This is a genomic window from Streptomyces sp. NPDC003077 (assembly GCF_040611095.1).
Lineage (GTDB): Bacteria > Actinomycetota > Actinomycetes > Streptomycetales > Streptomycetaceae > Streptomyces.
Window position 1 is genome coordinate 1 of record NZ_JBEXNM010000008.1, and the last position, 115343, is coordinate 115343.

Sequence of the window (115343 nt, forward strand, 5' to 3'; positions counted from 1 at the left end):
GCGGCACCGCGAGCGCGCGGTGCCGCGGTCGCGGCGCATGTGCGCGAGCCTGGGCGCCGTCCGGGCCCTTCAAGCGGGCGTGCCGAGGTCGCGCCGTACGCGCCGGCCTCCCTCCGGAACGGCGGGCGCTCCCGGTGCCCCTCAAGGAGGCGCGCCGCGGAGTGCCCCGTTCCGGTCATCCGGTCGCCGCGCCCGTATTCCGCGGGCACCCGGCTGCCACGCTGAGCGGATGACGACGACTCGGCGGCCGAACGCGGGCCCACGCGACGCACGGCAACGCCCCGCACCACCGGCCACGGACCCCCTCTCGGCACCGGCCGCTCCCCCGGCTCCCCCCTCGTCCCCGGCCGACGCCACCGCCGAGCTGACCGCGGCGGCGGCCCGGATGCGCGACCTCGACGGCGGGTGGCCCTCCAGCGACGGCGTGGCCGTCTTCAACCGGGTGTACCTGGAGGTCACCGAGGAGGTGGCCCGGCGGGTGGGCACCGGGGGCTTCCAGGACCCGGTGGCGGCGGGGACGCTCGGCGTGCTCTTCGCCCGCCGCTACTTCGCCGCGGTGGACGCCGCCGCGGCCGGGCGGCCGGTCCCGGCCTGCTGGCGCCCGCTGTTCCAGCTCCGGCGCCACCCGGGCGTGCGGCCCCTCCAGTTCGCGCTGGCCGGGATCAACGCGCACATCGGCCACGACCTGGCGCTGTCCGTGGTGGCCGCCTGCCAGGCGCTGGCCTGCGAGCCGGCCGCCCTGGAAGGGGACTACGACCGGATCGGCGAGATCCTCGGCGGCATGGAGGAACGCGTCCGCGAGGAGCTGATGCCCGGCCCCGACGTGCTGGACGTCGCCGACCCGCTCACCCACCTCGCCGGCTCCTGGAGCCTGGAGGCGGCCCGCGACGGCGCCTGGGGCGCGGCCCGGGTGCTGTGGGGGCTGCGCGGGCTGCCGGAGGTGGCCGAGGAGTTCGCGGAACGGCTGGACGCGGGCGTGGGCCTGGTCGGGCGCTGCCTGCTGACGCCGCTCGGGCGGGGGGAGTGACGCCGTTCGCGCGGGGAGAGTGACCCCGTTCGCGCGGGCAGAGCAGCCGTACGGGGAGGAGCCACGCGCGGCGGGGCCACGCGATCCGGGGACGACCTGCGTGGGGCGGGGCCGGTGACACGGCCCCGCCCCACACCTGCGTCCGACGGCCTGACGGGGACGACGTCAGACCCGCGCCCCGCCTCAGTCCTCCGGCAGTTCCACCGGCGCGATCTCGTCGTACCGGTCGCCGGGCCCCGGGTTCGCCGGGTCGGTCGCGCCGCCGAAGTGGGTCATGACGCCCCACACCGCGTTCAGCGCCGTCTGCACGGCGCCCTCGGCCCAGCCCGCCGTCCAGGAGATGTCGTCGCCCGCGAGGAAGATGCCGCGCTTGTCCTCGGGGAGGCGGTCCTGCATGAAGTGGGTGAACAGGCGCCGCTGGTAGCGGTAGTGGCCGGGCAGGTTCGCCTTGAAGGCGCCCATGAAGTAGGGCTCGTTCTCCCAGGAGACGGTGACCGGGTTGCCGATGATGTGCTTGCGGATGTCAACCTTCGGATAGATCTCCGAGAGCGACTTGAGCATGACCTCCATCCGCTCGGTCGCGTCCAGCGGCAGCCACTTGAGGCTGTCGTCGCACCAGGTGTACGAGAGGCAGATGACGGCCGGCTGGTCGGGGCCGTTGTCGAGCAGGTAGGTACCGCGGGTCATCCGGTCGGTGAGCGTCATGCTCATCACGTCCCGGCCTGTTTCCTCGTCCTTGTCCAGCCAGAACGGGCGGTCGACCGGCACGAACAGCTTGGACGACTCCATGTAGTGGGTGCGCTCGATCGCCGTCCAGTGGTCGATCGGGAACAGCTCGTCGTCACAGGCGATCTTCGAGAGCAGCATCCAGGACTGCGCGGTGAACACGGCCGCCTCGTACGTGCGGATGTCCCCGCGCGCGTCGGTGACGGTGATGCGGTTGCCCGCGGTGCGGTGGAGGCGGGTCACGGCGGGGCGCGGCGCGCCGTCGTGCAGGGAGGCGAGCGAGGTGCCCGGCGCCCAGTGCACCAGCTTCTCGGGCCGCCGCTCCCACAGGCGCAGCGGGAGCTGCTGGCTGCCGCCGACGATGCCGCGGTGGTGGTCGTCGGCCTCGGTGTAGACGACGCGCAGGATCTCCAGGATGGAGTTGGGGAAGTCGGTGTCCCAGCCGCCGGTGCCGAAGCCGACCTGGCCGAAGATCTCCCGGTGCCGGAAGGACTTGAAGGCGGTGGAGTCGCAGAGGTAGCCGTAGAAGGTCTGGTTGTCCAGCTTCTCCACCAGCCGCGCCCAGATCTCCCGGATGCGCGGCACGTCGCGCTCGCGGATGGCGCGGTTCATGTCCGAGAAGTCCGCGCCCTCCTCCAGGCAGGCGTTCCAGGCGTCCATGACCTGGTGGTAGACCTCGGGCAGGTCCTCCACGGTGCGCGCGTAGTGCGTCTCGCCCTTGAGGTCGACGACGGTGGAGGGGGTGTCGGGGGCCAGCGGGTTGGGGAACGGCTTGGTTTCCAGGCCCACCAGGTCGATGTAGTACTGGAGCGCGGTGGAGCTGGGCGGGAAGCGCATGGCGCCCATCTCGGCGGTCAGGACGGGGTCGCAGCCCTCGAACCCGACGGTGCGCAGCCGCCCGCCGATCTGGTCGGCCTCGTAGACGACGGGCTTGAGGCCCATCTTCATCAGCTCGTACGCCGTGATGATCCCGGAGAGCCCGCCGCCGATGACCGCGACCTCCTTGCCGTGCGCGAGCGCGGGTATCTGCCCGAGACCCGCCGGGTGGGCGAGGTAGTCGTCGTAGGCGTAGGGGAAGTCCGGCCCGAACATGGTGATGGGCGGCTGGGTCTCCGCGTGCTGCTGGGCGGCGGTGGGCACCGTGGACGTCATCGGTCGGACTCCTTGCGGGCAGGGGGAACGGTGGGGCGCGTGGGGGTGCGCGGTGCGGCGCGGTGGCCGGGCCCCCGTCCCGGGTCGGGATCGGAGGCCGTTCCGTGGCGTTCCACGGGCGTGCGGGCAGGCGGCTCACGGGGCGGGCGCGGCGCGCCCGGTCACGGAGCCGGCCGTCCGGAGAAGAAGTGGTGCGGAACGGGCCGGTCAGGCGCGGTCCGCCAGGGTTCCGTACAGCTCCGGCCGCCGGTCGGCCAGATACGGGTTGAGCGCCCGCGACTCCTTGAGGACGTCGGCGTCGGCATCGGCGTACACGAGTTCCTCGGCGCCGCCCGCGCGCACCCGGACCACGCCGTCCGGGCCGGCCAGGCAGCTCAGCCCGACGAAGGTGAAGTCGCCCTCGGGCCCGACCCGGTTGACGTACGCGATGTAGAGCTGGCTCTCGAACGCCCGCACCGGCACGACGGATTCGGCGACGAACTCGTACGGATGGAGCTGCGCCGTGGGCACCAGCAGCAGGTCGGTGCCGGCCAGCGCGTGCGCCCGGACCTCCTCCGGGAACTCCACGTCGTAACAGATCATGACGCCGATCCGCAGGCCGCCCAACTCCGCCTGCACCACGGGCAGTTCACCGGGCGTGAACCACTCGCGCTCGAAGTCGCCGTACAGGTGCGTCTTGCGGTACCCCGCCAGCCGCTCCCCGTCCGGGCCGAAGAGCTGGGCCGTGTTGTAGACGTGCTCCCCGGCGCGCTCCGGGTAGCCGTAGAGCACCGCGATGCCGTGCTCGGCGGCGATCCGGGCGACGGCGCGGGCGCTCGGGCCGTCGGCCGGCTCGGCGAGATCGTGCAGCCGCTCGCCGATCGCGTAGCCGGTGAGGAACAGCTCGGAGCTGACCAGCACGTCGGCGCCGGACGCGGCGGCCCGGCGGGCGGCGCCCTCAAGCACCTCCAGGTTGTGGGACACGTCGCCGGGGCGGCCCGAACTCTGGAGCAGGGCGGTGCGCAGCGTCGACATGGGACCCCTCGGGTGTGCGTGCGGGCAGTACGGACGGTACTGACGGTGCCGGGTGGTGTCCGGACGATCGAACGGCGCGTACGGGGGTGTGCGGGACAGGCGCAACACCCGGTCCGCGCGGTGGCGTTCGGCTCGGCCGGGATGCGCGGCGCGGACGGTGCGTACGGTGCGATCGGTTCGGACGCATAGACGGTACGGCTCGCCGATCGGCCCGTACAAGGCACCACCATTGCGTGTAGCCGGAGGATTCGTTGCGCGTTGAGGGGGTCGGGCGGCGATTCGTTGCGTACGGGAGGGTGCGGAGGACCTTGGATGGAAAGGTGCGGGCAACCGGGGGGGGAGCGGCCCTCGGCCCGGCAGGAGGCGCCGGGGTCGTCGTGCCCGCATCCACCCCGCCCGTTCCGGCCGCCTTGACCTCAACCATGCTTGAGGACCGAAGATCCCTGCCATGGACCTCGAAGAGATGCAGCGGCACCTGCGTGCCCTCACCGACCGCGCCGAGATCACCGACCTTCTGGACCGCTTCGTGCGGTCCCTGGACGAGGGCCGGTTCGACGAGGCGTGGGCGCGCGCCTTCTACACCGAGGACGCGGTGGCCGAGATGCCGGTCGGCACGGCGCGCGGCCGGGACGCGGTGCGCGAGGCGGTGCGCGGTGGCATCGGCCTGTTCGACCGGACCGTGCACTTCGGTACGAACCCGGTCATCACGCTCGACGGCGACCGGGCCACCGCCCGCGGCGCGCAACTGAGCACCCACATCCTGCCGGGCGGCGCGGACCGGCTCTTCGTCTCGGCGGGCCACACCGACACCGAGCTGGTGCGCACGTCCGAGGGCTGGCGGATCGCCCGCTCGTCCCTGCGCGTGGTGTGGACGGCGGGCGAGCGGCCGGTGCACCCGGCGGGCGGACCGGCGGATGTGCGCCTGGCCTCGGAGGGGGCGAGCTGAGCGCGGCCCTTCAGGACACCCCGCCCCGGCCCGTCAGGACACCCCGCCCCGGCCCGTCAGCTCGGCGCCCCCGAGCTGAAGCGGCGCAGCAGCGGGGAGAGCACGAGCACGGACTTCGTCCGCTCCACGAAGGGTTCGCCGGCGATCCGTTCCAGGACCCGCTCGAAGTGCCGCATGTCGGACGCGAAGACCTGGACGAGCGCGTCGGCCTCGCCGGTGACCGTGGAAGCGGACGCGATCTCCGGGTAGCGGGACAGGCCGCGGTGGATCGCCTCCGGCGAGGTGTTGCGGCGGCAGAAGATCTCGATGAACCCTTCCGTCTCCCAGCCGAGCGCCGCCGGGTCCACCCGCACGGTGAAGCCGGTGATCGCGCCCTCGGCCCGCAGCCGGTCCACCCGCCGCTTGACGGCCGGCGCCGACAGGCCGACCTCCTGGCCGATGTCCGCGTAGCTTCGACGGGCGTCCTCGGCCAGGGCATGGACGATGCGTTCGTCGAGGTCGTTCAGTTTGTACACGACAGACAGATTATCGGCAGAAATACGCGCCCCCGGCGCCATGGCACCGGCTGTGCCACGGCGCCGGGGGCGCGAGTGGTGGGACGATGCGCCGCCGTCCCCGGTCGGCCCGCCTGTGGCGCGAGCGGGGGACGATGCACCGTTCCGGTCAGTCCGCCTGCGGCGCGTTCTCCCGTTCCAGGCGCGAGCGGCGCATGCCGTACGCGAAGTAGACCACCAGGCCCACGACCAGCCAGCCCCCGAACACCATCCAGGTCACCGCGCCCAGGCTGAACATCATGTATACGCACAGCGCGAAGCCGATCGCCGGGAACAGCGGGGCCAGCGGGGTACGAAAGGACCGCGGCATCTCGGGCCGGGTGAAGCGGAGCACGATGACCGCGATGTTCACCAGCGCGAAGGCGAACAGCGTGCCGATGCTCGTGGCGTCGGCGAGCTGGCCGAGGGGGATCGCGGCGGCCAGGATGCCGCAGAAGAGCGAGACGATCACGGTGTTGGCACGCGGCGCGCCGGTCTTGGCGTGGACCTTGGAGAAGACCTTGGGGGCCAGGCCGTCCCGGGACATCGCGAACAGGATGCGGGTCTGCCCGTACAGGACGGTGAGCACGACGCTCGCGATCGCGATCACCGCACCGGCCGCCAGCAGGACGGCCCAGAAGCTCTGCCCGGTGACGTCCTTCATGATCCCGGCGAGCGCCGCCTCCGAGCCCTCGAAGCCCTTCCAGGGCATGGCGCCCACGGCCACCGCCGCGACCAGGCAGTACAGGGTGGTGACGATCAGCAGCGAGAGCATGATCGCGCGGGGCAGGTCGCGCTGCGGGTCGCGGGCCTCCTCGCCGGCGGTGGAGGCCGCGTCGAAGCCGATGTAGGAGAAGAAGAGGGTCGCGCCCGCGCCGCTCACGCCGGCGATGCCCAGCGGCATGAAGTTGGCGTAGTTGCCGGACCGCACGCCCTGGAGAGCGACGGCGCAGAACAGCAGCAGCGCGACGATCTTGACGGTCACCATGATCGTGTTGGCGCGGGCGCTCTCCTTGGCGCCGCCCAGCAGGAAGACCATGGCGAGCAGCACGACCACCAGGGCGGGCAGGTTGAAGATCCCGCCGTCGCCGGGCGGCGCGGAGAGCGCGTCGGGGATGGTGACGCCGATCGTCCCGGACAGCAGCTCGTTGAGGTACTGGCCCCAGCCGACGGCCACCGCCGCGACCGAGACGCCGTACTCCAGGATCAGGCACCAGCCACAAACCCAGGCGACGAGTTCGCCGAGCGTGGCGTACGCGTAGGAGTACGAGGAGCCGGAGACCGGGATGGTGCCGGCCAGCTCCGCGTAGGACAGCGCGGAGAACAGCGCCGTGATGCCCGCGATGACGAACGAGACGATGACGGCCGGACCCGCCTTGGGCACCGCCTCGCCCAGGACGACGAAGATGCCGGTGCCGAGCGTGGCGCCGATGCTGATCATCGTCAGCTGCCACATGCCCAGCGAGCGGCGCAGCGTCCCGCCCTCGCCCTGGCCGCCCTCGGCGACCAGCCGTTCGACCGGCTTGCGGCGGGTCAGCCGGGCGCCGAGCGAACCGGTGGCGGAGGAGGGACGGGGGTCGCTGCCCGCCCCGGGCGGGGCTGCGCCGTGCTTCAACACTGGGTTGCTCCTTCTGCTGCGGTTGCCGCCGTCGCTGCCGTGTGCCGCCGGTCACGGCGGGCCACGGTGCGTCGCGGCGAGCGGTGCTGGTCGCGGCCTCTCGCCGCCGGCTCCGGCGACGGTGACCGCCGACGGTCCGCGCGCGGGCATGACGAAACAACCCGGAGACAGGGGGGACCGCCGAGCAGACGGTCGCCGTCACTCCACGTACAGCGCATGACCCTACGGGGCGCCCTGACCTGCCGTAATGCAGGATTCTTGCGTAAGTGCGAAGGATCGTTGCGCAGGGAGGTAAGAAACGGCGGTTTATTGCGCGGGAGTGGCGAAGTCAGCCGTTTCCGGGCGGAACGGCCTCAGGGGGCCGGATCGCTTCGATCGCGGGTCATCGGGGGGAGCGCCACCAGGAGGCGTCCCGGCTCTGACCGCCGGACCGCGCCGCGGCTCACGGACCGAACACCGCACCTCATGGGCCACGCGCGCGAAAAACGCGACGGCCCCGCGCCGGGAACACGTCACTCTCGTGTTCCGGCACGGGGCCGATGAGGCGGGGAGCCTCGGCTCCGCAACGCGCCCGCGCTGGGTCTCGCCGAAAGACCTCGGCTCAGGAACGTCCCGCCGAAAGACCTCAGCTCAGGGATGTCCCGCCGAAAGACCTCAGCTCAGGAACGCGTCCGCCTCAGTTCCCGTCGGAAAGCCGCGCTCCGGGGGCGCGCCCCGGCTCAGCTCCAGCTGTTGTGCAGCGGCTTGCCCTCCGCGTAGCCGGACGCGCTCTGCACGCCGACCACGGCCCGCTCCGCGAACTCGGCCAGGGTGCCCGCGCCCGCGTAGGTGCAGGAGCTGCGGACGCCCGCGATGATCGAGTCGATCAGGTCCTCGACGCCGGGCCGCGCCGGGTCGATGAACATGCGGGAGGTGGAGATGCCCTCCTCGAACAGGCCCTTGCGCGCCCGGTCGTACGCGGACTCCTCGCTGGTGCGGTTGCGGACCGCGCGCGCGGAGGCCATGCCGAAGCTCTCCTTGTACGGACGGCCGTCGGCGGTGTGCTGGAGGTCGCCCGGGGACTCCAGGGTCCCGGCGAACCACGAGCCGATCATGACGTTGGACGCGCCCGCGGCCAGCGCCATCGCCACATCGCGCGGGTGACGCACGCCGCCGTCGGCCCAGACGTGCTTGCCGTACTTCCTCGCCTCGGCCGCGCACTCCAGGACGGCGGAGAACTGCGGGCGGCCGACGCCGGTCATCATGCGGGTGGTGCACATCGCGCCGGGGCCCACGCCGACCTTGATGATGTCCGCGCCGGCCTCGATCAGGTCGCGCACGCCGTCGGCGGCCACGATGTTGCCGGCCACGATCGGCACCTGCGGGTCCAGCGCGCGGACGGCCTTGACCGCCTCGATCATCGTCTCCTGGTGGCCGTGCGCGGTGTCCACGACGAGCGTGTCCACGCCGGCGTCCAGCAGCGCCTTTGCCTTGCCCGCCACGTCGCCGTTGATGCCCACGGCGGCGGCGATGCGCAGCCGGCCCTGGGCGTCGGTGGCCGGGGTGTAGAGGGTCGCGCGCAGGGCGCCCTTGCGGGTCAGGACGCCGACCAGCCTGCCGTCCGCGTCCACGGCCGGGGCGATCTTGCGGTTGGCGGCGTCGAGCTGGTTGAACGCCTCGCGCGGGTCGATGTCCGCGTCCAGGACCATCAGGTCCCTGGACATGACCTCCGAGAGCTGCGTGAAGCGGTCCACGCCGGTCAGGTCGTGCTCGGTGACGATGCCGACCGGGCGCTCGTCCTCGACGACGATCCCGGCGCCGTGGGCGCGCTTGGGCAGCAGCGCCAGCGCGTCGCCGACGGTGCCCGTCGGGGACAGCACGATCGGGGTGTCCAGCACGTGGTGCCGGCCCTTGACCCAGGACACCACGTCGGCGACGACGTCGAACGGGATGTCCTGCGGGATGACGACGAGGCCGCCGCGGCGGGCCACCGTCTCGGCCATCCGGCGCCCGGCGATCGCGGTCATGTTGGCGACCACCAGGGGGATGGTGGTTCCGGTGCCGTCCGGCGAGGACAGGTCGACGCCCTGGCGGGAGCCCACCGCGGAGCGGCGGGGGACCATGAACACGTCGTCGTAGGTCAGGTCGTAAGGCGCCGGAGAGTTTTCCACGTAGCGACCGGTACCAGGCTCAAGAAAACGCATAAGTCTCACATTTTCACGCGAAACGATGCAGGTCACTTCCATGAAGGCACAGCAAAACGCCCCCGCGCTCGTGTACTCCTCCGAAGTGAGGAACGGTACGGGGGCTTCAGTGCCAGGCAGCGGATGAAACCTGCCTTACTCCCAGATGGTACCCGAACAGGCGCGCGACAGCAGGTGAGCGTCCAAGGAGCACGCCGTTCCGTCACTCAATGTGACGATTCTCCGGGCGCATCGCCCGCTCCGCGCGCCGTGCGGCCACCCTCGACACCATTCGGCCGACCGTCGATTCGACCGGATGTTCCCGCTGGCCAGCTAGTGGGTACATCCTATGAAGGCCAACTCGGACAACGCGTCGCGTGCGCGGCGTCCGGCGATGACGGCCCGGTGGTCCACCGAGGTGTCAATCACGCACAGTTACCGCCACCGTGGGGGGCGCCTGTCCCGGGGGCGAGAGGGGGGAGGGCGGAATGCCCGGAGTCCGACGAAGGGGCGGGTACGGCTGGCTGCTGTTCTCGACCGCCTTGGCAGGGGCCCTGGTGGCCTTGGACGTGGCATTGGGCCCGGGGGTGGGCCTGACCGGGCTGCTGCTGATCTGTCCGCTGCTGTCCGCCACCCGGCTCGACGGCGCGCGGACCGCCGTGGTGTCCGTCGTCACCCTGGCCGCGGGGTTCGGCGTCGCCGCGTACGAGCACACGTGGACGCGGCCCGACGAGATCTTCAGACTCGCCGTCCTGACCGCCGCGGCGGCGTACGCCGCCTGGGTCGCCGACCACCACGCCGTCCACGACAACCAGCTCGCCGACGTCGCGAGCACCGCGCAACGGGCGATCCTGCGGCCGACGTCCTTCCAGGTCGAGGACACCTTCGTCTGCGCCCGCTACCGCTCCGCCTCCCCCGAGGCCGTCATAGGCGGCGACCTCTACGCCTTCGCGGACACGCCCGGCGGCCTGCGGATGCTGCTGGGCGACGTACGGGGCAAGGGCCTGGAGGCCGTACGCCTCTCGGCCGCCGCCATCGGGCACTTCCGGGACTGCGCCTACACCCACGCCTCGCTGGCCGAGGTGGTCCGCGAGACGGACCGGCGGCTGGCCGCCGATCTCGGCGACGAGGACTTCATCACCGCCCTGGTCGCCGAGTTCACCGGCAACCGCGTCCACCTGGTCAACTGCGGCCACCACCCGCCGCTGCACCTGCCCGCCGACGGCCCGGCCGCCCTCCTGCCGACCACCGAGCCCACCACCCCGATCGGGCTGTGCCCCGTCCCCCGCGTCCAGGACGTGGAGCTCGCGCCGGGCGACCGGCTGCTGTTCTACACCGACGGGCTCGCCGAGGCCCGGAACGCCGACGGCGCCATGCTCGACCTCGTCGGACTCGTCCCCGACTGCTCGCTGCCCCGTCTCGACGACGCCCTGGACACGGTGCTGGCCTCACTGACCCGGCACACCGGGGGCGCCCGGGAGGACGATGTGGCGCTCGTCCTCGTCCAGCACGGGCCGTCCGTCCCGCGCTGCCGCGGGCACGGGACGGCGGCCTCGCGCAGGGGGTAGCGCCGGTCCATGGAGAACGGACGCGCCCCCGGCCCACGCGGCGGGGCCGGCGCACGGCCGGCCCCCGCCCACGAACGGGCGCCCGCGCCTGCCGATCGGCCACGGATGAGGCGGAACGGACCGGTCAGCTCCGGGGCTCCGGGTGAGGCAGAACGGACGGACCCGATCAGCTCCGGATGAGGCAGAACGGGTGACCCGCCGGGTCGGCGAACACGCGGAAGTCGCGCTTGCCGCCGCCGTCGTCGAGGTCCAGCGCGGTCGCGCCGAGCGCCAGCACCCGCTTCTGCCCCTCTTCCATGTCGTCCACGTCCAGATCGAGGTGGAGCTGCTGGGAGGCGTCGGGCCGGGGCCAGCTCGGCGGCACGAAGCCGGGCGCCCGCTGGAAGGAGACCTTGACCGACCCGTCCACGACGACGTCGATCCAGTCACCGCCCTTGTCGGCCTTGATCCGGCCGCCGAGCACCTTCGCGTAGAAGTCGGCGAGCGCCGCCGGGTCGGGGCAGTCCAGGACGATGGAGCGCAGCTTGGCGATGGGCACGGTTCCTCCTTGGAAGAGCGGCACGGCGGGACACGTCGGCCACTACCCGCCCCCGCGGGCGTCATGCGCCCTCAGTCGCCCGCCCGTTCGGAGCTCACCCGCACCGTCCCGAGTTCCGGGTCGGCGCAGTCGGGCAGGTTCATCCCGGCCTCAAGGCCGGTGCGCAGATAGGCCAGTACGGGTTCGGTGAGCCGCTCGCCGGGCAGGACGGCCGGGATGCCCGGCGGGTAGGGGGTGATCATCTCGGCGGCGATCCGGCCGGCCGCCTTCTCCACCGGCACGTCCTCCACGGGGCCGAAGTAGGCGTCGCGCGGCAGGAGCACCTGGTCCATCCGCAGCTCCTCCGGCGTGGGCACCCGCACGCGCGGCGCGTCGGTCAGCGCGGGCGCGTGGTCGGCGAGCGCGCGCAGGGCCGTCAGGAGGGGCGCGGTGGTCACGCGCGAGTCGGCGTGCGTGAGCTGGGCCCCGATCCGCCGGTGGTCGGCGAGGTGCAGGTCGATGCCGTGCCGTTCGCGCAGCCAGTCCGCGGCGCGGTAGCCGGTGGTGCCCAGGGCGGAGATGTCGATGATGACGGGGAGCGGGTCCAGGTCGGCGGCGAGCCCCGGTCCGACGAAGTCCTCGCGGCCGTTGACGTGCATTCCGGGGATCTTCTCGATCTCCGCCCGCGTCTCGGCGGCCAGCGCCAGCGCGTCGTCCATCAGGGCGTGCCCGTGCTGGACCATTTGACGTCGCCAGCCGTCCATCCCCGCGTAGATGAGGGCGGACGGGCTCGTGGTACCCAGCAGATCGGCCCGGGTCTGGAGCACCGTCGGGTCGATGAGGTCGCCGCGCAGGTGGAAGACCGAGCCCTGTTCGAGCCCGCTGCCCATCTTGTGGATGCTGGTGACGCAGACGTCGGCGCCCGCGTCCATCGCCCAGGACGGCAGGTCGTCGTGGAAGGGCAGGTGCGCGCCCCACGCCTCGTCCACGATCAGCGGGCGCGACCGGGCGTGGCAGACCTCGGCGATCTCGTCGAGCGCCGCGCTGCCCCCGTACGGCGTGGGGCTGGTGACCAGCGCGCCGCGGGCGTCCGGATGCCGCTCGAAGGCCTCCTCGAACGTCCTGGCCGCCGGAGGGTGGGCCAGCCGGCGCTCCCGGTCCCACCCGGGCTCCACCCACACCGGCTCGACGCCGGAGAGGATCAGCCCGGAGACCACCGACTTGTGCGCGTCCCGGCCCACCAGGAGCTTCTGGTGCGGCCCCGCGACGGACAGCATGGCGGCCTTGACCGACAGCGAGCTCCCGCAGGTGGAGAAGAAGGCCCGGTCCGCGTGCACGGCGTCGGCCATCAGCTCCTCGGCCCGGGCCAGGACGCGCCCGGTGGAACGCCGGTCGTCCAGCCCGCCGGTGGCCAGCACGTCCGCGTGGAAGACGGCGTCCCCCAGGATCTCCCTGACCAGCGGGTCGGCACCGCGTGCCTGCTTGTGACCGGGCGGGCTGTAGCCCAGTTCGCCCCGCAGGCGGTAGGCGGCGAGCGCGTCCAGAACGGGTGCTTGTGCGTGGTCCATGCGACACGAGTGCCTCGCTCGTCCGGAACCATTCCTCGGGGCGCGCCCGCCGGGAGGTCCCCGGGCGCGGTCCCGGCCCTTCCTCGGGCCCCGCGCCCGCCGGTCGGCGGACACCCCGTTTGCCCCGGGCGTGACGGGTGACCCGAAGGTCATGCGTCTTCCTCCCCGTATACGTGCCTGGCGCCACTGGCGCAAAGGCCCCGTGCTGCGTACGCCCGCCCACGCCGACGACGCGGAGAACGCCTCGCGGCGCATCCTGCTCTACGGGGTGCTGCCCCTGTGGTTCGTCCCCAGCGTCGCGGACTGGATCATGCACCGGCGGACGCGCATCCAGGACACCAGCGGCACCCGCGAATCACTGGTGCACGCGCTGATGATGACGGAGGCCGGCGTCCCGGTGCTCGCCGGCCTGGTGGCGCGGATCAACCCGCTGGTCCTGTCGCTGATGGGCGGCGCGGCCCTCGCCCACGGCGCGACCGCCGTCTGGGACGTCAGCATCGCCACCGAGGAGCGCGAGGTGCGCCCCGTCGAGCAGCACATCCACAGCTTCCTTGAGGTCCTGCCCCTGACCGCCGCCGCCTTCACCGCGTGCCTCCACTGGGACAAGGTGCGCGCCACCCTCCGGGGCGGCGGCACCCGCGAGGACTGGAAGCTCCTCCCCAAGGAACGCCCCCTGCCCGCTCCTTACCTCGCCGCCATCGCGGCGTCCGTGGGCGCCTTCGTCATCCTCCCCTACGCGGAGGAACTGATCCGCTGCCTGCGCGCGAAGCCGGAGGCCCCGGAGCGGCTCGACGCCGTCTCACCGGCCGCCCGCGAACGGGTGGCCACGGGCGGCGACGGCGCGGTGGGCCTGGCCTGAGGACGTAAGGGCGGCCCCCAGGACAGGAGGTGGCACATGGACCCCGCGGCGGCGCTGGACCGGATCGCCTTCCTGCTGGAACGGGCGGGGGCGGAAACGTACCGGGTACGGGCGTTCCGCAACGCCTCGGCGGCGGTGACGGAGCTGCCGGACGAGGAACTGGCGCGCCGTTCGCAGTCCGGCGGCCTCGCCGCCCTGCCCGGGCTCGGCCCCAAGACCGCCGCGGTGGTCGCCCAGGCGCTGGCCGGGCGGGTCCCGGACTATCTCGCACACCTGGAGGACGAGGCCACCCGCCCGCTCGCCGAGGGCGGGCGGCGGCTGCGCGCGGCGCTGCGCGGTGACTGCCACCTGCACTCCGACTGGTCCGACGGCGGCAGCCCCATTGAGGCGATGGCCCACGGGGCGAAGGCCGTCGGCCACCAGTGGGCCGTCCTGACCGACCACTCCCCCCGCCTGAAGATCGCCCGCGGGCTGTCCGCCGACCGGCTGCGCGCGCAACTGGACGTGGTGGAGCGGGTCAACGCCGCGATGGGGCGCGGTTTCCGGCTGCTGACCGGCATCGAGTGCGACATCCTCGACGACGGTTCGCTGGACCAGGAACCGGAGCTGCTCGACCGGCTGGACGTCGTGGTGGCCTCCGTCCACTCGAAGCTGAGGATGGACCGGGACGCGATGACGCGACGGATGGTGGCCGCCGTGGCCAACCCGCTCGTGGACGTCCTGGGCCACTGCACCGGCCGCCTCGTCAAAGGGAAGGGACGGCCGGAATCGTCCTTCGACGCGGAGATCGTCTTCGCGGCCTGCGCCCGCTTCGGCACCGCCGTGGAGATCAACAGCCGCCCGGACCGCCTGGACCCGCCCCGCCGCCTCATCCGCCTGGCCCTGGAGGTGGGCACGTACTTCGCCATCGACTCCGACGCCCACGCGCCGGGCCAACTGGACTGGCAGATCCACGGCTGCGCCCGCGCCGAGGAGTGCGGCGTACCGCCGGAGCGGGTCGTCAACACGTTCACCGCGCGGGAGCTGCTGGCGTGGACGCGGGCGGGGGGTGGGGAGGGGGCGTCCGGGACGGGGTGAACGGCCGCTCGGAGGGTCCTGGTCCGGCAGTAAGGGAGCGACCCGGCCGCAGGGACCGCGGGCGACCCGGCGCGGCAGGTTTCCACCGCCGCGCCGTTGGCTACCCGCGCCAGCACACCCCCGCTGGAGGAGGTCCCCATGACCGAGTACGGCTACTTCCTGTCCTGTGAGGAACACAGCCCGGCCGAGTTGGTCGAACAGGCCAGGATGGCGGAGCAGGCCGGTTTCACCGGGCTGTGGATCTCCGACCACTTCCACCCGTGGGTGCGCGAACAGGGGCAGTCGGCCTTCGTCTGGTCCGTCATCGGCGCCCTCTCCGAGGCCACCTCCCTCCCCGTCCAGACGGCCGTGACCTGCCCGATCATGCGCCTGCACCCCGCGCTCACCGCGCAGGCGGCGGCCACCAGCTCGGTCCTGCTGGGGGGCCGCTTCCGGCTCGGGGTGGGCACCGGCGAGGCGCTGAACGAGCACATCCTGGGCGGCCCCTGGCCCCCCGCGCCGATACGCATGGACATGCTGGAAGAGGCCGTGCAGGTGATGCGGCAGCTCTTCACGGGCAAGCAGGTCACCCACCACGGCAAGTACTACACCGTGGAGAACGCCCGGCTCTACACCGTCCCGGACGAGCCGGTGCCCATCGACGTGTCGGCCTTCGGCCCCACCGCCACCGCGCTGGCCGGCCGCATCGGTGACGGGCTGATCACCATGGCCCCGGACACCGACGCGGTCGAACGCTTCCGGCGCGCGGGCGGCGGCACCAAGCCGGCGTCCGGCGGGCTGAAGGTGTGCTGGGGACCGGACCGGGACGAGGCCGTCCGCACCGCCCACCGGCTGTGGGCCACCGAGCAACTGCCCGGCGAACTCCCCCAGGTCCTGTCGACCCCGACCCACTTCGAACAAGCGGTCGAACTGGTCCCGCCGGAACGGGTCGCGGCCAACGTCGCCTGCGGCGACGACGTGGACGCCCACGTCCGCGCTCTAGACGCGTACGCCCAGGCCGGCTTCGACGCCGTCTACGTCACCCAGATCGGCCCGGAGTACCGCGGCTTCTTCGACTTCTACCGCACCAAGGTGCTGCCGCAGCTCACGGGGTGATTCCCGACGGCGAGGCGGCCGGGCGGAATCCGGCCCGGCCCCCGCGCCTCCCCCGGACCGGCGCCCCCGCGTCACCGCCCCCGCACCTCCCGCCGAATCGGAAGGCGTCCGTCCGTGTCGCCCCTTCCCGACCGGGTACCCGGTCAGCCGACCGACCCAGCGCCACGGAACCTGGAGGGAGCTATGCAACTCGGATTCCTCACGCCGGTCCTCAGCCGCCCCGGCCCTTGGGCCAGCGTCTACTTCGGTACGGCTCAGCACATGGAGTCCACCCCGGAGATGCGGGCGGTGGAGGCACGCAACGTGAGCCGCTACCTCGCGGCGCAAGGGGCCGAACAGGCCACCTGCGACGCGGTGCACGACGAGCTCGCCTCCCTGCAGCACGCGTCGGAACCCGCCGGCCGGGCCATCTTCGCCACGGGCGGCGAGGTGGTCCTCGACGCGCCGCTGGAGGCCTCGCCGCCCCGCGGCGTGCAGGTCTCCTGGTCGGCGCTGCCGCACGTCAGCCCCCTGGTGGAGCTGGTGGGCAAGACCCCGACGGTCCTCCTGGCGTACATCGACCGGCTCGGCGCCGACTTCGAGTTGCGCGGCGAACGCGAGACCCGCCCGCTCAGCCAGGTCGACGGCCTGGACTGGCCGATCCACCGCACGGGCCGGGACGACTTCTCCGAACGCCACTTCCAGGCGGCCGTGGAGAACACCTGGGAGCACAACGCCGAGGAGATCGCCCGCGCGCTCGCCCAGTGCCACCAGCAGACCCGTACCGACCTGGTGATCCTGGTGGGCGACCCGCGCGAACGGCGGTCCGTGCACGAGCGGCTGCCGCAGCAGCTCCAGGGCATCACCGTGGAGTGCGAGCACGGCGGGCGGGCGGCGGGCGCGCGCAGCGTCGCCTTCGATCAGGACATCGAACGCATCCGCGCCGGCTGGGCACTGCGGCAGACCGAACGGGAGCTGGAGCGCTTCGACGCCGCACGCGGTGCCGCCGCCGACCGGGTCGACGCGGTGGAAGGCGTCCCGGCGCTGGTCGAGGCCGCGCGGGAGCACCGGATCGCCGAACTGATCGTGCACCCGGACGGTCCCGACGTGCACCGCGAGGTCTGGGTGGGCCCGGGGCCGGACCAACTGGCACTGCGCCGCTCCGAGAGCCAGTACCTGGGCGAACCGGATCCGGTCGCCGCCCGGGCCGACGACGCCCTCCTCCGCTCGGCAATCATGGCCGACGCCGACGTCTTCGCCGTCCCCCGCGAGCCGGACACCCCGCACACCCCGGGCGTACCGGTCGGCGGCCTCGGCGCCATGCTGCGCTGGCCCCAGCAGGACCAGGCGGAGGGGCTCAAGGGAGCCTGAGACGACGGAGTGGGACGGGACGGCCGACCCGGGAGCGACGCCCGGGCCGGCCGTTCGCACGCTGCTGTCCCGGGCGGCACACCCCTGCTACGGACGCGTGCCCCGGGATCCTTACGGGAGCGCGCCCCGAGACGGTTACGGGAGCGCGCCCCGGGACCGCCGCCGGGCTCCGATCACAGCCGCCCCCTACGGCCCCGGAAAGTCTCTTACCGCCCCCGGGCCAGCACCACCGCGAGCCCCGTCTCCGTGTCGCGCCAGTAGGCGACGGCGTCCGCGACGACACCCTCCGCGATGCGCCACTCCTCCGGTTCGGCGGCGGCGAACCCCTGCCAGCCGCTGAGGACCAGCAGCCGGCCGCGCGTCGGCGGGCACCAGGACAAGTCGGTGAGGCAGTCGGCGAGCGCGTCCCAATTGCGCCCGAACCAGGACGGCAGCCGCAACGCTTCGGCACACCGCTCCATGAACGCGGACGTGTCCGCGACCCCGTCGAGATCGAGCAGGGCGCCCGCCCAGCCCGCGTCCCGCGCGGCGGTCAGCGCGTCGGCCGCGGGACGCCCGGCGGGCCATGTGACGACCCCCGGGGGCGTGTTCCCCTCCAGCACCGCTGCCAGCGGCCGGGGAACGGGAGCCGGGCTCACCGGGCCGCTCCGTCCGTCACCCTGCCCGGCGTCCGGAGGGGCCCTCGGCCCCTCAGCTCAGCGGGACTCATCACCACGGCCACCATGGCGCCGATGCTGTCACAGCCCCTCCCCCACCGCGCGCCGAGACGGCCCACCATCGCGGGCCCCCGAGCAGCGCTCAGGACCCGTCCGGATCCGCGCGATCCAGCGCGGGCCGCGGGCCCGGACCCGTCTCCGTCAGGAGGTGGTCGGCCGCCGCGGTGTCCGTCACCAGGCTCGTGACCAGCCCGGACCGCAGCACGGCGCCGATCGCCGCGGCCTTGTGCCGCCCACCCGCTATGGCGATGACCTCGGGGATGCGGCGCAGCCGGTCCGCCTCGACCGTGATGCAGCGCTCGCCCAGGTCCCGCCCGATGCGGCGGCCCTCGGTGTCGAAGAGGTGCGCGGACATCTCGGCGGCGGCGCCGAGCGAGGCGTAGTGCTCGCGCTCCTTGTCCGACAGCATGTCGTAGACGGTGGAGATGCCCGGCGCCCAGGAGCCGATGGAGACGCAGGCGACGGTGACCTTGTCGAAGTACTCGAAGGCCCGCGCGATGCCGGTCTGGGCGCGCAGCGTGCCGGCGGTCGCCGAGTCCGGCAGCAGCATCGGCGCGTAGATGGGGTGCGCCTCGCCACCGGAGACCTCGGCCGCGCGGCGCACCGCCTCCACCGAGCCGCGGTCGGCCGTACCGGCGTCGTACACGCCCGTGAGCTGGACGACGGTGCAAGGAGGGAGGCGGTGCAGCGCCGCCGCCATGTGGATGGTGGAGCGGCCCCAGGCCAGGCCGAGCACGTCGCCCTCGGTCACCAGCTCCTCCAGGAGCCCGGCCGCCACCTCGCCGAGGTTCTCCGGGTCGGAGGGGTCGTCCATGGGGACGGCCGGGCCGGGGGCACCGGCGGCGTCGGCGGTCGACTCGACGACGACGGCGTGCCGCAGCCCGTAACGGGACCGCAGCGCGTCCGAGCGTTCGGCGTCCAGCTCGGCCGGCACCCGGATCTCGATGCGGACGAGGTCACGCTCCAGCGCCGTCTCCAGCACCCGGGCGACCTTGAACCGGCTGACACCGAACTCCTCGGCGATCTGGATCTTGGACTTGCCCTCCAGATAGAAACGCCGAGCCATGGCCGCGGCCTGCACCAGCTCGGCGGGGCCCATTGCGGACGTTGGGCGGCTGGCAACCACGAGATTCTCCCCTTTTGCGCACCTGATCGGGTCTTTGCTCATCCTTGCAGAAACCCGCGGTGGTCGGGGACCTCGACCGCCCAGGGCATCGTGAACGCTCGGTGGCGACCCGGACAACCACCGGCACCCAGCGTCAGTGCGCGCAGGCCCAGCTCGCCGCCGCGGTCGCGGACTCGGCCTGGGCCCGCAGGTCACGCACCGCCTTGGCCGGGTCCTGCGCGCCGTAGACCGCCGAACCGGCCACGAACACGTCGGCGCCCGCCTCCGCGCATCGCTCGATCGTGTCCGCCGAGACGCCGCCGTCGACCTGGAGCCACAGCTCCAGCCCATGCTTGGAGATCAGCTCACGAGTGCGGCGGATCTTCGGCAGCATGATGTCCAGGAACGCCTGTCCGCCGAACCCCGGCTCCACCGTCATGATCAGCAGCATGTCCAGCTCGGACAGCAGGTCCTCGTACGGCTCGATGGGCGTGGCCGGCTTGAGCGCCATCGACGCCCGCGCGCCCTTCGCCCGGATCTCGCGGGCCAGTCGCACGGGAGCCGCCGCGGCCTCCGCGTGGAAGGTGACGGAGCCGGCCCCGGCCTCGATGTACTGAGGGGCCCAGCGGTCCGGGTCCTCGATCATCAGGTGCAGGTCGAGCGGGGTCTGCGTCGCCTTGCTCAGCGACTCCACGACCGGGACGCCGAGCGTGAGGTTCGGGACGAAGTGGTTGTCCATCACATCCACGTGGAGCCAGTCGGCTCCTTCGACGGCCTTCGCCTCCTCTGCGAGGCGGGCGAAGTCTGCGGACAGGATGCTGGGGTTGATCAAGGCCATGCCCCCAGTATCCCTCTCCCCGCCCGCCACCCCGCACCCGGACCGAGCGGGGCGGGGATGCCGCCGGGGAACCGCGATACGGCCGTGACCTGCTGGTTACGGGGGGTACGGGCGGGGAGACGGCGGGCGGCCGGTCGCCGGTGCCCGGTTCGCCGCGGTGCGGGAAGGGGGCAGGACGCCCTTGCGTCCGTGCCTGCTGCGGGCGGGTGACGCGGTCCGGTTCAACGGGCCGCCGCACACGGGGCCGCCGGGGAGGGGACCGTGGCCCGGCTGATCGAGGAGAGGCAGTCGGCGAGCACGGTGATGCCGGCCCACCCGCTGTCCCCCAGCGGCTTCGCGGTGATCGCACCGGCCCCGGTGCGGGTGGCGGTGCCGGCGGGCGGCCCCGCCCGTCGCAGGCCAGGTGGACTCTGCTGGTCGGCCCGTCCCGGGAGCGGCCCGGCGGCAGGCTGTTCACCCCCTTTTAGCGCCCCGGCGGCGTGCTGGTAGGCGGGCACGGGGGAGCCGACCGCCGTCGGCCGGTCCAGCTCGCCGGCCACGTCCGCCCGGACCGGGGCGGATCGCAGCGTCCGGACGAAGGTGCCGTCCGCGGCCCAGCGCGACAACGGGCGTGCGGGGCGGCTCAGGAACCGCACCGGCCGGGCCCGTCCCGCCAGGCCACCCCGGTACGGAACGTCCGCACGAAGCTGTTGAGCATCAGCCGGCCGTCCAACCGTTCCCGGCCCCCCGGGCGCGGGGCAGCGGCGGGTGGACCAACTCCCACCCGGCACCGGCCGGCTCCTGGCGAGGTGTCCCGACCGTGATCCGCTACGCAAGATCATTCGGCGGCACGACCTAGGATGAACGACGTACGGTCAACGCGGCATAACGGTGCCAAACGGACAGGACAACGGGGAGACCATGACCAGCCCGGCGCAGGCCCCAGAACAGACCGAAGCCCATGAGCCCCACCCCTACATCGGGGGGCGCAACACCGCGCTGTGCGCGCTCACCGCATGGCGGATGGAGTGGCCGGGCGCACCTCGGGTCGTCATCCTGACCGGGAGCCCGGGCACCGGGTGTTCGCGGCTGCTCACGGGGTTCCTGATGCTCTGCGACCCGGAGTATCGCAAGGGGATCGACCTGGACGCGCTCGATCCGGCGACCGTGCCTCCGGACTTGCCCGCACCCGCGGTGCCGAGCGTCGCCGGGCTGACGGCAGCACAGATCCTGTGGCTGCTCGCCGATCACTACGAGTTGTCCGCGATCCGCACCGCCGACATCATCCCCGAACTCGGCCGACTCCCCTTGTCAGGACGGCCGGTGACGATCGTGGTGCCGGATGTGGATCGGGCCGGCCCGGTGCGGAAGGCAGGGGAGCCCGCGCGCGTGACGCGGGACGTGCTGAAGCCCCTCGCCGCCGTCGATTCCATCCGCCTTCTCGTCGACGTGCCCCGCGAACTGGCCGTCGAACTCGCCGAGGGCCTGCCGCCCGGCGTGGCCCGGATCATCGACCTCGACGCACCCGAGTGGGCCGACCCGGAAGGGCTGGTGCTGCAGGCCGAGACGCTGCTCGATCCCCGATTCGGCGCCCCGGAACTGCCCTTCACGACCGCGCCCGACGCTCGACGCGCGCTCGCCGAGGCGATCGCCCGGCACGCGGGAGACGGCGCGGGCAGCCGCCTGACCGTGCATCTCGCCGTGCGGTCGATTCTGATGCACCCGGAGGGGTTCGATCCGGTGGATGTCAGCCAACTGCCCGGCGGCGTCGGCGAAGTGCTCGATCTGCACGCCCGGCGACTCGGCACCCACCCCCGCACCCTGCGGCAGATCCTCGCGCCCCTCGCCCTCGCCGAGGGCGACGGACTGCCCGTGCACCTGCTGACCCCGCTCGCCTCCGCCGTCGCCGAGCGGGACATCAGTCAGGACATGGCGCGGGGCGTGTTGCTCGCCGCCCCCTTCATCCGCACCATCGAGAGGGCCGGGGAAAGCATCCCCGAGAATGAGCGGGTGCTCCTTGGATTGCGGCACCCGGGCATCGGCGAGGCCGTTCGGGCCGGCATTCCGGATGTTCCGGGTGCTCAGGCGCGTATCGCCATGGAATTGCTGGAGGCCGTCCCCGATCAGGACTGGGCGAAGGCAGGGGCGTACGTGCGCGATCACATCGCGGGACACACCTTGGAGGCCGGTCTGCTCCCCCGGCTCCTCACCGACCCCGGCCTGTTCGCCCACGCCGATCCGGTGCGGTTGCGCGCCGCGGTGGAGGCCGTACCCCTGGAGCAGTTGGACGCACCGGCGCGCACATATCTGCGTACGGCCCCGCTGCTCACCCGGACCCAGGCACCCGCCGTCCTACGCGCGGCGCTCCTGGAGACCGCGTTCGTCGAAGACGGACTGCCGGAGTACGCGGCGGTGTTGCGCCGCATCGTGCCCGAGCTTCCCTGGCACACCCTGTGGAGCGTGCCGGTCGCCGGAGCCGACGCCGTGACCGTCGGCGAACTGCCCCCGTCCGCGGCCGCTTCGGACAGCGCCGCGCAGGCGCCCTCGAAGCAGGAGCCTTCGGAGCCGGCCCCGCTCACGGTCGCCGTAAGCGCGGTGCCCCAAGGCACCCCGGGGTCGATCCCGCTGAAAGCCGACGATCCCAAGGCCCCCACCGTGCTGGTGCAGGACCTCGCCACCGGTTCCGTCATCGATGCCGACCCGGCCCGGATCCTGCGCCCCTCGGATGACGAGCGCGCCACCGGGCCACTCGGGGTCAGCCGCGGTGCCGACTATGTACGCGTCTGGCGCCGCGGCGAGCAGCAGGGCGACGAGAAGCTCGTCACGACCCTGATCTCCGCCACGCCCATCACGGGAACCGACCTCTCCCCCGACGGCATCCTCCTTGTCGCCACAGAAAGCGGTGTGAAGGCACTGCGGATCCGCCCCGCGGCCGGTGCCACGACCGCTCGGCGCTCCGTACACGGCGCCCAGGCAGCCGGGCCTGAGCCCGCACAGGCCCCCGGGCCCGAGCCGGAAGCCGGGCAGGATCCACAAGCCCCCGGGCGCGATGCCCACCCGGCCGTCTGACACCCACCGCGAACCGTTAGCCTCAAAGCCCGAAAGGCCCGAGGCGCCAGAGCCTCTCGAAGGCGCGCCCGCATCGGACCGCCTGTGCCCAGGCCCACTCGGACGAGGGCCGCGAAGCCCGCCCGGCACCGACCCCGGCCGCCCGAAGATTCCAAGGGAGTTTCCGTGATCAGCCAGGAGCAGGCGCTCGCGACCGCCGAGGGGTGGCTCAACCCCGAGGGACAGGAGCGCCGTGAGGTGCGGATGCAGGAGTTCGACCTGGGCTGGGTGGTGTGGGCCGCGGCCCCGCCGGTCGAGCGTGACCCTGTCACGGGCAAGCGCCGGCCACCGGCCACGATCGGCCACTCCTGCGGTGTGGTCGACCGCCGCACCGGCGAGCTGAGCACCTGGCCGTCCGTGCCGGTCGAGGAGGTCGTGCAGATGTACCAGCAAAAGCACGGCGGCGGCCAGAAGGCCGCGCCGCCCGAGCAGCCGCCGGTCACCGGCCCCGGCAACACCACGGTCATCACCTACGTCGACCCGCGCACCGGCGAGGAGACGAGCCTTTCCATGAACTCCGCCCCCGGTCTGCCGCACTCCGAATTCCAGGCCCTGGCGGAGGTCCGGGAACTCGGCGTCCCCGCGCAGAACGTGGTCGCGGTCCACACCGACCTCAGCTCCAGCCTGCTCCCCGGTGGGTACCCGGGCCGGCTGATGCGCCGTCTCTGCCCCAACGCGCGGTTCTCCTACCTGCACGAATACGGCCCACGGGGCGAGGAGCGCGCCGAGGCGGTCGCCGGGCTGCTCCAGCACGTCGAGACGATGCACCAGGTCGCGGGTCAGCAGCCGCCGCCACGGCCTCACCGCGCGCCGCTACCGACCAACGTCGAGCCGGCCGAACCCCTCAGCGACGTCGCCCTGGGCCGCAAGCTGACGGAGACCTTCGGCGCTGACGAGGTACGCCGCTACGACGCCGACGACGTGGCGGGCACCCCACTCCCCGAGGCCGCCAAGGCCACACTGATATGGGCCGGGCTCCCGGCCGACATCCTGTTCTTCTTCACCGCTGACAACCCGAAGGACGGCCTGTTCGCCAATGTCGGGCTGTACCTGCGCCGGATCGAATCCCGGGCGAGCGCCGAGTCCATCGCGTTCCTGAACGGACACGTCAGGATCGGCACCGACGGGGACGCCCTGATCACCGTCCAGTGCACGGGGTCGGATCTGGAGGGTGAACCGGTCGGCCAGCTCTGGGCCGTCACTCCGGAAAACGGCGCGGGCCGCCGCGTCAACGCCTCGGTGTCCGCCTTCGTCCGCTCCCTCGCGCTTCTGCACACCACGCAGGAGGAGATGCTCGGCCTCGACCCAATCGAGGCGGGCAGGGCCGTCGCCGACTTCCAGGCCCAGCTCGTCGCCATCGACGCGTCGTCCCTCGACGACCCCAGGAACTGGTGGTCGGTGATCGTCGAGCAGATGTGGCACGGCTTGTTCTGATCGACCCTTTCGCCGTGGATGCGCGGCGTGTTGTCGGCAACGCGCCGCGCCTCTTCGCGTACGTACGCACTCTGTGCGCGTGCTTGAGGCGGTCCACGCCGCCCGAGCACAATCCGGCCGGGCTCAAGGGACCGGCCCGACCTGTCCGAGTCGCAGGTCGCCCAGACCGGGAAAGCGCTCCAGACAGGGGTCAACTGCCAGAAGAGGCCGAGGCGTCTTCTCGCCGGCCTCTCCGACTGATCGCCATCACGTGTTGTGGAATACGTACGACCAGGCGGGCTGCTCACCACCCGTCTCGTCGACTCCTGCCAGCTCTCCCAGGACCCAATAGGTCATCTGCCATCGCTCGGAATTGACCGGGGGGAGAATACTCCGCGTACGCAGCCCGGTGACCCACAGCACGACCATGGTGAGGAAATCTTCGAGGCTGTGCGCGGCGGGAAGGCCGGCGAGGTGTTCCTGGTCCGGTTTCGTGGGAACGCGCAGGACGTGTCCGGTGGGCCCGTCGATGACGAGCTTGGCGCCCATCCACTTACCGATCTGGAAGAAGGGCCCGGTTTCGGGGACGGGCTCGATTTCCTCGGGCCAGGAGGACAGTTCGTCGAGAATACCGATCTCCCAGTCGCCGTACGGGTAAAGCCCCATGCCTCCCTCGTCCATGCGGGGCAGCCCGAATTCCAGGAGAAGTTCGCGGGTCGCCGCGTGGGTGAGCCGATCCGGGAGATCCTCGACCTCGATGGGATAGATCGCGTCCTCGCCGAACAGGGCGATGACGTCCTCATAACTCGGGGCCGGCGCGTCGCGCGGACTGCTCGGGCCGGCATCCGAGTAGTCCCAGCTCAGGGGCTCCTGCCGGGCGCCGAAGTCGGAGAGGTCCACACCGTCCGCAGGCCGGATGGCGACCAGACCCGAGTTGCCCCCGAAAACGACGACGTCTCCCACGGCCAGGGGGACGCACGGCAGGACAAAAGCCAGCGCGCTTCGCCGGGGGGACGACGAGCTGAACAGTTCTCGAACGTGAGCGGGTGAAGCGGAGTCGCCCGTGGGTGGCGCGGGCCAGCTGAGATCCGCGCGATGCTCTGCCGGAATCTCGTCATACTCCCAAGGTCCTGCTACACGGTCTCCGGTCTCCGCGTCCCAGATCGAGACAAACGGCTGCTCTTCTCCGTCCACCGTCCGCTGCTGCAAGGCGGCAATGGCAGGTCGGCTCTGCCAGCGCGCCTCCGCCAGAGCGGCGAACCTCCCGGCCCGCAGATAGCGCACATGGTAGCCACCCGGCGGCCGCCAGTCGGCCCATTTGACCTGCCAGGGCAGTGCCATACCAGAGGAGATGACCGCCGAGGCGAATTCGAGATCGCCACGCGAAAGCGCCATCAAGTGCAGCCACGAAGCCCATTCCGTCTGATGCCGTGGTGTGACTCCCCAGCCCCACAGATGAATCGCGTCGGCGGCAGCCGTGTTTCCGGGAATGAGGGAAGTGATGCTTCGTGCCGCGTCCATGAGCGCCGTTTGCGGCAGATTGGCGACGACGCCTCCGTCCCGAAGAACGTCGTCGTACCTTCCCGCTTGTACGGCGTGCATAGCAAGCCCCGTGGCCGCGTACAGGCCGATGGCGCTGCGCTTGGACCACCCCTCGGGGTGGAAAAACCCCGGAGCCGAGCGCATCAGCCAAGCGACCACATGCCCATTGACCCGGCGGAGTTCGGCAGGATCGATCTCTCGACGCAAGGCCTCGGCCAAACCCTCGTCGGCAAAAGAAACCCCGAGAGGTCCGGTCCGAAGAATATCGGGCCCTTCCCTCTCGAATTCGGCGAGTTCGTCCTCGGATACCGGTTCACCGGTCAGCGCGGTGACAAGTTGGGCCCAGACGGGAACGGGTACGAAGCGGGGCTCGGCCAGTGCCAACGCCCGCACCGCAACAGAATCCGTCACCGCCGGCGGAGACTCGACGGCTGCCGCGGACAGCCGAAACACCGCCCTGGTATCAGCGTGGGTCGGCAGCAAGTCGGGAATCACGTGGACCATCACGGCCAACTTGCCACTCGCCAGCCGCGGAAGGGTCCGAGTCACCAGTCGCTCGGGCTCGTGCGACCGCCGTGTCGGCCCGGCACGATGGGCATTGACGACCAGTAGCAACCGCTCCTCGGGCCACGAATCGAGCGCGAAACGCCAGTTGTCCCGCTTGTCCGCGGACAGATCGACTCCGAGCGCCGTGAGGGCCTGCCGCATGACCAGCTCGGCGGTGAGACCGGTGGCATCGACGACAACACTGCCGGGCACCTGCTCGTGTACCTCCCGCATGACCGCCGAGGCGTCATGGCCGTCCGTGGAGACAAGAAGGGCCACCTGGCCGCCGAGCCCGCCCTCACGCCACCATGCGCCGACGCGACCGGGGAGCTCTTCCTTGGGAATTTCGGGGGTGCCGGTAGTGGGCTCGGGCATGGTCCTCCTCAGTTGGCGATGACTGCTCGACCCTACGTGTGGGTGGGTGCGATTGGCCCGAGTCGTTGCTGTCGCATGCCCCGGGCAGGCGGTGTCGTGGGCGGTGGCGGTCTCAAGCCGGGGCCGGCGCGACGCGGCGCAGCACCACGACCCAGTCGTCCTCGCTCGGCCATCCCGTCAAGTCTGCGAGCTGCCACGTCTCGTCGCCCACAGGGAAAGTCTCGCCAACGCGGAGGGTGTGATACTGCTCCTCGGCTGCGACGATCCCGAGCCGAACCCTGACCGAGGCGTCAGACTCCCTATAGATGTCCATCACTGCGAAGCTCGCCTTCTCGGTATTGCGCTGAATCCCGTGCCAGAGGGGAATCATGTCGACGCTCACTTCTCATCCTCCAAAGATGCGTACTGGTTGTTGCAGTATTTCATGAATTCCTTGATGGTCAGCGGCTGAGGATGTCTCTCGTTGTGCGGATTGCGCAACTGAATGAGACCCTTTTCGTCGACCGAGACGATCTCGTAGGCGTGGGAACTCAGGAGGTTCTTCTCCATCTTGTTCTCCACGCCCGTGCCCTTGGAGCGGGTGCCGATAACGACTGGTCTGCCGCTTTCCGTGAGCTCTCGCAGATGGGCCAGGAGCTGCCTTTCCGGACTGCGTCCGTGCATATCGTACTGCGTCGGGAATTCGTGGTTCTCCGACGTACGTCCCGTGAGTTGGGCGAGCAACTCGGCACGGCTTCCCGAGGAGGATCCCTGGGCGATGCGGGAGTAGCCCGTCAGTAGTTTGTCATCGAAGTCCTTGTTGCGCGCGTACTGCGACAGGTCCGCGCGCTTCTCGTCGTCCCAGAACTGATCCAGGCCCGCGATGGCCTTCTCCATGATCGCCGGCCAGGCCACGCCCGTTTCATTGGCGTTGGCGTAGACGGTGGTGCTGGGGAAGTCGCTGTACACGGGCAGGTCCGGAGTGACGCGCACGGTCAGGATGCGGCCGGTCGGAGCCTGGTTGCCGTAGTTGTTGCGTGCGACCTCGTGGAAGCGGACCTCATAGTTGCCGTCCTCCGTCTCACGGATCATGTCCTGGAGGAGATCCGGGTACCTGCTCGCGACGGCGCCCAGGGTAGCGATGATGCCGCAGTCGCCAATGGCGCCCTGTTTCGTCTGCTCGCGCGACGGAGGCCCGTCGAACAGCGGCACGCGCGTCCCGTCGGGACGGTCCAGTGGAGTGCCGTAACGGTCGGGCTGGAACTCCGCCAGCTTCGTGTGGTCGCCGAAGCGCGGCTGATCCACCTCAGTGGTGATCTCGGCGGGCTCGGCCTGGCCTGACCAGGGCAGGGACTGCAAGATCCGCTTGAACCGGCCTCGCTTTTGCGGCTGGTCGTCCGAGGCGGGGGAGCCCTCGCGCGACTCGTCGGCGAATGGGTCCCGGGCACCGGTCTGCTCGGCAGCCCCCGTGGCGGCGGGGCGCAGGGCCTCTCCCGCGCCCGCGATTGCGATCTCCGTCGGTGAAACGTGGCCGTTCGAGCGCTGCGAGTCCGTCGGCGCGGATGTTCCGTCGAGCGCAGTCGCATTGCCCGCGGTCCCGTTCCCCGCGTGGGAGTTGGCGTTTGCGGGATTCGCCGAAGGCGTGCGCTCGCTATCGGCCGGGATGGTCGGCGTGCCAGAGGGCTCCGCCGGGGGACGGCGGTCTGCGCCTGGGGAGTCGGCGGGCGGCCTGTGGCCCGAACCTGCCGGGGTCGACGGGGGCCTGCGGTTGGGGGCCGCGGGATGGGGCGGGCCCGCCTGAGGCGCCTGAGTGGGCGGTGTGTTCTGGTCGGGTGTTGGAGCCTGCGGTGTGTTCTGGCCCGGATTCGCCAGCGTCTGCGCCAGTTCTTTGACGAATTCCAGGTGCTGCCGAATCTCCCCGACCTGAACCCTTTGACTCGGCGTGTGGTACTTGCCGAGCTCAGTCTTGATTTGAGACTCGGTCTTGCCTTCCGCACGCAGTCTGTTCCGCTCGGCTGCCTTGAGATTCTTGAGGTTCGGGTCCGCTCGATAAGTCGTGCTGTAGTAGACGGGAGCGCCGTCCATCGCCTGGGAATCTTTGATTGTTTTGGAGCAGTTGGCATGGCCGGTGGGATGACCGGATGCGGTGGTGCGCAGGCCGCAAGGCTCACGCTCGGTGTAGAGACCCTTGACCTCGACTTTGGCTTGCTTATGGGCTTCGCGATTCTCGTTGAGCTGGTCGATCCAATTGAGAATGTGGGATTCGGAGTGAACCGGGTCGGCGCCGTCCGGGGCAGGGGGAACCGATGAATCGACGATGTAGTGACTTTCCTTGGTGTCGGGGTCGAGAACTTCCACGACCGCGTAGTTCTTGCCGGAGAAGTCGGGCGCACTGCTCTCCGTCTCCTCCAGCATCCGCTTGCTGTCCTCTACATCCCGAAGGATCGTCCCGTCCGGGTGCGAGGCGAGTTCGCGTCGCCAGGGAGCCGCTGATTCGTGGAACTTTCCGTCGTTGTACACATCGTTGCGCGCGGCCGGGTCAGGGTTCACGCCGACGGCGTTGTTGGCATGGAAGGACTGGCTGATGCGGGCCAGTGCGGCGATCGCGGTGTACCGCTGGCCGTCGTTCATCTGCGACCACGCCGGATCAAGATGCTTCCGGAGATCACTGTCCGTGAAGTTTGTCGACGGCATCGGAACATCCCGGTGCGCCGTCATCGCGGCCTTGTGGGTGGCATCCGCCTGCAGGAGAGCTTGCTGGGCATGGGCGAGCCGCTGCTCCGCCGCCGCCCGCTTGGCCTGAGCCGCCTGCTTCGCTTCGTCAGTCTTGGCTTTCCGCTCCGCGGTCGCCGCCCTGGTCCGTTCTGCCTTGGCGTCGGCTACTTCCTTCCGTGCCCGGTCATAGTCCTGCCTGGCTTCACGTACCAGCCGTGCCGACTCCGCGTGCGCCTGGCGGCGACCGATGGATTCCCGCAGTACGCCGGCCAAGGGCACCCGGGGCGGGTCGCCTTGTGGCTGGGCCCACTGCCGCATCTGCGCCCGTATCGGGGCCGGATCGATCCGATGGACGGCGTGGGCGTCTCGAAGGTCCCCCTGTGCTCCGTCCGGAGGAAGGCCCGCATGCTCAGCGGTCCGTGCTTCCGGGTCGGGAAGGCTCTGGTTGCGCCGTTCGCGAGTGGCTTCCGCGCTGAGGGCTTGGGACTCAAGGTGCGAACCGGCCGGGCGCTGGGACACTGCGTGATCGGTATCCGCAGGTGTGGCCAGGCCCTGGTTTTGCGTGGTGCGCTGATTGGTGGTCTCGATAGGTCGACGGTTGGCGTCCAACGGGATCGCGAAGACGCCGTTGTCGCCGATGTGCAGCGGGGTGGTGCTGTGCCGGCCCGTCTGCGGGTCGGCGTAGACGATCTGGCCGTTGTGGTTGACCACGTTCCAGGCGTGAGCGCGGCCGTCGGCGTGCTGGGTGATGATTACGGCCTGTGAGCCGTGGCCCTCGTTGCGGAGGGAGGACTCCAGGTTGTCGTACGCGCCGCGACCGTCGCCGAAGTCCTCGAACTCGGCGCCCAGGGCGTTCTCGATACGGTCGCGGCCGTTGGGCTCGGGCGTGTCGGCGGGGGTGCCGTCCTCGTTCGGGCTGCGGCGGGCGGCAACCATAGGGTTGCCCGCGTAGGACTCGACGAACGCCAGTGACGCGTCGGTGCAGTTCACGTTTCGGCCGGATTCGTCCGGGCTCTGGCCGCGCAGATCGTCGACCCAGGTGCCCTCGCGCGGGTCAGGGGCCTGCTGAAACGATCCGTCCTCGTTGCGCGGGAAGCTCTCCTGCTGCGCGCGGTTGTCGGCGTCGGTGGGGTCCTCATAGCCATCCGGCGGACCGGAGGGACGCGTGGTAGTGGACGGGAAGACAGGTTCCCTGGTCGCCGCTTGCTGGTCGGTGTCTTGTGGGGTCTGGGTGGTCTGGGTGTCCTGAGGGGCTGGGGAATCCTGGCTGCCCTGCGTGTCCCGCGCATCGTCTGGCTGCGGGCTGTCCGGGTCCGTCGCGTCCGAGCCCTCGGTCGTTACCGCGTCCCGGTCCGTGGTGGAGTCCGTGTCCGGGGCGGCCTCGGATACCTGAGCCGGGTTGGACTCCTGGATGGTGTTCGTGTTCGGAGAGGCGTCCCCGTCCTGCGGTGACGTCGTCTCCGGGCTTGCAGTCGTTTCGGGAACCGGCGTCGTCTCCGGCGATGTGGAGGATTCCGGGGTCGTCGACGGCGGCGCTGTGTCGGTGCTGCCGTCGATCGCGTTCTGTTCGGCGGTCGCGTCGTCATTGCCGGAGGGCGCCTCCTCAGTGGACAGCGGGGGGTCGTCGAGAGTTCCGTCCGGCCGAGCGTCGGGACGTGACTGATCCGTCGACGAGTCCGGACCCGAGCTGTTGGTGGTGTCCGGAGTGTTCTGAGTGGACGGTTGAGGCGTCGACGGGGTCAGGAAGTACGGAGTGATCGGATTCCGATTGGCGTCCAGCGGGGTGTAGAAGACCTCTTGGGCACCCAGGTGGATCGGAGTCTCACTGACGACGCCTGTTTGCGCGTCGACGAACAGTATCTGGCCGTTGTGGTTGACCGCGGCGAAGGCATGGCCGCCACCGCCGGGCCAGTTGACGCCGATCACGGCTGCCGAGCCATGTCCGGCCTGCGACAGGTCGTAGGCGATACGTGCGTACGGGTTGGGATGGTCCTTGCCCGCATACGTGCTGGGTGCGCCGGCCCAACGCGCCTGGTTGTCGACCGAGTCGTGCTCCGCGGAGAAGGTGTTGAGGCTGCCGTCCGCATTGAGGTCCAAGGTGCGCGGGGCGGACACCGTCGGGCGGCCGAACCACGTCTCAAGGAACGAGCGGGTGCAGTCGGCGCAGTTGTTGGACCGGCCGGGCACCCCCACGCCGCCGTCGTTCTGCAGACCAACCCAGTTTCCCTGCCGCGGGTCCGCGTACACCTGCGGGGTGCCGTCGGGGTTCCTCGGGTGTGCGTTCTGGAGGTCCTGCTGATGGACGGGGTCGGGTGTGGTCAGGCCTTCGAACGGAATGTTCAGGTTGTCACGGATATCCGAAAGGCTGACTGCATGGGGCGGAGGCATAGGCGCTGTGGATTGCTTGAGCACGCCGTCGTCAGCGGTGGGCTGGTTCTGATGGGACGTCTGGTTGGTCGCGTCCGGCTGCTGATTGCCCGGCTGCTGGTTGTTCGGTGCCGGCGTCCCCTGGGCGTTCGGCATGGAAGTGGGGGAATCGACCGGTGACTGCTGGTCCGGCGCACGGTTCGTCGGCTGCTCGCCGCGGGGCGGCGTGGTCGGGCGCGCAGGCGTCTCGGCACGCGGGGTGTCGGTGCGCGGCTGTGTGGTCGAGCGGCTCGGTGTATCAAGGCGCGGTGTAGCACTGCGCGGCGCCTCGGTCCGCGGCGGCGAAGCGGCACGGTTCTGTTGGGTGTTCCGCGACGGCGTCATGGGCCTGGTGCTCGGCTGTTCCGCACGCGACGTCGTGGCGCTGGGCCTGGTCGCCCGCGGTGTCCTCGTGGGGTTGCCGGCCACCGGCGCCTGCGTCGGGATGGGACCGGCCGTCGGTGGCGGCATGGCTCCCGGGGCCGATGTTGAGGGCGTCGCGGACGACGGGGCCGCCTGCTGCGGGATGCGCGCCTCACCGGGCTGCATACCAGGGGCCGGGGGCGCGGCCGTGGCGGCGTTGCCCATGAGGTCGAAATTTTCGTCGGCCGGGTTTTGCGGGGTTGGTGTTGACGGTGTCGGTGCGTGGACCTGGCCAGGGCGGGGGTTTGCGGTGGGTGGGTTGCCGGGCATGGAGACGCCCGGCATGGAGGCGCGGCTGCCCTGGCTCCGGTTGTCGTTGTTGTCACCGTCGTGGGAGTCGACCGGCATGGTGCCCTGAGGCGGTGCGGACATGGTGGTGCCCGATTCGCGGTCGACCTGGTGCACGCCCGGTTCGGGGCGGGAGTTGCCGGGAGCCGGGGACGGTGCGTCCTCCGGGTGTTTTGTCTCCGGTGGCGGGGACGGCATGGGCGCGGGCTCGGTGTTGCGCGGGTCCGGGATCGACGCGCCCTGCTGCGGGGTGTGGACGTCGACGCCGTCCGGGCGGCTTGGGCGAGCGGTGTCCGGAACAGTGTCCGGCGCCGGGGAGCCATCGACATCCGGCGTGGTGCCCGGGCCCTCGACAGGCGAGGAGTAGGAGGGCAGGGACGGCCCGGTGCCCGGTGCCGTGCTCGGCGAAGCGTCCGACGTGCTGTCCGGACGGCCGGAGTCAGGGATGGTGCCGGGGGCCGGTCCACCCTCGACGTCAGGCCTCGTCGTGGTGGAGAGCGTGGACGCGTCCGGAGACGAGTCAAGGGTGGCCGAGTCGTCGCCCGAAGGACGGCCGATGCTCTCGATATAGGCCTGGGTGCCCACGTCGAAGGGGCTGGGCGAGTCGGATCCACGGCTTGGCGAGGGCGACGACGAGGGGCTCGACGAGCCCGGGTTGCCGGTGCTGTCCGTGCTGCTGTTGGACGGCGTACTCAAGGAAGAGGGGGAAGAACTCGTCGAGGCCGACGGCCCGAAGGAGGGCGAACTCGTCGAGGTCGACGGTCCATCGGGCAACGAGGACGGACTCGACGACGAGGACCGGATCGACGACGAGCTGTCCGAACCGCTCGCCGCAGACGAGGACGACGGACCGCCGATATCCGGTGCCCTGCGCCCGGAATCGCCGCTGACCGAACTCGGCGAGCCACTGGAACTCGGGGAGCGGCTCAACGAACCGCTCTCATCCGATGACGAGTTGGATGAGCTGGGCGAGTTCGAAGAATTGGAGGAACCGGAGGAGCTGTCGGAGGAGCTGCTGTCGTTGGGCGAGGCATTGTTGTTCGTCGACGAGAAATCGTTCGTCGGCGAATCGTTGGATCTCGACGAACTGTCGTTTCCGGAGCCGGATGAGCCGTCGCCGCCGTCGTTTCCGCTGTTGGTCAGTCCGTCGCGGGCGCCGCGCCCCGCGCGTGAGCCGGCGCCGTCGCGCAGGGACTCACCGAAGGTGGAACCGGAGTTCTTCAGGGCCTCCTTGCCTTCTTCGTAGCCCTTCTTGGTGGTGCGTTCCAGGTCGTAGCCCGACTGCTTGCCGAAGTTCTGCTCGACGGTCTGGGCGACCAGGTCGGAGGCCATGGCTTCCAGAGCGGAGACAAAGGGTTCCTTGGCGGTCTCCAACACCGCCTGCAAGATCTGTTGGGCTGCCTCCTTGACAAGTTTGCGCAGGATCAACCGCGTGGCGGCGACCGCGCCCATCGCGCCGAGTTCGGACAGCCCCAGAGTGAAGGGAGCGGCGGCCTGGGCCGCGACGATCTCGATCGCCAGGATGACCAACTGGGCGATCACCGCCAGCTTCAGCCCGATGATGAGGATCGCCGCAGCGTCCAGGCAAATGGCGATCAGCTCGGCGCCCTCGCGGGCGTCGTCGAAGTAGCCAGAGCCGCCGCCGAACTTCTCCCAGGTCTTGTCGAAGCCCTCGATGGAGTCGCCGGTGTTCTCGGCGAGGACGTTACCGGCAGCGCTCATGCCACGAGCCTGGAGGCTCTGCACATCAGCGGCGAACCGGCGCCAGGTGTTGGCGCACTCCATCATCTTGTCTTCGTTGCCTGTGGGCCAATCGAAGCCGCACATCTCGAGAACCCACTCAAGTCCGTTCGGCAGCATCAAAGCCATGACGAAGCCCCCCGTTATCGCCCATGTAGTTCGTGTCGTCCCGGCCCCGCGGGCCGACCGGCTCCTTCCGCCTCAGCGCCGGCGGAAGGACCCCGCTTCTCTGCTGCCGGAGGCGCCATTAAGCGCCTCGTGAGTGCTCGATCGACTGGCATCGGCACAGAGCCATGCCCATGCCAGCGCCTGCTCAACGACCCTTCCGGCCCCTCGACCCTGCTGGGTCACAGCGCTGTAGCAGACATCCGGTCCAAAGCCCGTCCGGCCGCCTGACGGCAGCCCTAGCCATTGGACCGGCGCAGGCTGCGGTACAGCTCGATCGCGGAGTCCGGTGGAAAGTTGGGAACATAGGTGACGGATCCGTCGATTTTGGAGATCACCATGTGACTGCCACCCAACGGCGCCTGAGTGCCGGGCGGCGGCGGGGGCATGACGGCGTGGACCAGGAAGCCGATGTCGAACTCCGCCACGTACAAAGGCGCCGGGTTTCCTTCCGGATCCAGTACTTCGAATCGGGCGCGAGCGGCAGCCAATGCCTCTTCGGCAGTGGCGGGGATGGGCTGTACCGGTTCCGGAGCGTCCGGATGCGACACGAACTCTCTCCTGTCAGTGAAAGGGCGCCTGTGGGCCAGGCGCGGTCATGCGGTTGTCGTCGAGCCGAACGCGGGGCAGGTGACTGACGAAACGTCGAGCCGGAGCCGAAACCGATACGGCGCGAACACTCGGCCCTGGCTGCCGCGGCCGTGCTGCCGCGGCGGTCCCGCAGCCCCGTTGTACGGTCGCCACACCCCGTGGTGCGGGCCGTGTCACTTGCTCGTGGACTTCGAAGCCCGCCTCTCGCCGCCGAACCGGTTCTCCGGCTTCTGCTCCTTGATCAGAGCATCGTTGAAGCCCTCGTTCTCCTCATGGTTCTTCGCCATCCGCTCCAACGCCTTCCCGATTTCGTTGAGCTTGGTGGCAAGATGCTCCATCGAGTCCGTCATGCCGTCGCGCAGGCCTTCGTAGACCACACCGAACTTCTCGCCGAGCTCGTCGTCACCCCACGGTGGGGTGCCTTCCTTGTCACTGAAGGTGGTCAGGCCCTTCCAGGCATCCTGGACGACACTCGAGAACGTCGTCTCCTTCGGCGCCTCGCCTCCGCCGCCACCACCGTCACCCTGCGCGGCCAGGCCGTTCTTCAGCTTGGCGGTCGCCTGATAAAAATCTCTGCCGATCTCGGAGAAGTTCTTCCCCTCGACCTTCAGCATCTTCGGATTGCTCTTGAACCCATCACCCATGTCTGCGCCCCCCGTTCACCATCCGGCACCATCGAGCTGCCGTTTCACATCCGTTTCATGGCTGTGCCAGCGTACCTAGAGGTACTGACGGCCCCTCAGCGCCTCGTGTCACAGTGCTGTCCCAGGAGCGTCCGGTCGATACACCGTCCGAGAAAAAGCGATCGCCGTGCTTAGAGGTGGCCGATGACTAACTCGCACATGCGCAGCGCCGACTGGGTGCCGTCAGACCCGTCGGGTCCAAAGAAAGGACGGGGCCATTTCTTTGAACCCGACGTTCACCGGTAGGCGGTGCGCCGACGAGCAGGTCCGCACCTCGGTGGGCACGGGAGCCTTGGTCCGTATCCGGCCCCGGCTCACCCCCGGTGCCCACCCCGCCCCCGCTTCTTCGGCCCCGTGACCAGGTTGGTCGAAGGACCGTCGTGCTCGGCACGCTCCTTCTGCTCTTCCTCGTCCCGCTCGCGCTCCCACCGCTCGCGCTTCTCGCGCTCGGCCTCGCGGTCCTCCATGGTCTGCGACTCGGCGGCGCGGCGGATCTCGGCCATACGGTCGCCCAGCGCCCCCATGTAGCGCTCGTTCTTGATGACGTCGGTCATTCCCATACGTCCCGACAGGATGCCCTGAGCCATCTCCTGGAGCGGTCCGCTCACATTGGGGTTGTTGGCCAGAGTGCGCAGCGCCTTGTGGAGGCTGCGAGCCTGCTCTGGGCCCTGCGCGACGTCCAGCAGCTCGGAGTCGTCGATCTCCCGCTTGCCCGGTCCCGGCCTGTTGGTCATGAGAACCCCCATTGAGCCCAGAGGGCCCTTCGCGCGCACCGAACGCGTCTTTCGCGCTCGTCACAGCGTGCTACATATGTTGACGAGATTATCAAGCCGCCCGTTTGGGCCGTCAAACAGAGCGCATTCGCGCGCCGCACTCCCGCGCCTCTCGCCCCAGTCCGGTCCCCATCCGGGGTCGACCTTGTCCTTTTTCGTCAAGGAAGCCCATTTCTCCCAAAAGCGCCTGTGGCGAGAAATAGTCCGAACACGCTGAGGAGTTCATGCGCCTGACGAGGCTCGCACGAGGCCGGGATTGCCCGTCTCATCCCGCAGAGCCCATCTCATACCGCTGCATGCCACCTACGCCTCTTTGCCTCTCCCCCGGCTCATAAATTCGTGACGTGAGAGACAGCAATTATGTGCTGCGCCAAATATTGCGGCACAAACCAGCAGAAAAGGGTACTAAGTCCCCTGTGCTTGGACGTGCGCTGAGCTTTGCGCTTGCGGCCCCCATGCGCGAGAGATCCCCCGGTGATCCCGAACTCGGAGGTCCCCGCCGCGTATGTGCGTTTGCCACCGGCGGCTTGGAGGAGTCGGCCCCACTCCCCTCCGACTCACTGCGCCGGCCGGTTGGTCAGTCACTGACCAACCGGAATGAGAATCGGTCACTCATTTTGAAGAACCTGCAAGCTGTCCCGCCCTCACGCCGTCCGGCGCAGCAAGGCCAGGTACATCGCGTCCGTGCCGTGCAGGTGCGGCCACAGCTGGACGTCCGGGCCGTCGCCGAGGCCGGGGACGCCGGGGAGCAGCGGCCGGGCGTCGATCCACTCGACCTCCGCGACGCTGCCGCCGCGGCCCTTGAGCACGTCCTCCACCACGGCCCGGGTCTCCGCCAGGTGCGGCGAGCAGGTCGCGTAACCGACCACGCCGCCCACCCGGACCGCCGCCAGCGCCTGCCGCAGCAGCTCGCGCTGGAGCGGCGCGAAACCGTCCAGGTCGTCCGGCCGGCGGCGCCAGCGCGCCTCGGGGCGGCGGCGCAGCGCGCCCAGGCCGGTACACGGAACGTCCATCAGCACCCGGTCGAAGGAGCCGGGCCGCCAGGCCGGGCGGGTACCGTCGGCCGCGATGACCTGGTACGGGCCTGGGTTGCCCGCCAACGCGCGGGAGACCAGGCGGGCGCGGTGCGGCTGCTTCTCGGCGGCCAGCAGCGACGCCCCTCGCTGGGCCGCCAGCGCGGCCAGCAGCGCGGCCTTGCCGCCGGGGCCCGCGCAGCCGTCGAGCCAGCGGCTGTCCTCGCCCTCGACGGGCGCGTTGGCCAGGGCGAGCGCGACGAGCTGGCTGCCCTCGTCCTGCACCCCGGCGCGCCCCTCGCGCACCGCGTCCAGCGCGCCGGGCTCGCCGCCCTCGGCGAGCCGCACCGCGTACGGCGACCAGCGTCCGGGCACGGCCCGGTCCTCTCCGGCGGCCGTCAGCAGTTCCTCGGTGGTGGAGCGGCCGGGCCGGGCCACGAGCGTGACCTCCGGCCGGTCGTTGTCGGCCTCCAGCAGGTCCTCGATGCCCGCGCGGGGGCCGCCGAGCGCGTCCCACAGGGCGGAGACGATCCAGCGGGGGTGGGCGTGCACGATCCCGAGGTGCTCCTCGGGGTCCTCGTCGTACTCGGGCGCGACCCGCTCCAGCCAGTCGTCGAAATCGTGCGCGGCGACCTTGCGCAGCACCGCGTTGACGAACTTCGCCCGCCCGTCGCCGAGCACCACCCGCGCCAGCTCCACGCTGGCGCTGACGGCGGCGTGGGTGGGGATGCGGGTGCCGAGCAGCTGGTGCGCACCGAGCGTGAGCACGTCCAGCACCGGCGGGTCCACCTCGCGCAGCGGCCGGTCCACGCACTGCGCGATGATCGCGTCGTACGTGCCCTGGCGGCGCAGCGTGCCGTAGACCAGTTCGGTCGCCAGCGCCGCGTCCCGCGCGTCGAAGTCCCCGTTCTCCCGGGCCTTGCGCAGCAGCGGCGGCAGCACGAGGTTCGCGTACGCGTCCCGCTCGTCGACCGCGCGCAGCGCCTCGAACGCGAGGATCCGGACGGGATCCTTCTGGGGCCTGCGGTAGGGCTTGGCGGGACGACGGGGCTGACTCACGAGAAATGTGCTCCGGATACGCGGGACGGAATTCCTCCACCACCCTACGTCGGCGGTGTGCGGGCGCCACGGGGTGGGCGGCGGCACGACGCCGCAGGCCAGGGGCGACGCCCGCCGGTGAGGGAACCGGCCCCTACCAAGGAAACCTTCGCCGGGCCCTATGCGCCCAGCCGCTCCCCCTCGCCGATCCGCACGCCGCGGGCCCAGTCGGCGCCGCGCATCGGCTTCTTGCCCTGGGCCTGGACCCACAGCAGTTCCACCGCGTGGCTGCCGGTGCCGACGTACACGGCCTTCTTGGTGACGGCCAGTTCCCCGGGCGCCAGGTCCGTGCGGTCCGGGACGAGCCCGACCGACATCAGCTTCAGCCGCTCGCCCCGGAAGAGCGTCCAGGCGCCGGGCGCGGGGGCGCAGCCGCGCACCACGCGGTCCACCCGCAGCGCCGGGGTGGACCAGTCCACCTTGGCGTCCTCGACCTCGATCTTCGGGGCGAGGGTGATGCCCTCCGCGGGCTGCGGCACGGGCTGGAGGGTGCCGTCCTCGATGCCGTCCATCGTGGCGGCCAGCAGCCCGGCGCCCGCCAGGGCCAGGCGGGTCAGCAGGTCGCCGCTGGTGTCGGTGGGCCGGACCTCCTCGGTCAGCACGCCGAAGACCGGTCCGGAGTCCAAGCCCTCCTCGATCTGGAAGGTGGAGGCGCCGGTCACCTCGTCCCCGGCGAGCACGGCGTGCTGGACGGGCGCGGCGCCGCGCCACGCCGGCAGCAGCGAGAAGTGCAGGTTGACCCACCCCTTGGCGGGGATGTCCAGCGCCACCTTGGGCAGCAGCGCCCCGTAGGCGACCACCGGGCAGCAGTCCGGCGCGATCTCGCGCAGCCGCGCGAGGAACGCCTCGTCGCGCGGCCGGGCGGGCTTGAGCACCTCGATGCCCGCCTCCTCCGCGCGCTCGGCCACGGGGCTGGCGACGAGCCGCCGGCCGCGGCCGGCCGGGGCGTCGGGCCGGGTGACGACGGCGACGACCTCGTGCCGGTCCGAGGCGATCAGGGCATCCAGGGCGGGTACGGCGACCTCGGGGGTGCCGGCGAAGACGAGCCTCATGGGTGGCGTACTACCTCTCACACGCTGCGGAACGGCGCCCCAGTCTATGGTCCGCGCCGTTTGGGGGCGTACGGAGGAACGCGCGCCCTGCGTCGAAGGTCGTGCGCCCCCATACCGTGACCACAGCCGCCGCTGCGGCGTTGGTCAAGCAGCATTGACCGACGCCGGGAAGGCGGCAACGCCTGGCGGCTCGCGCGCCGGTTGGTTCATCGTTTCGTCCGCCCTTCACTTCCTTGCCACTTTCCTTGTCACCATCAACGCCGGTTCGAGAGGCTTGTTCATGGCCGACCACGCAACCCACGACGCCCAGGCGCGCGCCAGCCTTCATCTCCTGGTGCGGGACATCGAGCGGGTCCGCCGACAGGTGGACGCCCTGCGCACCCTGACCGCTCAACTCGGCAACGTCTACCGGCCACGGCGCACCGGCCCGTCCGCGGGCTTCGTCGTCTACGGACGCGCTCCCGCGCCGACCGTGCGGCTCGCCCAGGAACTGCGCGACAGCGTCGAAACGCTTGTCACGGCGGCGGTCGACTTCGACCGTTCGCTGGGCTTTTCGTGGGACGCGGTGGGCTCGGCGCTCGGGGTCACCAAGCAGGCCGTGCACCGCCGTTACGGGGCGCGCCGCGCGGCCCCCCAGTCCGCCGAGGCCGCGGAGGCGGTCCGCACGGCGGAGGCGCCCGCGGCGCGCGCGCTGTCCCGGCCGCCGGGCCTGTCCCCCGCCCCTTCCGTCCCCGCCGCACGCGGCCTGCCGGCCCAGGCCTCCGCCAAGCCCCGTGAAGAGGCCCGCCCCGGCGCCTTCCCCGGCCCCCGCAACGGCTGACATCCTCCCCACCGCCCCGGAGCCGCCCATCAGCAGCTCCGGGGCGTTGCCATCAGCAGCTCCGGGCCTGGTGCCATCAGCAGCTCGGGGGCCGTCGCCCGGTGCTCCGCCCCGTTTCCCCGCCTTTGGTCATTCGCTCGGTACGCCGGTCGGGCCGGTCCCGGGCGTCGCCTCCGCCCCGCGTGAGACGCGTCCCCGGAGTCGTACGAGCCACAGGCCGCAGGAACCGCGGCCCCGGTGACGCGGCGAACCGCAGCCACGCCCCCTCATCCCAGATCCGGCGGATCGATCCGCAGCCGCACCGCCTCGCCCTCCCGCTTCACCAGCCGGGCCGCGCGCGCCGCCTTCAGGGACGCCGCCAGCTCCGCGCCCTGTCCGGGCCGGACCCGCACCAGGGCCCGTTCCCACTGCTCACCCGGTGGCGGATCGCCCGGACGCCGGGGGCGGCCCGGTTCGGCCGCCGGTATCGGCACCGGCCCCAGGATCTCCGCCCCCTCCGGCAGCCGCGCCGCCGCGATCAGCCCCATGACGTCCTCCCCGCGCCCCGTCACCGCCGCCATCCGCGACACCGGCGGGAACCCCAGCTCGGCGCGCTCCGCCAGCTCCCGCACCGCGTGCCCGACCGGGTCCCAGCGCACCAGGGCCTGCACGGGGCGGAGCGTGGGTTCCGCGATCACCGCGACCGTCCCGCCGTCCTCCTGGCCGCGCACCAGCGCCGCGGCCTCCAGCCAGCGCCGCAGCGCCTCCTCGCCCGCCCGCAGGTCGGGACGGCTGAGGAGCGCCCAGCCGTCCAGCAGCAGGGCGGCGGCGTAGCCGCCCTCGGCCACCGGCTCGGCGCCCGGGGTGCTGACCACCAGGGCCGGCGTGCCCGGCACCGACGCGAGCACGTGATCCCGCCCCGAGGTGCGCACCGGCACCGCCGGGAACGCCCGGCCCAGTTCCTCGGCCGTACGCCGGGCGCCGACCACCCGGGCGCGCAGCCGTACGCCGCCGCACTCCGGACAGTGCCAGTCGCCCTCCGCACGCCCGCACCAGCCGCAGCACAGCTCGCCCCCGCCCCGTGCCTCCAGCGGCCCGGAGCAGGCCCGGCAGCGCGCCGGCTCGCGGCACCGCTCGCAGGACAGCCGGGGCACGTACCCGCGCCGCGGCACCTGCACCAGGACCGGGCCGCGCGTGAGCCCGTCCCGCACCACCTGCCAGGCGAGGGTGGGCAGCCGGGCGGCCCGCGCCGCCGCGTCGCGCGCCTCGTCGGCGTCCGAGACCGTACGGATCAGCGGCGCCGCCGCGCGCACCCGCTCGCGGTCGGCGACCAGGGGCCGCGCCCACCCCGTCTCCACGAGCTGGGCCGCCTCGACCGTGCAGCCCAGCCCGCCCAGCAGGAACCCGGCCCGCTCGGTGACGGCCCGCTGGAGCAGCACCTCGCGGGCGTGCGGCTGAGGGGCGTGCGGGTCGCTGTGGCTGGAGTCGCCGTCGTCCCAGATGGCCACCAGGCCCGGATCGCGCACCGGGGCGAACATCGCCGCGCGGGTGCCGACGACCGCTCGTACGGACCCCCGGTTGACCGCCAGCCAGCGGCGGTACCGTTCCTCGGGCCCGACATCGGCCGTCAGCAGTACATGGCGCCCCTCACCGATCAGCCCGGTCAGCTCGGCGTCCACCCGCGCCGCCGCCCGGCCGTCCGGCACCACGACCAGCGCGCCCCGCCCGGAGGCGAGCGCGGCGGCCACCGCCCGGGCCAGCTCACCCGGCCAGTGCGGACCCGGCAACGCCGTCCACACGGCGCGCGGGGCGTCCCCTCGGGCGAGGGCGTCCAAGAACCCCGGGCCCGCCGGGTAGCGCTCCCAGCTCCCCGCCGCCGGCGGCGGGTTGGGCGGCAGCGGGGCGGGCGAGGGCCGGGCCTCCGCCCGCGCGCGCCGGGGCGGGACCGCGAGCTGGACGACGTCGGCGAGCGTGCCCGCGTACCGATCGGCGACGGCGCGGCACAGGCTCAGCAGCTCCGGCGTCAGCACCGGCTCCTCCGACAGCACCTGCGCGATCGGCGCCAGCACCCCGCGGAACTCACTCTCCGCGACCCGCTCCACGACGAACCCGCTGACCAGCTTCCCCCCCTCGCGCCGCCCGCCCTTCTCCCCCGCCCCGAAACGCACCCGCACCCGGACGCCGGGGCGCGCCTGGGCGTCCATCGCGGCGGGCACCGCGTAGTCGAAATACCGGTCCAGATGGACCAGCCCCTTGTCCACGAGCACCCGGGCGACCGGCAGCGTCTCCGCCAGCTCGGCCCCCCGCCACGTCCGCGGCCTGGCCCGCGCCGCCTTCGTCCCCCGCACCGCCTCCCGAATCAGCGCAAGCTGCTCCGGCGCCTCCCCCGCCCCGGCACTCCCCCGCTCGTTCTCCCTGCTCACAGCCTCAGTCCTACCAGAGGGGTCTGACAGCGGCGGGAGGCCCACCACCCTCCCGCGCCGCACGGAGCCACAACCGGCCCCCGGGACCGTTTCCCGGCGGCGGCCGAAGGGGAAACGGGAAACCCGTCCGGGCGCCTTGTTCCGGGCCCCTGGCGGACCGCAGTCTGTCGGACAGCGAAAGCCGCTGCTCGGCACCGCGCCCCCAGGGCGATCCCACGACGGAGGTCTCCATGCACGAGCAGCCCAACCGCTTCGGAAGAGCCCTGCGCACCTCCCGCCTCGCCGCCGGTCTGACCCTGTCGGACCTGGCCCAGGCGGTGCACTACAGCAAGAGCCAGTTGAGCAAGGTCGAGCGCGGCCTCAAGTCGCCCAGCCCGACGCTGGCGCGGCTGTGCGACGCGGCGCTGGAGGCGGGGGGCGCGCTGAGCGAGCTGGTTCCGGTACGGCCGCACGAGGCCCGGACCGGGGCGACCGCGCTGCGGCCTTCCGCCGGGACGACGGCGGACAGTGACCCGAGTGAGGGAGTGGAATGGCTGATGGGAGAACCTCGCAACGAGCCCGGCCGGGCGTGCCCGATGGACCGACGACAGGTGATGCGTGCCGCCGGGGCCGCGTCCTTCATCGGCCTCGGGCTCCGTTCCGCGGCGGAGATCACGACCGGGCCGGCGGCATCCGGGCCTTCGGGAGGACCGGGAACGGCCGGTGACCAGGATTCCTCCTTGATCGGGGTCCACCGGTCCTTGTTCGACCACCTCCGCCGCCTGGGCCAGGCGACCAGCCCCGAATTCGTCCTGCCCTCCCTGACGGCGCACACCGATTCCCTGACGGAGCTCTCCTCCCGGACAGGGGGACGTACCGGGCGCGCCCTGCTGTCCCTGGCCTCCCGGTACGCCGAGTACGCTGGCTGGATGGCCCAGGAAGCGGGGGACGACCGGGCGGCCCTGCGCTGGACGGAGCGGGCCGTCGTCATGGCCTCCGCCGCGGGTGACGAGTACCTTGCCGCGTACGCGCTGGTGAGGCGGGCGCTGATCACCTTCTACCGCGACGACGCGGCCCGGACCGTCGGGCTCGCGCAGAGTGCCCAGACGTCGCGCCTTCCGGCCCGCATCCGGGGGCTCGCGGCCCAGCGCGAGGCACAGGGGCACGCCCTCGCGGGTGACTACGACGCCTGCATGCGCAGCCTCGACCGCGCGCGGACGCTGCTCACCGGCGACGCCGCGGACGCTTCAGCACCGGTCATCGGTCCCTCCCACCTCACCGATCCCGTCGCCATGATTACCGGATGGTGCCTGCACGACCTGGGACGGCCCCGCCAGGCGGCTGAAGTACTGGACCGGGAAATGTCCCAGATATCCCCGCACGCCCTTCGCACCCAGGCCCGTTACGGCATCCGGCGCGCGCTCAGTCACGCCGCCGCGGGCGAGGTGGACCATGCCTGCGCCCTGGCCCGGCCACTGCTCGCCTCGCTGACGCACGTGGCGTCCGCGACCATCACCACGGACGTGCGCCGTCTGGCCCGCACGCTGGCCCGTTTCCCGAAGAACGCTTCGGCGCGCGCGCTCGCCCCCGAGCTGATCTGACACCGCGCGTCGTCACCACTTCCGTCTCCGGCGCGCTCGCGCCGATGAACCGCGATCCCGAAAGAGAGGCAGTTCCGGCATGCCCGATATCTTCATCAATTACCGCACCGGCGACAGCGAAGAAGGCGCGGTCCTCATAGCGCACGAGTTGTCCCGGCGTTTCGGTGAGGAGCAGGTTTTCCTGGCGAGTTCGTCCATCAAAGCAGGGGACGCATTCCCGTCCGAACTGCTCGCCAACCTCCGGCGCAGTTCCGTCGTCCTCGTCGTGATCGGCCCCCGGTGGCTGGAGATCCGTGACAAGCGGGGCCGCCGGGCGCTGGACAGGACGGACGACTGGACCCGTCGCGAAATCCTGGAGGCATTCTCCTGCGGCATCCGGGTCATACCGGTCCTCGTCGGCCGGGAAACGCCCCGCCTTTCCCCGGCCCTGCTGCCCGCGCCGCTGGCAGGTCTGGCGGACCGCCAGTACCGACGCCTCGACACCCGCGCGAGCAAAGCGAACCTGGCCGATCTCGGCGACGTCCTCGCGGAGCTGGTTCCCCGACTCGCCGATCTGGACCGGGGACGCGCCGACGAGCCGACGCCCGGCACATCCGGCGACTCACGGAATTCCATCAGCGACCAGCACGGCACGGCCATACAGGCCCACGATTACACCAATCGCCAAAGCGGCGGAATCGGAAACGTCACCGGCGATCTGGGGACCTACATCAACGACGCCCGCGGAAATTGGCACACGGGCAGCGGTCGTCAGCAGAATTTCTCCGGCAACTCCTCCAACACGGAGGGAGACAGCCACGGAGACAACGGACAGTGGTTCGGTACCCGTCGCCCGCCCGAGGACGATGAGTGATGACCGACTGGACGAGCACATTCGTCGGCTCCGCAGAGGGCCACATGCACAGCGGTAGTGGGGACCAGTACAACTTCCAGTGGGTGACCGGAGGTCGCGCGAGCGGCCGGACGGCCGACCCGCGGGCCATCCCCCGGGACGAGCTCGTACGGCTCGGTCAACGTTTCGTGGAACCGACGGGCATGGGAGAGGCCCGCGAACGGCTCCGTACCACCCGCACGGTCGTCCTCGTCGGCGATCCCGGCAGCGGCACACGGAGCACGGCACTGATGCTGCTGCACGAACTCCGCCACGAACCCGGCGACGTCCACGAACTGCCCGACCGCTGGGACGACGAGGACAAGCAGGGCACCATCGATTCGGGGGACATCGCGGAGCACGGCCGGCTGCTGCTGGATCTCACCGCGTACGACGAGGAACGGCTGGTCAGGACGCAGGAGGAGTTCTCCTCCCTCCGCGTCGCCGTACAAACGCGCAGCGCCCACCTTGTCGTCCTGCTGCCGTCCGGGCGGGATCACCTCCATCGCCCGGAACTGGGCCACTTCACCACGAAGATCAGTCGCCCTGACGCGTTCCAGGTGTTCCGCCAGCACCTGCGAGCCATGGACATCCGGCCCGGCGAACACGACGTGCTGGGCCCCGAGCTGACGCGGTTCCTGGCGGCCGAACCCATGCGGCGGATCGCGAAACTGGCCGAACGGGTGCGCATGATCCGGGAGGAGCAGGGCGCCGCCACCGACTTCCCGCACTGGCTGACCGAGGCGCTGGCCAGTCTGACCCAGCGCGGGGCGGAGATATCCGACCGTGTGGCCGGCTTGCCATCCGGCTCCCAGCGTGCCCTGCTCCTGGCCTCGGCCATGCTGTGCGGCGCGCGTTCGGACGCCGTCTTCCATGCATCGGCGTCGTTGCTGGAGGCCACGGACCATCCTCCCGAGGACGTTCCCGTACTGGAGCGGGCCGACCTCGTCGAACGGTTCACCGAAATCGGCGTCCGCACCGACGCCGCCGACCGGGTGAGCTTCGACGGGCTGGGTTACGACCCGGCGGTCCGCACCCACTTCTGGACCGCCTTCCCGGGGCTGCGTCCCGCCCTGCGCGCATGGGTCGCGAACATCATGCCCTTGGCGATGCTGGACCAGGAGGACCGGGACCGACTGGCCGACCGGTTCACCGAACTGGTCCTGCGTACGGGCCCGGCCGAGGATCTGTTCTGGCTCGTCGAGGAATGGACCGATCCCAGAACCTCGTATTCGCGCCAGGCCGCAGCCGTCCTCGGCGCGGGAGTCGGGCACCCGCACTACGGTAGGGAGTTCCGGCGCAGGATCTACGACTGGTCACTGCGGCCGGACCTCACCGAACAGCTGACACGGGTCCTCGTCCACATCTGCGTCGACAGTCTGGCCGCCCACTACCCCGACCAGGCCATGGTCCGCTTGCACCATCTGGCCCGACGCGAGCACGTTTTCGTGGCGCGCCCCGCCCTGATCGGCCTCGCACGCGCCGACCGCCGAATCTTCGAGCGCATGCTGGACCGCGTCACACAGGGATCGAGCTCCCGGCACCGAACCGCGGATCTCGACCTCTTCCTCGAACTGGCCGAACCGACCCACCTCACCCGCCCGGAAGAAGCCTCCGCACCGCTCCTCGCCGACGAACAGGTTCCGCGCCTCCTGGCCTCCGGCTGGCACGGCGTGCTGACCGAACGGCCGCACGACCAGTGGCGCGATTCCGTGGAAGCCTGGCTCCGCGCGTGCGAGGAGAGCCCGCACGCCGCGCACCTCCTGGACATCCTGGTGGCGGCAGGCGCCGGAAACAGCGGCGTGCTCAGCCGCCTTTACGTCATCGCCCGTGACTGGGCGCATGCCGACGCAGGTCGGCGTCACGTCCGCCTGCCTGTCGCCGACGGCCTTTGGGAGAGGATCCGCTCCCCCCAAGGGCTGGCCGCCTCTCCCTTCACCGCCTGAGCCCCGGAGTCGAAACGACATGAGTTCTGGCCACAGGACCATGACGGCATTTCTGGCCGTCATCTTCGGATTGCTTTTCGCCATACTCGGCCTGCTCGTCGACTGGCCGGTGTGGAAATGGCCGCTATTGGCCGCGGCCTGGCTGACGGTTTCACTGCTGACCGCCAAAGTTCTCGCGCGAGGCAGGCAGCCCCGAGCTCCCTACCTTCCTCCTGAAGAGGACCTGCCCATCCCGCCCCCGGTCCGTCTGGAACGCAGGGTGACCGGTGTGACGCTGCCCAGCGCCGTTCCGGACTACGACTTCTCCTTCTCCGCCGTGGTCCGCTGGGCCCCTATCGAGGTACCGCCGGGCTCGACCACCCACATCGACCCCGGGGCCCTCGCGGTCCACGCCGTACTCGAACGGGCCCGCGAGATCACGGCCACCTGGGACCCCGGCCGGAGCGACCTGGTGCAGCACCGGCTCGGCGGCGAGCTGGGATCGATGCTCCTGGACTCGACGGGCCGGCTCCTGGCCATGGCCGATCAGGTCACCGTCACCTTGTCGGAAGGAGACGCCACTCGGCTGGCGAAACTCTCCGCCGTCCGCAAGGACGAAGACGTCTGGGAACACGAGCGGAAGTACGAACTCAACAAGCGCGCCTATCTCGGAGGGGACGTCCTCAAGGACACCGGAAGCGCGGTGGTGTGGTGGCTCGCGAAGAACGACAACCAGGTCAAGGGCGCCGTGGACAACATCGGCGTACTCGCCCAGCTTTCCGCCGCCGCCAACAACGCGGACGTCGCCGAGCCGTTCCGCCATCTGGCACCCGGCGCTCACCCGAGGGAGTCGCTGTACGAGGAGGGCGGGCCGTCCCCCGCCCCGCCCTGGCAGCCGGACCACGAGGATTCGTTCACGGAACACGTCGGAAACCTGATCCGTACCGCCGGATTCGCTGCGGACGATCCGGAGAGCGCCGTGATGGCACGCGGCATAGCAGACGCCCTGACGTCCGTCGGCAGAGTGGAAGAGGCCGAGGGCGTCAGGGCACGGTTCGACGCGCCCGCGCCGCCTGCCGGTGAGGAGCGAGAGGACGATGAGGGCCGGCCGTTCTCCGACTCCTCCGAAGAAGACCACGGGTTCCCCGGACCTTCGGAAGCGGCATAGCGGCAGCGTTCTTCATACGGCCGAGCCGGCACCTGCCCACCGCGACAGCCTTCCAATGCTTCGCCCCCGGACCGCACAAGCGGTCCGGGGGCGAAGTCACGCGTCACATGGCCCGGGAAAACCGGACCGGAAAACGAGAGCCCTTACAGCCCCGCCGCCTTCCGCAGCGCGTCCACGCGGTCCGTGCGCTCCCACGTGAAGTCGTCCAGCTCGCGGCCGAAGTGGCCGTACGCCGCGGTCTGGGCGTAGATCGGGCGGAGCAGGTGGAGGTCGCGGATGATCGCGGCGGGGCGGAGGTCGAAGACCTCGGCGATGGCGGCCTCGATCTTGTCGGTGTCGACCGTGTGGGTGCCGAAGGTCTCGACGAAGAGGCCGACGGGCTCGGCCTTGCCGATGGCGTAGGCCACCTGGACCTCGCAGCGGGAGGCGAGACCGGCCGCGACGACGTTCTTGGCGACCCAGCGCATGGCGTAGGCGGCCGAGCGGTCGACCTTGGAGGGGTCCTTGCCGGAGAAGGCGCCGCCGCCGTGGCGGGCCATGCCGCCGTAGGTGTCGATGATGATCTTGCGGCCGGTCAGGCCGGCGTCGCCCATCGGGCCGCCGATCTCGAAGCGGCCAGTCGGGTTGACCAGGAGGCGGTAGCCCTCGGTGTCCAGCTTGATGCCGTCCTCGACGAGCTGGCCCAGCACGTGCTCGACCACGAACTCCCGGATGTCCGGGGCCAGCAGCGAGTCGAGGTCGATGTCGCTGGCGTGCTGCGAGGAGACGACGACGGTGTCCAGGCGGACCGCCTTGTTGCCGTCGTACTCGATGGTGACCTGGGTCTTGCCGTCCGGGCGCAGGTAGGGGATGGTCCCGTTCTTGCGGACCTCGGACAGGCGGCGGGAGAGCCGGTGCGCCAGGTGGATGGGCAGCGGCATCAGCTCGGGGGTCTCGTCCGTGGCGTAGCCGAACATCAGGCCCTGGTCGCCCGCGCCCTGCTTGTCCAGTTCGTCCTCGTCACCCTCGACCCGCTGCTCGTAGGCGGTGTCGACACCCTGGGCGATGTCCGGGGACTGCGCGCCGATCGAGACCGAGACGCCGCAGGAGGCGCCGTCGAAGCCCTTCTTCGACGAGTCGTAGCCGATCTCCAGGATCTTGTTGCGGACGAGGGTGGGGATGTCGGCGTACGCCTTCGTCGTCACCTCGCCGGCCACGTGCACCAGGCCGGTGGTGATGAGCGTCTCCACGGCGACCCGGGAGGTCGGGTCCTCCTTCAGGAGCGCGTCGAGGATGGTGTCGCTGATCTGGTCGGCGATCTTGTCGGGGTGGCCCTCGGTCACGGACTCCGAGGTGAACAGGCGGCGGGACACATCGCTCCCTGGGGTTGCAGCGGCTGCTGGCTGATCATTGTGCGGAAAGGTACGAGAGCTGCGCTCGACACGATCCGGAGCCAGTTTATCGGTCGTGCGTCGTGTTCGGGCACAGAGTCTCGTTTTCATGACCATGCGTGACCTGGGACACCACACCAACGGGAGGGCACTCTTCACCCCGCCCGCCCGGAAGGGGGCGTTCCGCCGCTCCCGGCACGGGCCATGACAGGTACCCGAAGACGCCCACGACAGCGGCGAAAGGCGCGGAGGGCGGGCGGGACGGGCGCTTCGCCGGGCGACTCGCGCCTACCGGGGACGTCGCGCGGGTGACGGCACTCGCCTCACCCGCCCGCCGAGATCAACGTGACATACCTCACACGCCCGATCGGGGCGATGGGACACGCCCCCAGGGGATTACTTCGCCGCGTCCGTCCGGTCCATCCGGGTCAGCACCAGGTCCCACACCGTGTCGGCGAGCACTTCCTTCGGTCCGTAAGGCACGGGGGTCTCCGTGCCATCGGCGGCCAGGATCACCGCTTCGTTCTCCGCGGAGCCGAACGTCTTGTGCTCCCCCACCTCGTTGACGACGAGGAGGTCACAGCCCTTGCGGGCGAGCTTGGCGCGGCCGTTGGCGAGGACGTCGTCGGTCTCGGCGGCGAAGCCGACCACGACCTGTCCGGGGCGCGGCCGGTCGGCGGAGAGCTCGGCGAGGATGTCGGGGTTGCGGACGAGCGCGACCGGCTCCGGCTCCCGGCCGTCCCGCTTCTTGATCTTCCCGGTGGCGTAGTGGGCGGGCCGGAAGTCGGCGACGGCGGCGGCCATCACGACCGCGTCGGCGTCGGCGGCGGCCTTCAGCACGGCGTCGCGCAGTTCGACGGCGGTCCCGGCGCGGACGACGTCCACACCGGCCGGGTCCGGCAGCTCGGTGTGGCCCGCCACCAGGGTGACGCGGGCGCCCCGGGCGGCGGCCGTGCGGGCGAGCGCGTAGCCCTGCTTGCCGGAGGAGCGGTTGCCCAGGTAGCGGACGGGGTCCAGCGGCTCGCGGGTGCCGCCGGCGCTGACCACGACGTGGCGGCCCGCCAGGTCGGCCGTGGCCGCCTCGGCGCCGCGGGCGAGCACCCGTCGGCACAGTTCGAAGATCTCGACGGGGTCGGGGAACCGGCCCTTGCCGGTGTCCACCCCGGTCAGCCGCCCGACGGCGGGTTCGATGACGATCGCGCCGCGGCGGCGCAGCGTGGCGACGTTCTCGCGGGTGGCCGGGTTCTCCCACATCTCGGTGTGCATCGCGGGCGCGAAGACGACCGGGCAGCGGGCGGTGAGCAGCGTGTTGGTCAGCAGGTCGTCGGCGAGGCCGTGGGCGGCCTTGGCGAGCAGGTCGGCGGTGGCGGGCGCGACGACGACGAGGTCGGCGGCCTGGCCGATGCGCACGTGCGGCACCTCGTGGACGGTCTCCCAGACCTCGGTGCCCGCCGGGTTCCCGGACAGCGCCTCCCAGGTGGCGCGGCCGACGAAGTTCAGCGTCGCCGCGGTCGGCACGACCCGTACGTCGTGCCCCGACTCGGTGAGCCGCCGCAGCAGCTCGCACGCCTTGTAGGCGGCGATCCCGCCGCTGACCCCGAGGACGATCCTGGGCTTGTCCATCGTGTTGCCTCTCCCCATGCCGTGGTGCGCCACTCCCATGACACACCACCGGCTCCCATGACACACCAAGGGCCCGACAGCGACGCTGCCGGGCCGGGCCCTTGGTGAACGAACGGTGCGCCGGGTCCACGGTGCCGTACGGACGGCACCCCCGACGGGCGTGAAGACGCTTACTGCGCCGGGCCCTCGACGGCCTCGGAGGTCAGCAGACCGGCGTTGATCTCGCGGAGCGCGATGGACAGCGGCTTCTCGTGGACGTGCGTGTCCACGAGGGGGCCGACGTACTCCAGCAGGCCCTCGCCGAGCTGCGAGTAGTACGCGTTGATCTGGCGCGCACGCTTCGCGGCGTAGATAACGAGGCTGTACTTGGAGTCCGTGGCCTCAAGAAGCTCATCAATCGGCGGGTTGATGATGCCCTCGGGCGCGGTGATGGAAGAGGACACGCTCTGCCTTCCGAAGGGGGTCAAGAGTGGAGAAACGATCAAAGAACGTGCATCAAGGCTAGCAGCTCACGGCTGACGCCCTCGACGGAGGTGTTGACCAGCGTCTCGTCGAACTCGGCCTCGGCGGCCAGCTCGACCTTGGCCGCGGCCAGCCGGCGTTCGATGACCTCCGGGGCCTCCGTGCCGCGGCCGGTGAGCCGGCGGACCAGCTCCTCCCAGCTCGGCGGGGCCAGGAAGACCAGCCGCGCCTCCTCCATGGAGGCGCGCACCTGCCGGGCGCCCTGGAGGTCGATCTCCAGGAGGACGGGAACCCCGGCCTCCAGGTGATCCAGCACCGCCTTGCGGGGGGTGCCGTAGCGGTTTCCCGCGAACTCGGCCCACTCCAGCAGTTCCCCGTTGGCGATCAGCTTGTCGAACTCCTCGTCGTCGACGAAGAAGTACTGGACGCCGTGCTGCTCGCCGGGGCGGGGCTTGCGGGTGGTGGCCGAGACCGAGAGCCAGACCTCGGGATGAACCTTGCGCATATGGGCGACGACCGTGCTCTTGCCGACCCCTGAGGGGCCGGAGAGCACGGTCAGCCGCGGACGATCACTCATGCAGCGATTATTCCAGCTTCCCTGGAGTGCCCGGAAATCTCCCCGGGCGGACCGGGGATGTCAGGAAGCCGAACCGCGGAACTCACGCTCCAAAGCGGCGATCTGGTTGGAGCCAAGGCCCCGGACGCGGCGGCTCTCGGAGATCCCCAGCTTCTCCATGAGCTGCTTGGCGCGGACCTTGCCCACGCCGGGCAGGGACTCCAGGAGGGCGGAGACCTTCATCTTGCCGATGACGTCGTTCTCCTGGCCCTGCTTGATGACCTCTTGGAGGGTGGCGCCGGAGTGCTTGAGCCGATTCTTGACCTCGGCGCGCTCCCGGCGAGCCGCGGCGGCCTTCTCGAGCGCGGCTGCGCGCTGTTCAGGGGTAAGGGGCGGAAGAGCCACGCCTACGTCACCTCGGATGTCGAACTGTCGGATACGGACCGGTGTGGAACCTAGTCGCCCCGCATGGACGGGGCAACGAGCAACGCGCTTACGTGCGGTGCTCTCGACGGGAGACTAGCGGGCACACGGCTGCTAGTCAGCGAGAACAGACGAAAAGTCCTGGTCAGACTCAGCCGACCAGGACAATTCGGGACTAAACCACCGCTTGATCGAGGGCCGCCGCGACGTCCTCGGCGAATCGGGCCGCCGCCGCGCGCAGCCCGTCGGCGTCCGGACCGTGACGCAGCACACCCCGGCTGACGCTGGGCACCACATTGCGCACCGCCGCACCGAAGACGCCCGGCAGGTCCGCGGGGGTCGCGCCCTGCGCCCCGATGCCGGGGGCCAGCAGCGGCCCGTTGACGCCCGCCAGGTCGTACGAGGACAGGTCGCCCAGCGTGGCGCCGACCACCGCGCCGAACGAGCCCAGGGGCTCGGCGCCGGCGTTCTCGGCCTTGAGGTGGCCGAGCATGGTGGCGGCGACGGTGGAGCCGTCGGCCCGCACGGCGTGCTGGACCTCCTGGCCCTCCGCGTTGGAGGTCAGGGCCAAAACGAACAGGCCGCAGCCGTTCTCCCTGGCCAGGTCCACGGCCGGGCGCAGCGAGCCGTAGCCGAGGAAGGGGCTGACCGTCAGGGCGTCCGAGAACAGCGGGGAGGCCGGGTCCAGATAGGTGGCGGCGTACGCGGCCATGGTGGAGCCGATGTCGCCGCGCTTGGCGTCCATGACGACCAGCGCGCCGCCCTCGCGGGCCCGGGCGACGGTCTGTTCCAGGACGGCGACGCCGCGCGAGCCGAACCGCTCGAAGAAGGCGGATTGTGGCTTGAAGACGGCCACCCGGTCGGCCAGCGCCTCCACGGTGGTGTATGCGAAGCGCTCCAGGCCCGCGATGTCGTCGGCCAGGCCCCAGTCGGCCAGGAGGGACGCGTGCGGGTCGATGCCGACGCACAGCGGGCCGCGCTCGTCCATGGCGCGGCGCAGCCGGGCGCCGAAGGGGGTGGGGGTGGTCATGCGGGATTCCTTTGCGGACGTCACGGAGCCGGGGGTCGTGCGGTCGGCGGCGCTCACGCGGCGGCCTTCCCTCGTCCGGCCGTGCGGTGCTCGGCGCCGACGGCCTCGGCCAGCGTGGCGTACGGGCTGTTGCGCAGGCGGGCGGCCAGCCCCTTGTGCAGGGCGCGGCACCAGAAGGGGCCCTGGTAGATGAAGGCGCTGTAGCCCTGGACGAGGGTGGCGCCGGCCAGGATGCGCTGCCAGACGTCCTCGGCGCTCTCCACGCCCCCGACGCCGATCAGGGTGATCCGGTCCCCCACACGGGCGTACAGGCGGCGCAGCACCTCAAGGGAGCGCTCCTTGAGGGGCGCGCCGGAGAGGCCGCCGGTCTCGGCGACCAGGGCGGCCGGGGAGGTCAGGCCCAGGCCCTCGCGGGCGATGGTGGTGTTGGTGGCGATGATGCCGTCCAGGCCCAGTTCCACGGCCAGGTCGGCGACGGCGTCCACGTCCTCGTCCGCCAGGTCGGGCGCGATCTTCACGAGCAGCGGCACCCGGCGCTCGGGGACGGTGCGGTCGGCGGCCTCGCGGACCGCCGTGAGCAGCGGGCGCAGGTGGTCCACGGCCTGGAGGTTGCGAAGTCCTGGCGTGTTCGGGGACGAGACGTTGACGACCAGGTAGTCGGCGTGGCGGGCCAGCCGCTCGGTGGAGGTGACGTAGTCGGCGACGGCCTCGGACTCGGGGACGACCTTGGTCTTGCCGATGTTGACGCCGAGCGTGGTCCGGAAGACGGGCGTGCGGGCCGCCAGGCGGGCCGCCACGGCCGCGGAGCCCTCGTTGTTGAAGCCCATCCGGTTGATCAGCGCGCGGTCCGGCACGAGGCGGAACAGGCGCTTCCTGGGGTTGCCGGGCTGCGGCTGGGCGGTGACGGTGCCGATCTCGACGTGGTCGAAGCCGAGCATCGCCATGCCGTCGATGGCCACGGCGTTCTTGTCGAACCCGGCGGCGAGCCCGAAGGGGCCGTGCATCCGGCGGCCCAGCGCCTCCACCCGCAGCTCCTTGTGGCGCGGGGCGAGGACGGCGGCGATGAACGTGCGCAGGACCGGGATCCGGGCGGCGCGGCGGATCCAGCGGAAGGCCAGGTGGTGGGCCTTCTCCGGGTCCATGCGCCGGAAGACGAGACGGAAGAAGAGTGCGTACATGGGGGTGGCGAAAGCCTTCCGGGCAGGGCGTGCGACGAGGGGCTCATGAGGAGGGGGACACCGGCCGGTGTCCCCCTCCTGGTGTCACTCCGCGCGGGCGGCGGTGAGGTGCTCGGCGTGTTCCTGGAGGGAACGCACGCTCACCTCGCCGCGCGAGACCGCCTCGATGCCCTGCACGGCGGCGGCCAGCGCCTGCACCGTGGTCAAGCACGGCACCGAACGGGCGACCGCGGCGGTGCGGATCTCGTAGCCGTCCAGCCGGCCGCCGGTGCCGTACGGGGTGTTGACGATCAGGTCAACGTCGCCGTCGTGGATCATCTGGACGATCGTCTTCTCGCCGTTGGGGCCCTCGCCCTCGCTGTGCTTGCGCACGACGGTGGCCTTGATGCCGTTGCGGCGCAGCACCTCGGCGGTGCCGGAGGTGGCCAGCAGCTCGAAGCCGTGGGCGACCAGCTCGCGGGCCGGGAAGATCATCGAGCGCTTGTCCCGGTTGGCGACGGAGACGAACGCGCGGCCCTTGGTGGGCAGCGCCCCGTACGCGCCGGCCTGCGACTTGGCGTACGCCGTGCCGAAGACCGAGTCGATGCCCATGACCTCGCCGGTGGAGCGCATCTCGGGGCCGAGGACCGTGTCCACGCCGCGCCCGGAGGCGTCGCGGAAGCGCGACCAGGGCAGGACGGCCTCCTTGACGGAGATCGGCGCGTCCAGCGGCAGCGTGCCGCCGTCACCGGACTTCGGCAGCATCCCCTCGGCGCGCAGCTCGGCGATGGTGGCGCCGAGCGAGATGCGGGCGGCGGCCTTGGCCAGCGGCACCGCGGTCGCCTTGGAGGTGAAGGGGACGGTGCGGGAGGCGCGCGGGTTGGCCTCCAGGACGTAGAGGATGTCCCCGGCCATGGCGAACTGGATGTTGATCAGTCCGCGCACGCCCACGCCCTTGGCGATGGCCTCGGTGGAGGCGCGCAGCCGCTTGATGTCGTAGCCGCCCAGGGTGATGGGGGGCAGCGCGCACGCCGAGTCGCCGGAGTGGATGCCGGCCTCCTCGATGTGCTCCATGACGCCGCCGAGGTAGAGCTCGGTGCCGTCGTACAGGGCGTCCACGTCGATCTCGATGGCGTCGTCCAGGAAGCGGTCGATCAGGACCGGGTGCTGGTCGATCAGGCCCGCGTGCCGGGTGAGGTACTCGCCGAGCGAGGGCTCGTCGTAGACGATCTCCATGCCGCGCCCGCCCAGGACGTAGGAGGGGCGGACCATGACCGGGTAGCCGATCTCTGCGGCGATCTCCTTGGCCTCGTCGAAGGAGAAGGCGGTGCCGTACTTGGGGGCGGGCAGCCCGGCCTCGGTGAGCACCCGCCCGAAGGCGCCGCGCTCCTCGGCCAGGTCGATGGCCTCCGGGGAGGTGCCGACGATGGGCACGCCGTTGTCCTTGAGCGCCTGCGCCAGGCCCAGCGGCGTCTGGCCGCCGAGCTGGACGACGACGCCGGCGACCGGGCCGGCCTGCTGCTCGGCGTGCACGATCTCCAGGACGTCCTCCAGGGTGAGCGGCTCGAAGTAGAGCCGGTCGGAGGTGTCGTAGTCGGTGGAGACGGTCTCCGGGTTGCAGTTGACCATGACGGTCTCGTAGCCCGCGTCGGAGAGCGCGAAGGAGGCGTGGACGCAGGAGTAGTCGAACTCGATGCCCTGGCCGATGCGGTTCGGGCCGGAGCCCAGGATGATCACGGCGGGCTTCTCGCGCGGCGCGACCTCGCTCTCCTCGTCGTAGGACGAGTAGAAGTACGGGGTCTTCGCGGCGAACTCGGCGGCGCAGGTGTCGACCGTCTTGTAGACCGGGCGCACGCCGAGGGCCTGCCGGACCTCGCGGACGACATCCTCGCTCATGCCGCGGATGTCGGCGATCTGGGCGTCGGAGAAGCCGTGGCGCTTGGCCTCACCGAGGATGTCGGGGCCGAGGGTGCCGGCCGCGGCGATCTCGTCGGCGATCTCCTTGATCAGGAAGAGCTGGTCGACGAACCAGGGGTCGATCTTCGTCGCGTCGAAGACCTCCTCGGGCGTGGCGCCGGCGCGGATGGCCTGCATGACCGTGTTGATCCGGCCGTCGGTGGGCACCTGGGCCCGCTCCAGCAGCGCGGCCTTCTCGCCCGGCTCGCCGGTGAAGGCGAACTGGCTGCCCTTCTTCTCCAGAGAGCGCAGCGCCTTGTTCAGCGCCTCGGTGAAGTTGCGGCCGATGGCCATCGCCTCGCCCACCGACTTCATGGTGGTGGTGAGGGTGGCGTCGGCGGCCGGGAACTTCTCGAAGGCGAAGCGGGGGACCTTGACGACGACGTAGTCGAGGGTCGGTTCGAAGGAGGCCGGGGTCTTCTCGGTGATGTCGTTCGGGATCTCGTCCAGCGTGTAGCCCACCGCGAGCCGGGCCGCGATCTTCGCGATCGGGAAGCCGGTGGCCTTGGAGGCCAGCGCGGAGGAACGGGAGACGCGCGGGTTCATCTCGATGACGATCACGCGGCCGTCGACCGGGTTGACCGCGAACTGGATGTTGCAGCCGCCGGTGTCCACACCGACCTCGCGGATGATCGCGATGCCGACGTCGCGCAGGATCTGGTACTCGCGGTCGGTCAGCGTCATCGCCGGGGCGACGGTGATCGAGTCGCCGGTGTGCACGCCCATCGGGTCGAAGTTCTCGATGGAGCAGACGACCACGACGTTGTCGTTCTTGTCGCGCATCAGCTCCAGCTCGTACTCCTTCCATCCGAGGATGGACTCCTCCAGGAGCACCTCGGTGGTCGGCGAGAGCGTCAGGCCCTGGCCCGCGATGCGGCGCAGCTCGTCCTCGTCGTGCGCGAAGCCGGAGCCGGCGCCGCCCATGGTGAAGGAGGGGCGGACCACGACCGGGTAACCGCCGAGCTCCTCGACGCCCGCCAGGACGTCGTCCATGGAGTGGCAGATCACCGAGCGGGCGGACTCGCCGTGGCCGATCTTGGCGCGGACCGCCTCGACGACCTCCTTGAAGCGGTCGCGGTCCTCGCCCTTGTGGATCGCCTCGACGTTCGCGCCGATCAGCTCGACGCCGTACGCGTCCAGGGTTCCCGCCTCGTGCAGGGAGATCGCGGTGTTCAGCGCGGTCTGGCCGCCCAGGGTGGGCAGCAGGGCGTCCGGGCGCTCCTTGGCGATGATCTTCTCGACGAACTCGGGGGTGATCGGCTCGACGTAGGTGGCGTCGGCGATCTCCGGGTCGGTCATGATCGTGGCCGGGTTGGAGTTGACCAGGATGACCCGCAGGCCCTCGGCCTTCAGAATCCGGCACGCCTGGGTGCCGGAGTAGTCGAACTCGGCGGCCTGGCCGATGACGATCGGGCCGGAGCCGATGACCAGGACGGACTGGATATCGGTGCGCTTAGGCACGCTGGCCCTCCATCAGGGAAACGCTGTGCTGGTTGTTGTCTCGCATGAGCTCGACAAAGCGATCGAACAGGTAAGCGGCGTCGTGCGGACCGGCCGCCGCCTCGGGGTGGTACTGGACGCTGAAGGCGGGGCGGTCCAGGAGGTTCAGGCCCTCCACCACGTTGTCGTTCAGGCAGACGTGGGAGACCTCGGCGCGCCCGTAGGGCGTCTCGGAGACCTGGTCGAGCGGCGCGTCCACGGCGAAGCCGTGGTTGTGCGCGGTGACCTCGACCTTGCCGGTGGCGCGGTCCTGCACCGGCTGGTTGATGCCGCGGTGGCCGTACTTGAGCTTGTACGTGCCGAAGCCCAGCGCCCGGCCCAGGATCTGGTTGCCGAAGCAAATCCCGAACAGGGGGGTGCCCCGCTCCAGGACGCCGCGCATGACGGAGACCGGGTGGTCGGCGGTGGCCGGGTCGCCGGGGCCGTTGGAGAAGAACACGCCGTCCGGCCGGACCGCGTAGACGTCCTCCAGGGTGGCGGTGGCGGGCAGGACGTGCACCTCTATGCCGCGCTCGGCCATGCGGTGCGGGGTCATGCCCTTGATGCCCAGGTCCACGGCGGCGACGGTGAACTTCTTCTCGCCGAGGGCGGGGACGACGTACGCCTCCTTCGTCGCCACCTCCTCGGACAGGTCGGCGCCGGTCATCGCCGGGGCGGCCTGGACCCTGGCCAGCAGCGCGGCCTCGTCCGCGACCGCGTCGCCGGAGAAGATGCCGACCCGCATCGCGCCGCGTTCGCGCAGGTGGCGGGTGAGGGCGCGGGTGTCGATGCCGCTGATGCCGACGACGCCCTGGGCGGCCAGCTCCTCGTCCAGCGAGCGCGTGGAGCGCCAGTTGGACGGGCGGCGGGCGGGGTCGCGCACGACGTACCCGGCGACCCAGATGCGCCGGGACTCGGGGTCCTCGTCGTTGACGCCGGTGTTGCCGACGTGCGGGGCGGTCATGACGACCACCTGGCGGTGGTAGGAGGGGTCGGTCAGGGTCTCCTGGTAGCCGGTCATGCCGGTGGAGAACACCGCCTCGCCGAAGGTCTCCCCCACGGCCCCGTAGGCACGGCCGCGGAAGGTGCGGCCGTCCTCCAGGACGAGTACGGCGGGAACCTTCGCGGTCCCCCTGGTGGAGGTCGTCATCGTGCGCCTTCCGTTTCGGTGCTTGAGGTGCTTGAGGTGCTTGAGGTGTGCGGGGTGGTCGCCGAGCCCGTACGGGCCAGGACGGGGCCGTCGGCCAGCGCCTTGAGGTCCCGCACCCAGTCGGCGTGCTCGTCCGCCCGGTCGGAGCGGAAACCGGAGTCGATCAGCCGGTCGCCGTGCTCCCAGGTGAGAATCAGCAGGCCGCCCTCGGGCAGGACCTTGCCGGCGATGCCCTTGTCCAGCCGGGCGTCGCGGATCCGGCCGGCCGGGACGAAGAAGTCCCGGGCGCCGGGCCGTACGACCTTCAGGCCCGCGTCGGTGAGGGTCAGCTCGGCGCGGCTGCGGGTGCCCAGGCCCTGGGCCACGATCCGGTCCAGCCACTGCCCGGCGGTGGTGGAGCCGTGGTAGCGGCCGGCGAGGGTGCGGCGCGCCGGGCCGGGGTCGTCCGGCGCGGCGGGCAGCTCGGGCAGGTCGCCCTGGAGGGTGCCGCGCCACTTCCAGCCCTCGCGCATCAGCCAGTAGACGAGCGCGATGACCAGCAGGAGTCCGACGACCCAGCCGATGCGCGCGGCCCAGTCGGTGACCTCGGCGGATTTCCGCTCGGCGGCCAGGTACAGCAGTTCAGATGTCACGTGAGGTTCCCGTCCACGACCGTCGCCCGGCCCCGCAGGAAGGTGTGGGTGACGCGCCCCGGCAGTTCGCGGCCCTCGTAGGGGGTGTTGCGGCTGCGGGAGGCGAAGCCCGCGGGGTCCACGACTCCACGGTAAGCGGAGTCGACCAGGGTCAGGTTGGCGGGCTCACCCGGCGCGACGGGGCGGCCGTGGCCCTCCAGGCGGCCGATGGCGGCGGGGCGGAAGGACATCCGGTCGGCGACGCCGGCCCAGTCCAGCAGCCCGCTGTCGACCATCGTGTGCTGGACGACGGACAGCGCCGTCTCCAGGCCGACCATGCCCATGGCCGCCGCGCCCCACTCGCAGTCCTTGTCCTCGTGCGGGTGCGGGGCGTGGTCGGTGGCCACGCAGTCGATGGTGCCGTCGGCCAGCGCCTCGCGCAGCGCCAGGACGTCGGCCTCGGTGCGCAGCGGCGGGTTGACCTTGTAGACGGGGTTGTAGGAGCGGACCAGCTCGTCGGTCAGGAGGAGGTGGTGCGGGGTGACCTCGGCGGTGACGTTCCAGCCCTTGGACTTGGCCCAGCGCACGATCTCCACAGAGCCCGCGGTGGACAGGTGGCAGATGTGCACCCGCGAGCCGACGTGCGCGGCCAGCAGCACGTCCCGGGCGATGATCGACTCCTCGGCGACGGCCGGCCAGCCGCCCAGCCCGAGCTCGGCGGAGACCACGCCCTCGTTCATCTGGGCGCCCTCGGTCAGCCGCGGCTCTTGGGCGTGCTGGGCGATCACGCCGTCGAAGGCTTTGACGTACTCCAGGGCGCGCCGCATGATCACCGCGTCGTCCACGCACTTGCCGTCGTCGGAGAAGACCCGCACCCCGGCCGCCGAGTCGTGCATGGCGCCCAGCTCGGCGAGCTTCTTGCCCTCCAGCCCGACGGTGACCGCGCCGACCGGCTGCACGTCGCAGTAGCCGGACTCCTTGCCCAGCCGCCAGACCTGCTCGACCACGCCGGCGGTGTCCGCCACCGGGAAGGTGTTGGCCATCGCGTGCACGGCGGTGTAGCCGCCGACGGCCGCGGCCTTGGTGCCGGTCAGGACGGTCTCGGAGTCCTCGCGGCCCGGCTCGCGCAGGTGGGTGTGCAGGTCGACCAGGCCGGGCAGCAGGATCTTGCCCTCGGCCTCGACGACGTGCGCGCCCTCGGCGCTCAGTCCGGTGCCCACCTCGGCGACGCGCTCGCCGTCGATCAGGACGTCCTGCGGCTCGCCGCCCAGGATCTTCGCGCCGCGGATCAGGGTCTTGCTCATGACGGGTTGCTCTCCTCGGTGCGGGCGGTGGGGGTGTCGGTGGAGGTGGTGACGGCGGGCTCGTTGCCGCCCAGCAGCAGGTACAGGACGGCCATGCGGATGCTGACGCCGTTGGTGACCTGCTCGACGGCGGTGCAGCGCGGCGAGTCGGCGACCTCGGCGGTGATCTCCATGCCGCGGTTCATCGGCCCGGGGTGCATGACGATCGCGTGCTCGGGCATCCGCGCCATCCGGTCGCCGTCCAGGCCGTACCGGCGGGCGTACTCACGCTCCGTAGGGAAGAAGGCCGCGTTCATGCGCTCGCGCTGCACGCGCAGCATCATCACGGCGTCGGACTTGGCGATCACCGAGTCCAGGTCGTAGGCGACCTCGCACGGCCAGCTCTCCACGCCGATGGGCACCAGCGTCGGCGGCGCCACCAGCGTCACCTGGGCACCGAGCGTGGTCAGCAGGTGGACGTTGGACCGGGCGACCCGGCTGTGCAGGATGTCGCCGACGATCGTGATGCGGCGGCCGGACAGGTCGTGGCCGGCGCCGCCCGCCAGGTGGCGGCGCATGGTGAAGGCGTCCAGCAGCGCCTGCGTGGGGTGCTCGTGGGTGCCGTCACCGGCGTTGACGACCGAGCCGCCGATCCAGCCCGAGGTCGCCAGCCGGTGCGGGGCGCCGGAGTCGTGGTGCCGGATGACGACCGCGTCCGCGCCCATCGCCTCCAGGGTCAGCGCGGTGTCCTTGAGGGACTCGCCCTTGGAGACGGACGACCCCTTGGCGGAGAAGTTGATGACGTCCGCCGAGAGCCGCTTGGCGGCGGCCTCGAAGGAGATGCGGGTGCGCGTGGAGTCCTCGAAGAAGAGGTTGACGACGGTGCGTCCGCGCAGGGTGGGCAGTTTCTTGATCGGCCGGTCCGCGACCCGGGCCATCTCCTCGGCGGTGTCGAGGATCAGGACGGCGTCGTCGCGGGTGAGGTCGGCGGCCGAGATGAGATGACGCTTCATCCGGTTTCTCCGGGGGTGTCAGAGGTATGCCGATATGTCCAACGAGTGGGCATACGTGCGTACGGACCGGCGACGCCGGGTCCGCGGGGCTGGGAGTTAGCGCTCGCCGTCCGAGGCGGCGGTCGCGCGCACGTCCTTGTGGCCGGACGGGCGCACGCCGAGCAGCACGGCGTCGCGGCCGTCCTCCTCCACGAGCTGGACCTTGACCGTCTCCCGCAGCGAGGTGGGCAGGTTCTTGCCCACGTAGTCGGCGCGGATCGGGAGCTCACGGTGACCGCGGTCGACCAGGACCGCGAGCTGGACGGCGCGCGGCCGGCCGATGTCGTTCAGGGCGTCGAGGGCGGCACGGATCGTGCGGCCGGAGAAGAGCACGTCGTCGACGAGCAGGACCACCCGGCCCTCGATGCCGTCACCGGGGATCTCGGTGCGGGCGAGGGTGCGCGCGGGGCCCAGGCGCAGGTCGTCGCGGTACATGGTGATGTCCAGCGAACCGACCGGGACGGCACGTCCGGTGATGTCTTCGAGCTTGGCGGCGATCCGGCGGGCGAGGTAGACCCCGCGGGTCGGAATGCCCAGCAGCACCACGTCGTCGGCGCCCTTGGCGCGTTCGACGATCTCGTGGGCGATGCGGGTCAGCATCCGCGCGATGTCCGGGCTTTCGAGCACCGGACGCGCACTGTTGGCGTCCATGCGAAACGGACCTCCTTCTCCGCCTCACGGGACGGACTTTAAAGGACGTCGGAATTACGGGTTCAACGGTACCAGGGGCATGTGAGCGGCCCGTAAGCGACCCCCTGAGCCCACCGACTGCCCCATTCGGCTTGACGAAGCCAAATTACGCTGCGTAACCTCACAGTGAGTTACCAGTCGCGCGGTTGAATCGCACGTCTACACAGCGTCCGGGGAGCTTTATGTCCAGCGAATACGCCAAACAGCTCGGGGCCAAGCTCCGCGCCATCCGCACCCAGCAGGGCCTCTCCCTCCACGGCGTCGAGGAGAAGTCCCAGGGCCGCTGGAAGGCCGTGGTGGTGGGCTCCTACGAGCGCGGCGACCGTGCCGTGACCGTACAGCGCCTCGCCGAGCTGGCCGACTTCTACGGCGTGCCGGTGCAGGAGCTGCTGCCGGGCACGACCCCCGGCGGCGCCGCCGAGCCCCCGCCGAAACTGGTCCTGGACCTGGAGCGGCTGGCCAACGTCCCGGCCGAGAAGGCGGGCCCGCTCCAGCGTTACGCCGCCACGATCCAGAGCCAGCGCGGCGATTACAACGGCAAGGTCCTCTCCATCCGCCAGGACGACCTGCGCACCCTCGCGGTGATCTATGACCAGTCGCCCTCCGTGCTGACCGAGCAGCTGATCAGCTGGGGTGTGCTGGACGCGGACGCGCGTCGCGCCGTACAGCACGAGGACATTTAAGACATCCGCCGCGGGATCGCCGCGCAGAAACGTACCGCCGCCCTGGATTCCCCGGGGCGGCGGTTTTTTTGCCATTTTTGGCGAGGCGGGCACGGGGGGTCACCGTCCGGCACCACCGCGCGTCACGGCCGGGGCCACCGGCTTCCCCGCAGGGCCTCGTCCGCCGCTGACGCCCCACGCCTCACTTGAGGCCCAGGAAGACCGCGCGGCCCCTCGGGCGCGCTCACAGGCGCCCTCAGGGGCCCTGCGGGGGCCGGGAGCCCGCTCGCCGGTCCGCGAGCATATACGCGACGGGCCCGGGGCGCCTGTGCGCTCCGGGCCCGTCCGCGGGCGGTGTCACCACCGTGCGTGCCTTACTGCTGCGGCTCCTCGCGGCGCAGGCTCGGCTTGAGTTCCTTCAGCCGGGCGAGGAGGCCGTTGACGAAGGCCGGGGACTCGTCCGTGGAGAACTCCTTGGCCAGTTGCACGGCCTCGTCGATCACCACGGCGTCCGGGGTCTCGTCCATCCAGATCAGCTCGTACGCGCCGAGCCGCAGGATGTTGCGGTCCACCACCGGCATCCGGTCCAGGGTCCAGCCGACGGAGTAGGTGCCGAGCAGTTCGTCGATGCGCGCGATGTGCCGCGCGTACCCCTCGACGAGCTGCAGGGTGAACTCGTTGACCGGGGGCTGCCGGGGGTCGGTCCGGGCGTGCCGCATCCAGTCCGCGAGCACGGACTGCACCTCGGCGCCGCGCTGGTCGGCCTCGAAGAGGATCTGGAAGGCGCGCTTGCGGGCCTTGTTGCGGGCGGCCACGGTTAGCTGTTCACCCGGCCGAGGTACTCGCCGGAGCGGGTGTCGACCTTGATCTTCTCGCCGGTCGTGATGAAGAGCGGCACCTGGATCTCGTAGCCGGTCTCCAGTCGGGCGGGCTTGGAACCGCCGGTGGAGCGGTCGCCCTGGACACCCGGCTCGGTGTGCTCGATGGTCAGCTCGACCGCGGCGGGCAGCTCGACGTACAGGACGCTGCCGTCGTGCTGGGCCACGACCGCCTCGAAGCCCTCCAGGAGGAAGTTCGCGGCGTCACCGACGGTCTTGCGGTCGATGTGCAGCTGGTCGTAGGTGTCCATGTCCATGAAGACGAAGTACTCGCCGTCCATGTACGAGAACTGCATGCCGCGCTTGTCGACGGTGGCCGTCTCGACCTTGACGCCGGCGTTGAAGGTCTTGTCCACCACCTTGCCGGAGAGCACGTTCTTGAGCTTGGTGCGCACGAAGGCCGGGCCCTTGCCGGGCTTGACGTGCTGGAACTCGACGACGGACCAGAGCTGGCCGCCTTCGAGCTTGAGCACCATGCCGTTCTTAAGGTCGTTCGTGGATGCCACGGTTGCGGTATCTCCTGGACTGCAGCTGGTGGGGACCCGGAAGACACGCGCGCCGAGCCGCCTGGGCTCACAGCGCGAGCAGCTCCTTGGTCGTGATCGTGAGTAGCTCGGGCCCGCCGTCCGCCTCGGGGCGGACGACGAGTGTGTCGTCGATCCGGACACCGCCACGGCCCGGGAGGTGTACCCCCGGCTCGACGGTGACCGGCACGCAAGCGTCCAGTTTACCCATGGCCGCAGGTGACAGCCGAGGGTCCTCGTCGATTTCCAGGCCCACCCCGTGCCCGGTGCGCGGACCGAGGTGTTCCGCGTACCCCGCCGCCTCCAGCACCTCGCGCGCCGCCCGGTCCACCGCGCGGCACTCCACCCCGGGCGCCAGCGCCTCCCGGCCGGCCTTCTGGGCCGCGAAGACGTGGTCGTACAGCTCGATCTGCCAGTCCGCGGGCGTCGTGCCGATGACGAAGGTCCGGCCGATCTCGCAGCGGTACCCGCGGTAGTTCGCCCCCAGGCGGACGCTGAGGAAGTCCCCTTCCTCCACCCGGCGGTCGGTCGGCGGGTGCTCGGGGCGTCCCGCGTGCGAGCCGGTGGCCACGGAGGTGGGGAAGGCGGGCCCGTCCGCGCCGTGGTCCACCAGGCGGCGCTCCAGTTCCAGGGCGAGGTGCCGCTCGGTCCGGCCGACCAGGATGGATTCCAGCAGCTCCCCCAGCGCCTGATCGGTGATCTCGGCGGCGATCCGCAGGCAGGCGATCTCCTCCTCGTCCTTGACGAAGCGCTGCTGCTCGACGGCGCAGGCCAGATCGGCCAGCCGCAGGCGGGGCGCGACCTGGGCGAGCGCGCGGTGCCGGGCGACGGTGAGGTGGTGTTCCTCGACGGCGAGCGAGTCCGCGCCGGCCCGCGCCGCCAGGTCCGCGCCGGCCACCACGGGGTCCCCTTCGCGGGTCGGCAGGACGGTGACCTCCAGGTCCTCCGCGGGGGTGCCCTCGGCGGGGTCGCCGGACAGCGGCCGTTCGCACAGCAGCCGGTCCCCGTCCGGCCCCAGCAGCACCGCGGCACCGGGCGGCGCGCAACCGGTCAGGTAGCGGACGTTGGCGGGGCGGGACACCAGTGCCGCCGCGTCGCCGGCCGCCGCGCAGCGGTCGCGCAGCCGCGTACGTCGGGCGGCGTACAGCTCGGACATGCACCGAGCGTACGGGCCCGGCACAAGGGCGGCCGGTCGGGCGGGTCCGGCCGGGGGACCGGGGGCCCGGGCGGCCGGAGCGCCCTGTGGGCCGGCGGCGGGTCCGGCACCGGGCGCCCTGTCCCGGGGGCCCGGCCGGACCGGTCGCGGGCGGGGTCACGGGCGGGGCCCGGGCGCCTCGGCGGCGGGCCCGTCCAAGACCGCCGCGGGGTGCCCGGGGCCTACCAGTTCGGCGGGCTCGTCAGGCTGCGGGCGACCGCCTCGTCCAGCATCCGCACCGTGGTGGCCACGTCGTGGGTGGAGTTGTCGATGATGGGCAGGCCCGAGCCGTACCAGCCGGCCATCCGGCCGTGGATCCGGGCGACCTCCTCGTCCGAGAGGCGGCGGGTGCCGGAGCGGCGCGCGTTGCGTTCGAGGACGATCTCCAGGCCGGGCAGCAGGACGACGGGGAGCAGGCCGGGGCCCACGTGCCGCTTCCAGCCGCCCAGGCCGACGACGGGGCGGTCGGGGAAGACCGCGTCGTCCAGGATGCAGGAGATGCCGTTGGCCAGGAAGTTGCGCGCGGCGAAGCCGCAGGTGCGGCGGGCCAGCCGGTACTGGGCCTCGGAGTGGTCGTTCCAGCCGGTGCGCGGGTCGGCGAACCCGGAGCGGACCCATTCGCGCACGTCGTCCAGGCTGATGTGCGCGGTGGGCACCCGCCGGGTGTCGGCCCAGTGGCGGGCGACGGTGGTCTTGCCCGCGCCGGCCGGGCCGATGAGCAGCACCGCCACCGCCACGTGCGCGGCGTCCGGCGCGGCGGTGCCCGGGGCGCCGGGCACCGGGACGGGGGCGCCGGGCGGCAGCGGGACGTGCCCGGTGGCCGTCTCCGGGTGGGGCGGCGGGACGGGCGGCTGCTGCGGCGCGGGCCAGCCGGGCGCGGTGCCCGGAGCGTGGCCGGGGCCCGGCAGGGTGGGGCCCGGGGCGGCGGGGCCGGGCGGGTGTCCGGCTCCCGGAGCGTGCGGGGGCGGGGCGGCCGGGGGGTGCGCGGGCGGGTGCGGGCCCGCGGGGTGCGGGCCGGTCAGGTGCGTGGCGGCCGGTGGTATCGGTCCGCCGGTGCCCGGCGGCCGGGTGGGGGCGGCTTCCGGTGCGGGCGCGGGGCCGTGCGGCGAAGGCAGCGGAACCCCTAGGGGGTACTGCATCCGGTGGCTCTCCGTCTCGTGCGGTCGTCGGGGGCGGGTGGAGCGTACGGCGGCGAGCCGGCCGGCTCCCGGCGGGGGTGCCGGGGCCGCGGCGCGACGGGTGTTCGGGGAACGCTACCGCCCGTTCGAGGCGACGGGGCGCCGCACCGCGACCGTCACGACCGAATGGCCGGGAATCCGGCGAAATTTCCTGGCGCTTTTCCGCACGTCGAACCTTCCTGACGCACGAGCCGGACGCACGTTCCTGACGCAGGTGACGGACGAGGTGCCCCACCCGGGAAGAACCCCCGGGCGCCGCTCGCGCCCGGGGGTGGGGCTCAGCCGGCCAGCTCCTCCGCCAGCGCGCGGAGGGCCAGTTTGTACGAGCCGATGCCGAAGCCCGCGATGGTGCCGCTGGCGACCGCCGCGATGACCGAATTGTGGCGGAACGCCTCGCGGGCGTACGGGTTGGAGATGTGCACCTCGATCAGCGGCGCGGTGCGCTGCGCCGCCGCGTCCCGCATCCCGTACGAATAGTGCGTGAACGCGCCCGGATTGACGACGACGGGGACCGAGCCGTCCGCGGCCTCGTGCAGCCAGCGGATCATCTCGCCCTCGTCGTTGGTCTCCCGGACCTCCACCCGGAAGCCGAGCTCCTCGCCGAGCGCGGTGCACTGCTCGACCAGCCCGGCGTAGGACGTGGCGCCGTACACGTCCGGCTCGCGGGAGCCCAGCCGCCCCAGGTTCGGGCCGTTGAGCACCAGGACCCGGGTCGTGGCCCCGGCGTCGGCGCTCACGCGGCGATCTCCGCGTGCGCGGCCAGCAGCATCGCCGGGTCCGGGCTCTCCAGGACCGCGGGCTTGGCCAGGCCGTCCAGGACGATGAAGCGCAGCCGGTCGCCGCGGGACTTCTTGTCCACCTTCATCGTCTCCAGCAGCTTGGGCCACTGGTCGCCGCGGTAGGTCAGCGGCAGGCCGACGGCCTCCAGGACGGCGCGGTGCCGGTCGGCGGTGGCGTCGTCCAGGCGACCGGCGATCCGGCCGAGCTCGGCGGCGAAGACCATGCCGACGGAGACGGCCGCGCCGTGCCGCCAGTTGTAGCGCTCGTTCTTCTCGATGGCGTGCGCCAGGGTGTGCCCGTAGTTGAGGATCTCGCGCAGGCCGGATTCCTTGAGGTCGGCGGAGACCACCTCGGCCTTGACCCGGATCGCCCGCTCGATCAGCTCGGCGGTGTGCGGGCCGTCGGGGCGGCGGGCCGCCTCGGGGTCGGCCTCGATCAGCGTGAGGATCTCGGGGTCGGCGATGAACCCGGCCTTGATCACCTCGGCGAGCCCGGACACGTAGTCGTGCACCGGCAGCGTGTCCAGCGCCGCCAGGTCGCACAGCACCCCTGCCGGCGGGTGGAAGGCGCCGACGAGGTTCTTGCCCTCGGCGGTGTTGATGCCGGTCTTGCCGCCGACCGCCGCGTCCACCATGCCCAGGACCGTCGTGGGGACGGCGATCCAGCGCACCCCGCGCAGCCAGGTGGCCGCCACGAAACCGGCGAGGTCGGTGGTGGCGCCGCCGCCCACGCCCACGATCACGTCGGTGCGGGTGAAGCCGGTCTGGCCCAGCGCCTTCCAGCAGTACGCCGCGACCTCGGCGGTCTTGGCCTCCTCGGCGTTGGGCAGCTGGATGGCGATGGCCTCGTAGCCCTGGGCGGCCAGGTCCTCGCGCAGCGCCTCGCCGGTGGCGGACAGCGCCTCCGGGTGGAGGACGGCCACGCGGCGGGCGGCGGGGCCGATGAGGCCGGGGAGTTCGCCCAGCAGCCGGCGGCCGACGAGCACCTCGTACGGGTCGGTGCCCGCGCTGCCGCCGACCTGGATGCGGGTGGCCTGTTCGGTCATGCGCTCATCATCTCCGTATGCGTCCCTTCGTTCCCGTGGTGCGTCTCGGCACTTCCGCGGGTGCGTCTCGATGCCCGGCGCGCGTGCGTGCGCGGCGCGCGCTCCGTCTCCCGTTCGCGTGGCCGTCCCCGGGCGCGCGGCGGCTCGGGGCCGCGCGCCCGGGGACGGCGTCGTCACGCGGGTTTCAGTTCCAGCGCGTCCAGGACGGCCTGGGCCACGTCCTCGGGCGTGCGGCCGTCCGTGGCCACCACGGCCCGGGAGACCTCGGTGTACAGCGGACGGCGCTGCTCCATCAGCTCGCGCCAGCGCCGCCGCGGGTTGACGGCGAGCAGCGGGCGCGGCGCGTCCAGCCCGACCCGCCGTACGGCGTCGGCGAGCTCCACGTCGAGGAAGACCACCGGCAGCCCGGCGAGCAGCGCGCGGGTGCCGTCGTCCATGATCGCGCCGCCGCCCAGCGCCAGCACGCCCGGGTGCCCGGCCACCGCCTCGCGCACGGCCTGCCGCTCCAGCTCACGGAAGTGCGGCTCGCCCTCGTCGACGAAGATGTCCGCGATCGGCTTGCCCGCGCGGGCCACGATGTCGGCGTCGGTGTCCCGGTAGGCGCAGCCCAGGCGGGCGGCCAGCAGCGCGCCCACCGTGGACTTGCCGGAGCCCGGCGGGCCCACCAGGACGATCAGCGGCGTCACTTGATCGCCAGGTTGTCGAGGAAGGACCGGACGTTGCGGCGGGTCTCGGCCACGCTGTCGCCGCCGAACTTCTCGGCCACCGCGTCGGCCAGCACCAGCGCCACCATGGCCTCGGCCACGATGCCCGCCGCCGGCACCGCGCACACGTCGGAGCGCTGGTGGTGGGCCTGGGCGGCCTCGCCGGTGGCGACGTCCACCGTGGCCAGCGCGCGCGGCACGGTCGCGATGGGCTTCATCGCGGCCCGGACCCGCAGCAGCTCGCCGGTGCTCAGGCCGCCCTCGGTGCCGCCGGAGCGGCCGGAGGTGCGGCGGATGCCGTCCTCGGTGGCCACGATCTCGTCGTGCGCCTTGGAGCCCGGCACGCGCGCCAGGTCGAAGCCGTCGCCGACCTCGACGCCCTTGATGGCCTGGATGCCCATGAGCGCCGCCGCCAGCCGGGCGTCCAGCCGCCGGTCCCAGTGGACGTGGCTGCCCAGGCCCACCGGCACGCCGTACGCCAGGACCTCGACCACGCCGCCGAGGGTGTCGCCGTCCTTGTGGGCCTGGTCGATCTCGGCGACCATCGCCTTGCTCGCGTCCGCGTCCAGGCAGCGCACCGGGTCGGCGTCCAGCCGCTCGACGTCCTCCGGCTTGGGCAGGACGCCGTACGGGGCCTTCGCGGCGGCCAGTTCGACCACGTGCGAGACGATCTCGATGCCCGCGGTCTCCTTGAGGAAGGAGCGGGCGACGGTGCCCAGCGCGACGCGGGCCGCGGTCTCGCGGGCGGAGGCGCGCTCCAGGATCGGGCGGGCCTCGTCGAAGCCGTACTTCTGCATGCCGGCCAGGTCGGCGTGGCCGGGACGGGGGCGGGTCAGCGGCGCGTTGCGGGCCAGCTCCGCCAGCTCGGCCGCGTCGACCGGGTCGGCCGCCATGACCTTCTCCCACTTGGGCCACTCGGTGTTGCCCACCATGATCGCGACCGGGGAACCGAGGGTGAGGCCGTGCCGCACGCCGCCGAGGAAGGTGACCTCGTCACGCTCGAACTTCATCCGCGCGCCGCGGCCGTAGCCCAGGCGGCGGCGGGCCAGCGCGTCGGCGACCATGTCCGAGGTGATCGGCACCCCCGCCGGAAGGCCCTCCAGCGTCGCAACCAGTGCGGGGCCGTGCGACTCCCCCGCCGTCAGCCAGCGCAATGTGCTCAACGGTGCTCCTCGTGTCCTGCTCGCGCGAACGGTCTCACCCCAGATCCTCCCATGCGCGCCGGAACGCCTTCGGGGGTGTCCGGTGGACGGACCCCGCGTGCGGACGCCCCTGTCGCCACGGCGGGCACCGGGGGTCCCGCGCGCTCCGGCGTCTCCACGGATCGGCGGACGGGCGGGCCGCCGACCGGCGCAGACGGGGATCGGAGGATCAGGGGAGGGGCCGGTCGGCGGAGGAAGGGAGCAATCGGCGCGGGCACCTCGGACTCGCCCGTCGGCCAGGGGCCCTCGCACGGATCGGCCAGGGGCTCTCGCACGGACCGCCGGGCTCGCGCGCATGGCGGCGGCGCGGGCACATGCATGGCTACGACCCCCGGGGCGTCGGCGGCGCGGGCACGGGCACGGCCGCGCCCCCCCGGCACCTCGGCGGCACGGGCACGCCGGAAATCCCGGCGCCTGGGCAACCCCGCCTCACCGCTCCTTGAGCGCCGCCTCCCCCGCCGCGCGCATCACCGCGAGCGGGGCCGGGCCGCGCCCGGTCATCCGTTCCACCTGGAGGACGGCCTGGTGGACGAGCAGGTCCAGGCCGCCGACGACGGCGCCGCCGGACCGCGACCACGCCTGTGCCAGGGGCGTCGGCCACGGGTCGTACAGGACGTCGAAGAGCGTGCCGGGGCGTTCCGGGACCGCGCCGGCCAGGAAGTCCGTGGCACCGGCCGGGGTGGTGGCGATCACCAGCGGCGCCCGGAGGGCGGTGGCCGCGTCGGCCCAGTCGGCCGTGCGGACGGCCAGGCCCAGCCGCTCGCCCCAGCCCCGCACCTCGGCGACCCGGCCGCCGCCGCGCCCGTACACGGTGACCTCACCGGTCCCCATGGCGGCGAGGGCGGCCAGCGCGGAGGAGGCGGTGGCCCCGGCGCCCAGGACGGCGGCGTGCTCGACGGCGGTGACGCCGCGCTCGCGCAGCGCCGCCCGGATGCCGGGGATGTCGGTGTTGTCGCCGATGCGCCGCCCGTCGTCCGTGAACAGGACGGTGTTGACGGCCTCCACGGTGGCGGCGGTCTCGCTGATCTCGTCGAGCAGCGGGATCACGGCGCGCTTGAGCGGCATGGTCAGCGACAGCCCGGCCCACCCCTCCCCCAGCTCGGCGAGGAAGCCGGGGAGCGCGGCCTCGTCCACCTCGTGGCGGCCGTACTCCCAGTCCGCCAGGCCCATCTCCGCGTACGCGGCCCGGTGCAGGACCGGGGAGAGGGAGTGGGTGATGGGCGATCCGAGGACCGCCGCCTTCTTCCGCGACGCTGCCGACACTGGCGCCTCAGCCTTCCTCTGTGCTGCTGCCCGACGACGGGCATTCCTCCACTGTGGACCGCGGCCGGTCCGTCACCGGCGCCGGGCACGCCGGTGCCCTCCCCCGCCGTCCAGGTACGCGGGGCCCCCGGCTGCTCCCGGGAGCAGCCGGGGGTGCCTGCCATGGGTACGTCCCCAGGGCAGTGTCCCGCCGCTACTGCCCGGCGCGCGCCTTCTGCCGCTCGTTGAACTTCTCGACCAGCTTCATGTGATCCGCGAGCTTGGTGGTGAAGTCCGTCTTCTTCCCGTCGATGGAGATGAAGTACAGCCACTTCTCGCTGGTGTCCGGGTCGATGGACGCCTTGAGCGCGTCCTCGCCCGGGTTGCCGATCGGGCCGGGCGGCAGGCCCTTGTAGACGTACGTGTTGTACGGGTCGTCGTAGCTGCGGATCTCCTTCGTGGAGATGTTGATCTCGCTTTGCTTCTTCGCGTAGTTGAACGTCGAGTCGAATTCGACCTTCTGGTTCGTGTCCGTGTTGGTCGGCAGCAGCCGGTTGTAGACGACCGCGGCCATCTTGCGGAAGTCGTCGTGCGTGATGCCCTCGGCCTGGGTGAGGCTGGCGACCGTGAGGAGTTCCAGCGGCGACTTCAGGTTGAGCTTGCGGGCGTTCTCCTCCAGGTCGTACTTGCGGTACTCGGCGGTGGCCCGCTGGACCATCTGCCGCAGCACGTCCGCGGGTTTCGCCTCCGGGCTGACGCTGTACGTGGACGGGAAGAGGAAGCCCTCCAGCGGGTCCTTGATCTTGGGGGCGCTGTTCGCCCAGGAGGGGAGCCCGAGGCTGGACGCCTGGTTCTTGGCGACGTCCTTGGTGGTGCCGTCCTTGAGGTTCAGCTTCTTGTCGATCAGCGTGTAGACAGCGTCTGCGCGCAGGCCCTCGCTCACCGTCAGGCCGTTGCGGCTCTTGGGGTCCAGCATCAGCCGGACGGCGGCGGCGGCCGACATCTCCTTGCGCAGCGTGTAGACCCCGGCCTGCAGCTTGTTCTGCTTGCCGGTGTCGCCCACCGCCGCGGCGAAGGCGTCGGCGGTCTTGACCACGCCCGCCTTCTTCAGGACCAGGCCCATGTCGTACACGGTGGTGCCGGACGGGATATCGACCTGGACGGCCGTGCTGCCCTCGCCGTCGAAGTCTTCGGGCGGGCCGAAGCGGTCGCGCCAGAAGCCGTAGCCGAACCAGAGGACCCCGCCCACGCCGCCGACCAGCACGACGGCCACGATCGCGCCGGCCAGGCCGTTGCGCCGCTTGGGCTTGCGGCCCCGGCGCTCACGGGAGCCCCGGCGGCCGGGGCCGTCGTCGTCGGGGTCCGTGCCGCGGCGGGACTTCTCCGGGGCGTTCCCGTACGGGTCGTCGTCGGGGCCGTCCGCGTACGCGGCGGGCTCCCGGTCGCGGTCGTGCTCGCGCGGTTCGGGGACGGGGTGCCAGTCGCCGCCGTCCGGGGCCGCCTGGCCCGCCTGCGGGTCCTGCCCCGCGTGGTGCGGGGGCACGGGCGGCGGGTAGGCGTCCTCGGTAGCGTAGTAGTCGGGGCCGGCGCCGGTGTGCGGATCGACCGGCGGCTGCCCGTACGGGTCGTAGGGGCCCTGGTGGGACGGGTCCCAGCCGCCGTTGCCGTACTGCGGGGCGGGGCCGCCGGGCTGTCCCTGGCCGTCCCACTGGCCGGGCCGGTCGCCGTAGGCGGCCTGCGCGCCGTGCGGGTCGGGCTGCGGCGGGTTTCCGTAGGGCTGCTGCGTCCCCGCCCCGTAGGGGGCCTGCGGGGCGGTGCCCCCGTGCGGGCCTGTCTGGGGCCGCTGCTGACCTCCGTACGAACCCTGGTCCCCGTACAGCGGGTCCTCCGGATGCCACGGTTCGGAGCCGAAGCCCCGGCCATACTCAGTCATCGATCCCCTAGAGCCGCGAGGCGGAGTGCGCCGACCGGCGGCGCGCCAACTGTCTCGATTGCCGCCTCTTCTTGCACGCGCGGGCGTTCGACCGCCGTCGCGTCGCGCGGAACGTTACCGTATCGCGATCAGATGACCACTTCGACGCTCTCGCCCGGCGCCGCGCCGGACACCCGCTCGGTCTCCAGCGCGCTCTGGAGGATGATCACCGCCGCCGCCTGGTCCACGACCGAACGGCCCTTCTTGCTCTTCACGCCCGAGGCCCGCAGCCCCTGGGCCGCGGTCACCGTGGACATCCGCTCGTCCACCAGCCGCACCGGCACCGGCGCGACGCCCGCCGCCAGTACCCGCGCGAAGGCGCGGACCTTGGCCGCGGCCGGCCCCTCCGTCCCGTTCAGGGAGCGGGGGAGGCCGACGACGACCTCGATCGGTTCGTACTCCGTCACGATCGCCTTGAGCCGCCGGTGCGCCGCCGGGACGTCGCGTCCCGGCACCGTCTCGACGGGGGTGGCGAGGACCCCGTCGGGGTCGCACGAGGCGACCCCGATCCGGGCGTCCCCGACGTCGACGGCGATCCGCCTGCCGCGTCGCACGATCAGCCCGCCTCGCCGACCAGCCGCTCGACGGCCTCGACGGCCTCGGGCACGGCGGCGGCGTTCTGGCCACCGCCCTGGGCCACGTCCGGCTTGCCGCCGCCTCCGCCGCCCAGCGTCTTGGCGGCGGCGCGGACCAGGTCACCGGCCTTGACGCCACGCTCGCGGGCGGCCTCGTTGGTGGCGATGACGGTCACCGGGCGGCCGTTGGCCACGGTGAACAGGGCGACGACGGCGGCCCGGTCGCCCGGGATCCGGCCGCGCACGTCCAGCACCAGCTTGCGCAGGTCGTCGGCGGAGGTGCCGTCCGGGACCTGGGCGGCGACCAGGGCGATGCCCCGGACGTCCTTGGCGCCCGCGGCCAGCCCGGCGGCGGCCTGGAGCACCTTCTCGGCGCGGAACCTCTCGATCTCCTTCTCGGCCTCCTTCAGCTTGGCCAGGACGCCGGAGATCTTCTCGGGCAGCTCCTCCGGGCGGCCCTTGACCAGCTCGGTGAGCTGCGAGACGACGGTGTGCTCGCGGGCGAGGAACTTGTACGCGTCCACGCCGACCAGCGCCTCCACCCGGCGCACGCCGGAGCCGATGGAGGACTCGCCCAGCAGCTTGACCAGGCCGAGCTGCGAGGTGTTGTGGACGTGCGTGCCGCCGCACAGCTCCTTGGAGAAGTCGCCGATGGTCACCACGCGGACCCGCTCGCCGTACTTCTCGCCGAACTCGGCGATGGCGCCCTGCCGCTTGGCCTCGTCCATGCTCATGACCTCGGCGTGCACGTCCAGGTCGCGGGAGAGCACCTCGTTGATGCGCTGCTCGACGTCGGTGAGCACGCTGCCGGGGACGGCGGTCGGCGAGCCGAAGTCGAAGCGGAAGCGGCCCGGGGAGTTCTCCGAACCGGCCTGCGCGGCCGTCGGACCCAGGGCGTCGCGCAGCGCCTGGTGGGTGAGGTGGGTGGCGCTGTGGGCGCGCGCGATGGCCCGGCGGCGCTTGACGTCGATGGCGGCGTACGCGGACGAGCCGACGACGACCTCGCCGACCTGCACGGCGCCCTTGTGGACGATGACGCCGGGGACCGGCTGCTGCACGTCGCGGATCTCCACGATGGCGCCGTTGTCGAGCTTGATGCGGCCGGTGTCGGCGAGCTGGCCGCCGCCCTCGGCGTAGAACGGCGTGCGGTCGAGCACGACCTCGACGTCGTCGCCCTCGTGGGCGGCCGGGGCCGAGGCGCCGTTGACGACGAGGCCCACGACCGTGGACTCGCCCTCGGTGTCGGTGTAGCCGGTGAAGACCGAGGCGCCGGCCTGGTCGGCGACCTCGCGGTACGCGGACATGTCGGCGTGGCCGTGCTTCTTGGCCTGCGCGTCGGCCTTGGCGCGCTCCCGCTGCTCCTTCATCAGGCGGCGGAAGCCGTCCTCGTCCACGGAGAGCCCCTGCTCGGCGGCCATCTCCAGGGTGAGGTCGATGGGGAAGCCCCAGGTGTCGTGCAGCAGGAACGCCTTGTCGCCGGGCAGCACCGTGCCGCCGGCCGACTTGGTCTCGCTGACGGCGGTGTCCAGGATGTTGGTGCCGGCCTTGAGCGTCTTCAGGAAGGCGGCCTCCTCGGCGAGGGCGACCGTCTCGATGCGCTTGCGGTCCTCCAGCAGCTCCGGGTACTGCTGGCCCATCGTCTTGATGACGACGTCGATCAGGTCGCCGACGACCGGGCCGGTGGCACCCAGCAGCCGCATGTTGCGGATGGCCCGGCGCATGATGCGGCGCAGGACGTAGCCGCGGCCCTCGTTGCCGGGGGTGACGCCGTCGCCGATGAGCATCGTGGAGGTGCGCATGTGGTCGGCGACCACGCGCAGCGACACGTCGGAGTCCTCGGCGGCGCCGTAGCGCACGCCGGTCAGGTCGCCGGCCTTGTCGATGACCACGCGCAGGGTGTCGGTCTCGTACATGTTGCGGACGCCCTGGAGGATCATCGCCAGGCGTTCCAGGCCGAGGCCGGTGTCGATGTTCTTGCTGGGCAGCTCGCCGAGGATCTCGAAGTCCTCCTTGCCGATGCCCGCCCCGCGCTCGTACTGCATGAAGACCAGGTTCCAGATCTCCACGTACCGCTCGTCGTTGACGGCCGGGCCGCCCTCGACGCCGAACTCCGGGCCGCGGTCGTAGTTGATCTCGGAGCACGGGCCGCACGGGCCCGGGACGCCCATGGACCAGTAGTTGTCCTTCTTGCCCAGGCGCTGGATGCGCTCGGCGGGGACGCCGACGACGTCCCGCCAGATGCGCTCGGCCTCGTCGTCCTCCAGGTAGACCGTGATCCACAGCCGCTCCGGGTCCAGGCCGTAGCCGCCCTGGTCGACGGGGCTGGTCAGCAGCTCCCAGGCGTACTTGATGGCGCCTTCCTTGAAGTACGCGCCGAAGGAGAAGTTGCCGCACATCTGGAAGAACGTGCCGTGCCGGGTGGTCTTGCCGACCTCCTCGATGTCCGGGGTGCGGACACACTTCTGCACGCTGGTGGCGGTGGCGTGCGGCGGCTTGACCTCGCCGAGGAAGTACGGCTTGAAGGGCACCATGCCCGCGGGGACCAGCAGCAGCGTCGGGTCGTCCGCGATGAGCGACGCCGACGGCACGACGGTGTGCCCACGCTCTTCGAAGAAGCGCAGCCAGCGGCGGCGGATTTCAGCCGACTCCATCAGTGGTCCTCATTTCCGGTCGGCCCGGTGGGTCCGGGTGTACGTGGGGTTCGGTCGGGGAGGGGCAGGGCGTCGCGTCCGGCGGTCCGGGCCGCGGGTTCCAGCACCGTGTACCGCGCCGGGGGCAGCTCGCGCACCTCGCCGCGGTCGGTCAGACCGAGTGCTTCCTGCAACTGCTCTTCACGGTCCGCCATTCCGGAGCGGACGTCCACGGCGAACTGCCGCAGTCGCTGCCCGGTCTCGACGGCCTTCTCCGCGGCCTGCGCGGCGAGGCTGTCGGGGTGCAGGCTGCGCAGCTTGCGGTGGACCTTGTTGGTGGCCCACACGCCGGCGGCGGCGCCGGTGGTGAACCAGAATGCGCGGCGGAACATCGCGGTGATCAGTCCTTGGAGCGACGGGTGCGGCGCCCGCCCCGGCGGGTGGCGGGCAGGGAGCGGCCGGCGACGACGGTGCGCGCCGGTTCGGCGGGCGCGCCCTTCTTGCCGATCGCGCGGCGCACGCCGTAGCCGAACGCCGCGACCTTGACCAGCGGCCCGCCGAAGGCCGACGAGACGGTCGAGGAGAGCGCGGAGGCGTTGGCGGTGACCTCCTGCACGTCGGCGGCGATGGCGTCGACGCGGGCCAGCTGGGTGTGCGCGGAGCGGACGGTCGCCGACGCGTCCGCGAGCAGCGGGACGGCCTGTTCGGACACCTCGGCCACCATCTTCGTGGTCGCCTTCAGCGTCTGCGCGAGCCTCGCCAGCACGAGGGCGAGGAACGACACGAGGATCGCCCAGAAGACGGCCACGAGGATCCCGGCCACCTCTCCACCGGACACGTTTGGCACCGCTTTCTGACTGATGTGATCGGCTCTGGTCCCGCTCGATCGGCAGGATCCGACCCTATCGCGCCGCGACTGTCCGTTCGTACCGCATTCCCCGTGCGGCGCGGGGCGGGGCGCGGGGGCGGTCCCGGACGGGTTCGCGTGCTCCCGGAGTCCCGTCCGCGCGGGTTTCCGCGTGCTCTGGGGACCCATCCGTACGAAGACCGGCGCGGCCCCGGCGGGACCGCGCCCCGGGAACGCGCGAGCCCGCCGGCTCCCCTCCGCGAAGGGCGGGGAGACGGCGGGCTGCACGCGGAATCCGCGGGGTGCCGGCGCCGCGACCGGCGGGGTCCGCCGAGGGGCGGAGCCTGCCGGGAGGGCACCGGGCGCTACTCCCGGATCAGCGGGCGTAGTACTCGACGACGAGCTGCTCGTCGCAGATCACCGGGATCTCCTTGCGGTTCGGGTCCCGGTCCAGGCGGAAGGCCAGGGCCTTCAGGTTGACCTCCAGGTAACGGGGGGTCTCACCCTCGGGGGCGTAGCCACCCTCGCGGGCAACCTGGAAGGGGTGCTTCTCGCGGCTGCGCTCGCGGACCATCACGACGTCGCCGGGGCGGACGCGGAAGGAGGGCTTGTCCACCTTGCGGTCGTTGACCGAGATGTGGCCGTGGACGACCATCTGGCGGGCCTGGTAGATCGTGCGGGCGATACCCGACCGCAGGACGAGCGCGTCCAGACGGCGCTCAAGCTCGATGATCAGCGCTTCGCCTGTCTTGCCTTCGACCTTCCGAGCGCGGTCGTAGGCGCGCACCATCTGGCGCTCGCTGATGTCGTACTGAGCGCGCAGCCGCTGCTTCTCCAGCAGACGGACCTTGTAGTCGCTGTTCTGCTTGCGGCCACGGCCGTGCTCACCGGGCGGGTACGGGCGGGCCTCGAAGTACTTGACGGCCTTCGGCGTCAGGGCGATGCCGAGAGCGCGCGACTTCTTGACCTTGGGACGCGACTGGTTCACGTGAAACGGACCTCCATGTAAGTTAGGTGAGGCTTACCTTACCGCGAGGAGAACGCATGTTTCGACCTGGGAACCCCCTGCCCAGTGCAGGTCAGCGCACCGAGGCGGGTCAGCCGCGTCCCATGGAAGACGTCCAGCGGCCCTCGGCCGCCGAGCGTGTACGAACCCTCGTCGAATCCAATGGTATGGCGTCTTTGGACATTCCCGGAGCCGGGGATTCCGACGCGACTCCCCTCGCGGCACCGGTCTGCAGGACCGTGACCCCCGACGGAGACGTGCTGTTGCTGGTTCCTGGGGACTGCGCGGCGGCCCGTGCGGCCCTCCACGCCCAGGACGACGACCTCACCGCCGTGATGGAGATCACCGACGTAGCCCCCGTTTCGGTGCCCCACCGCATCCGCGGCCGGGCCTGGATCGCGGGCTGGCTGACCCCCGTACGCAACGAGGACCGCGCCCCGGCGGCCATGCTGCTCGCCGAGCGGCACCCCGTCGGCGAGCTGCTGGGCATCGGCGAGGCCTTCCAGCCCGAACCCGCGCCGGGCGCCTTCGGCAGGGCCGCATGGGTGATGCTGCGCCTGGAGGTGGGCGAGGCGACGGTCGATGACTTGTGGGGCACCGAGTCCGTCGAACCGGACGACTTCGCCGCGGCGGCCCCGGATCCGCTGGTGGCCCACGAGGCCGAACTGCTCCAGCACCTGCACGCCTCCCACGGGGAGCAGGTGCGCGGGCTGTGCGCGCTGATGGGCGACCGCTCGGCGCGGGTCTGCGGGCGCACCGGGCAGGTCGCGCCGGTGGCGCTGGACCGCTTCGGCCTGCGGGTGCGCTTCACGGACGGCGACCGCCACTCCTTCGACGCCCGCTTCGACTTCCCCGAGCCGGTCCGCGACGTGGCGGAGCTGCGGCGCGCCATGCACGCGCTGTTCGAGGCGGCGGCGGAGTAGGGGCGGAGGCGGCCTCCGCGGACGGCACCTCGCGGGCCCGGCTCACCCGCACGCCACCCTCACGGGCCCGACTCCTGCGCACGCCGCCTCCGCGCGAGGGGCCTCCGCGGACGAGCCCGGCCCGGCCCCGGTGCTCAGCCCTCCGGTGGGATGCACCACCCCTGCGAGCCCGAGCCCGGAGCACGGCCCGGCCCTCTCCGGTGGACGGACCGCGCCCCTACGAGCCCGAGCCCGCCTCCGGCGCCTCGCCGCGCAGCCGGGCGCGGACCCGGTCGGTGACATCGGCGTAGCGCGCCTCGGCGCCGTACCGCGTCGGACTGTAGTAGCGCTTGCCGTGCACCGCGTCCGGCGCGTACTGCTGGGCGGCTATGCCGCCGGGGAGGTCGTGCGGGTACTGGTAGCCCTGGCCGTGGCCGAGCTTCTGGGCGCCCTTGTAGTGGCTGTCCCGCAGGTGGGGCGGCACCGGGCCGGCCAGCCCGGCGCGCACGTCCGCCAGGGCGGCGTCGATGGCCAGGTAGGCGGCGTTCGACTTGGGCGCGAGGGCGAGCGCGATGGTGGCCTGGCTCAGCGTGATCCGCGCCTCCGGGAAGCCGATCATCGCGACGGCCTGGGCGGCGGCCACGGCCGTCTGGAGGGCGGACGGATCGGCCAGGCCGATGTCCTCGCTCGCGGAGATCATCAGACGGCGGGCGATGAACCGCGGGTCCTCCCCCGCCTCGATCATGCGCGCCAGGTAGTGCAGCGCCGCGTCCACGTCCGACCCGCGGATGGACTTGATCAGGGCGCTGGCGACGTCGTAGTGCTGGTCGCCGCTGCGGTCGTACTTCACCGCCGCCCGGTCGACGGTCTCCTCCAGGGTCTGGAGGGTGATCTCCTTCTCGCCCTTGGCGAGAGCGGCCCCGGCCCCGGCCTCCAGGGCGGTCAGCGCGCGCCGGGCGTCCCCGCCGGCGATCCGCAGCAGGTGCGCCTCGGTGTCCTCCGGGAGCGTCACCGCGCCCGCGAGCCCGCGCGCGTCGGTCAGCGCGCGGCGCAGCAGCCCCCGCAGGTCGTCGTCGGTGAGCGGCTCCAGGGTGAGCAGCAGCGAGCGGGAGAGCAGCGGGGAGATGACGGAGAAGTACGGGTTCTCCGTCGTGGCGGCGATGAGGGTGACCCAGCGGTTCTCCACGGCGGGCAGCAGGCTGTCCTGCTGGGCCTTGCTGAAGCGGTGGATCTCGTCCAGGAAGAGGACCGTCTCCTTGCCGTAGCCGCCCGAGGCGCGCCGCGCGCCGTCGATGACGGCCCGGACCTCCTTGACCCCGGCCGTGATCGCGGAGAGCTCCACGAACCGCTTGTTCGTCGCCTGGCTGACGACGTACGCCAGCGTGGTCTTGCCGATGCCGGGCGGCCCCCACAGGAACACCGAGGACGGCCCGGCGGGACCGCCGTTCCCCTCGCCGACCAGGCGGCGCAGCGGCGAGCCGGGCTTGAGCAGGTGCTGCTGCCCGACCACCTCGTCGAGGGTGCGCGGGCGCATCCGCACGGCGAGCGGGGACCCCGCGGGGTCCTTCTCCTGGCGGTCTTCGGCGGCTGCGGTGAACAGGTCGGGTTCCACGTCAACGAGCCTAAGCCACCCCACTGACAACGCCGGTCGCGGACGGGCCGGGGGCCAACCGCGACGGGCCGCACACAGCGGAACCGAGCCCCGGCCCGTACCGCCCGGCCCCGCTCCACCGAAGCCCCGCGCCCCCCGCGACTTCAAACCCGTCCGGCGATTGAGGACAACGCCCCCGGCGTTCACCGGCACCCAGAAATCACCCGCCACCCACCCCAGAGCCCGTCCCCGCGCTCACCGGGGTGTCCTCAAACGCCGGACGGGCTGGAGATGGCGGGCTCGGCACCCATACGAAAAGGGGGCCGCCTCACAGCGACCCCCTCCCCTTCCGGACCCCTCAGATCAGCGAGCTCCAGTACGACCACCACTTGGTCAGGATCAGCAGCGCGATCACGCCGTACCACAGCACCGGCACGACCCAGTGGAACTCCACGACCGTCTTCCGCACCCCTTCGGGCACCGGAATGATCTTGTGCTTGATGTTGTGCACGGTCGTGTACCAGAACATCAGGATCGTGGCGAGCCAGGTCAGCGTGCACCACAGGCACAGCGCGTTGATCTCGTACAGCGACTGCGACATCAGCCACATGCAGAAACCGGCGCCGAACAGCGTGCCCAGGTTCAGCCCGATCCAGTACCAGCCGCGGTACCGGGCGCCCGCCACCAGGCCCATGCCGACGGCCACGACCACCCCGAAGCAGACCAGGCCCAGCACCGGGTTCGGGAAGCCGAAGACCTCCGCCTGCTCGCTCTGCATGACGCTGCCGCAGGAGATGATCGGGCTGATGCTGCAGGCGGGCTTGAAGTTGGGGTCCTTCAGGAGCTCGATCTTGTCCATGGTGATGACCCAGGACGCGAGGATGCCCAGCGCACCGGTGATCACCAGCAGCCAGGCCAGGCCCCGTCCCGCTCCGAAGGTGGGGCGGTCCGCGCCGTTGCCGCGTTCGTCCTCGGTGGACACGTCGTCAAGAGCTGTCGTCGTCATATCGCCGTTCCATCGGTCCTTGAGGTGCGGGTGGGGCGGGCGCGGCGGAGGAGGTGAACCGTCGGGTCCGCCGGGCGGCCTCATTCTGCCCCAACTCGTGTCCCGGCCACCGTTCGGTGAACATAAAACCTTTCCCCTCCTCCCCCGACCTGCCGTCCTTCCCTGGCGGTTTCCCCGTCCGCCCCTTGCCCCGGCACCGGCCCACGGGGGAACGCCGCACAGCCGGACGTGCCAGAAAACGCGGGCCCGAACGCTGCCAGGAAGCGGGGAACCGGAGGGGCGGATGTGCCGAGCCAGAAGGCGAAGAAGCCGACCGGCCGATCCCTTCGGACAACGGGCGGGGCCCGGACGGCGCCTCACGCACCGTCCGGGCCCCGCCCGAAACCGTCCGCCCGGCCACCCGGGCGCGGCCGTCAGCCCAGCCGGCGCCGGACCTCCTCGACCACCGCGTCCAGCGCGACCGGGGTCTGCTCGCCGCTCTCCAGGTCCTTGACCTGGACCACGCCCTCGGCCAGGTCGCGCTCACCCGCGACCACGGCCAGCCGGGCGCCCGAGCGGTTCGCCGACTTCATGGCGTTCTTCAGGCCCTTGCCGCCGAACGCGAAGTCGGTGGCGACCCCGGCCCGGCGCAGCGCCGTCACCGCGGCGAACAGCGTCCGGCGGGCCTCCTCGCCCAGCGGCACCGCGTAGACGTCCGTGGCGGCGGGGACGTCGAGCGTGACTCCCTCGGCCTCCAGCGCCAGGACCGTGCGGTCCACGCCCAGCGCCCAGCCGACGGACGGCAGCGCGGGGCCGCCGATCATCTCGGACAGGCCGTCGTACCGGCCGCCGCCGCCCACCGCGGACTGCGAGCCGAGGCCGTCGTGGACGAACTCGAAGGTGGTGCGGGTGTAGTAGTCCAGGCCGCGCACCAGCTTGGGGTCGTCCTCGAAGGCGACGCCCGCCGCGGTCAGCAGCTCGCGCACCTGCTCGTGGTACGCCTTGCAGGACTCGCATAGGTGGTCGCGCAGCAGCGGCGCGCCGACGAGCTGCTTCTGCACCTCGGGCCGCTTGTCGTCCAGGACCCGCAGCGGGTTGATGTCGATCCGGCGACGGGTGTCCTCGTCCAGGTCCAGGCCGCGCAGGAAGTCCTGGAGGGCGGCGCGGTAGGCCGGACGGCACTCCTTGTCGCCCAGGGAGTTGAGCAGGATGCGGAAGTTCCGCAGGCCCAGCGAGCGGTAGGCGTCGTCCGCCAGGATGATCAGCTCGGCGTCCAGCGCGGGGTCCTCCGCGCCGATGGCCTCGGCGCCCACCTGGGAGAAGTGGCGGTAGCGGCCCTTCTGGGGGCGCTCGTAGCGGTAGTACGAGCCGGAGTACCAGAGCTTGACCGGCAGGTTGCCGGCCTTGTGGAGGCCGGCCTCCAGCGCGGCGCGCAGGACGGAGGCGGTGCCTTCGGGGCGCAGCGCGAGCTGGTCGCCGCCCTTGGTGGTGAAGGCGTACATCTCCTTGGTCACGATGTCGGTGGACTCGCCGACGCCGCGCGCGAACAGCTCGACGTTCTCGAAGCCGGGCGTCTCGACGTAGCCGTAGCCGGAGCGCTTGAGCGGCGCGGAGATCGCCTCGCGGACCGCGAGGTAGGTCGCGGACTGCGGCGGGATCAGGTCGTAGGTGCCCTTGGGGGCCTTGAAGGTGCTCACGGAAAGGTTCGTCACATTCCTCGTCGCGGAGCCGGGTGGGGGTGCGTCCCGGCTCCGAGGCCGGCGGCCACCTCCCGCAGGTACGGGTTGGTGGCGCGCTCGCGGCCGATGGTGGTCTGGGGGCCGTGGCCGGACAGCACCACGGTCGAGTCGTCCTGCGGCAGGCACACGCGTGCCAGCGAGCGGAGGATCTCGGCGTGGTCGCCGCCGGGCAGATCGGTGCGTCCGATGGAGCCGGCGAACAGCAGGTCGCCCGAGAAGAGAATCGGCGGGATGTCCGCCCGCTCGGGAAGCCTGAACGTCACCGACCCCTTGGTATGGCCCGGTGCGTGCGCGACGGTGAACTCCATCCCGGCCAGCTCCAGCGTGCCGCCGTCGGCCAGCTCCCGCAGGTCGTCCGGCTCGCCCACGGTCAGCTCGCCCATGAGGGGCTGCCCGATGGAGCGGCCGAGCGCCTTCTCCGGATCGCTCATCATGTAGCGGTCCTCGGGGTGGATCCAGGCCGGTACGTCGTGGGCCCCGCACACCGGCACCACCGACGCGACGTGGTCGATGTGGCCGTGGGTGAGGACGACGGCGACGGGCTTGAGCCGGTGTTTGCGCAGCGTCTCCTCGACACCCTCGGCGGCCTGGTGGCCCGGGTCGATGATCACGCACTCCTCGCCGGCGGCCGGGGCGACCAGGTAGCAGTTGGTCCCCCAGGCCCCCGCGGGGAACCCGGCAATCAGCACGTTCGTCCTTACAGTTCGGTCCGGCTCGCCGGAACGGGAGGTCCCGGCGGGTCCGGAGATGCGGTCCGCGATCCGGTCACGGTCCGGTCCGGTTGGCCCGGCCCGGGAAGATCCCGGCTGTTCAGAGCCTACCGGCGGGACTCCCGAGCGGGCGAACCCGTATACGGTACGGGCCACGGCAGATCACCGCGCACCCAAGGAGACGACCCGGTGGCCACAAGCGATCAGCGGCGGCGCCAGCTCGCCCGTCAGAAGCTCGAACGCCAGCAGCAGCGGCGGCAGGCGGCCCGGCGCAAGACCAAGCGCCGCAACGCCGTCATCGCGGGCGGCCTGGCCGTGGTGCTGGCCGCGGGCGCCGGCGCCTGCGCGTCGGTGAAGCTGTCCGGTGACGACGGGGCGAAGGCGGACGCCGCCGAGCAGCCGAGCGCGAGCCCGAGCAAGGCCCCCGACCCGTGCGGCAAGCCCGCCAAGGGCGCCCCCTCCAAGGGGCACTGGGACAAGGAGCCGGCCATGAGCATCGACACCTCGGCCGCCTACACCATGCGGCTCGACACCACCTGCGGCGACATCACGCTCAAACTGGACGCGGCCAAGGCCCCGCGCACCGTCAACTCCTTCGCGTTCCTGGCGGACAAGAAGTACCTCGACCACAGCAAGTGCCACCGCCTGGTCGACCAGGGCATCTTCGTCCTCCAGTGCGGCGACCCGACGGGCACCGGCACCGGGACCCCCGGCTACACCATCCCGGACGAGAACCTGAAGGACCCGCGGCTGAAGGGCAACGTCTACCCGGCGGGCACGGTCGCGATGGCGAATCGTTACGACGGCAAGGACGAGAAGACCCGGAACACCGGCGGCAGCCAGTTCTTCCTCGTCTACGAGAACAGCCAGCTGCCGCCGAACTACACCCCCTTCGGAACGATCACCAAGGGCATGGACGTGCTGAAGAAGATCGCCGCCGCGGGCTCCACGCTCGACCCGTCGACCGGCAACACCGCGCCCAACGCCACGGTCGTGATCGACAAGGCGGTGGTCACGAAATCCTGAGCCGAGGCGGCGACCGGCGGCGGCCGTGCGCTCAGGGCGGAATTTCGGCCGCGCTGGGTGCGGACAGCCGACCCGCCGGTCGCCTAGATTGGCGTTGGGTAGGGTGCCTGCTCCGACGGCTGCCACCCCGCCCGCAAGACACCCCCCGTCGGACCGGCCAGGGCGTTGCCCTGCCGGACAGAAACTGTGGACGATGCCGCGGGGCCGCGCGCCCGGGTCGGCATCATGTGGAGGAGGCGCTGTGAGCAGCGACCCGTGGGGCCGCGTCGATGAGACGGGGACCGTGTACGTGCGTACCGCCGACGGCGAGCAGGTCGTCGGATCGTGGCAGGCGGGATCTCCTGAGGAGGCCCTGGCCTACTTCGAGCGCAAGTATGAGGGCCTGGTCGTCGAGATCGGCCTCCTCGAACGCCGGGTCAGGACCACCGACCTGTCGGCGAAGGACGCCATGACCGCGATCGACCACCTGCGGCAGCAGGTGGACGAGCACCACGCGGTGGGTGATCTGGACGCGCTGAGGAAGCGGCTGGACCAGCTCGTCGCGGACGTCGAGGCGCGCCGTGAGGAGCGCCGGGCCCAGAAGGCCAAGCAGAGCGACGAGGCCCGACAGGCCAAGGAGAAGCTCGTCGCCGAGGCCGAGGAGCTGGCGGCCAGCGAGCAGTGGCGGGCGGCGGGCGAGCGGCTGCGCGCGCTGGTCGACACCTGGAAGGGCCTGCCGCGGCTGGACCGCAAGACGGACGACGAGCTGTGGCACCGCTTCTCCCACGCCCGCTCGGCCTTCTCCAAGCGGCGCAAGGCGCACTTCGCGTCGCTGGACGCGCAGCGCGAGGAGGCCCGCAAGGCGAAGGAGAAGCTGGTCGCCGAGGCGGAGTCGCTGTCCGGCTCGACGGACTGGGGCCCCACCGCGGCCCGCTACCGCGAGCTGATGGCCGAGTGGAAGGCCGCCGGCCGCGCCCAGCGCGAGCACGAGGACGACCTGTGGAACCGCTTCCGCGGCGCCCAGGACGTCTTCTTCCAGGCGCGCGGCGAGGTGTTCGCGGAGCGCGACGCCGAGCAGCGGGAGAACCTCACGCGCAAGGAGGAGCTGGTCGCCGAGGCCGAGAAGCTCCTCCCCGTCTCCGACCTCAAGGCGGCGCGGGCCGCCTTCCGTTCGATCAACGAGCGGTGGGAGGCCATCGGCCACGTCCCGCGGGACGCCCGTCCGAAGATCGAGGGGCGGATGCACGCGGTCGAGCGCGCCATCCAGGAGGCCGAGGAGGCCGAGTGGCGGCGGACGAACCCGGAGGCGCGGGCCCGCGCGGCCGGGCTGACCGGCCAGCTCCAGGACGCCGTCGACAAGCTCCAGCGGCAGATCGACGCGGCCCGCGCGGCCGGCAACGACGCCAAGGCCGACAAGCTCGCCCGCGAGCTGGAGGGCCGTCAGGCCCTGCTGGACCAGGCGCTGAAGGGCCTGGAGGAGTTCGGCGGCCGGTGACGTAGCCGCTCACAGGCATGCGGAAGGGGCCCGGTACACACGTACCGGGCCCCTTCCCTTCTTTTTTCTCGCTGTTCTGCCTTTTCCGCGCGGCGCGCTACGTACGCGCTCCTACGGCCTCCGAGCCGAAGTGACCCGGTACACGTCGTACACGCCCTCCACCCCGCGCACCGCCTTGAGCACATGGCCCAGGTGCTTGGGATCGCCCATCTCGAAGGTGAACCGCGAGGTGGCCACCCGGTCGCGGGAGGTCTGCACGGCCGCGGACAGGATGTTGACGTGCTGGTCGGACAGGACGCGCGTGACGTCCGAGAGCAGCCGGGAGCGGTCCAGCGCCTCCACCTGGATGGCGACCAGGAAGACCGAGGACTGGGTGGGCGCCCACTCGACCTCCAGTATCCGTTCCGGCTGCCGGGACAGGGAGTCCACGTTGACGCAGTCCGCGCGGTGCACCGACACGCCGTTGCCGCGGGTGACGAAGCCGATGATCGGGTCGCCCGGCACCGGCGTACAGCAGCGCGCGAGCTTGACCCACACGTCCTCGACGCCCTTGACCACCACGCCCGGGTCGGCCGAGGAGCGCCGCTTGCGGGTGCGGATCGGCGTGGACTCGGCGATGTCCTCGGTGGCCTCGTCCTGGCCGCCGAGCGCCTGCACCAGTTTCTGGACGACGCTCTGCGCGGTGACGTGGCCCTCGCCGATCGCCGCGTACAGGGACGAGATGTCCGGATAGCGCATCTCGTGGGCGAGCGTGACCAGCGAGTCGCCCGTCAGGATGCGCTGGATGGGCAGGTTCTGCTTCCGTATGGCGCGCGCGATGGCGTCCTTGCCCTGCTCGATCGCCTCGTCCCGGCGCTCCTTGGAGAACCACGCGCGGATCTTGTTGCGGGCGCGCGGGGACTTCACGAAGCCGAGCCAGTCGCGGGAGGGGCCCGCGCCCGGGGCCTTGGATGTGAAGACCTCCACCAGGTCGCCGTTGTCCAGGGTGGACTCCAGCGGCACCAGCCGGCCGTTGACCCGGGCGCCTATCGTGCGGTGGCCGACCTCGGTGTGCACCGCGTACGCGAAGTCCACGGGTGTGGCACCGGCCGGCAGCGCTATGACGTCGCCCTTGGGCGTGAAGACGAAGACCTCGTTGCGGGACAGGTCGAAGCGCAGCGACTCCAGGAACTCGCCCGGGTCCTCGGTCTCCTTCTGCCAGTCCAGGAGCTGCCGCAGCCAGGCCATGTCGTTGACGGTGTCCTGACCCTTGCCGGCCCCGCGCGGCACGTCGGTGCGCACCTTGGAGGCGCCGGCCACGGCCTCCTGCTTGTACTTCCAGTGGGCGGCGATGCCGTACTCGGCGCGGCGGTGCATGTCGAACGTGCGGATCTGGAGTTCGACGGGCTTGCCGCTGGGACCGATCACCGTGGTGTGCAGCGACTGGTACATGTTGAACTTGGGCATCGCGATGTAGTCCTTGAACCGCCCCGGCACCGGGTTCCACCGGGCGTGGACGGTGCCGAGCGCCGCGTAGCAGTCGCGGACGGTGTCGACGAGGACGCGGATGCCCACCAGGTCGTAGATCTCGGCGAAGTCCCGGCCCCGCACGATCATCTTCTGGTAGACGCTGTAGTAGTGCTTGGGGCGGCCGGTGACGGTGGCCTTGATGCGGGCGGCGCGCAGGTCGGCCTGGACCTCGTCGGTCACTATGGCCAGGTACTCGTCCCGCTTGGGCGCGCGCTCGGCCACCAGACGCACGATCTCGTCGTACATCTTGGGGTAGAGGATCGCGAAGGCGAGGTCCTCCAGCTCCCACTTGATGGTGTTCATGCCCAGGCGGTGGGCGAGCGGCGCGTAGATCTCCAGCGTCTCGCGGGCCTTCTTCTCCTGCTTCTCCCGCTTGAGGTAGCGCATGGTGCGCATGTTGTGCAGCCGGTCGGCGAGCTTGATGACCAGGACGCGGGGGTCCTTGGCCATCGCCACGACCATCTTGCGCACCGTCTCGGCCTGCGCCGCCTCGCCGAACTTGACCTTGTCCAGCTTGGTGACGCCGTCCACCAGCAGCGCCACCTGGTCGCCGAAGTCCTCGCGCAGCGTCTCCAGGCCGTACTCGGTGTCCTCGACGGTGTCGTGCAGCAGACCCGCCATCAGCGTGGCCGGGTCCATGCCGAGCTCGGCGAGGATGGTGGTGACCGCGAGCGGGTGGGTGATGTAGGGGTCGCCGCTCTTGCGCTTCTGGCCGCGGTGCCACCGCTCGGCGACCTGGTAGGCCCGCTCGACCTGGCGCAGCGTGGCCGCCTCGATCTTCGGGTCGTTGCCGCGGACGATGCGCAGCAGCGGCTCCAGCACCGGGTTGTACGGGCTCTGCCGCTGCACGCCCAGCCGCGCCAGGCGGGCCCGGACGCGGTTGGAGGAGCCGGTGCGCCCGGAGGAGGTGCCCGCGCCGCCCCGGACGGGGACCGGCGGCGGGCTCTTGCGGAGGGGGACGGGCGGCGGCGCGGCGGGCCGGACGGCCGGGGGGCGCGCCGGGGCGGCGCCCTCCGCCCCGCTCGGCTGTGGCGCGCCGGGGCCGGCCGGGTGCTGCGGCTCGGGGCGCGCGGGAGCGGGGTCCCCCTGGCTGACGCCGGGGGAGAGCGGCTGGGCCTCGTCTGGCAAGTGCACTCCTCGGTGGGCCTTCCTCGTCGGAAGCGGGCGAGGAATCTGGTCCGGACCACAAGACCACGAACGGGTCGTCGAGCTGCCATGGTAGCGAGCCCGCCGTCCGGCCTCCCCTGTGACCACGGTTAGGTACATGACAGCGGAAAGCCACCCGGCTTTGTTCCGGGTGCCCTTTTCCCCCGCATATCCGCCGTTCGTACGCGCGAAGAGGCCGCGTCCTCCGCACGAACGCGCCGCGTCCTCCCTCACAAACGCGCCGAGTCGTCCGTGCGAACCGCGCCGTGCCCTGCCACGCGCACGCGCCATGGCCTGCCATGAGGAAGCGCCGGCTCCGCCATGCGAAGGGGCCGGGCGGGAACACCCCCGCCCGGCCCCTTCTCAGCCCCGCTCAGGCCCTGATCACACGGTGATCAGCGCATCCAGCGGTGCCTCCTTGAGCATCGGCTCCAGGCGCTCGCGCCCGGCCAGGAAGCCCAGCTCCAGCAGGACCGCGACGCCCGCCACCTCGGCGCCGGAGCGCCGGATGAGCTGGAGCGACGCCTCGGCGGTGCCGCCGGTGGCCAGCACGTCGTCGATGACCAGGACGCGGTCGCCGGGCGCGAACGCGTCGGCGTGCATCTCGATCTCGGCGGTGCCGTACTCCAGGGCGTACGTCTGCCGCAGCGTCTTGCCGGGGAGCTTGCCCGCCTTGCGGACGGGGACGAAGCCCACCCCGGCCCGGACGGCCACCGGCGCGGCGAGGATGAACCCGCGCGCCTCCAGGCCGACGACCTTGTCGACGCGGTGCCGCGCGCACAGTTCGACGAACGCGTCGGTCAGCGCGCCGAAGGCGGCCGGGTCGGCCAGCAGCGGGGTGATGTCCTTGAACATCACGCCGGGCTTCGGGTAGTCGGGGACGTCGGCGATGCGGCTGAGCAGCAGCTCGCGGAGTTCCTGCGGGGCGGTCATCGGCGCTTCCCTGACGGACGGCCGCGCCCTCGGGCGCGGGAGGCGGGCTGGGTACGGGAGGCGGTCGCGCCGCTGGCGGCGGTCGCGGTGTCCTCGTCGTCGTCCTCGTCGGCGGACCGGGGCTCCACGGCGTCCGCCGGCTCGCCGGACTCCCCCTTGGCCGCGGCGGCGGCGCGCTTGGCGTGCACCCGCTTGGACAGGGCCTTCATCTGCGGGTCGCTCATCTTGAGGTCGGCGACCAGCGGCGTCGCGATGAAGATCGAGGAGTACGCGCCGGCCGCGAGGCCGACGAACAGGGCGAGCGAGATGTCGTTGAGCATCCCCGCGCCCAGGAAGCCGCCGCCGACGAACAGCAGGCCGGCGACCGGCAGCAGCGCCACGATCGTGGTGTTGATCGACCGCACCAGGGTGCCGTTGATGCTGCGGTTGGCGATCTCGCCGAAGGTGTAGCGGGTCTGCTTGGTGATGCCCTTCGCGGACTCCTTGAGACTGTCGAAGACCACGACGGTGTCGTACAGGGAGTAACCGAGGATCGTCAGCAGACCGATGACGGTACCCGGCGTGACCTCGAACCCGACCAGCGCGTACACACCGACCGTGATCGTCAGGTCGTGGATCAGCGCGATCAGGGCGGCCAGCGCCATCCGCCACTCGAAGGCGATGGCCAGGTAGATCACGACCAGGACCATGAAGATGGCCAGGCCCAGCCACGCCTTGTTGGCGATCTCCTCGCCCCAGCTGGGGCCGACGAGCTGGGTGTTGATCTCCTTGGCCGGGATCTTCAGATCCTTGGCCAGCTCCTCCTGCACCGGCAGCGCCTGCTTGGTGTCCAGGTCGCTGATCTGGATGCGCAGGCCGCCGTTGCCGAGCTTCTGGACGGTGGCCTGGTGGCCCTCGGCCGCCGACTCGGCCATGTGCTGCGCCTGGGAGGCGGAGACGCTGGTGCGCTCGGTGGTGAAGACCGCGCCGCCGGAGAACTCGATGCCCATGTTCAGGCCGCGCACCGCCAGGCCCACGATGGCCGTGATGGTGATCAGGATGGAGATGCCGTACCAGATCTTCCGCTTGCCGATGAAGTCGTAGCCGACCTCACCGCGGTAGAGCCGGGCGCCGATGTTGCCGAGCTTGGACATCTCACGCCTCCTTCGTCTCGATGGGGGCGGTGACACGGCGCCGGCCACCGCGCAGCGGCGGGCGGGCACCCAGGCGCCTCGGGTCCAGGCCGGACCACGGATGCCCGCTGGCGAAGAACTTGCGCTTGGCCAGCAGCGTCATCAGCGGCTTGGTGAAGAAGAAGACCACCACGACGTCCAGGAGCGTGGTGAGGCCGAGCGTGAACGCGAAGCCCTGCACCTTGCCGACGGTGACGATGAACAGCACCGCCGCCGCCAGGAAGGAGACGAAGTCGGAGACCAGGATCGTGCGGCGGGCCCGGGGCCAGCCGCGCTCCACGGCCGGGCGCAGCGAGCGGCCCTCGCGGATCTCGTCCCGGATGCGTTCGAAGTAGACGATGAACGAGTCGGCCGTGATGCCGATGGCGACGATGGCGCCGCAGACGGCGGGCAGGTTCAGCGCGAACCCGATGGCCGGGCCGAGCAACGTCATGATCGTGTACGTGAGGACCGCGGAGACCGCCAGGCTCGCGAGGGCGACCAGCGCCAGGCCGCGGTAGTACGCGACGAGGTAGACGATGACGAGCGCGAGGCCGATGGCGCCCGCGATCAGGCCGGCCTCCAGCTGCTCGCCGCCGAGCGCCGCGCTGACGGTGGTCTCGTCCGCGATCTTGAAGGACAGCGGCAGCGAACCGTAGGCCAGGACGTTGGCCAGGTCCTCGGCGGACTGCTGGGTGAAGCTGCCGGAGATGGTCGCCTCGCCGGCGATGGCCTTGCTGACCGAGGGGGCCGAGACGGTCTCGCCGTCGAGCACGATCGCGAACTGGTTCCGCGGCTGCGCCTGGGCGGCCAGCTTGCCGGTGGTCTCGGCGAACTTCTTGGAGCCCTGCGAGGTGAACTTCAGCTGGACGATCCAGCCCATGCCCTGCTGGGTGTCGAGCATCGCGGACGCGCCGGACACATCGACGCCCTCGACCTCGACCGGACCGAGCGCGTACTTCTCCTGGCCGTCCTTGCTGCAGGAGACGATGTCATCGCTCGACTTGGTGTTCGCGGCCTGCTCGGCGCCCTTGGCCCGGGACTCCTTCGTCGAGCAGTCCAGTGCCGCGAGCTTCTTCTGCAGGTCGGCGGAGATACCGCCCGCCGGGTCGGGCTGCGTGGGCGCGCTGGGCGGGGAACTCGGCTTCGCGGAGGCGGAGGCGGACGCGCTCGGGGTGGCGGACGGGGCCTTCTTGAGGCCCTCGGTCACGGCACGGCCCTGCGTGGACGCGGACGGCGTTGGTGAGGACGCTCCGTCCTCCGTGCCGTTTTTGTCCTTGCCGTCCTTGTCGCCCTTGTCGCCTTGGCCCTTGCCCTTCGCGGACGGGCTGGGGCTCGTCGAGGGGCTGGTGCTCGGCTCGGGGGTCCTGGCGCCGGGGGCGACCGTCAGCACCTGGCGGAAGCCGAGCTGCGCGGTGGTGCCCACCTGCTGGCGCGCCTGGGCGGCGTCCGTGCCCTTGGGGATGTTGACGATGATGTGCCGGTCGCCCTGGGTCTGGACCTCGGTTTCGGACACGCCCAGGCCGTTGACACGCCGGTCCATGATGTTGGCGGCGGTCTTCAGGTTGGTCTCGTTGATCGCGTTCGGCTTGCCGGGCTGGTTGCGGGCCTCCAGCGTGAAGCTCGTACCGCCGGCGAGGTCGATGCCCAACCGTGGCGCCAGGGTGCCGGAGTAGAACATGCCCCCGACCAGCGCCACCATGGCGATCAGGATCAGGGCCAGGGTCCGCCCCGGCCTCCCCTGGCTCCCGGGGGCTCTGCGCCCCTTCTTCGGTGCTGCCACCTTTTCGTATCTCCCTGTCCAACCGCCCGGCTTCGGGTGTGTGCCGGGCGGCCACGATGTTGTGGGGACGTGTCCCCGCCGGGGCCTGCCGTCTGTCCGACGCGTCCCGGTCGCCCACCGGGGCACGGCCGTCGGTGTCCGGGGCGGTCGGCCCCCGAACGGCGGTCGCCGGATCGCCCGCGTACGCACGCGGGGCACGGGGCGGTCCGGTGACGCGACGGGCCCGCGCACCGGGCGCCACAGGCCAGGCGGGAAACGTCGGGACAGACGATGTGTCAGACAGACCCTAGACCGTCACGGACCCGCGGCGCACCGCTGAGGGCGCGGTCCGCGGGTCCGTTCGCGGGCGACGGTCACTTCGCGTCGGCGCCGTCGTCCTTCTTGCCGTCCTTGGAGGCGTCGGCCTTGCCGGCGTCCTCGGCCGCGGGGGCGTCGGACGGCTCACCGGTGGCGGACTTGCCGAGGTCGATCTTCTCCGGCTCGTCCTCGCCGTCCTTCTTCTCCGGCTTGTCCTCGCCGTCCTTGCCGTCCGCGGTGGCGCCGGTCAGGGAGGAGGCGTCGTCCGGCACGACCGGCTGGTCGTGGTGGTCCGGGTCCGCGCCGTCGATGATGCGGTTGTACTCCTCGTCCGCGAGCACCGCGCCGATCGCGTTCTTGGCGTAGAGAGCGTGGACGCCGGGCGCGACTTCGAGGAGGACCGTGTCCTCGTGGATCTCCTTGACGGTGGCGTACATGCCGCCGATCGTGCGCACGCCGGTGCCCGGCTGCATCTGGTTGCGCATTTCCACGGCCTGCTGCTGCTTCTTCTTGGCAGACCGGGTCATCAGGAACATGGCCCCGATGAGGACGATGAACGGGAGGAGGGTCACGATACTCACGGGACGGAAATCCTTCACACGACCGCCGGCTTCGCGGTCTGGTATACGGGGGTGGGTATGCCGCCATCCGGCGGCATCGGCGGAGTCTAAGCGAGTCCGCACCAGTGGAACAACGCCCAGCATGGCACCCCGGTTCCTGACCGGGCGACTGACCGCGCCGTCTCTTTCGGCACCGCGCACGCCTCGGCCACCAGAGTGTGCCCTGGGTCACGCGCCGAACAGGCCCTGCTGTCCGGCCGCGCCCGGCTGCTGTTGCGGCGGCACCAGCCCCATGTGCGTCCAGGCGGCGGGAGTGGCGATCCGGCCCCGGGGCGTACGGGCCAGCAGCCCCTCGCGGACCAGGAACGGCTCGGCCACCTCCTCGACCGTCTCGCGCTCCTCCCCCACCGCGACGGCGAGGGTGGACAGCCCCACCGGCCCGCCGCCGAACAGCTTGAGCAGCGCCGTGAGGACCGCGCGGTCCAGGCGGTCCAGGCCGCGGCCGTCCACCTCGTAGACGGCCAGCGCCCGCGCGGCCACCTCGCGCGTGATCACGCCGTCCGCCTTGACCTGGGCGTAGTCGCGGACCCGGCGCAGCAGCCGGTTGGCGATGCGCGGGGTGCCGCGGGAGCGGCCGGCGATCTCGGCGGCGCCGTCCGGCTCGATCGCGACGTCCAGCAGCCCGGCGGAGCGGTGCACGACCCGCTGGAGCTCGGCCGGGGCGTAGAACTCCATGTGCCCGGTGAAGCCGAAGCGGTCCCGCAGCGGGGGCGGCAGCAGCCCGGCGCGGGTGGTGGCGCCGACGAGGGTGAAGGGCGGCAGCTCCAGGGGGATGGCGGTGGCGCCGGGGCCCTTGCCGACGATGACGTCGACGCGGAAGTCCTCCATCGCCATGTAGAGCATCTCCTCGGCGGGCCGGGACATCCGGTGGATCTCGTCGAGGAAGAGGACCTCGCCCTCCTGGAGGGAGGAGAGGATCGCGGCCAGGTCGCCGGCGTGCTGGATGGCCGGGCCGGAGGTGATGCGGATCGGGGCGCCCATCTCCGCCGCGATGATCATGGAAAGGGTGGTCTTGCCGAGGCCCGGGGCGCCGGAGAGCAGGACGTGGTCGGCGGTGGCGCCCCGGGCGCGGGCGGCCCGCAGCACCAGGTCGAGCTGTTCGCGCACCCGCTCCTGGCCGACGAACTCCGTCAGGTCCTTGGGCCGCAGCGCGGCCTCGACCGCGCTGTCCTCACCGTCCGCGTCCGCTCCCACCAGGCGGTCCACGAAGGCGGCCGGGTCGGCCTCGCCGTTCGCGGGGCCGTCCGGCCACGGCCCGTCCGCGGCGTCGGTGCGCTCGTCCCAGTTCACTGCTTCCTGCCTCACGTCGTCGTCCCGGCCGCGGTGGCCGGGGTCCTGCCTGTCCGGTGCGGCGGGGCCGGGGCTCGCCGCCCTGGACCCCGGCGGCTCAGCGCGTCCGGTTCAAGGTCCGCAGCGCCGCCTTGAGGAGCTGCGCGACCTGGGGCCGGCCGCCCTCGGCGACCGCCGCCTCGGCCTGCGGGGTGACGGCGGCGATCGCCTCGTCCGCCTCCCGCACGGCGTAGCCCAGGCCGATCAGCGCGGCGTGCAGCTGATCGCTCCAGCCCGGGGCCGCGGTGCTCCGGGCGGCGGGGGCGGCCGTCCCGACGGGGGCGCCGAGCCGGTCCTTGAGCTCCAGGAGGAGTTTCTGCGCGCCCTTCTTGCCGATGCCGGGCACGGCGGTGAGCGCCTTCTCGTCCGCGGTGGAGACGGCCAGCCGCAGCGCGTCCGGGGAGTGCACGGCCAGCATCGCCTGCGCCAGGCGGGGGCCGACGCCGCTGGCGGTCTGGAGGAGCTCGAAGGTCTGCCGCTCGTCGTCGTCGGCGAAGCCGTAGAGCGTCAGGGAGTCCTCGCGGACGACGAGGGAGGTGGCGAGCCGGGCCGGAGCGCCCACGCGCAGCCCGGACAGGGTGTTCGGGGTGCACTGGACGGCCATGCCGACGCCGCCGACCTCGATGACGGCGGAGTCCGGCGCGAGGGCCGCCACCGGCCCTGAGACGAAGGCGATCATCGGGGGGTGTCCTTCCGGGTGGTGCTGGGGGCGAGATCGTGGGCGCGGGTGCCCGGGGGCGGCGGGCCGGCGCCTTCGGGGGGTGCGGGCGCGCTCGCGGACGGCCGCCGGGCGGCGGCGCGGGCCCGTTCCAGCCGCTGGGCGGCGGGGGCCGGGGTGCGGCGGGCCGCCTGCTGGGCCACCGCCAGCCGGTTGATCGCGGGCGCCCGCCAGATGTGGCAGATGGCCAGCGCCAGCGCGTCGGCGGCATCCGCCGGCCTGGGCGGCGCGGTGAGCCGCAGCAGCCGCGTGACCATGGCGCCCACTTGCGCCTTGTCGGCCCGGCCTGACCCCGTGACGGCGGCCTTGACCTCGCTGGGGGTGTGCAGCGCGACGGGCAGCCCGCGGCGCGCCGCGCACAGCATGGCCACCGCGCTGGCCTGGGCGGTGCCCATGACGGTGCGGACGTTGTGCTGGCTGAAGACGCGCTCCACGGCGACGTACTCGGGCCGGTACTCGTCCAGCCACTGGTCGATGCCCTGCTCGATCAGGACGAGCCGCTGCGCGACCTCCGCGTCGGCCGGGGTGCGCACCACGCCGACGCCGAGCATCGTCAGCGGCCGGCCGGCCACGCCGTCCACCACGCCGACGCCACAGCGCGTCAGCCCCGGGTCCACGCCGAGTACGCGCATGATGTGCCCTCCCACGACCTGCTGACAACGCCGATGACCAACACTGACGACCGTCCTGCAGGTTATCCGCCACCACTGACAAAGCGTCGAGCGCGGGGCGAGAGACGCAGACAGCAGCCGTACGCACGCCGTCCACCGGCCGTTCGCGATCAATCCCGAGCCAACATTTCGGCCATCGAGGCCTGAACTTCACCGAAAACCAGGAAAAATGCGGCGGAAATAAAAATATCGATCCTACCGCCCGTCGGAATGATCTTGTAACGTGCAGCCGGTGCGCACCCACCGTGACCGGGTGACCGCGCACTGACATGCCGGTGCACCCACCGTGCGTGTATGGGAGAGAAAGGACCGAAGAACCATGCGTCGTATATCCAAGGCGGTCGTCGCCGCGTCCATGGCCGTCGCCACCCTCGGCATCGCCGCTCCGGCGTCGCAGGCGGCCACCGCCGGCGCCGACGACATGCACCGCGGCCGGAGTGGCTGCTTCAACTGGTCCTGGGCCGATGGCGTCTCCACCACCACCGTCTACTACCACAACACCTGCAACAAGAAGGCTTCGCTCTACATCTGGTGGAAGAACGGTGCGGTGGACCAGATGAAGCGCGTGGATGCCGGTCCGGGTGGCTCCGGTCACATCAAGCACGTCGGAACGGTGAAGTCCATCGATGCCTGATCCAGAGAACGGGTCAGTCGCGATCAACCGAACGACCTTTGATCGCCGCGATCACCTTTGATCATTGAAATCGGCCCGCCGGTGTCACCGGCGGGCCGATTTGTTCATTCCGGACGGCGCGGGTGGACGCACCGTCCGTCAGACGTCATCCGTCAGGCGTCGACCTTGGCCATCACGTCGTCGGAGACGTCGAAGTTGGCGAAGACGTTCTGCACGTCGTCGCTGTCCTCCAGCGCGTCGATCAGCTTGAAGATCTTGCGCGCGCCCTCCTCGTCCAGCTCGACCTGCATGGTCGGGACGAAGTTGGCGTCCGCCGAGTCGTAGTCGATGCCGGCTTCCTGGAGCGCGGTGCGGACCGCGACCAGGTCGGTGGCCTCGCTGAGCACCTCGAAGGACTCGCCGAGGTCGTTGACCTCCTCGGCGCCCGCGTCCAGGACCGCGCCCAGCACGTCGTCCTCGGACAGCTCGCCCTTGGGGACGATCACCACGCCCTTGCGGTTGAACAGGTACGACACCGAGCCGGGGTCGGCCATCGAACCGCCGTTGCGGGTCATGGCGACCCGCACGTCGGAGGCGGCGCGGTTGCGGTTGTCGGTGAGGCACTCGATGAGCACCGCGACTCCGTTGGGGCCGTAGCCCTCGTACATGATCGTCTCGTAGTCGGCGCCGCCGGCCTCCAGGCCCGCGCCGCGCTTGACGGCGGAGTCGATGTTCTTGTTGGGCACCGACTGCTTCTTCGCCTTCTGGATGGCGTCGAAGAGGGTCGGGTTGCCGTCCGGGTCGGCACCGCCGGTGCGGGCCGCGACCTCGATGTTCTTGATCAGCTTCGCGAAGAGCTTGCCGCGCTTGGCATCGATCACGGCCTTCTTGTGCTTCGTCGTAGCCCATTTAGAGTGGCCGGACATCCGCCTGTCTCCTTCGCGTAACCCTTGTCGTAACGAACGCCTGCGATCCTACCGGGACGGCGGGGCAGGTCCTGAGCCCGCCGTCCCGCCGCACCCTACGGACGGGCCGGTCGCGCGCCACCCGCCAGGTGATCGCGGACCATGCCCACGAACAGCGCGTGCACGCGGTGGTCGCCGGTCAGTTCCGGGTGGAAGGACGTGGCCAGGACGTTACCCTGCCGGACGGCCACCGTGTGCCCGTCGTGGCGCGCCAGCACCTCGGCGCCGCCGCCGACCGACTCGACCCAGGGCGCCCGGATGAAGACGCCCTCCACCGGCCCGCCCTCGATCCCGGCGATCTCGACCGCGGCCTCGAAGGACTCGTTCTGGCGCCCGAAGGCGTTCCGGCGGACGATCATATCGATGCCGCCGAGCGTCTCCTGGTCGGCGCGGCCGTCCAGGAGCTTGTCCGCGAGCATGATCATGCCCGCGCAGGTGCCGTACACCGGCCGTCCGGAGCGGACGAACGCGCGCAGCGGCTCCAGCAGGCCGAAAATCACGGCCAGCTTGGACATGGTGGTCGACTCGCCGCCCGGAATGACCAGGCCGTCGACCTCCTCCAGCTCCTCGGGGCGGCGCACCGGCCGGGCCGCGGCGCCGGCCGCGGCCAGCGCCGCCACGTGTTCGCGCACGTCGCCCTGGAGGGCCAGCACGCCGATGGTGGGGGTGCTCACGGCCGCGCTCACCAGCCGCGGTTGGCGTACCGCTCCGCCTCGGGGAGGGTGTCGCAGTTGATGCCGACCATGGCCTCGCCCAGGTTGCGGGAGGCATCCGCGACGATCTTCGGGTCGTCGTAGAAGGTGGTGGCCTTGACGATGGCGGCGGCGCGCTTGGCCGGGTCGCCGGACTTGAAGATGCCCGAGCCCACGAAGACGCCCTCGGCGCCGAGCTGGCGCATCAGCGCGGCGTCCGCCGGGGTGGCCACGCCGCCCGCGGAGAACAGCACCACCGGCAGCTTGCCCAGCTCGGCGACCTCCTTGACCAGCTCGTACGGGGCGCGCAGCTCCTTGGCGGCGGCGTAGAGCTCGTTGTGGTCGCAGCCGCGCAGCTTGGCGATCTCGCCCTTGATCTGGCGCAGGTGGCGGACCGCCTCGACGACGTTGCCGGTGCCCGCCTCGCCCTTGGAGCGGATCATGGCCGCGCCCTCGGCGATGCGGCGCAGCGCCTCGCCCAGGTTGGTGGCACCGCACACGAAGGGCGTGGTGAAGGCCCACTTGTCGGAGTGGTTGACCTCGTCGGCCGGGGTGAGGACCTCGGACTCGTCGATGTAGTCGACGCCGAGCGACTGGAGGACCTGCGCCTCGACGAAGTGGCCGATGCGGGACTTGGCCATCACCGGGATGGAGACGGCGTCGATGATGCCCTCGATCATGTCCGGGTCGGACATGCGCGCCACGCCGCCGTCCTTGCGGATGTCCGCGGGGACGCGCTCCAGGGCCATCACCGCGACGGCACCGGCGTCCTCGGCTATCTTCGCCTGTTCCGGCGTGACGACGTCCATGATCACGCCGCCCTTGAGCTGCTCGGCCATGCCGCGCTTGACGCGGGCGGTTCCGGTCTCCGGGGTCTGGGGCGTGGTGGTGGGCGTGCTGGACACGTGTGACCTCACTCAATGGGAGCGGCTGTGCTTCGCCGCCCACCCAACCCGGTGGGCCCGGGAGGGGAAAAGGGCCAATTATCGGCCGGTGGCTCGCGCGCTCCCCTCAGGTCTCCGTGCACCCGTGGGTCAGAGGGGCGCGGAGGGGTTCGCAGGGCGCTGCGCCCGGCCCGATGGCACGTCGGTGGTGCGCCGACCGGCCCTGAAGGACGCGCGGTGAACGGGCCCGCCTCGGTGGTGCGCCGCCCGGCCCGGAGGTCGGTGGTTCGCCGTCCAGCCCCCGGAGGACGCGCGGCGAACGGGCCGCCTCAGTAGCGCGCCGCCCGGCCCGCGGGCACATCCAGTGGTGCACCGCCCAGCCCCGGAGGACGCGCGGCGGACGGCCCGCCTCAGTAGTGCGCCGCCCGACCCGGAGGCGCGTCCGGTGGTGCGCAGCCCGACCCGGAGGACGCGCGGCGGACGGCCCGCCTCAGTAGTGCGCCGCCCGTCCTGGAGGCACGTCGTTCCCCGCCCGCCCCCTGGACGCCCGGCGAACGCACCCCCTCAGTGGTTCCCCGCCCGGTCCCCCAGGACGGCCGGCGGCTCGTCGTCCATCTCGAAGGCCATCGGGAACGGCGCGTGGCCCGCGAGACGGAACCACCGCACCACCCGGTGCCGCCGCACCGCGCGCGCCGCCCGTACGGCGTCGTTGTGGAACCGCCGGGCCATCGGGACGCGCCGGACGGCCGCGGTGAGCTCGGCTGCGGTCTGTTCCCCGCCCGGGGCCTGGAGCACGGCGTCGATCTGCGTCTTGTCGTCGAAGATGGCCCGCAGCGCCTGGCTCAGCTCACTCTCGGCGACCTCGCGCTGGTCCTCCTCCGCCTGCCGGGCCTCGTGCGCCGCCTGGTAGAGGACGATCGACGCGGCCGGGTCGAGCACCCCCGCGGTGCCCAGTTCCTGGGCGACCGACGCCCGCCGCAGCAGCTGCGCGTCCAGGGCGGCGCGGGCCGCGTCGATGCGGGCGTGCAGCCGGTCCAGCCGTCCCGCGGTCCAGCTGAGGTAGATCCCGACGAGGACGAGGACGGCCGCGATCCAAATGAAAGTGGTCACGCGCAGTCACAGTACCGGGCGCGCCGGTGGCGGAACGGCGGGCCTCTCAGGCCGCTCTCCGCCACCGGCGGAGACGGTTGCCCCTCAGCGGACGCTCGCCCCTCGGCGGAGGACCGTTCCCCCTCAGTCCCGCGCCAGCCCCCAGCGGGCCCGCAGCCCCGTCCGCTCGTCCGCGGCCACCGACGCGGCGCCGTCCGCCACGGTCTCGTACACGGCGAGGATGTCCGCGCCCACCGTGGACCAGTCGAACCGCCGCACGTGCCGGCTGCCCCGCTCGCGCAGTTCCTCACGGCGCTCCGCGTCGCGCAGCAGCCGCACGGCGCCGGCCGCCAGCGCCTCGGCGTCCTCGTTGGCGAACAGGTCGCCCGCCCGCCCCTGGTCCAGCACCTGCGCGAACGCGTCCAGGTCGCTGGCCAGCACCGGGGCGCCCGCGGAGAGCGCCTCCACGAGGATGATGCCGAACGACTCGCCGCCGGTGTTCGGGGCGACGTACACGTCCACGCTGCGCAGCAGGCGGGCCTTGTCCTCGTCGCTGACCATGCCCAGGAACTCCACCCGCTCGCGCATCTCGGGGGGCAGGGTGGCCACCGCCTCCTCCTCGTCGCCGCGCCCGGCGACCAGGAGCCGGGCGTCGGGGACCTCGGCGAGGATCGCGGGCAGCGCGCGCATCAGGACGGGCAGGCCCTTGCGGGGCTCGTCGATGCGGCCGATGAAACCGAGGGTGCGGCCCCGCCACTCCTCCTTGGGCGCGGCGGAGGCGAAGAAGTCCACGTCCACGCCGTTGGGGATGACGACCGCGTCCCCGCCCAGGTGCTCCACGAGCGTGCGCCGGGCGTACTCGCTCACCGCGATCCGCGCGCTGATCTTCTCCAGCGCGGGCTGCAGGATCGGGTACGCCGCGATCATGGCCCGGGAGCGCGGGTTGGAGGTGTGGAAGGTGGCCACGATCGGGCCCTGAGCGGCCCAGCAGGCGAGCAGGCCCAGCGAGGGCGACGCCGGCTCGTGGATGTGGATCACGTCGAACCCGCCGTCGTGCAGCCAGCGGCGGACCCGCGCGGCGGACAGGAAGCCGAAGTTGAGCCGGGCGACCGAACCGTTGTAGGGCACCGGCACGGCACGTCCGGCGGAGACGACGTACGGCGGCAGCGGTGTGCCGTCGTCGGCCGGGGCGAGTACGGACACCGTGTGTCCGAGCCCGATCAGGTGCTCGGCCAGGTCGCGGATGTGGAACTGGACGCCTCCGGGGACGTCCCAGGAGTACGGGCAGACGATCCCGATTCTCAAGACGTCTCCGTTCCCGTGCGCGGTCCGGCCTCAGGCGGCTCCGCGCCCGCCTCCGGAGCGCCCTGACGGGGCTTCTCGCGAGGCTCCAGGTCCGCCAGCCACAGCCGTTGCAGCATGTGCCAGTCCTCCGGGTGCTCGGCGATGCCGGACGCGAAGGCGTCGGCCATCGCCTGGGTCATCACGGCGGCCTTCTCGGCGCGGGTGCCGGTCTCGGGCACCTCGATCTCCGGGTGCACCCGCCCCCGCAGTGTGCGCGTCTTGTCGTACCACAGGGTGACGGGCAGCAACATGGCGCCGGTCCGCACCGCCAGCATCGCGGGCCCGGCGGGCATCTTGGCCGCCTCGCCGAAGAACTTCACCTCTATGCCCGAGCTGGACAGGTCGCGGTCGGCGACCAGGCACACCAGGCCGCCGGCCCGCAGCCGCCGGGCCAGCGTGCCGAAGGCGGCGCCGCCGGAGTGCGGCAGCACCTCCATGCCCAGGCCCTCGCGGTAGGCCACGAAGCGGTCGTAGAGGGACTCGGGCTTCAGGCGCTCGGCGACGGTGGTGAAGGGGACCCCGAGCTTGGTCGTCACCCACACGCCCGCGACGTCGTAGTTGGCCATGTGCGGCAGGGCGAGTATGACGCCCCGGCCGCTCTTGAGCCCGTCCACCAGGTGGTGCACGTCCTGGGGCGTGAAGCTGTTCCGGCGGCGTTCCTCGCTCCACACCGGCAGCCGGAACGATTCCATCCAGTACCGCAGGTAGGAGCGCATCCCGGCCCGCGAGAGCCGCGCCAGCCGCTGCGGGGAGGCGTCCGGGACGACCCGCGCGAGGTTGGCCTCCAGCCGCCGGACGCCCTTGCCGCGGCGCCGCCAGACCGCGTCGGCGATGGTGCGGCCGAGTGCGGCGGCGACCGGTTCGGGCAGCTTCTTGACGGCGGCCCAGCCCAGGCCGTACATCCCGTCGACGATCTTCTCCCGGTCGACGCGGACGAGGCCGGCGATGCGGGCCGGGCCGCTGGGCCGGCCGTGGTGCGGGCGCTTCACGCGCTGTTCCCCCCTTGGGCGATGGCGTCGGCCTCCGCCGACTCCCGACGTACGGTCACCACCCGCTGTCCGAGGGTGACGGCGCTGCCGGCGGCCACCAGCCACAGGGCGATCGGCAGCAGGTACTGCACTCCGGGCACGCCGAACTTGTGCAGCCCGGAGAAGCCGCACGCGACCAGCGAGATCACCAGTCGCTCCGCCCGCTCCACCAGGCCGTTGACGTTCACCGGCAGTCCGATGCTCTCGCCGCGGGCCTTGGTGTACGAGACCACCTGGCCGCTGGCCAGGCAGAAGATGGCCACCGCGCACAGCCACAGGCTGTCCCCGCGCCCCGCGTACCACAGCGCCAGCCCGCCGAAGATCGCCGAGTCGGCGACCCGGTCGAGCGTGGAGTCAAGGAAGGCCCCCCAGCGGCTGGAGCGGCCGAGCTGCCGCGCCATGTTGCCGTCCACCAGGTCCGAGAAGACGAACAGGGTGATGACGATCGTGCCCCAGAAGAACTCCCCCATCGGGTAGAAGACCAGGGCGCCCGCCACCACCCCGCCGGTACCGACGAGGGTGACCGCGTCCGGGCTGACCCCGAGACGGATGAGCAGGGCGGCGAACGGAGTGAGAACACGCGTGAAGAAAGCACGCGCGTACTTGTTCAGCATGGCCTTCCCGGAGGGTCGATACGGGCCGCGCGGTCAAGGGGCCACCGGCTGGCCCATGGTAGCCAGGAGGTCACGGCGCACCGCGAACGCATCGCGGCGGACGAGCGCGGGCGGCGCGCCCGGCGTCCGGCCGCCCGCCGCCCGATTCCGGGCCGGCGGGGCCCTCGCGCCCGGACCGGGGACGACGATGTGATCTGCCCCTCATGATCTAGATCACCCTCAAACTCCGGAACCATCCCATACGCCCGATCACTCCCGATCGCCGGCCGCGCGCTCCAGGACCGCCCGTTCCCCGGGGCGAACTCCGCGGAAGCGCTCGTCCCCAGGGGACGGACTCGCCGCAACCGCCCGCTCCCCCGGAACGCACCTCCCGGAACCCCTCACCCCCAGAGGACGGACTCGCCGGAACCGCGCCCTCCTCAGAGGCAGACTCCTCACACCCCCACCCGACATGATCCGGATCACCCCTCTCGTCCCCACCGCACCGTTCTCCCGACAAGATCCCCGATCGTCCCCTGTGCGATGTATGGACGCGCCATGACCTCGGTGGAAAGCTCGAACCACCGCGAAGTGTCGACCAGGAGGCGAGACACATGGGTGAGAAAACGGGCACACCTCCGGGAGCCGCCGGCAGGGCAGCGGCGGCCGACCGGCCCTCCTCCGTACGGAACGTGGTGCTGGTCGGCCACAGCGGATCGGGCAAGACGACCCTCGTCGAGGCGCTGGCGCTGGCATCGGGCGCGGTCAACCGCGCGGGCCGGGTCGAGGACGGCGGCTCGATCTCCGACTACGACGAGATCGAGCACCGTCAGCAACGTTCCGTCCAACTGTCGCTGGTGCCGGTCGACTGGGGCGGCATCAAGATCAATATCCTGGACACCCCGGGATACGCCGACTTCGTCGGGGAGTTGAGGGCCGGTCTGCGGGCAGCGGACGCGGCCCTCTTCGTCGTCTCGGCCGCGGACGGCGTGGACGGCGCGACCCGCATGGTGTGGGACGAGTGCGCCGCGGTCGGGATGCCCCGCGCACTGGTGATCACGCATCTGGAGGCGGCGCGCGCCGACTTCGACGAGATGACCGAGGTCTGCCGCCGCACGCTGGGCGGCGACGACCCGGACGCCGTCCTCCCCCTGTACCTGCCGCTGTACGGCACCGCCGGCGCCGACGGGCACGCGCCGGTGCACGGCCTGATCGGGCTGCTGTCGCAGCGGGTCTTCGACTACTCCTCGGGCGTCCGCGTCGAGCGCGCCCCCGAACCCGACGAGCTGCCGCGCATCGAGGAGGCCCGCAACCGCCTGATCGAGGGCATCATCGCCGAGAGCGAGGACGAGTCCCTGATGGACCGCTACCTCGGCGGCGAGGAGATCGACATCAAGACGCTCGTCGGCGACCTGGAGACGGCCGTGGCGCGCGGCTCCTTCCACCCGGTGCTGGCCGCCGCGCCCGCCGCCGAGGGGGCCAAGCAGGGGCTGGGCACGGTGGAGCTGCTGGAGCTGATCACCGGCGGGTTCCCCACGCCCGAGGAGCGCGAGGCCCCCGCGGTCACCACTCCCGAGGGCGCTCCCCGTCCGACGCCGGCCTGCGACCCCGACGGTCCGCTGGTCGCCGAGGTGGTCAAGACCTCCTCCGACCCCTACGTCGGCCGCCTCTCCCTCGTCCGGGTCTTCTCCGGCACCCTGCGCCCGGACGAGACGGTGCACGTCTCCGGCCACGGCCTTCAGGACCGCGGCCACGAGGACCACGACGTGGACGAGCGGGTCGGCGCGCTGTCCGCCCCGTTCGGCAAGACCCAGCGCTCGCTGTCCAAGGCGATCGCCGGCGACCTCGCCTGCGTCGCCAAGCTCTCCCGCGCCGAGACGGGCGACACGCTCTCGTCCAAGGACGCCCCGCTCCTGATGGAGCCGTGGGTGATGCCCGACCCGCTGCTGCCCGTCGCCATCCAGGCGCACAGCAAGGCCGACGAGGACAAGCTCTCGCAGGGCCTGTCCCGGCTGGTGGCGGAGGACCCGACGATGCGCCTGGAGCATAACCAGAACACCCACCAGGTCGTCCTGTGGTGCCTGGGCGAGGCGCACGCCGACGTGGCGCTGGAGCGGCTGCGCGCCCGGTACGGCGTCCAGGTCGACACGGTGCCCCACAAGGTGTCGCTGCGCGAGACGTTCGGCGCCAAGTCCGCCGGGCGCGGCCGGCACGTCAAGCAGTCCGGCGGGCACGGCCAGTACGCGATCTGCGAGATCGAGGTCGAGCCGCTGCCGGGCGGCACGGGCATCGAGTTCGTGGACAAGGTCGTGGGCGGCGCGGTGCCCCGCCAGTTCATCCCGTCGGTGGAGAAGGGGGTGCGCGCCCAGGCGGCCCGGGGCGTCGCCGCCGGGTACCCGCTCGTCGACGTCCGGGTCACGCTGCTGGACGGCAAGGCGCACTCGGTGGACTCCTCCGACGCCGCCTTTCAGACGGCGGGCGCGCTCGCGCTGCGCGAGGCCGCCGCCCAGGCCCGCATCGACCTGCTCGAACCGGTCGCCGAGGTGACGGTGCTGGTGCCGGACGAGTATGTCGGCGCGGTGATGAGCGATCTGTCCGGGCGGCGCGGCCGGGTGGTGGGCACCGAGCAGTCCGGCTCGGGCCGCACGCTGGTGCGGGCCGAGGTCCCCGAGATCGAGATCGGCCGGTACGCCGTGGACCTGCGGTCCCTGTCGCACGGCACGGGACGGTTCCACCGTTCCTACGCGCGGCACGAACCGATGCCCCCGCAGCTGGTGACGAGGATCCGTCAGGAGCAGGAGAACGGCGGCTGACCGGCCGCCGACCGGAGGCGACGGAGGGCGCGCGAGACGCCGGGGCGGCCGGACGGCCGGGGCACCCCGCGTCCTCCGGCCTCCCCGCCCGCGCTCGTCGCCCTCCGTGGCCCCCGAGGCGGGCTGGACGGCCGCTGTACGCTGAGAGCGCAGCTCAGCAGGTGTGCCGACAGCGGCAGTTGGGAAGAGAGCCGCAGCAGTGAATGTGTGCGGCGATGGGGGCGGTAGTGGCAGCAGACGGCTTCGACTTCAGTCCCGGGGCCCAGGTCCCGCTGTCCGGCGGTGCCGGGCAGACCGCGGCGACGCAGGCGCTGGCCTCGGCCGCGTACCGTGACGGCAAGCTCTCCGACATCAGCAAGGCCGACTCCGACACCGCCAAGTCGGAGATCAAGAAGCCGAGGCTCTCGCTGTTCGAGCCCAACCTCGGCGAGGCCTTCGCACGGGCCGTGCAGGTCCGGATGGTCGGCGGCGGGCGCAAGGCGCTCATCCAGTCCTTCGGCATCGAGCCGCAGACCGTCGTCGTGCACTGCCTGAACGCCAACCGCATCCGCAAGGCGCGGGACGTCCGGCTGACCCTCCTCATGGTGGTGTTCGGGCTGCTCTTCCTGCCCGGCGTGCTGCTGTGGCTGGGCGCCTTCCAGCTCAAGAAGACGCTGGCCAAGACCGGCGGTACGGGGACCTCCGTGCTGGGGATCGCGGTGCTGGTCGTGACGGCCGGCCTGGCGGTGCTGTTCCTGGTCAAGCTGCCGTTCACCGGCTTCTGGTCGGTGTACCTGCGCGCCATGGTGGTGGCGCCGGTCATCGGCTGGTGGTGGGCCAAGCGAATCTGCGAGGCCACCGCCAAGGAGCTGCGCGAGGCGTGGAAGAGCCTGCTGGAGGGCGGCGGGGTGGCCACGAAGATCCCCGAGGCGGTGCCCCAGGCCCCCTCCGAGACCGCCGCGGAAACGCTGCGCCACAACCTCGAAAAGCTCGGCGCCGAGCAGGAGAGCAACGTCGCCTTCTACGCCGGACCGCGCGGAATACTGGGCATGGGCACCCGCTGGGGCAGCTGGCAGCTCGCCGAGGAGCTGATCCCCGCCAAGGAGGGCACCGAGATCAACCCGTTCCGCAGCTGGGACGTCGTCAAGGCCATCCACGACCGGCTGCGCCTCCTGGAGCGCAGCCCGCTGCACACCGGGGGCTTCAAGCAGCCGCCCTCCGTGCGCCACTGGATCGTCGTCCCGGTCGGCGAGAACGACAAGGCGGTCGGCCGCCCCGAGGGCACGGACATCGAGGCGTTCCAGGTGCGCGGCCACGAGATAGAGCGCATCTGCAACGAGCAGCAGTTCGGCAGCGGCAACCGGCACTACCTGGGCGTGCAGTTCGTCCTGTGGGACGGCCAGTTGGTGATAACCCTCATGATCACCGTCACCGTGCTGCACGAGACGCTGCGCATCGAGGTCACCGGCCACGCCCTCGGCCCGGTGAACTCCCTGTTCAGCGCCAAGCCGTCGCCGAAGACCAAGACCGTGCCCAAGGTCGTCAAGTTCTGGGAGACCAAGACCCAGAAGCTGCCCCTGATCGACGCGAGCGAGGTCGTGCGGCTGGCCGCCCGCGCGCCGCTGACGTGGTTCCCCCCGGTCCTGGAGTTCTTCGGCGGCAAGCTGACGCTGCCCGAGCCGTTCGGGCTGCGGCACGCCTGGGCCGACAAGCCCTGGCGGCACCGCTTCATGGCGGACGACGCGCTGCGCGCGGCCACGCCGGTGCTGCGCGTGGTGCACGCCGCCGCGCTGGGGGTGCTGCGGGAGAACGGCGTGGACACCCAGCGCTTCGACAGCCGGTCGCTGGTGCTCAGCGGCATGGTGCAGCAGGCCGAGCCGCGCAAGGCGGACGAGTACCACGCCTGAGCATCGCCGCACGGATACACGGGGCGGGCGCCGGAAACGGCGCCCGCTTTTCCGTACGCCCCTGCCGTTGGTACGCCCCTGCCGTTCGTACGTCGCTACCGTCCGTACGTCCCTACCGTCCGTACGTCGGTACGCCCCTACCGGAAGATCCCCGTGTGTCCCAGGGAGTACCGCCCCGGCTGCGGGTACACCGCCAGGCCGTGCGGCCCCTCCCCCACCGGGATCTTCGCCAGCGTCCGCCCCGAGCGGGTGTCGAGGGCGTACACCTCCCCGTGGTACCGCCCGGACAGCCACAGCACCTTGCCGTCCGCGGAGACCCCGCCCATGTCCGGGCTCCCGCCGCCGGAGATGTGCCACTTGCCGGTCAGCTTGCCGGTCGCGAAGTCGAGCAGTGAGATCGAGCCCTCGCCGCGGTTGGAGATGTACATCGTCCGCGAGTCCCGGCTGACGTACAGGCCGTGGCAGCCCTTGCCGGTGGGCAGCAGCCGGGGCTCGGTGAACCGGTCGCCGTCCAGCACCCACACCCCGTGCGCCATCATGTCCGCGACGTACCAGGTCCGGCCGTCCGGCGAGAGTTTCACGTCCTGCGGCATCGCCCCGTCGAACGGCAGCTTCTGCTGTCCGATGACCTCCATCTTCTCCGTGTCCACCTTCAGCAGCTCGGAGGAGAACTCGCAGGAGACGATGAAATACCGGCCGTCCGCCGAGAAGTCGGCGTGATTGACCCCGGCGCAGCTCACCGGCACGGTCTTGCGCACGGCCATGCTGTGCGCGTCCCGGAAGACGAGCTGCCGGTCCATGGAGGCCATCACGATGGCGTACTTCCCGTTGGGCGTGAAGTAGAGGTTGTACGGGTCGTGGACGTCGACGGTGCGGCCCGCCTTGCCGGTCGCCGGGTCGATGGGGGTCAGGTCGTGTCCCCGGTTGTTGTTGACCCAGAGCGTCTTCAGGTCCCAGGAGGGTACGACGTGCTGGGGCTGCACCCCCACCGGAATCGTCTCGATGACCTTGTACGTCTTCGGGTCGATGACGCTGACGGTGTTGGAGCCGGTGTTGGGCACGTACACGCGCGAGGGGTAGTCCTTGACGCGCGGCAGAAGCCGGCCGGGGCGGTCCGCCGCATAGACGTCGTGCGGGTCCAGTAGGGGTGGCATCCCGGGGAGCGCCGGGGCCGCGGACTTCGTGGGGGTGGGGCGGGACCGGTCCGGGGCGGGCCGCTTGGGGGCGGTCCCGGTGGCCTCCGGCTCACCCCCGGCGCCGCAGCCGGCCGCCAGCAGGGCCCACAACGCGGCCAGCAGCACGACGCGCCGACCGGACCGGGCACCCGCGCGGCGGCCCGGCGGCCGGTCCCGCCGGTCGTCGTGGACGTGCGTACGGTGCGAGCCGGCCGACCCGGAACGAAGGGAGGTCACCTCCCCATTAGAGAGGCAACCCCACGCAAACCGCGTGATTTATCCGATTTACGGGGGACGTGTGTCGGCCATCCGCCACATGCGCCGTCCCACCGACACAGGCGCAGCACCGCGAGTCGCCCGTTCAAGCCGTCCGGCGCCACCCAAGGACGACGACCGGCCACATCAAGCCGTCCGGTATCGGCCATGGGCAGCAGCCCGCCACATCAAGCCGTCCAACGTCACTGAAGGACGACGGCTTCCCCCATCAAGCCCGCCCCACGACACCCAAGGACGACGACCAGCCAAATCAAGCCCGTCCGGCGATTGAGGACAACGCCCCCGGCGTTCACCGGAGCCCGAAAACCACCCGTCGCCCGCCCCGCCCCCGTACCCGACCGGGCACAGGGGCAGGCCCCGACGGGACCCGGGCTCCGGGGCAGAGCCCAGGGGAAACGGGGAAACCCCGATCCCGGCGCCGGAACCGCCCTACCCCTTCGGCCAAGCCTCCGCCAGCATCGCCCGCGTATCGGCCAGCAACTGCGGCAGCACCTTCGTATGCCCGACCACCGGCATGAAGTTCGTGTCCCCACCCCACCGCGGCACCACGTGCTGGTGCAGGTGGGCGGCGATCCCGGCCCCGGCCGCGCTCCCCTGGTTGAGCCCGATGTTGAACCCGTGCGCGCCGGAGGCGGTCCGCAGCGCCGTCATCGCCCGCTTGGTGAACACCGCCAGCTCGGCGGTCTCCGCCTCGTCCAGCTCGGTGTAGTCGGCGACGTGCCGGAACGGGACGGTCATGAGGTGGCCGCCGTTGTACGGGTAGAGGTTCAGGACCGCGAAGACCTTCTCGCCGCGGGCGATGATCAGGCCGTCCTCATCGCTCTTGGACGGGATGGAGCAGAAGGGACAGCCGTCGTCGGCCCCCGGACCGCTGGGTTTGTTCTCGCCCTGGATGTAGGCCATCCGGTGGGGCGTCCACAGACGCTGGAAGGCGTCCGGAGTCCCGACGCCGATTTGCTGCTCCGGCTCACTCGTCATGGTGAGCAGCATATTCCCCGGGCCCGGCGCGCAAACGCCGAGGGGCGGCCCGTACGGACCGCCCCTCGCCCCGGTAGGGGGTGACGCGTCACACCTGGGCGCGGCGCTCCACGGCGTCGAGCATCTCGGCGATCGCCTGCTCGCGCGGGATGCCGTTCTTCTGCGAACCGTCGCGGTAGCGGAAGGAGACCGAACCGTTGGCCATGTCCTCGTCACCGACGATGATCATGTACGGCACCTTGCTCTTCTGCGCGTTGCGGATCTTCTTCTGCATCCGGTCGGCCGAGGAGTCGACCTCGATCCGCAGGCCCTTCTCGCGGGCCTCGGCGGCGAACTCCTCCAGGTACGGCACGTGGGCGTCGCCGATCGGGATGCCGGTCGCCTGCACCGGGGCCAGCCACACCGGGAAGGCGCCCGCGTAGTGCTCCAGGAGCACCGCGAAGAACCGCTCGATGCTGCCGAACAGCGCGCGGTGGATCATCACCGGCTGCTGCTTGCTGCCGTCGGCCGCGGTGTACTCCAGGCCGAACCGCTTGGGCTGCTGGAAGTCGACCTGGATGGTCGACATCTGCCAGGACCGGCCGATGGCGTCCTTCGCCTGGACGGAGATCTTCGGGCCGTAGTACGCGGCGCCGCCCGGGTCCGGGACCAGCGGGAGGCCCTGCTTCTCGGCCGCCTGGCGCAGCGCGTCGGTGGCCTCCTCCCACTCCGCGTCCTCGCCGATGAACTTGTCCGACTCGGGGTCGCGGGTGGACAGCTCCAGCTCGAAGTCGTTCAGGCCGTAGTCGCGCAGCAGGTCCAGGACGAAGGTCAGGAGCGAGTCGAGCTCGTCCGCCATCTGCTCCTTGGTGCAGTAGATGTGCGAGTCGTCCTGGGTGAAGCCCCGGGCGCGGGTCAGGCCGTGCACCACGCCGGACTTCTCGTAGCGGTAGACCGTGCCGAACTCGAACATCCGCAGCGGCAGCTCGCGGTAGGACCGGCCGCGCGCCCGGAAGATCAGGTTGTGCATCGGGCAGTTCATCGCCTTGAGGCGGTAGTTCTGCCCGTCGAACTCCAGCGGCGGGAACATCGCGTCGGCGTAGTTCGGCAGGTGCCCCGAGGTCTCGAAGAGCTGCTCCTTCGAGATGTGGGGGGTGTTGACGAACTCGTAGCCCGCGACCTCGTGGCGGCGCCGCGAGTAGGTCTCCATCTCCCGGCGGACGATGCCGCCCTTGGGGTGGAAGACGGCCAGGCCCGAGCCCAGCTCCTCCGGGATGGAGAAGAGGTCCAGCTCGGCGCCGAGCTTGCGGTGGTCGCGCTTCTCGGCCTCGACCAGGAAGTCCAGGTACGCCTTGAGCTGGTCCTTGGTCGGCCAGGCGGTGCCGTAGATCCGCTGGAGCTGCTTGTTCTTCTCGCTGCCGCGCCAGTAGGCGGCGGCCGAGCGCATCAGCTTGAAGGCGGGGATGACACGGGTGCTGGGCAGGTGGGGACCGCGGCACAGGTCCTTCCAGCACAGCTCGCCGGTCTTGGCGTCCAGGTTGTCGTAGATCGTCAGCTCACCGGCGCCGACCTCGGCGGATGCGCCCTCGGCGGCCTCGGCGGCGGAGCCCTTGAGGCCGATCAGCTCCAGCTTGTACGGCTCGTCGGCCAGCTCGGCGCGGGCGTCCTCGTCGTTGGTGACGCGGCGCGAGAACCGCTGCCCCCGCTTCTGGATCTCCTGCATCTTCTTCTCGATGCGCTTGAGGTCCTCGGGGGTGAAGGGCTTCTCGACGTCGAAGTCGTAGTAGAAGCCGTCCTTGATCGGCGGGCCGATGCCCAGCTTGGCCTCGGGGAACAGCTCCTGCACCGCCTGCGCCATGACGTGCGCGGTCGAGTGGCGCAGGATGTTCAGGCCGTCCTCGCTGGTGATCTCGACGGGCTCGACCTCGTCGCCGTCGGCGAGCTCGTACGACAGGTCCTTGAGCTGGCCCGCGACGCGCGCGGCGACGACCGAGCGCTCGCCGTCGAAGAGCGCGGCGGCCGTAGTGCCCGTGGTCACCACGCGTTCTTCCCGCTCGGAATCGCGTTGGACGGTCACACGGACGTCTGACACCGGTCTCTCCTGACTCATGTCTCGTTCACGACAGCGATCGCTGCGCAGCCGAATCGTACCGAGCCGGACGCGCCCTCCGCGAAATGGTGCTCCGGCACGGGTGCCCGGCACCGGCACCGGCCCGGAAGGCACGGGTGCCCGGCGGGCCGGGGCTTCCCGCGGGGCGACCCGCCACAGGGGCCCGGCGGGGCCCCGCGCGGCGCCCCGCTCAGCCGTCGCCCAGCGGCCCCCCGCACGCCTCCTCGAAGGAGTCCAGGTTCTCCTGGAGCGATTTGAGCAGCCGGTCCCGCTCGGCGTCGTCGACCTGGACGGGTGTGACGTCGCTCGCCCCGCTGACCCGGCGGAAGCCGCCCCGGCTCTCCAGCCGCCCGCTGACCCGGATGGGCAGCCCCACCAGGTGGGCGTGCCCGGCGATCCGGTAGTCCTCCGCCGTCAGCGTCATCCGCACCTGCGTCACGTCCGCCCCGGACAGCACCCGCAGCCGGACGGTGCCGGGCCCGCCGGGCCGTTCCCGGCGCAGCCGGACGACCGTGCCGGTGATCCG

At 71.8% G+C, this 115343-nt stretch carries 92 protein-coding genes (1 of these 92 running past the window's edge); 21 read left to right on the plus strand and 71 right to left on the minus strand.

The annotated features are described in order from the left end of the window. The first annotated feature begins 385 nt into the window (after nt 1-385). Complete coding sequence (locus ABZX96_RS07830) at nt 386-1027, plus strand: DUF5995 family protein (protein WP_355540035.1); 642 nt, start codon at nt 386-388, stop codon at nt 1025-1027. Between the two features lie 183 nt (nt 1028-1210). Here the strand turns inward: ABZX96_RS07830 and ABZX96_RS07835 are convergent, their stop codons facing one another. After that, nucleotides 1211-2905: an NAD(P)/FAD-dependent oxidoreductase gene (locus tag ABZX96_RS07835; protein ID WP_355539615.1), complete on the minus strand. Its 1695-nt coding sequence runs from the start codon at nt 2903-2905 to the stop codon at nt 1211-1213. Between the two features lie 207 nt (nt 2906-3112). Then, nucleotides 3113-3919 carry a carbon-nitrogen hydrolase family protein gene (locus tag ABZX96_RS07840; RefSeq protein ID WP_355539618.1) on the minus strand — a complete coding sequence of 269 codons (807 nt, stop codon included), beginning with the start codon at nt 3917-3919 and terminating at the stop codon, nt 3113-3115. A 448-nt stretch (nt 3920-4367) separates the two neighbouring features. Here ABZX96_RS07840 and ABZX96_RS07845 point away from each other — a divergent pair, with 448 nt between their 5' ends. Next, nucleotides 4368-4865: a nuclear transport factor 2 family protein gene (locus ABZX96_RS07845; protein WP_355539621.1), complete on the plus strand. Its 498-nt coding sequence runs from the start codon at nt 4368-4370 to the stop codon at nt 4863-4865. A gap of 56 nt (nt 4866-4921) precedes the next feature. Here the strand turns inward: ABZX96_RS07845 and ABZX96_RS07850 are convergent, their stop codons facing one another. The 3 genes from ABZX96_RS07850 to ABZX96_RS07860 all read right to left on the minus strand — a co-directional run bounded on the left by ABZX96_RS07850 (nt 4922) and on the right by ABZX96_RS07860 (nt 9199). Next, nucleotides 4922-5371 carry an Lrp/AsnC family transcriptional regulator gene (locus tag ABZX96_RS07850; RefSeq protein ID WP_355540038.1) on the minus strand — a complete coding sequence of 150 codons (450 nt, stop codon included), beginning with the start codon at nt 5369-5371 and terminating at the stop codon, nt 4922-4924. A gap of 157 nt (nt 5372-5528) precedes the next feature. Beyond that, nucleotides 5529-7016, minus strand: a complete 1488-nt coding sequence (locus ABZX96_RS07855; RefSeq protein WP_355539624.1) for an amino acid permease — start codon at nt 7014-7016, stop codon at nt 5529-5531. Nucleotides 7017-7735: 719 nt separating this feature from the next. Then, complete coding sequence (locus ABZX96_RS07860; RefSeq protein WP_355539627.1) at nt 7736-9199, minus strand: GuaB1 family IMP dehydrogenase-related protein; 1464 nt, start codon at nt 9197-9199, stop codon at nt 7736-7738. Between the two features lie 467 nt (nt 9200-9666). Here ABZX96_RS07860 and ABZX96_RS07865 point away from each other — a divergent pair, with 467 nt between their 5' ends. After that, nucleotides 9667-10746 carry a PP2C family protein-serine/threonine phosphatase gene (locus tag ABZX96_RS07865; protein ID WP_355539630.1) on the plus strand — a complete coding sequence of 360 codons (1080 nt, stop codon included), beginning with the start codon at nt 9667-9669 and terminating at the stop codon, nt 10744-10746. A gap of 166 nt (nt 10747-10912) precedes the next feature. Here ABZX96_RS07865 and ABZX96_RS07870 read toward each other — a convergent pair whose 3' ends face one another. Together ABZX96_RS07870 and ABZX96_RS07875 are read right to left on the minus strand one after the other, a co-directional pair. Beyond that, entirely contained in the window at nt 10913-11284 is a 372-nt protein-coding gene (locus ABZX96_RS07870; RefSeq protein WP_355539633.1) for a VOC family protein, read from the minus strand. Nucleotides 11285-11355: 71 nt separating this feature from the next. Beyond that, nucleotides 11356-12831 carry an ornithine decarboxylase gene (locus tag ABZX96_RS07875; RefSeq protein WP_355539636.1) on the minus strand — a complete coding sequence of 492 codons (1476 nt, stop codon included), beginning with the start codon at nt 12829-12831 and terminating at the stop codon, nt 11356-11358. Nucleotides 12832-12982: 151 nt separating this feature from the next. Here ABZX96_RS07875 and ABZX96_RS07880 point away from each other — a divergent pair, with 151 nt between their 5' ends. The 4 genes from ABZX96_RS07880 to ABZX96_RS07895 all read left to right on the plus strand — a co-directional run bounded on the left by ABZX96_RS07880 (nt 12983) and on the right by ABZX96_RS07895 (nt 17212). Continuing rightward, a complete protein-coding gene (locus ABZX96_RS07880; protein ID WP_355539639.1) occupies nt 12983-13690 on the plus strand; it encodes a diguanylate cyclase in 708 nt (235 codons plus the stop codon). Nucleotides 13691-13726: 36 nt separating this feature from the next. Further along, on the plus strand, nt 13727-14767 hold the full coding sequence (locus ABZX96_RS07885) for a PHP domain-containing protein (protein WP_355539642.1): 1041 nt from the start codon (nt 13727-13729) through the stop codon (nt 14765-14767). 138 nt (nt 14768-14905) lie between these two features. Continuing rightward, entirely contained in the window at nt 14906-15862 is a 957-nt protein-coding gene (locus tag ABZX96_RS07890; protein ID WP_355539645.1) for an LLM class F420-dependent oxidoreductase, read from the plus strand. Between the two features lie 183 nt (nt 15863-16045). Next, nucleotides 16046-17212 carry a Vms1/Ankzf1 family peptidyl-tRNA hydrolase gene (locus ABZX96_RS07895; RefSeq protein ID WP_355539648.1) on the plus strand — a complete coding sequence of 389 codons (1167 nt, stop codon included), beginning with the start codon at nt 16046-16048 and terminating at the stop codon, nt 17210-17212. 206 nt (nt 17213-17418) lie between these two features. Here ABZX96_RS07895 and ABZX96_RS07900 read toward each other — a convergent pair whose 3' ends face one another. From ABZX96_RS07900 to ABZX96_RS07915, 4 genes are all read right to left on the minus strand, one after another. Further along, on the minus strand, nt 17419-17850 hold the full coding sequence (locus ABZX96_RS07900) for a barstar family protein (protein ID WP_355539651.1): 432 nt from the start codon (nt 17848-17850) through the stop codon (nt 17419-17421). A gap of 160 nt (nt 17851-18010) precedes the next feature. After that, a complete protein-coding gene (locus tag ABZX96_RS07905) occupies nt 18011-19027 on the minus strand; it encodes a sugar-binding domain-containing protein (RefSeq protein WP_355539654.1) in 1017 nt (338 codons plus the stop codon). 160 nt (nt 19028-19187) lie between these two features. Then, nucleotides 19188-19871 (minus strand): ribulose-phosphate 3-epimerase, encoded by a 684-nt coding sequence (gene rpe, locus ABZX96_RS07910; protein WP_355539657.1) that lies wholly within the window; start codon nt 19869-19871, stop codon nt 19188-19190. 221 nt (nt 19872-20092) lie between these two features. Next, nucleotides 20093-20506 (minus strand): hypothetical protein, encoded by a 414-nt coding sequence (locus ABZX96_RS07915; protein ID WP_355539660.1) that lies wholly within the window; start codon nt 20504-20506, stop codon nt 20093-20095. 265 nt (nt 20507-20771) lie between these two features. On the opposite strand from ABZX96_RS07915, the gene ABZX96_RS07920 reads away from it, so the two are divergent. Both ABZX96_RS07920 and ABZX96_RS07925 read left to right on the plus strand, forming a co-directional pair. Then, entirely contained in the window at nt 20772-22919 is a 2148-nt protein-coding gene (locus ABZX96_RS07920; protein ID WP_355539663.1) for an ATP-binding protein, read from the plus strand. Between the two features lie 165 nt (nt 22920-23084). Next, entirely contained in the window at nt 23085-24392 is a 1308-nt protein-coding gene (locus tag ABZX96_RS07925) for an SUKH-4 family immunity protein (RefSeq protein WP_355539666.1), read from the plus strand. Nucleotides 24393-24638: 246 nt separating this feature from the next. Here the strand turns inward: ABZX96_RS07925 and ABZX96_RS07930 are convergent, their stop codons facing one another. From ABZX96_RS07930 to fmt, 8 genes are all read right to left on the minus strand, one after another. Then, on the minus strand, nt 24639-26834 hold the full coding sequence (locus tag ABZX96_RS07930; RefSeq protein ID WP_355539669.1) for an SUKH-4 family immunity protein: 2196 nt from the start codon (nt 26832-26834) through the stop codon (nt 24639-24641). A gap of 112 nt (nt 26835-26946) precedes the next feature. After that, nucleotides 26947-27216, minus strand: coding sequence for a DUF6406 domain-containing protein (locus tag ABZX96_RS07935; RefSeq protein ID WP_355539672.1), 270 nt, complete (start codon nt 27214-27216; stop codon nt 26947-26949). After that, on the minus strand, nt 27213-34514 hold the full coding sequence (locus ABZX96_RS07940) for a toxin glutamine deamidase domain-containing protein (protein WP_355539675.1): 7302 nt from the start codon (nt 34512-34514) through the stop codon (nt 27213-27215). Before ABZX96_RS07940 ends, ABZX96_RS07935 begins: the two co-directional genes overlap by 4 nt. A 275-nt stretch (nt 34515-34789) precedes the next feature. Beyond that, nucleotides 34790-35101 carry a hypothetical protein gene (locus ABZX96_RS07945; protein ID WP_355539678.1) on the minus strand — a complete coding sequence of 104 codons (312 nt, stop codon included), beginning with the start codon at nt 35099-35101 and terminating at the stop codon, nt 34790-34792. A gap of 213 nt (nt 35102-35314) precedes the next feature. Then, nucleotides 35315-35785 carry a hypothetical protein gene (locus ABZX96_RS07950; RefSeq protein ID WP_355539681.1) on the minus strand — a complete coding sequence of 157 codons (471 nt, stop codon included), beginning with the start codon at nt 35783-35785 and terminating at the stop codon, nt 35315-35317. A gap of 353 nt (nt 35786-36138) precedes the next feature. Next, entirely contained in the window at nt 36139-36558 is a 420-nt protein-coding gene (locus ABZX96_RS07955) for a hypothetical protein (protein WP_355539684.1), read from the minus strand. Nucleotides 36559-37241: 683 nt separating this feature from the next. Beyond that, nucleotides 37242-38669: a transcription antitermination factor NusB gene (locus ABZX96_RS07960; RefSeq protein ID WP_355539687.1), complete on the minus strand. Its 1428-nt coding sequence runs from the start codon at nt 38667-38669 to the stop codon at nt 37242-37244. 158 nt (nt 38670-38827) lie between these two features. Beyond that, nucleotides 38828-39760 carry a methionyl-tRNA formyltransferase gene (fmt, locus tag ABZX96_RS07965; RefSeq protein WP_355539690.1) on the minus strand — a complete coding sequence of 311 codons (933 nt, stop codon included), beginning with the start codon at nt 39758-39760 and terminating at the stop codon, nt 38828-38830. Between the two features lie 280 nt (nt 39761-40040). On the opposite strand from fmt, the gene ABZX96_RS07970 reads away from it, so the two are divergent. Continuing rightward, nucleotides 40041-40580, plus strand: coding sequence for a hypothetical protein (locus ABZX96_RS07970; RefSeq protein WP_355539693.1), 540 nt, complete (start codon nt 40041-40043; stop codon nt 40578-40580). Nucleotides 40581-40846: 266 nt separating this feature from the next. On the opposite strand, the gene ABZX96_RS07975 is transcribed toward ABZX96_RS07970, so the two are convergent. Then, nucleotides 40847-42982: a primosomal protein N' gene (locus ABZX96_RS07975; protein WP_355539696.1), complete on the minus strand. Its 2136-nt coding sequence runs from the start codon at nt 42980-42982 to the stop codon at nt 40847-40849. Between the two features lie 230 nt (nt 42983-43212). Between ABZX96_RS07975 and ABZX96_RS07980 the strand changes: the two genes are divergently transcribed. The 4 genes from ABZX96_RS07980 (at nt 43213) to ABZX96_RS07995 (ending at nt 48526) form a co-directional block, all read left to right on the plus strand. Next, nucleotides 43213-44562 carry a helix-turn-helix transcriptional regulator gene (locus ABZX96_RS07980; protein WP_355539699.1) on the plus strand — a complete coding sequence of 450 codons (1350 nt, stop codon included), beginning with the start codon at nt 43213-43215 and terminating at the stop codon, nt 44560-44562. Between the two features lie 79 nt (nt 44563-44641). Next, complete coding sequence (locus ABZX96_RS07985; RefSeq protein WP_355539702.1) at nt 44642-45415, plus strand: toll/interleukin-1 receptor domain-containing protein; 774 nt, start codon at nt 44642-44644, stop codon at nt 45413-45415. Next, the gene (locus ABZX96_RS07990) at nt 45415-47379 is read left to right on the plus strand and encodes a hypothetical protein (protein ID WP_355539705.1); all 1965 of its coding nucleotides are present in this window, start codon (nt 45415-45417) and stop codon (nt 47377-47379) included. The genes ABZX96_RS07985 and ABZX96_RS07990 overlap by 1 nt, the downstream gene beginning before the upstream one ends. A 40-nt stretch (nt 47380-47419) precedes the next feature. Next, nucleotides 47420-48526, plus strand: a complete 1107-nt coding sequence (locus ABZX96_RS07995; protein WP_355539708.1) for a hypothetical protein — start codon at nt 47420-47422, stop codon at nt 48524-48526. Nucleotides 48527-48669: 143 nt separating this feature from the next. Here ABZX96_RS07995 and metK read toward each other — a convergent pair whose 3' ends face one another. From metK to pyrR, 13 genes are all read right to left on the minus strand, one after another. Beyond that, nucleotides 48670-49878, minus strand: a complete 1209-nt coding sequence (gene metK / locus ABZX96_RS08000; RefSeq protein WP_355539711.1) for a methionine adenosyltransferase — start codon at nt 49876-49878, stop codon at nt 48670-48672. Nucleotides 49879-50292: 414 nt separating this feature from the next. Further along, nucleotides 50293-51519 (minus strand): bifunctional phosphopantothenoylcysteine decarboxylase/phosphopantothenate--cysteine ligase CoaBC, encoded by a 1227-nt coding sequence (gene coaBC / locus ABZX96_RS08005; protein WP_355539714.1) that lies wholly within the window; start codon nt 51517-51519, stop codon nt 50293-50295. Between the two features lie 170 nt (nt 51520-51689). Continuing rightward, on the minus strand, nt 51690-51962 hold the full coding sequence (gene rpoZ, locus ABZX96_RS08010) for a DNA-directed RNA polymerase subunit omega (protein ID WP_003982715.1): 273 nt from the start codon (nt 51960-51962) through the stop codon (nt 51690-51692). A gap of 38 nt (nt 51963-52000) precedes the next feature. Continuing rightward, complete coding sequence (gene gmk, locus ABZX96_RS08015) at nt 52001-52558, minus strand: guanylate kinase (RefSeq protein WP_355539717.1); 558 nt, start codon at nt 52556-52558, stop codon at nt 52001-52003. Nucleotides 52559-52618: 60 nt separating this feature from the next. After that, nucleotides 52619-52942: an integration host factor, actinobacterial type gene (gene mihF / locus ABZX96_RS08020; protein ID WP_355539720.1), complete on the minus strand. Its 324-nt coding sequence runs from the start codon at nt 52940-52942 to the stop codon at nt 52619-52621. Between the two features lie 193 nt (nt 52943-53135). Further along, nucleotides 53136-53990, minus strand: a complete 855-nt coding sequence (gene pyrF, locus ABZX96_RS08025; RefSeq protein WP_355539722.1) for an orotidine-5'-phosphate decarboxylase — start codon at nt 53988-53990, stop codon at nt 53136-53138. 53 nt (nt 53991-54043) lie between these two features. Beyond that, complete coding sequence (locus ABZX96_RS08030) at nt 54044-55168, minus strand: quinone-dependent dihydroorotate dehydrogenase (protein ID WP_355539725.1); 1125 nt, start codon at nt 55166-55168, stop codon at nt 54044-54046. Nucleotides 55169-55252: 84 nt separating this feature from the next. After that, on the minus strand, nt 55253-58564 hold the full coding sequence (gene carB, locus ABZX96_RS08035; RefSeq protein ID WP_355539728.1) for a carbamoyl-phosphate synthase large subunit: 3312 nt from the start codon (nt 58562-58564) through the stop codon (nt 55253-55255). Continuing rightward, complete coding sequence (gene carA / locus ABZX96_RS08040) at nt 58557-59732, minus strand: glutamine-hydrolyzing carbamoyl-phosphate synthase small subunit (protein WP_355539731.1); 1176 nt, start codon at nt 59730-59732, stop codon at nt 58557-58559. Before carA ends, carB begins: the two co-directional genes overlap by 8 nt. Next, nucleotides 59729-60364 (minus strand): hypothetical protein, encoded by a 636-nt coding sequence (locus ABZX96_RS08045; RefSeq protein ID WP_355539733.1) that lies wholly within the window; start codon nt 60362-60364, stop codon nt 59729-59731. The genes carA and ABZX96_RS08045 overlap by 4 nt, the downstream gene beginning before the upstream one ends. After that, nucleotides 60361-61647, minus strand: a complete 1287-nt coding sequence (locus ABZX96_RS08050; protein ID WP_355539736.1) for a dihydroorotase — start codon at nt 61645-61647, stop codon at nt 60361-60363. The genes ABZX96_RS08045 and ABZX96_RS08050 overlap by 4 nt, the downstream gene beginning before the upstream one ends. Further along, nucleotides 61644-62639, minus strand: coding sequence for an aspartate carbamoyltransferase catalytic subunit (locus tag ABZX96_RS08055; RefSeq protein ID WP_355539739.1), 996 nt, complete (start codon nt 62637-62639; stop codon nt 61644-61646). Before ABZX96_RS08055 ends, ABZX96_RS08050 begins: the two co-directional genes overlap by 4 nt. Before the next feature lie 96 nt (nt 62640-62735). After that, nucleotides 62736-63329, minus strand: a complete 594-nt coding sequence (gene pyrR, locus ABZX96_RS08060) for a bifunctional pyr operon transcriptional regulator/uracil phosphoribosyltransferase PyrR (protein WP_355539742.1) — start codon at nt 63327-63329, stop codon at nt 62736-62738. 221 nt (nt 63330-63550) lie between these two features. Here pyrR and bldD point away from each other — a divergent pair, with 221 nt between their 5' ends. Then, nucleotides 63551-64051 (plus strand): transcriptional regulator BldD, encoded by a 501-nt coding sequence (gene bldD / locus ABZX96_RS08065; protein WP_355539745.1) that lies wholly within the window; start codon nt 63551-63553, stop codon nt 64049-64051. Nucleotides 64052-64404: 353 nt separating this feature from the next. Here bldD and nusB read toward each other — a convergent pair whose 3' ends face one another. From nusB to rpsD, 15 genes are all read right to left on the minus strand, one after another. Then, a complete protein-coding gene (gene nusB, locus ABZX96_RS08070; RefSeq protein WP_355539748.1) occupies nt 64405-64845 on the minus strand; it encodes a transcription antitermination factor NusB in 441 nt (146 codons plus the stop codon). Between the two features lie 2 nt (nt 64846-64847). Beyond that, nucleotides 64848-65414 carry an elongation factor P gene (gene efp / locus ABZX96_RS08075; protein ID WP_355539751.1) on the minus strand — a complete coding sequence of 189 codons (567 nt, stop codon included), beginning with the start codon at nt 65412-65414 and terminating at the stop codon, nt 64848-64850. A 67-nt stretch (nt 65415-65481) separates the two neighbouring features. Then, nucleotides 65482-66588, minus strand: coding sequence for an aminopeptidase P family protein (locus tag ABZX96_RS08080; RefSeq protein ID WP_355539754.1), 1107 nt, complete (start codon nt 66586-66588; stop codon nt 65482-65484). Between the two features lie 221 nt (nt 66589-66809). Beyond that, complete coding sequence (locus ABZX96_RS08085; protein WP_355539757.1) at nt 66810-67766, minus strand: AAA family ATPase; 957 nt, start codon at nt 67764-67766, stop codon at nt 66810-66812. A gap of 317 nt (nt 67767-68083) precedes the next feature. After that, entirely contained in the window at nt 68084-68542 is a 459-nt protein-coding gene (gene aroQ / locus ABZX96_RS08090) for a type II 3-dehydroquinate dehydratase (protein ID WP_355539760.1), read from the minus strand. Beyond that, nucleotides 68539-69630, minus strand: a complete 1092-nt coding sequence (aroB, locus tag ABZX96_RS08095) for a 3-dehydroquinate synthase (protein WP_355539763.1) — start codon at nt 69628-69630, stop codon at nt 68539-68541. The genes aroQ and aroB overlap by 4 nt, the downstream gene beginning before the upstream one ends. Nucleotides 69631-69803: 173 nt before the next feature. Next, entirely contained in the window at nt 69804-70316 is a 513-nt protein-coding gene (locus tag ABZX96_RS08100; RefSeq protein WP_355539766.1) for a shikimate kinase, read from the minus strand. Beyond that, nucleotides 70313-71497 carry a chorismate synthase gene (gene aroC, locus ABZX96_RS08105; protein ID WP_355539769.1) on the minus strand — a complete coding sequence of 395 codons (1185 nt, stop codon included), beginning with the start codon at nt 71495-71497 and terminating at the stop codon, nt 70313-70315. The genes ABZX96_RS08100 and aroC overlap by 4 nt, the downstream gene beginning before the upstream one ends. Nucleotides 71498-71965: 468 nt before the next feature. Continuing rightward, nucleotides 71966-72799, minus strand: coding sequence for a shikimate dehydrogenase (locus ABZX96_RS08110; RefSeq protein ID WP_355539772.1), 834 nt, complete (start codon nt 72797-72799; stop codon nt 71966-71968). Between the two features lie 193 nt (nt 72800-72992). Beyond that, nucleotides 72993-74711 (minus strand): endolytic transglycosylase MltG, encoded by a 1719-nt coding sequence (gene mltG, locus ABZX96_RS08115; protein WP_355539775.1) that lies wholly within the window; start codon nt 74709-74711, stop codon nt 72993-72995. A 128-nt stretch (nt 74712-74839) separates the two neighbouring features. Beyond that, nucleotides 74840-75304: a Holliday junction resolvase RuvX gene (ruvX, locus tag ABZX96_RS08120; RefSeq protein WP_355539778.1), complete on the minus strand. Its 465-nt coding sequence runs from the start codon at nt 75302-75304 to the stop codon at nt 74840-74842. Nucleotides 75305-75306: 2 nt separating this feature from the next. Further along, nucleotides 75307-77976 carry an alanine--tRNA ligase gene (gene alaS / locus ABZX96_RS08125; protein WP_355539781.1) on the minus strand — a complete coding sequence of 890 codons (2670 nt, stop codon included), beginning with the start codon at nt 77974-77976 and terminating at the stop codon, nt 75307-75309. Next, a complete protein-coding gene (locus ABZX96_RS08130) occupies nt 77976-78347 on the minus strand; it encodes a DUF6167 family protein (protein WP_355539784.1) in 372 nt (123 codons plus the stop codon). The genes alaS and ABZX96_RS08130 overlap by 1 nt, the downstream gene beginning before the upstream one ends. A gap of 8 nt (nt 78348-78355) precedes the next feature. Next, complete coding sequence (locus ABZX96_RS08135; RefSeq protein WP_355539787.1) at nt 78356-78793, minus strand: DUF948 domain-containing protein; 438 nt, start codon at nt 78791-78793, stop codon at nt 78356-78358. Between the two features lie 385 nt (nt 78794-79178). Continuing rightward, nucleotides 79179-79790: a 30S ribosomal protein S4 gene (gene rpsD / locus ABZX96_RS08140; RefSeq protein ID WP_355539790.1), complete on the minus strand. Its 612-nt coding sequence runs from the start codon at nt 79788-79790 to the stop codon at nt 79179-79181. A gap of 185 nt (nt 79791-79975) precedes the next feature. Here rpsD and ABZX96_RS08145 point away from each other — a divergent pair, with 185 nt between their 5' ends. Further along, nucleotides 79976-80731 (plus strand): DUF2470 domain-containing protein, encoded by a 756-nt coding sequence (locus ABZX96_RS08145; RefSeq protein WP_355539793.1) that lies wholly within the window; start codon nt 79976-79978, stop codon nt 80729-80731. Between the two features lie 217 nt (nt 80732-80948). Here the strand turns inward: ABZX96_RS08145 and ABZX96_RS08150 are convergent, their stop codons facing one another. From ABZX96_RS08150 to ABZX96_RS08165, 4 genes are all read right to left on the minus strand, one after another. Further along, nucleotides 80949-82322: a replication-associated recombination protein A gene (locus tag ABZX96_RS08150; RefSeq protein ID WP_355539796.1), complete on the minus strand. Its 1374-nt coding sequence runs from the start codon at nt 82320-82322 to the stop codon at nt 80949-80951. 337 nt (nt 82323-82659) lie between these two features. After that, nucleotides 82660-83307, minus strand: a complete 648-nt coding sequence (locus ABZX96_RS08155; protein ID WP_355539799.1) for a vitamin K epoxide reductase family protein — start codon at nt 83305-83307, stop codon at nt 82660-82662. Nucleotides 83308-83720: 413 nt separating this feature from the next. After that, complete coding sequence (gene hisS / locus ABZX96_RS08160) at nt 83721-84983, minus strand: histidine--tRNA ligase (protein ID WP_355539802.1); 1263 nt, start codon at nt 84981-84983, stop codon at nt 83721-83723. An 11-nt stretch (nt 84984-84994) separates the two neighbouring features. Beyond that, nucleotides 84995-85714, minus strand: a complete 720-nt coding sequence (locus ABZX96_RS08165; RefSeq protein ID WP_355539805.1) for an MBL fold metallo-hydrolase — start codon at nt 85712-85714, stop codon at nt 84995-84997. Nucleotides 85715-85924: 210 nt separating this feature from the next. On the opposite strand from ABZX96_RS08165, the gene ABZX96_RS08170 reads away from it, so the two are divergent. Next, on the plus strand, nt 85925-86761 hold the full coding sequence (locus ABZX96_RS08170) for a peptidylprolyl isomerase (protein WP_355539808.1): 837 nt from the start codon (nt 85925-85927) through the stop codon (nt 86759-86761). A 241-nt stretch (nt 86762-87002) separates the two neighbouring features. Continuing rightward, a complete protein-coding gene (locus tag ABZX96_RS08175) occupies nt 87003-88235 on the plus strand; it encodes a DUF349 domain-containing protein (protein ID WP_355539811.1) in 1233 nt (410 codons plus the stop codon). A 111-nt stretch (nt 88236-88346) separates the two neighbouring features. Here the strand turns inward: ABZX96_RS08175 and ABZX96_RS08180 are convergent, their stop codons facing one another. The 8 genes from ABZX96_RS08180 to ruvC form a co-directional block, all read right to left on the minus strand. After that, the gene (locus tag ABZX96_RS08180; protein WP_355539814.1) at nt 88347-90872 is read right to left on the minus strand and encodes a RelA/SpoT family protein; all 2526 of its coding nucleotides are present in this window, start codon (nt 90870-90872) and stop codon (nt 88347-88349) included. Nucleotides 90873-91274: 402 nt separating this feature from the next. After that, entirely contained in the window at nt 91275-91823 is a 549-nt protein-coding gene (locus ABZX96_RS08185; protein WP_355539817.1) for an adenine phosphoribosyltransferase, read from the minus strand. Continuing rightward, nucleotides 91820-92956, minus strand: a complete 1137-nt coding sequence (secF, locus tag ABZX96_RS08190) for a protein translocase subunit SecF (protein WP_355539820.1) — start codon at nt 92954-92956, stop codon at nt 91820-91822. The genes ABZX96_RS08185 and secF overlap by 4 nt, the downstream gene beginning before the upstream one ends. A gap of 1 nt (nt 92957) precedes the next feature. Then, entirely contained in the window at nt 92958-94757 is a 1800-nt protein-coding gene (gene secD, locus ABZX96_RS08195; RefSeq protein ID WP_355539823.1) for a protein translocase subunit SecD, read from the minus strand. Between the two features lie 353 nt (nt 94758-95110). Continuing rightward, nucleotides 95111-95635, minus strand: a complete 525-nt coding sequence (yajC, locus tag ABZX96_RS08200; protein ID WP_355539826.1) for a preprotein translocase subunit YajC — start codon at nt 95633-95635, stop codon at nt 95111-95113. A gap of 207 nt (nt 95636-95842) precedes the next feature. Then, nucleotides 95843-96880, minus strand: a complete 1038-nt coding sequence (ruvB, locus tag ABZX96_RS08205; RefSeq protein WP_355540041.1) for a Holliday junction branch migration DNA helicase RuvB — start codon at nt 96878-96880, stop codon at nt 95843-95845. A 181-nt stretch (nt 96881-97061) separates the two neighbouring features. Continuing rightward, complete coding sequence (ruvA, locus tag ABZX96_RS08210) at nt 97062-97682, minus strand: Holliday junction branch migration protein RuvA (RefSeq protein WP_355539828.1); 621 nt, start codon at nt 97680-97682, stop codon at nt 97062-97064. Further along, nucleotides 97679-98353, minus strand: a complete 675-nt coding sequence (ruvC, locus tag ABZX96_RS08215) for a crossover junction endodeoxyribonuclease RuvC (protein WP_355539830.1) — start codon at nt 98351-98353, stop codon at nt 97679-97681. Before ruvC ends, ruvA begins: the two co-directional genes overlap by 4 nt. 358 nt (nt 98354-98711) lie before the next feature. Between ruvC and ABZX96_RS08220 the strand changes: the two genes are divergently transcribed. Then, nucleotides 98712-99026, plus strand: a complete 315-nt coding sequence (locus ABZX96_RS08220; RefSeq protein WP_355539832.1) for a hypothetical protein — start codon at nt 98712-98714, stop codon at nt 99024-99026. 152 nt (nt 99027-99178) lie between these two features. On the opposite strand, the gene ABZX96_RS08225 is transcribed toward ABZX96_RS08220, so the two are convergent. The 7 genes from ABZX96_RS08225 to pgsA form a co-directional block, all read right to left on the minus strand. Then, nucleotides 99179-99931 (minus strand): YebC/PmpR family DNA-binding transcriptional regulator, encoded by a 753-nt coding sequence (locus tag ABZX96_RS08225; RefSeq protein ID WP_355539835.1) that lies wholly within the window; start codon nt 99929-99931, stop codon nt 99179-99181. A 95-nt stretch (nt 99932-100026) separates the two neighbouring features. Beyond that, on the minus strand, nt 100027-100644 hold the full coding sequence (gene pdxT / locus ABZX96_RS08230) for a pyridoxal 5'-phosphate synthase glutaminase subunit PdxT (protein WP_355539838.1): 618 nt from the start codon (nt 100642-100644) through the stop codon (nt 100027-100029). An 8-nt stretch (nt 100645-100652) separates the two neighbouring features. After that, a complete protein-coding gene (pdxS, locus tag ABZX96_RS08235) occupies nt 100653-101567 on the minus strand; it encodes a pyridoxal 5'-phosphate synthase lyase subunit PdxS (protein WP_355539841.1) in 915 nt (304 codons plus the stop codon). A gap of 543 nt (nt 101568-102110) precedes the next feature. After that, complete coding sequence (locus ABZX96_RS08240; RefSeq protein WP_355539844.1) at nt 102111-102656, minus strand: hypothetical protein; 546 nt, start codon at nt 102654-102656, stop codon at nt 102111-102113. Nucleotides 102657-102779: 123 nt separating this feature from the next. After that, complete coding sequence (locus ABZX96_RS08245; protein WP_355539847.1) at nt 102780-103940, minus strand: glycosyltransferase family 4 protein; 1161 nt, start codon at nt 103938-103940, stop codon at nt 102780-102782. Continuing rightward, the gene (locus tag ABZX96_RS08250; RefSeq protein WP_355540044.1) at nt 103937-104926 is read right to left on the minus strand and encodes a phosphatidylinositol mannoside acyltransferase; all 990 of its coding nucleotides are present in this window, start codon (nt 104924-104926) and stop codon (nt 103937-103939) included. The genes ABZX96_RS08245 and ABZX96_RS08250 overlap by 4 nt, the downstream gene beginning before the upstream one ends. Before the next feature lie 38 nt (nt 104927-104964). After that, the gene (gene pgsA / locus ABZX96_RS08255) at nt 104965-105621 is read right to left on the minus strand and encodes a phosphatidylinositol phosphate synthase (protein ID WP_355539850.1); all 657 of its coding nucleotides are present in this window, start codon (nt 105619-105621) and stop codon (nt 104965-104967) included. Nucleotides 105622-106214: 593 nt separating this feature from the next. Here pgsA and ABZX96_RS08260 point away from each other — a divergent pair. Together ABZX96_RS08260 and ABZX96_RS08265 are read left to right on the plus strand one after the other, a co-directional pair. After that, nucleotides 106215-108413: an elongation factor G-like protein EF-G2 gene (locus ABZX96_RS08260; protein ID WP_355539853.1), complete on the plus strand. Its 2199-nt coding sequence runs from the start codon at nt 106215-106217 to the stop codon at nt 108411-108413. Between the two features lie 215 nt (nt 108414-108628). After that, on the plus strand, nt 108629-110299 hold the full coding sequence (locus ABZX96_RS08265; RefSeq protein WP_355539856.1) for a hypothetical protein: 1671 nt from the start codon (nt 108629-108631) through the stop codon (nt 110297-110299). 137 nt (nt 110300-110436) lie between these two features. Here ABZX96_RS08265 and ABZX96_RS08270 read toward each other — a convergent pair whose 3' ends face one another. The 4 genes from ABZX96_RS08270 to ABZX96_RS08285 all read right to left on the minus strand — a co-directional run. Continuing rightward, nucleotides 110437-111600 carry a YncE family protein gene (locus tag ABZX96_RS08270; protein WP_355540047.1) on the minus strand — a complete coding sequence of 388 codons (1164 nt, stop codon included), beginning with the start codon at nt 111598-111600 and terminating at the stop codon, nt 110437-110439. A 579-nt stretch (nt 111601-112179) separates the two neighbouring features. Further along, complete coding sequence (locus tag ABZX96_RS08275; RefSeq protein WP_355539858.1) at nt 112180-112740, minus strand: HIT domain-containing protein; 561 nt, start codon at nt 112738-112740, stop codon at nt 112180-112182. Between the two features lie 76 nt (nt 112741-112816). Beyond that, nucleotides 112817-114799, minus strand: a complete 1983-nt coding sequence (gene thrS / locus ABZX96_RS08280; RefSeq protein WP_355539861.1) for a threonine--tRNA ligase — start codon at nt 114797-114799, stop codon at nt 112817-112819. A 208-nt stretch (nt 114800-115007) separates the two neighbouring features. After that, on the minus strand, nt 115008-115343 hold the final stretch of the coding sequence (locus tag ABZX96_RS08285) for a hypothetical protein (RefSeq protein WP_355539864.1). 852 nt of this gene lie beyond the right edge of the window; the window shows 336 of its 1188 coding nt (coding positions 853-1188); the start codon falls outside the window, past its right edge; the stop codon is at nt 115008-115010.

Coding starts and splice junctions, on each gene's coding strand:
- secF (WP_355539820.1), bottom strand. CDS start 92,956: ATGTCCAAGCTCGGCAACATCGGCGCCCGGCTCTACCGCGGTGAGGTC.
- ABZX96_RS07895 (WP_355539648.1), top strand. CDS start 16,046: ATGCAACTCGGATTCCTCACGCCGGTCCTCAGCCGCCCCGGCCCTTGG.
- ABZX96_RS07985 (WP_355539702.1), top strand. CDS start 44,642: ATGCCCGATATCTTCATCAATTACCGCACCGGCGACAGCGAAGAAGGC.
- aroB (WP_355539763.1), bottom strand. CDS start 69,630: ATGACCGAACAGGCCACCCGCATCCAGGTCGGCGGCAGCGCGGGCACC.
- pgsA (WP_355539850.1), bottom strand. CDS start 105,621: ATGCTGAACAAGTACGCGCGTGCTTTCTTCACGCGTGTTCTCACTCCG.
- ABZX96_RS07890 (WP_355539645.1), top strand. CDS start 14,906: ATGACCGAGTACGGCTACTTCCTGTCCTGTGAGGAACACAGCCCGGCC.
- ABZX96_RS08030 (WP_355539725.1), bottom strand. CDS start 55,168: ATGTACGCACTCTTCTTCCGTCTCGTCTTCCGGCGCATGGACCCGGAG.
- ABZX96_RS07905 (WP_355539654.1), bottom strand. CDS start 19,027: ATGGGCCCCGCCGAGCTGGTGCAGGCCGCGGCCATGGCTCGGCGTTTC.
- carA (WP_355539731.1), bottom strand. CDS start 59,732: ATGACGACCTCCACCAGGGGGACCGCGAAGGTTCCCGCCGTACTCGTC.
- ABZX96_RS07845 (WP_355539621.1), top strand. CDS start 4,368: ATGGACCTCGAAGAGATGCAGCGGCACCTGCGTGCCCTCACCGACCGC.
- ABZX96_RS07840 (WP_355539618.1), bottom strand. CDS start 3,919: ATGTCGACGCTGCGCACCGCCCTGCTCCAGAGTTCGGGCCGCCCCGGC.
- ABZX96_RS07970 (WP_355539693.1), top strand. CDS start 40,041: ATGGCCGACCACGCAACCCACGACGCCCAGGCGCGCGCCAGCCTTCAT.
- ABZX96_RS08155 (WP_355539799.1), bottom strand. CDS start 83,307: ATGACGACGACAGCTCTTGACGACGTGTCCACCGAGGACGAACGCGGC.
- ABZX96_RS07885 (WP_355539642.1), top strand. CDS start 13,727: ATGGACCCCGCGGCGGCGCTGGACCGGATCGCCTTCCTGCTGGAACGG.
- ABZX96_RS07955 (WP_355539684.1), bottom strand. CDS start 36,558: ATGACCAACAGGCCGGGACCGGGCAAGCGGGAGATCGACGACTCCGAG.
- ABZX96_RS07835 (WP_355539615.1), bottom strand. CDS start 2,905: ATGACGTCCACGGTGCCCACCGCCGCCCAGCAGCACGCGGAGACCCAG.
- ABZX96_RS08260 (WP_355539853.1), top strand. CDS start 106,215: ATGGGTGAGAAAACGGGCACACCTCCGGGAGCCGCCGGCAGGGCAGCG.
- ABZX96_RS07995 (WP_355539708.1), top strand. CDS start 47,420: ATGACGGCATTTCTGGCCGTCATCTTCGGATTGCTTTTCGCCATACTC.
- ABZX96_RS08275 (WP_355539858.1), bottom strand. CDS start 112,740: ATGCTGCTCACCATGACGAGTGAGCCGGAGCAGCAAATCGGCGTCGGG.
- ABZX96_RS07920 (WP_355539663.1), top strand. CDS start 20,772: ATGACCAGCCCGGCGCAGGCCCCAGAACAGACCGAAGCCCATGAGCCC.
- ABZX96_RS08055 (WP_355539739.1), bottom strand. CDS start 62,639: ATGAAGCGTCATCTCATCTCGGCCGCCGACCTCACCCGCGACGACGCC.
- ABZX96_RS07830 (WP_355540035.1), top strand. CDS start 386: ATGCGCGACCTCGACGGCGGGTGGCCCTCCAGCGACGGCGTGGCCGTC.
- ABZX96_RS07875 (WP_355539636.1), bottom strand. CDS start 12,831: ATGGACCACGCACAAGCACCCGTTCTGGACGCGCTCGCCGCCTACCGC.
- ABZX96_RS08080 (WP_355539754.1), bottom strand. CDS start 66,588: ATGTCCGAGCTGTACGCCGCCCGACGTACGCGGCTGCGCGACCGCTGC.
- ABZX96_RS07990 (WP_355539705.1), top strand. CDS start 45,415: ATGACCGACTGGACGAGCACATTCGTCGGCTCCGCAGAGGGCCACATG.
- ABZX96_RS08130 (WP_355539784.1), bottom strand. CDS start 78,347: ATGTTCCGCCGCGCATTCTGGTTCACCACCGGCGCCGCCGCCGGCGTG.
- ABZX96_RS07950 (WP_355539681.1), bottom strand. CDS start 35,785: ATGGGTGATGGGTTCAAGAGCAATCCGAAGATGCTGAAGGTCGAGGGG.
- ABZX96_RS08050 (WP_355539736.1), bottom strand. CDS start 61,647: ATGAGCAAGACCCTGATCCGCGGCGCGAAGATCCTGGGCGGCGAGCCG.
- ABZX96_RS07880 (WP_355539639.1), top strand. CDS start 12,983: ATGCGTCTTCCTCCCCGTATACGTGCCTGGCGCCACTGGCGCAAAGGC.
- ABZX96_RS07980 (WP_355539699.1), top strand. CDS start 43,213: ATGCACGAGCAGCCCAACCGCTTCGGAAGAGCCCTGCGCACCTCCCGC.
- rpe (WP_355539657.1), bottom strand. CDS start 19,871: ATGGCCTTGATCAACCCCAGCATCCTGTCCGCAGACTTCGCCCGCCTC.
- bldD (WP_355539745.1), top strand. CDS start 63,551: ATGTCCAGCGAATACGCCAAACAGCTCGGGGCCAAGCTCCGCGCCATC.
- pyrR (WP_355539742.1), bottom strand. CDS start 63,329: ATGGACGCCAACAGTGCGCGTCCGGTGCTCGAAAGCCCGGACATCGCG.
- fmt (WP_355539690.1), bottom strand. CDS start 39,760: ATGAGGCTCGTCTTCGCCGGCACCCCCGAGGTCGCCGTACCCGCCCTG.
- ABZX96_RS07865 (WP_355539630.1), top strand. CDS start 9,667: ATGCCCGGAGTCCGACGAAGGGGCGGGTACGGCTGGCTGCTGTTCTCG.
- coaBC (WP_355539714.1), bottom strand. CDS start 51,519: ATGGACAAGCCCAGGATCGTCCTCGGGGTCAGCGGCGGGATCGCCGCC.
- gmk (WP_355539717.1), bottom strand. CDS start 52,558: ATGAGTGATCGTCCGCGGCTGACCGTGCTCTCCGGCCCCTCAGGGGTC.
- pyrF (WP_355539722.1), bottom strand. CDS start 53,990: ATGACCACCCCCACCCCCTTCGGCGCCCGGCTGCGCCGCGCCATGGAC.
- ABZX96_RS08220 (WP_355539832.1), top strand. CDS start 98,712: ATGCGTCGTATATCCAAGGCGGTCGTCGCCGCGTCCATGGCCGTCGCC.
- ABZX96_RS07930 (WP_355539669.1), bottom strand. CDS start 26,834: ATGCCCGAGCCCACTACCGGCACCCCCGAAATTCCCAAGGAAGAGCTC.
- ABZX96_RS08225 (WP_355539835.1), bottom strand. CDS start 99,931: ATGTCCGGCCACTCTAAATGGGCTACGACGAAGCACAAGAAGGCCGTG.
- ABZX96_RS08185 (WP_355539817.1), bottom strand. CDS start 91,823: ATGACCGCCCCGCAGGAACTCCGCGAGCTGCTGCTCAGCCGCATCGCC.
- alaS (WP_355539781.1), bottom strand. CDS start 77,976: ATGGAGTCGGCTGAAATCCGCCGCCGCTGGCTGCGCTTCTTCGAAGAG.
- ruvC (WP_355539830.1), bottom strand. CDS start 98,353: ATGCGCGTACTCGGCGTGGACCCGGGGCTGACGCGCTGTGGCGTCGGC.
- ruvA (WP_355539828.1), bottom strand. CDS start 97,682: ATGATCGCCTTCGTCTCAGGGCCGGTGGCGGCCCTCGCGCCGGACTCC.
- ABZX96_RS08085 (WP_355539757.1), bottom strand. CDS start 67,766: ATGCAGTACCCCCTAGGGGTTCCGCTGCCTTCGCCGCACGGCCCCGCG.
- ABZX96_RS07940 (WP_355539675.1), bottom strand. CDS start 34,514: ATGGCTTTGATGCTGCCGAACGGACTTGAGTGGGTTCTCGAGATGTGC.
- ABZX96_RS08145 (WP_355539793.1), top strand. CDS start 79,976: ATGGCGTCTTTGGACATTCCCGGAGCCGGGGATTCCGACGCGACTCCC.
- ABZX96_RS07860 (WP_355539627.1), bottom strand. CDS start 9,199: ATGCGTTTTCTTGAGCCTGGTACCGGTCGCTACGTGGAAAACTCTCCG.
- ABZX96_RS08265 (WP_355539856.1), top strand. CDS start 108,629: ATGGGGGCGGTAGTGGCAGCAGACGGCTTCGACTTCAGTCCCGGGGCC.
- mltG (WP_355539775.1), bottom strand. CDS start 74,711: ATGACTGAGTATGGCCGGGGCTTCGGCTCCGAACCGTGGCATCCGGAG.